97 protein-coding genes, 1 other RNA gene and 3 pseudogenes (1 of these 101 only partly in view) are annotated in these 115,343 nt (G+C 54.5%); 71 read left to right on the top strand and 30 right to left on the bottom strand.

What is annotated here, in order from left to right:
- The 4 genes in view from Q0Y21_RS08590 to Q0Y21_RS08605 are tightly spaced (at most 60 nt apart) and all read left to right on the top strand, a layout consistent with a single transcriptional unit that may run on beyond the window.
- Positions 1 to 209: the 3' portion of a FemAB family XrtA/PEP-CTERM system-associated protein gene (locus Q0Y21_RS08590; RefSeq protein ID WP_297793825.1), read on the top strand. It extends 1,231 nt beyond the left edge of the window; the window shows 209 of its 1,440 coding nt (coding positions 1,232-1,440); its start codon lies off the left edge, out of view; its stop codon occupies positions 207 to 209.
- The gene (locus Q0Y21_RS08595) at positions 209 to 1,186 is read left to right on the top strand and encodes a GNAT family N-acetyltransferase (RefSeq protein WP_297793827.1); all 978 of its coding nucleotides are present in this window, start codon (positions 209 to 211) and stop codon (positions 1,184 to 1,186) included. The genes Q0Y21_RS08590 and Q0Y21_RS08595 overlap by 1 nt, the downstream gene beginning before the upstream one ends.
- Before the next feature lie 6 nt (positions 1,187 to 1,192).
- Positions 1,193 to 2,314, top strand: a complete 1,122-nt coding sequence (locus Q0Y21_RS08600) for a glycosyltransferase family 4 protein (RefSeq protein WP_297793829.1) — start codon at positions 1,193 to 1,195, stop codon at positions 2,312 to 2,314.
- 60 nt (positions 2,315 to 2,374) lie between these two features.
- Positions 2,375 to 3,415: a polysaccharide deacetylase family protein gene (locus Q0Y21_RS08605; protein ID WP_297793832.1), complete on the top strand. Its 1,041-nt coding sequence runs from the start codon at positions 2,375 to 2,377 to the stop codon at positions 3,413 to 3,415.
- 7 nt (positions 3,416 to 3,422) lie between these two features.
- Here Q0Y21_RS08605 and Q0Y21_RS08610 read toward each other — a convergent pair whose 3' ends face one another.
- Complete coding sequence (locus Q0Y21_RS08610) at positions 3,423 to 4,598, bottom strand: ATP-grasp domain-containing protein (protein ID WP_297793835.1); 1,176 nt, start codon at positions 4,596 to 4,598, stop codon at positions 3,423 to 3,425.
- A gap of 352 nt (positions 4,599 to 4,950) precedes the next feature.
- On the opposite strand from Q0Y21_RS08610, the gene Q0Y21_RS18465 reads away from it, so the two are divergent.
- The 3 genes from Q0Y21_RS18465 to Q0Y21_RS08625 are packed head-to-tail and all read left to right on the top strand — an operon-like array spanning position 4,951 to position 7,512.
- The gene (locus Q0Y21_RS18465; protein ID WP_366517678.1) at positions 4,951 to 5,310 is read left to right on the top strand and encodes a hypothetical protein; all 360 of its coding nucleotides are present in this window, start codon (positions 4,951 to 4,953) and stop codon (positions 5,308 to 5,310) included.
- Positions 5,303 to 6,580 carry an O-antigen ligase family protein gene (locus Q0Y21_RS08620; RefSeq protein ID WP_297793841.1) on the top strand — a complete coding sequence of 426 codons (1,278 nt, stop codon included), beginning with the start codon at positions 5,303 to 5,305 and terminating at the stop codon, positions 6,578 to 6,580. Before Q0Y21_RS18465 ends, Q0Y21_RS08620 begins: the two co-directional genes overlap by 8 nt.
- 8 nt (positions 6,581 to 6,588) lie before the next feature.
- Positions 6,589 to 7,512, top strand: coding sequence for a glycosyltransferase (locus Q0Y21_RS08625; protein ID WP_297793844.1), 924 nt, complete (start codon positions 6,589 to 6,591; stop codon positions 7,510 to 7,512).
- A 103-nt stretch (positions 7,513 to 7,615) separates the two neighbouring features.
- On the opposite strand, the gene Q0Y21_RS08630 is transcribed toward Q0Y21_RS08625, so the two are convergent.
- Positions 7,616 to 8,485, bottom strand: a complete 870-nt coding sequence (locus Q0Y21_RS08630) for a hypothetical protein (protein ID WP_297793846.1) — start codon at positions 8,483 to 8,485, stop codon at positions 7,616 to 7,618.
- 216 nt (positions 8,486 to 8,701) lie between these two features.
- Between Q0Y21_RS08630 and Q0Y21_RS08635 the strand changes: the two are divergent.
- Positions 8,702 to 9,101, top strand: a pseudogene (locus Q0Y21_RS08635) (transposase); the annotation flags it as partial.
- Positions 9,102 to 9,204: 103 nt separating this feature from the next.
- Here Q0Y21_RS08635 and Q0Y21_RS08640 read toward each other — a convergent pair.
- A pseudogene (locus tag Q0Y21_RS08640) lies at positions 9,205 to 9,791 on the bottom strand (ATP-binding protein).
- Positions 9,792 to 9,802: 11 nt separating this feature from the next.
- Positions 9,803 to 9,958, bottom strand: coding sequence for a hypothetical protein (locus tag Q0Y21_RS08645; protein ID WP_297795440.1), 156 nt, complete (start codon positions 9,956 to 9,958; stop codon positions 9,803 to 9,805).
- Positions 9,959 to 10,521: 563 nt separating this feature from the next.
- Here Q0Y21_RS08645 and Q0Y21_RS08650 point away from each other — a divergent pair.
- Together Q0Y21_RS08650 and Q0Y21_RS08655 are read left to right on the top strand one after the other, a co-directional pair.
- A complete protein-coding gene (locus Q0Y21_RS08650) occupies positions 10,522 to 11,319 on the top strand; it encodes a class I SAM-dependent methyltransferase (protein WP_297793849.1) in 798 nt (265 codons plus the stop codon).
- Positions 11,320 to 11,416: 97 nt separating this feature from the next.
- On the top strand, positions 11,417 to 12,322 hold the full coding sequence (locus Q0Y21_RS08655) for a sulfotransferase (protein ID WP_297793852.1): 906 nt from the start codon (positions 11,417 to 11,419) through the stop codon (positions 12,320 to 12,322).
- Here Q0Y21_RS08655 and Q0Y21_RS08660 read toward each other — a convergent pair.
- A complete protein-coding gene (locus Q0Y21_RS08660) occupies positions 12,294 to 13,442 on the bottom strand; it encodes a glycosyltransferase family 4 protein (protein ID WP_297793855.1) in 1,149 nt (382 codons plus the stop codon). The genes Q0Y21_RS08655 and Q0Y21_RS08660 overlap by 29 nt on opposite strands.
- Positions 13,443 to 13,769: 327 nt before the next feature.
- On the opposite strand from Q0Y21_RS08660, the pseudogene Q0Y21_RS08665 reads away from it, so the two are divergent.
- The 5 genes and pseudogenes from Q0Y21_RS08665 (at position 13,770) to Q0Y21_RS08685 (ending at position 17,118) form a co-directional block, all read left to right on the top strand.
- Positions 13,770 to 14,885 (top strand): annotated as a pseudogene (locus Q0Y21_RS08665) (transposase).
- Between the two features lie 277 nt (positions 14,886 to 15,162).
- Positions 15,163 to 16,029: a hypothetical protein gene (locus tag Q0Y21_RS08670; protein ID WP_297793857.1), complete on the top strand. Its 867-nt coding sequence runs from the start codon at positions 15,163 to 15,165 to the stop codon at positions 16,027 to 16,029.
- Entirely contained in the window at positions 16,026 to 16,220 is a 195-nt protein-coding gene (locus Q0Y21_RS08675; protein ID WP_297793859.1) for a helix-turn-helix domain-containing protein, read from the top strand. The genes Q0Y21_RS08670 and Q0Y21_RS08675 overlap by 4 nt, the downstream gene beginning before the upstream one ends.
- Positions 16,221 to 16,295: 75 nt before the next feature.
- Positions 16,296 to 16,730: a hypothetical protein gene (locus tag Q0Y21_RS08680; protein WP_297793861.1), complete on the top strand. Its 435-nt coding sequence runs from the start codon at positions 16,296 to 16,298 to the stop codon at positions 16,728 to 16,730.
- Positions 16,666 to 17,118, top strand: coding sequence for a hypothetical protein (locus Q0Y21_RS08685; protein ID WP_297793864.1), 453 nt, complete (start codon positions 16,666 to 16,668; stop codon positions 17,116 to 17,118). The genes Q0Y21_RS08680 and Q0Y21_RS08685 overlap by 65 nt, the downstream gene beginning before the upstream one ends.
- Here the strand turns inward: Q0Y21_RS08685 and Q0Y21_RS08690 are convergent.
- On the bottom strand, positions 17,111 to 17,506 hold the full coding sequence (locus Q0Y21_RS08690; RefSeq protein WP_297793867.1) for a glycosyltransferase: 396 nt from the start codon (positions 17,504 to 17,506) through the stop codon (positions 17,111 to 17,113). The genes Q0Y21_RS08685 and Q0Y21_RS08690 overlap by 8 nt on opposite strands.
- A gap of 4 nt (positions 17,507 to 17,510) precedes the next feature.
- On the bottom strand, positions 17,511 to 17,978 hold the full coding sequence (locus Q0Y21_RS08695; protein ID WP_297793870.1) for a hypothetical protein: 468 nt from the start codon (positions 17,976 to 17,978) through the stop codon (positions 17,511 to 17,513).
- 156 nt (positions 17,979 to 18,134) lie between these two features.
- On the opposite strand from Q0Y21_RS08695, the gene Q0Y21_RS08700 reads away from it, so the two are divergent.
- From Q0Y21_RS08700 to Q0Y21_RS08720, 5 genes are all read left to right on the top strand, one after another.
- The gene (locus Q0Y21_RS08700; RefSeq protein WP_297793872.1) at positions 18,135 to 19,301 is read left to right on the top strand and encodes a glycosyltransferase family 4 protein; all 1,167 of its coding nucleotides are present in this window, start codon (positions 18,135 to 18,137) and stop codon (positions 19,299 to 19,301) included.
- Positions 19,294 to 20,097 carry a polysaccharide pyruvyl transferase family protein gene (locus Q0Y21_RS08705; protein WP_297793875.1) on the top strand — a complete coding sequence of 268 codons (804 nt, stop codon included), beginning with the start codon at positions 19,294 to 19,296 and terminating at the stop codon, positions 20,095 to 20,097. The genes Q0Y21_RS08700 and Q0Y21_RS08705 overlap by 8 nt, the downstream gene beginning before the upstream one ends.
- Before the next feature lie 32 nt (positions 20,098 to 20,129).
- Positions 20,130 to 21,932, top strand: coding sequence for an ABC transporter ATP-binding protein (locus tag Q0Y21_RS08710; RefSeq protein WP_297793877.1), 1,803 nt, complete (start codon positions 20,130 to 20,132; stop codon positions 21,930 to 21,932).
- A 21-nt stretch (positions 21,933 to 21,953) separates the two neighbouring features.
- Positions 21,954 to 22,679 carry a sulfotransferase family 2 domain-containing protein gene (locus tag Q0Y21_RS08715; protein ID WP_297793880.1) on the top strand — a complete coding sequence of 242 codons (726 nt, stop codon included), beginning with the start codon at positions 21,954 to 21,956 and terminating at the stop codon, positions 22,677 to 22,679.
- Positions 22,680 to 22,857: 178 nt separating this feature from the next.
- Positions 22,858 to 23,769, top strand: coding sequence for a hypothetical protein (locus Q0Y21_RS08720; RefSeq protein ID WP_297793884.1), 912 nt, complete (start codon positions 22,858 to 22,860; stop codon positions 23,767 to 23,769).
- Here Q0Y21_RS08720 and Q0Y21_RS08725 read toward each other — a convergent pair.
- Together Q0Y21_RS08725 and Q0Y21_RS08730 are read right to left on the bottom strand one after the other, a co-directional pair.
- Positions 23,751 to 24,869 carry a glycosyltransferase gene (locus Q0Y21_RS08725; protein WP_297793887.1) on the bottom strand — a complete coding sequence of 373 codons (1,119 nt, stop codon included), beginning with the start codon at positions 24,867 to 24,869 and terminating at the stop codon, positions 23,751 to 23,753. The two genes, Q0Y21_RS08720 and Q0Y21_RS08725, sit on opposite strands and share 19 nt — an antisense overlap.
- The gene (locus Q0Y21_RS08730; RefSeq protein ID WP_297793891.1) at positions 24,866 to 25,897 is read right to left on the bottom strand and encodes a polysaccharide deacetylase family protein; all 1,032 of its coding nucleotides are present in this window, start codon (positions 25,895 to 25,897) and stop codon (positions 24,866 to 24,868) included. Before Q0Y21_RS08730 ends, Q0Y21_RS08725 begins: the two co-directional genes overlap by 4 nt.
- A gap of 214 nt (positions 25,898 to 26,111) precedes the next feature.
- Here Q0Y21_RS08730 and Q0Y21_RS08735 point away from each other — a divergent pair, with 214 nt between their 5' ends.
- From Q0Y21_RS08735 to Q0Y21_RS08745, 3 genes are all read left to right on the top strand, one after another.
- On the top strand, positions 26,112 to 27,248 hold the full coding sequence (locus Q0Y21_RS08735) for a glycosyltransferase family 2 protein (protein ID WP_297793893.1): 1,137 nt from the start codon (positions 26,112 to 26,114) through the stop codon (positions 27,246 to 27,248).
- A 54-nt stretch (positions 27,249 to 27,302) separates the two neighbouring features.
- Positions 27,303 to 28,424, top strand: coding sequence for a DegT/DnrJ/EryC1/StrS family aminotransferase (locus tag Q0Y21_RS08740; RefSeq protein ID WP_297793896.1), 1,122 nt, complete (start codon positions 27,303 to 27,305; stop codon positions 28,422 to 28,424).
- A gap of 170 nt (positions 28,425 to 28,594) precedes the next feature.
- On the top strand, positions 28,595 to 29,245 hold the full coding sequence (locus Q0Y21_RS08745) for a hypothetical protein (protein ID WP_297793900.1): 651 nt from the start codon (positions 28,595 to 28,597) through the stop codon (positions 29,243 to 29,245).
- Between the two features lie 57 nt (positions 29,246 to 29,302).
- Here Q0Y21_RS08745 and Q0Y21_RS08750 read toward each other — a convergent pair whose 3' ends face one another.
- The 5 genes from Q0Y21_RS08750 to Q0Y21_RS08770 form a co-directional block, all read right to left on the bottom strand.
- Entirely contained in the window at positions 29,303 to 30,841 is a 1,539-nt protein-coding gene (locus Q0Y21_RS08750) for a hypothetical protein (RefSeq protein ID WP_297793903.1), read from the bottom strand.
- A gap of 242 nt (positions 30,842 to 31,083) precedes the next feature.
- Positions 31,084 to 32,004 (bottom strand): hypothetical protein, encoded by a 921-nt coding sequence (locus tag Q0Y21_RS08755; protein WP_297793906.1) that lies wholly within the window; start codon positions 32,002 to 32,004, stop codon positions 31,084 to 31,086.
- Between the two features lie 9 nt (positions 32,005 to 32,013).
- Positions 32,014 to 32,805 (bottom strand): alpha/beta hydrolase, encoded by a 792-nt coding sequence (locus Q0Y21_RS08760; RefSeq protein WP_297793908.1) that lies wholly within the window; start codon positions 32,803 to 32,805, stop codon positions 32,014 to 32,016.
- A gap of 71 nt (positions 32,806 to 32,876) precedes the next feature.
- On the bottom strand, positions 32,877 to 39,320 hold the full coding sequence (locus Q0Y21_RS08765; protein ID WP_297793911.1) for a non-ribosomal peptide synthetase: 6,444 nt from the start codon (positions 39,318 to 39,320) through the stop codon (positions 32,877 to 32,879).
- 22 nt (positions 39,321 to 39,342) lie between these two features.
- The gene (locus Q0Y21_RS08770) at positions 39,343 to 39,573 is read right to left on the bottom strand and encodes a hypothetical protein (protein ID WP_297793914.1); all 231 of its coding nucleotides are present in this window, start codon (positions 39,571 to 39,573) and stop codon (positions 39,343 to 39,345) included.
- A 621-nt stretch (positions 39,574 to 40,194) separates the two neighbouring features.
- Between Q0Y21_RS08770 and Q0Y21_RS08775 the strand changes: the two genes are divergently transcribed.
- Complete coding sequence (locus Q0Y21_RS08775) at positions 40,195 to 41,607, top strand: hypothetical protein (protein ID WP_297793917.1); 1,413 nt, start codon at positions 40,195 to 40,197, stop codon at positions 41,605 to 41,607.
- A gap of 77 nt (positions 41,608 to 41,684) precedes the next feature.
- On the opposite strand, the gene Q0Y21_RS18470 is transcribed toward Q0Y21_RS08775, so the two are convergent.
- The 8 genes from Q0Y21_RS18470 to Q0Y21_RS08810 all read right to left on the bottom strand — a co-directional run bounded on the left by Q0Y21_RS18470 (position 41,685) and on the right by Q0Y21_RS08810 (position 52,989).
- On the bottom strand, positions 41,685 to 42,347 hold the full coding sequence (locus Q0Y21_RS18470) for a 4'-phosphopantetheinyl transferase superfamily protein (RefSeq protein WP_366517664.1): 663 nt from the start codon (positions 42,345 to 42,347) through the stop codon (positions 41,685 to 41,687).
- A gap of 6 nt (positions 42,348 to 42,353) precedes the next feature.
- Positions 42,354 to 43,853, bottom strand: a complete 1,500-nt coding sequence (gene xrtA / locus Q0Y21_RS08780; RefSeq protein WP_297793920.1) for an exosortase A — start codon at positions 43,851 to 43,853, stop codon at positions 42,354 to 42,356.
- Positions 43,854 to 43,908: 55 nt separating this feature from the next.
- Positions 43,909 to 46,605 (bottom strand): tetratricopeptide repeat protein, encoded by a 2,697-nt coding sequence (locus tag Q0Y21_RS08785; protein WP_297793922.1) that lies wholly within the window; start codon positions 46,603 to 46,605, stop codon positions 43,909 to 43,911.
- 49 nt (positions 46,606 to 46,654) lie between these two features.
- On the bottom strand, positions 46,655 to 48,028 hold the full coding sequence (gene prsR / locus Q0Y21_RS08790; RefSeq protein WP_297793925.1) for a PEP-CTERM-box response regulator transcription factor: 1,374 nt from the start codon (positions 48,026 to 48,028) through the stop codon (positions 46,655 to 46,657).
- Positions 48,029 to 48,158: 130 nt separating this feature from the next.
- A complete protein-coding gene (prsK, locus tag Q0Y21_RS08795; RefSeq protein WP_297793928.1) occupies positions 48,159 to 50,291 on the bottom strand; it encodes an XrtA/PEP-CTERM system histidine kinase PrsK in 2,133 nt (710 codons plus the stop codon).
- 18 nt (positions 50,292 to 50,309) lie between these two features.
- On the bottom strand, positions 50,310 to 51,257 hold the full coding sequence (locus Q0Y21_RS08800; protein ID WP_297793930.1) for an SDR family oxidoreductase: 948 nt from the start codon (positions 51,255 to 51,257) through the stop codon (positions 50,310 to 50,312).
- A complete protein-coding gene (locus Q0Y21_RS08805; protein ID WP_297793933.1) occupies positions 51,257 to 52,072 on the bottom strand; it encodes a lysophospholipid acyltransferase family protein in 816 nt (271 codons plus the stop codon). Before Q0Y21_RS08805 ends, Q0Y21_RS08800 begins: the two co-directional genes overlap by 1 nt.
- 23 nt (positions 52,073 to 52,095) lie before the next feature.
- A complete protein-coding gene (locus Q0Y21_RS08810; protein ID WP_297793935.1) occupies positions 52,096 to 52,989 on the bottom strand; it encodes a D-hexose-6-phosphate mutarotase in 894 nt (297 codons plus the stop codon).
- A gap of 141 nt (positions 52,990 to 53,130) precedes the next feature.
- Here Q0Y21_RS08810 and Q0Y21_RS08815 point away from each other — a divergent pair, with 141 nt between their 5' ends.
- From Q0Y21_RS08815 to Q0Y21_RS08915, 21 genes are all read left to right on the top strand, one after another.
- Positions 53,131 to 53,886, top strand: a complete 756-nt coding sequence (locus tag Q0Y21_RS08815) for a 2OG-Fe(II) oxygenase (RefSeq protein WP_297793938.1) — start codon at positions 53,131 to 53,133, stop codon at positions 53,884 to 53,886.
- 80 nt (positions 53,887 to 53,966) lie between these two features.
- Positions 53,967 to 54,063, top strand: an RNA gene (gene ffs / locus Q0Y21_RS08820) — signal recognition particle sRNA small type.
- A gap of 141 nt (positions 54,064 to 54,204) precedes the next feature.
- Positions 54,205 to 56,094: a DNA polymerase III subunit gamma/tau gene (gene dnaX, locus Q0Y21_RS08825; RefSeq protein ID WP_297793943.1), complete on the top strand. Its 1,890-nt coding sequence runs from the start codon at positions 54,205 to 54,207 to the stop codon at positions 56,092 to 56,094.
- 13 nt (positions 56,095 to 56,107) lie between these two features.
- Complete coding sequence (locus tag Q0Y21_RS08830; protein ID WP_297793945.1) at positions 56,108 to 56,431, top strand: YbaB/EbfC family nucleoid-associated protein; 324 nt, start codon at positions 56,108 to 56,110, stop codon at positions 56,429 to 56,431.
- A gap of 47 nt (positions 56,432 to 56,478) precedes the next feature.
- On the top strand, positions 56,479 to 57,081 hold the full coding sequence (gene recR, locus Q0Y21_RS08835; protein WP_297793948.1) for a recombination mediator RecR: 603 nt from the start codon (positions 56,479 to 56,481) through the stop codon (positions 57,079 to 57,081).
- A 20-nt stretch (positions 57,082 to 57,101) separates the two neighbouring features.
- Positions 57,102 to 58,250, top strand: a complete 1,149-nt coding sequence (locus tag Q0Y21_RS08840; protein WP_297793951.1) for an HRDC domain-containing protein — start codon at positions 57,102 to 57,104, stop codon at positions 58,248 to 58,250.
- Positions 58,247 to 58,540 carry a YcgL domain-containing protein gene (locus tag Q0Y21_RS08845; protein WP_297793954.1) on the top strand — a complete coding sequence of 98 codons (294 nt, stop codon included), beginning with the start codon at positions 58,247 to 58,249 and terminating at the stop codon, positions 58,538 to 58,540. Before Q0Y21_RS08840 ends, Q0Y21_RS08845 begins: the two co-directional genes overlap by 4 nt.
- Positions 58,537 to 58,983, top strand: a complete 447-nt coding sequence (locus tag Q0Y21_RS08850) for a YcgN family cysteine cluster protein (RefSeq protein WP_297793956.1) — start codon at positions 58,537 to 58,539, stop codon at positions 58,981 to 58,983. The genes Q0Y21_RS08845 and Q0Y21_RS08850 overlap by 4 nt, the downstream gene beginning before the upstream one ends.
- Positions 58,983 to 59,327 (top strand): hypothetical protein, encoded by a 345-nt coding sequence (locus tag Q0Y21_RS08855; protein ID WP_297793958.1) that lies wholly within the window; start codon positions 58,983 to 58,985, stop codon positions 59,325 to 59,327. Before Q0Y21_RS08850 ends, Q0Y21_RS08855 begins: the two co-directional genes overlap by 1 nt.
- 28 nt (positions 59,328 to 59,355) lie before the next feature.
- Positions 59,356 to 61,227, top strand: coding sequence for a VWA domain-containing protein (locus tag Q0Y21_RS08860; protein ID WP_297793961.1), 1,872 nt, complete (start codon positions 59,356 to 59,358; stop codon positions 61,225 to 61,227).
- A gap of 92 nt (positions 61,228 to 61,319) precedes the next feature.
- Positions 61,320 to 62,162 (top strand): MoxR family ATPase, encoded by an 843-nt coding sequence (locus Q0Y21_RS08865; RefSeq protein ID WP_297793964.1) that lies wholly within the window; start codon positions 61,320 to 61,322, stop codon positions 62,160 to 62,162.
- Between the two features lie 22 nt (positions 62,163 to 62,184).
- The gene (locus Q0Y21_RS08870; protein ID WP_297793967.1) at positions 62,185 to 63,363 is read left to right on the top strand and encodes a VWA domain-containing protein; all 1,179 of its coding nucleotides are present in this window, start codon (positions 62,185 to 62,187) and stop codon (positions 63,361 to 63,363) included.
- A 305-nt stretch (positions 63,364 to 63,668) separates the two neighbouring features.
- Positions 63,669 to 64,229 carry an AraC family transcriptional regulator gene (locus Q0Y21_RS08875; protein ID WP_297793969.1) on the top strand — a complete coding sequence of 187 codons (561 nt, stop codon included), beginning with the start codon at positions 63,669 to 63,671 and terminating at the stop codon, positions 64,227 to 64,229.
- Positions 64,230 to 64,312: 83 nt separating this feature from the next.
- The gene (locus Q0Y21_RS08880; protein ID WP_297793972.1) at positions 64,313 to 65,902 is read left to right on the top strand and encodes a hypothetical protein; all 1,590 of its coding nucleotides are present in this window, start codon (positions 64,313 to 64,315) and stop codon (positions 65,900 to 65,902) included.
- Entirely contained in the window at positions 65,902 to 68,676 is a 2,775-nt protein-coding gene (locus tag Q0Y21_RS08885; protein ID WP_297793975.1) for a tetratricopeptide repeat protein, read from the top strand. Before Q0Y21_RS08880 ends, Q0Y21_RS08885 begins: the two co-directional genes overlap by 1 nt.
- Positions 68,666 to 69,049 carry a hypothetical protein gene (locus Q0Y21_RS08890; RefSeq protein ID WP_297793977.1) on the top strand — a complete coding sequence of 128 codons (384 nt, stop codon included), beginning with the start codon at positions 68,666 to 68,668 and terminating at the stop codon, positions 69,047 to 69,049. The genes Q0Y21_RS08885 and Q0Y21_RS08890 overlap by 11 nt, the downstream gene beginning before the upstream one ends.
- On the top strand, positions 69,050 to 69,385 hold the full coding sequence (locus Q0Y21_RS08895; protein WP_297793980.1) for a hypothetical protein: 336 nt from the start codon (positions 69,050 to 69,052) through the stop codon (positions 69,383 to 69,385).
- Between the two features lie 16 nt (positions 69,386 to 69,401).
- Positions 69,402 to 70,049 carry a MotA/TolQ/ExbB proton channel family protein gene (locus tag Q0Y21_RS08900; protein ID WP_297793983.1) on the top strand — a complete coding sequence of 216 codons (648 nt, stop codon included), beginning with the start codon at positions 69,402 to 69,404 and terminating at the stop codon, positions 70,047 to 70,049.
- Between the two features lie 15 nt (positions 70,050 to 70,064).
- A complete protein-coding gene (locus Q0Y21_RS08905) occupies positions 70,065 to 70,553 on the top strand; it encodes a biopolymer transporter ExbD (protein WP_297793986.1) in 489 nt (162 codons plus the stop codon).
- Positions 70,550 to 71,044 (top strand): biopolymer transporter ExbD, encoded by a 495-nt coding sequence (locus Q0Y21_RS08910; RefSeq protein WP_297793989.1) that lies wholly within the window; start codon positions 70,550 to 70,552, stop codon positions 71,042 to 71,044. The genes Q0Y21_RS08905 and Q0Y21_RS08910 overlap by 4 nt, the downstream gene beginning before the upstream one ends.
- Complete coding sequence (locus tag Q0Y21_RS08915) at positions 71,037 to 71,984, top strand: AgmX/PglI C-terminal domain-containing protein (protein WP_297793991.1); 948 nt, start codon at positions 71,037 to 71,039, stop codon at positions 71,982 to 71,984. The genes Q0Y21_RS08910 and Q0Y21_RS08915 overlap by 8 nt, the downstream gene beginning before the upstream one ends.
- On the opposite strand, the gene Q0Y21_RS08920 is transcribed toward Q0Y21_RS08915, so the two are convergent.
- Positions 71,985 to 72,470: a MaoC/PaaZ C-terminal domain-containing protein gene (locus tag Q0Y21_RS08920; RefSeq protein ID WP_297793994.1), complete on the bottom strand. Its 486-nt coding sequence runs from the start codon at positions 72,468 to 72,470 to the stop codon at positions 71,985 to 71,987.
- Between the two features lie 186 nt (positions 72,471 to 72,656).
- Between Q0Y21_RS08920 and Q0Y21_RS08925 the strand changes: the two genes are divergently transcribed.
- From Q0Y21_RS08925 to Q0Y21_RS08935, 3 genes are all read left to right on the top strand, one after another.
- Positions 72,657 to 74,330, top strand: coding sequence for a long-chain fatty acid--CoA ligase (locus Q0Y21_RS08925; RefSeq protein ID WP_297793996.1), 1,674 nt, complete (start codon positions 72,657 to 72,659; stop codon positions 74,328 to 74,330).
- Between the two features lie 158 nt (positions 74,331 to 74,488).
- A complete protein-coding gene (gene hrpA, locus Q0Y21_RS08930; RefSeq protein WP_297793998.1) occupies positions 74,489 to 78,433 on the top strand; it encodes an ATP-dependent RNA helicase HrpA in 3,945 nt (1,314 codons plus the stop codon).
- A 101-nt stretch (positions 78,434 to 78,534) separates the two neighbouring features.
- Positions 78,535 to 79,656 (top strand): beta-ketoacyl-ACP synthase III, encoded by a 1,122-nt coding sequence (locus Q0Y21_RS08935; protein ID WP_297794001.1) that lies wholly within the window; start codon positions 78,535 to 78,537, stop codon positions 79,654 to 79,656.
- Between the two features lie 13 nt (positions 79,657 to 79,669).
- Here Q0Y21_RS08935 and Q0Y21_RS08940 read toward each other — a convergent pair whose 3' ends face one another.
- The gene (locus tag Q0Y21_RS08940; protein ID WP_297794003.1) at positions 79,670 to 80,077 is read right to left on the bottom strand and encodes an acyl-CoA thioesterase; all 408 of its coding nucleotides are present in this window, start codon (positions 80,075 to 80,077) and stop codon (positions 79,670 to 79,672) included.
- Positions 80,078 to 80,205: 128 nt separating this feature from the next.
- Between Q0Y21_RS08940 and Q0Y21_RS08945 the strand changes: the two genes are divergently transcribed.
- The 5 genes from Q0Y21_RS08945 (at position 80,206) to dinG (ending at position 87,181) form a co-directional block, all read left to right on the top strand.
- Positions 80,206 to 80,955 (top strand): VacJ family lipoprotein, encoded by a 750-nt coding sequence (locus Q0Y21_RS08945; RefSeq protein WP_297794004.1) that lies wholly within the window; start codon positions 80,206 to 80,208, stop codon positions 80,953 to 80,955.
- Between the two features lie 5 nt (positions 80,956 to 80,960).
- Positions 80,961 to 82,448, top strand: a complete 1,488-nt coding sequence (locus Q0Y21_RS08950; protein ID WP_297794007.1) for a DUF3336 domain-containing protein — start codon at positions 80,961 to 80,963, stop codon at positions 82,446 to 82,448.
- Positions 82,449 to 82,560: 112 nt separating this feature from the next.
- On the top strand, positions 82,561 to 84,270 hold the full coding sequence (locus Q0Y21_RS08955) for an ExeA family protein (protein ID WP_297794010.1): 1,710 nt from the start codon (positions 82,561 to 82,563) through the stop codon (positions 84,268 to 84,270).
- Positions 84,270 to 84,986, top strand: coding sequence for a general secretion pathway protein GspB (locus tag Q0Y21_RS08960; RefSeq protein ID WP_297794012.1), 717 nt, complete (start codon positions 84,270 to 84,272; stop codon positions 84,984 to 84,986). Before Q0Y21_RS08955 ends, Q0Y21_RS08960 begins: the two co-directional genes overlap by 1 nt.
- On the top strand, positions 84,986 to 87,181 hold the full coding sequence (gene dinG, locus Q0Y21_RS08965) for an ATP-dependent DNA helicase DinG (protein WP_297794015.1): 2,196 nt from the start codon (positions 84,986 to 84,988) through the stop codon (positions 87,179 to 87,181). The genes Q0Y21_RS08960 and dinG overlap by 1 nt, the downstream gene beginning before the upstream one ends.
- A gap of 254 nt (positions 87,182 to 87,435) precedes the next feature.
- Here the strand turns inward: dinG and Q0Y21_RS08970 are convergent, their stop codons facing one another.
- Positions 87,436 to 90,174, bottom strand: a complete 2,739-nt coding sequence (locus Q0Y21_RS08970) for a LuxR C-terminal-related transcriptional regulator (protein ID WP_297794017.1) — start codon at positions 90,172 to 90,174, stop codon at positions 87,436 to 87,438.
- Positions 90,175 to 90,434: 260 nt separating this feature from the next.
- Here Q0Y21_RS08970 and cysB point away from each other — a divergent pair, with 260 nt between their 5' ends.
- Complete coding sequence (cysB, locus tag Q0Y21_RS08975; protein ID WP_297794020.1) at positions 90,435 to 91,412, top strand: HTH-type transcriptional regulator CysB; 978 nt, start codon at positions 90,435 to 90,437, stop codon at positions 91,410 to 91,412.
- Here the strand turns inward: cysB and Q0Y21_RS08980 are convergent.
- The gene (locus Q0Y21_RS08980) at positions 91,406 to 92,134 is read right to left on the bottom strand and encodes a phosphoadenylyl-sulfate reductase (protein ID WP_297794022.1); all 729 of its coding nucleotides are present in this window, start codon (positions 92,132 to 92,134) and stop codon (positions 91,406 to 91,408) included. The two genes, cysB and Q0Y21_RS08980, sit on opposite strands and share 7 nt — an antisense overlap.
- 200 nt (positions 92,135 to 92,334) lie before the next feature.
- Between Q0Y21_RS08980 and thrH the strand changes: the two genes are divergently transcribed.
- Positions 92,335 to 92,949 carry a bifunctional phosphoserine phosphatase/homoserine phosphotransferase ThrH gene (gene thrH, locus Q0Y21_RS08985; protein WP_297794025.1) on the top strand — a complete coding sequence of 205 codons (615 nt, stop codon included), beginning with the start codon at positions 92,335 to 92,337 and terminating at the stop codon, positions 92,947 to 92,949.
- A gap of 73 nt (positions 92,950 to 93,022) precedes the next feature.
- On the opposite strand, the gene pabB is transcribed toward thrH, so the two are convergent.
- Positions 93,023 to 94,375 (bottom strand): aminodeoxychorismate synthase component I, encoded by a 1,353-nt coding sequence (gene pabB, locus Q0Y21_RS08990; RefSeq protein ID WP_366517665.1) that lies wholly within the window; start codon positions 94,373 to 94,375, stop codon positions 93,023 to 93,025.
- 183 nt (positions 94,376 to 94,558) lie between these two features.
- On the opposite strand from pabB, the gene Q0Y21_RS08995 reads away from it, so the two are divergent.
- Positions 94,559 to 95,167 (top strand): hypothetical protein, encoded by a 609-nt coding sequence (locus Q0Y21_RS08995; RefSeq protein ID WP_297794028.1) that lies wholly within the window; start codon positions 94,559 to 94,561, stop codon positions 95,165 to 95,167.
- A 170-nt stretch (positions 95,168 to 95,337) separates the two neighbouring features.
- Positions 95,338 to 96,252 carry a DUF6160 family protein gene (locus Q0Y21_RS09000; RefSeq protein ID WP_297794032.1) on the top strand — a complete coding sequence of 305 codons (915 nt, stop codon included), beginning with the start codon at positions 95,338 to 95,340 and terminating at the stop codon, positions 96,250 to 96,252.
- A 122-nt stretch (positions 96,253 to 96,374) separates the two neighbouring features.
- On the opposite strand, the gene Q0Y21_RS09005 is transcribed toward Q0Y21_RS09000, so the two are convergent.
- Entirely contained in the window at positions 96,375 to 97,004 is a 630-nt protein-coding gene (locus Q0Y21_RS09005; protein ID WP_297794034.1) for a hypothetical protein, read from the bottom strand.
- A gap of 234 nt (positions 97,005 to 97,238) precedes the next feature.
- On the opposite strand from Q0Y21_RS09005, the gene Q0Y21_RS09010 reads away from it, so the two are divergent.
- The 10 genes from Q0Y21_RS09010 to Q0Y21_RS09055 all read left to right on the top strand — a co-directional run bounded on the left by Q0Y21_RS09010 (position 97,239) and on the right by Q0Y21_RS09055 (position 108,248).
- On the top strand, positions 97,239 to 98,270 hold the full coding sequence (locus Q0Y21_RS09010) for a DUF58 domain-containing protein (protein WP_297794037.1): 1,032 nt from the start codon (positions 97,239 to 97,241) through the stop codon (positions 98,268 to 98,270).
- Complete coding sequence (locus Q0Y21_RS09015; RefSeq protein ID WP_297794039.1) at positions 98,264 to 100,363, top strand: DUF3488 and DUF4129 domain-containing transglutaminase family protein; 2,100 nt, start codon at positions 98,264 to 98,266, stop codon at positions 100,361 to 100,363. Before Q0Y21_RS09010 ends, Q0Y21_RS09015 begins: the two co-directional genes overlap by 7 nt.
- A gap of 17 nt (positions 100,364 to 100,380) precedes the next feature.
- Positions 100,381 to 101,391: a DNA polymerase III subunit delta' gene (gene holB / locus Q0Y21_RS09020; protein ID WP_297795358.1), complete on the top strand. Its 1,011-nt coding sequence runs from the start codon at positions 100,381 to 100,383 to the stop codon at positions 101,389 to 101,391.
- A 173-nt stretch (positions 101,392 to 101,564) separates the two neighbouring features.
- A complete protein-coding gene (locus Q0Y21_RS09025) occupies positions 101,565 to 101,915 on the top strand; it encodes a PilZ domain-containing protein (RefSeq protein WP_008171779.1) in 351 nt (116 codons plus the stop codon).
- A 22-nt stretch (positions 101,916 to 101,937) separates the two neighbouring features.
- Entirely contained in the window at positions 101,938 to 102,858 is a 921-nt protein-coding gene (locus tag Q0Y21_RS09030) for an alpha/beta hydrolase (RefSeq protein ID WP_297794043.1), read from the top strand.
- Positions 102,848 to 103,777 carry a DUF4892 domain-containing protein gene (locus tag Q0Y21_RS09035; protein WP_297794047.1) on the top strand — a complete coding sequence of 310 codons (930 nt, stop codon included), beginning with the start codon at positions 102,848 to 102,850 and terminating at the stop codon, positions 103,775 to 103,777. Before Q0Y21_RS09030 ends, Q0Y21_RS09035 begins: the two co-directional genes overlap by 11 nt.
- An 88-nt stretch (positions 103,778 to 103,865) precedes the next feature.
- Entirely contained in the window at positions 103,866 to 104,957 is a 1,092-nt protein-coding gene (locus tag Q0Y21_RS09040; RefSeq protein ID WP_297795361.1) for a patatin-like phospholipase family protein, read from the top strand.
- A gap of 85 nt (positions 104,958 to 105,042) precedes the next feature.
- Positions 105,043 to 105,945, top strand: coding sequence for a 50S ribosomal protein L3 N(5)-glutamine methyltransferase (gene prmB / locus Q0Y21_RS09045; RefSeq protein ID WP_297794050.1), 903 nt, complete (start codon positions 105,043 to 105,045; stop codon positions 105,943 to 105,945).
- Positions 105,946 to 105,981: 36 nt separating this feature from the next.
- Positions 105,982 to 107,076 (top strand): chorismate synthase, encoded by a 1,095-nt coding sequence (gene aroC / locus Q0Y21_RS09050; protein ID WP_297794053.1) that lies wholly within the window; start codon positions 105,982 to 105,984, stop codon positions 107,074 to 107,076.
- 23 nt (positions 107,077 to 107,099) lie between these two features.
- A complete protein-coding gene (locus Q0Y21_RS09055; protein WP_297795364.1) occupies positions 107,100 to 108,248 on the top strand; it encodes an MFS transporter in 1,149 nt (382 codons plus the stop codon).
- Positions 108,249 to 108,255: 7 nt separating this feature from the next.
- Here Q0Y21_RS09055 and Q0Y21_RS09060 read toward each other — a convergent pair whose 3' ends face one another.
- Positions 108,256 to 109,401, bottom strand: a complete 1,146-nt coding sequence (locus Q0Y21_RS09060; RefSeq protein WP_297794056.1) for a PilT/PilU family type 4a pilus ATPase — start codon at positions 109,399 to 109,401, stop codon at positions 108,256 to 108,258.
- 68 nt (positions 109,402 to 109,469) lie between these two features.
- Positions 109,470 to 110,342, bottom strand: coding sequence for a LysR family transcriptional regulator (locus Q0Y21_RS09065; protein WP_297794059.1), 873 nt, complete (start codon positions 110,340 to 110,342; stop codon positions 109,470 to 109,472).
- Positions 110,343 to 110,692: 350 nt separating this feature from the next.
- Here Q0Y21_RS09065 and leuC point away from each other — a divergent pair, with 350 nt between their 5' ends.
- The 4 genes from leuC (at position 110,693) to asd (ending at position 115,099) form a co-directional block, all read left to right on the top strand.
- Positions 110,693 to 112,111, top strand: coding sequence for a 3-isopropylmalate dehydratase large subunit (gene leuC, locus Q0Y21_RS09070; protein WP_297794061.1), 1,419 nt, complete (start codon positions 110,693 to 110,695; stop codon positions 112,109 to 112,111).
- A 16-nt stretch (positions 112,112 to 112,127) separates the two neighbouring features.
- A complete protein-coding gene (gene leuD, locus Q0Y21_RS09075; RefSeq protein ID WP_297794064.1) occupies positions 112,128 to 112,772 on the top strand; it encodes a 3-isopropylmalate dehydratase small subunit in 645 nt (214 codons plus the stop codon).
- A gap of 9 nt (positions 112,773 to 112,781) precedes the next feature.
- Positions 112,782 to 113,855 (top strand): 3-isopropylmalate dehydrogenase, encoded by a 1,074-nt coding sequence (leuB, locus tag Q0Y21_RS09080; protein ID WP_297794067.1) that lies wholly within the window; start codon positions 112,782 to 112,784, stop codon positions 113,853 to 113,855.
- A gap of 128 nt (positions 113,856 to 113,983) precedes the next feature.
- Positions 113,984 to 115,099 carry an aspartate-semialdehyde dehydrogenase gene (asd, locus tag Q0Y21_RS09085; RefSeq protein ID WP_297794070.1) on the top strand — a complete coding sequence of 372 codons (1,116 nt, stop codon included), beginning with the start codon at positions 113,984 to 113,986 and terminating at the stop codon, positions 115,097 to 115,099.
- Positions 115,100 to 115,343: the final 244 nt, after the last annotated feature.

Below are 115,343 nucleotides of genomic sequence, written 5' to 3' on the forward strand. Positions count from 1 at the left end.
GTCGGGACGCCGGTACTTACCGTTTCAAACAGCAGTGGGGCGCCCATCCGCTCAAACTCTATTGGGATTATGTGTTGCCGGAAGGTAAGGCACTTCCGGCGCTGAATCCAGATAATCCAAAGTTCAAATTGATGATCGCTGTCTGGCAGCGATTACCGGTTTGGGCTGCCAACCTGATCGGTCCCCATATTGTTAAGGTGTTACCGTAATGAGTCTTTTCCAGACGAAAGCCTGGCAAAGTGCGTGGTGGGAAACCTGGGGACAGCAAAAACGTTTTCGGCTTATCCGGAAGTGGGACGGGGAAGTTTCCGGGTTATATGAGTCCAGGTATCGCCTGAAAGGGCTACTGCCAGTCCGCTCTTTACAGTTCGTCGGAACCAGCCATAGAGAGCTTAGAACGCCGAGAACCGAATATAACACGTTCTGCAATGGCTCCCTCACTGGGGCGTCGCTGGTAACCGCGATGGAACAGGTTCTGGAGAGGCATCCATGGACAGAAATCGTCTTTAATGATTTGCTTGGTGGATCCAGGGAAGTCTCCGCGCTGGTAACGATTGCCGCTACCCATCGATGGGCTTTTCGAATTATTGCATCAGACGATGGTTATGCTGTAGCAACAACGGAGGACTTCAGGGACTATCTGGCGTCGCTTGGCGCGAACAGTCGGCGACGTCTCTATAATCGCAGAAGGCTTCTGGAATCTCTGGGGGAGGTGCATCTGGAGAACCTCTGGCCAGGTAGTTCAGAACTTTTTTTCGAGACACTGAACCGATTTCATCGTGCAAGGTGGGATAAAGATTGTGTCACTGACAAGAGTCTGGAATTTCATTTGAAATTCCTTTCCAGGGTAGAGGAGGAGAAAGGAAAACCGCTGTTATCCGTTCTGCGATGCAACAATGAAATAGTGTCGGTTCTTTACAACGTTTGGTATTGCGGAGTGGTTTATAATATACAAGCGGGGTTTGAAGAAAGCTTCCATAAAAAGCTGTCACTCGGGTCGCTTCACTTGGGATATGCGATTGAGGAAGCATTCAAATGCCCAATTACACAAAAGTTCGATTTTCTCGCGGGAGAAGGCAAGAACGAGAACTACAAATCAAGATTTGCGACTGAAAGGTACCAGTTCATATCCGTGATGCTGGTAAAGAGTGTACTTTTCCGGGCCCTTTACTGGATGAGAGGGTAAGCAGGCATGACAGGGACCGCTGGGAAGACCATTCTCCACCTTATTGATACGACCGGGCCGGGTGGGGCAGAAACCGTTTTCATCAGTTTATTGGGTAAACTGGAGGAGACTGAGTTTCAGAATGTTGTGGTATTGCGCGGAGAGGGCTGGGTGGCAGACCAAGTCCGCGGCCTCGGCATTACTCCCCATATCATCGACTCCAAAGGCAGTTTTAACCTGGCGTACATCAGAGCCTTAAGGCATATACTCAACTGCCAGCAGGTGGACCTGATTCACGCCCATCTCCTCGGCTCCAACGTATATGGGGCATTGCTTGCCATCATTAGTCGAACCCCCATGATTGCCACTTTTCATGGCGCTGTGGATGTGTCAGCAGGCGAACGGTTCCTTCGTGCAAAATTTTCCATTATAGGTTGGGGGGCATCTGCCATTGTCTGTGTGTCCAAACGACTCCAGGATGAACTTGCCGAACGCAGTCCTTTACCGAAACATAAGCTCAAACTGATCTACAATGGAGTTAACCCGGAGATTTTTCGTCGTGTTCCTGTCACGGAGTTGAGAGAAGAGCTGGGGGTGTCTCAGGAAGCGACGCTTGTAGTTTCAATCGGCAATGTCCGTCCGGCCAAAGGGTACGAGTATCTTGTGGATGCGGCTGTGAGCATGGCAGAGTTGGACCCGAACACGCACTTTGTTGTGGTAGGCCACCAGCGGGAAGCGTTGTTCGATAAGCTGAAGACACAGATTGCAGAGGCACCCCGGCAACCCAACATTCACTGGCTCGGGTTTAGGCAGGATGCTGCCGACGTGCTCAGGCAGGCAGACATTTTTCTTTTGCCGTCGGTCTCAGAGGGGTTCTCTATCTCCACCGTAGAGGCCATGATGGCAGGCGTGCCGGTTATTGCAACCAGGAGTGGCGGGCCAGAAGAAATCATTGTGAATGGCGAGACAGGGCTTCTCGTACCCATAAGAGATCCTGACGCAATTGTTGCAGCAATCCTGGATCTTAAAAGAACAGTCTTGCACAAGGAGGTTACGGAAAGAGCTCATGAGAGAGCCTGCGATCAGTTTAGCCTGGCGAGTATGTTGCAGGGCTACTTCGGGCTCTACGAGCGTTTAATGGCCCATTGAGGTGTCAGTGTTGGCGGTAGGAAGGAACTCTTCGGCATCTCCGATCAGGGAGGCGGGAATGTGAAGTCTGTTCTGATTAAGTTGGCAAATTTTGTAGGAGAAACTGGTCTGTATCGGTTTCTCTGCCCGGAGCGTTTGCCTGTTTTTATGCTCCATCGGGTCATGGAGGGTAAGCCCGACCTCCCGGGTGCGCTGCCTGCCGATACATTACGCGCCTACCTGGAGTACCTTGCCGCTCGCCATTACCAGGTCCTTTCAATGGATGATCTATGGCGCGTACTCGATGACGGTGAGGAGATCCCGTCAAAGTCAGTTATGTTCACGATCGATGATGGATTCTATGATCATCATGATGTGGCGGCTACCATCTTTGAACAATTTGGCTTTCCTTTGAATTTCTTCGTCATTACGGATTTGTTGGATCGGAAGCTTTGGCCCTGGGACGACCAGATCAACTATGCATTGAACCATTCCCGGATTCGGCACGCGGATATCCAGCTTCCCTCAGGCGAGATACATTCCGTTAACCTGACGCCAGGCACTGTGAGACAGACGGCCCGGGAGGTGAGAAATGCACTAAAGATTGAACGCCAGGAACAGATATATGAATGGCTCCGGGAAGAGCTCTATAAAAAGCTGGACGTTGAATTCCCTACCGATATACCGCAGGAGTACCGGCCGATGTCCTGGGATGATGCGAGGTCCTTGCGGGCCCGGGGGCACGGTGTTTACCCGCATACCTGTTCACACCGGATTCTCTCTACGCTCTCTGCACAGGAAAAGTATCTTGAAATCAATGAATCTCTAAGCAGGGTCAAGAGCGAGTTGGCTTACCTTCCGGATGTTTTCGCCTATCCAACGGGACGACTTTCTGACTACGACAGTTCAGATATAGAAGTCCTCAAGACAGCTGGTTTCAAAATGGCGTTCAATACGGTGTCCGGTTATGTCAGGCGCGGGCAGAGCCGATACCACCTATCGCGATTCTCCCTGCCCGGAGACAAGGTTGAATTCCTGCAGATCATCAATCGTTTTGAAGCACTGAATGATTGGAGAATCCACCACCCCGTGTTGCCATTCAGTTCGTTACCGACCCGGTGATCGGGTATCAATCTCTGAGTGCTAGTATGTATTGTCTTAACTCAAACCAGAATGGCCGCAGGTCATACCATCGATTGACCTCGTGCCGGGTCCGCAGACCTGGTTTGAGAAAGCGCAGGATCTCTATAAATTTCTCAGCCATTGAGTAGGTGGAGGCCGGCGACTTCAGCACCAGATAAAGTCTGTCCAGATCACCAAGCAGCCAGCGCACTCGCCGATGTTGCCAGTCAACCTGAGGAATGGATTTTCCGGTACTGACCAGATACAGCCACCATGGGAAATCGATACCGGAATCTATAGCCAGCTGTAATGATCCCCAGAACCTAGGATTCACCTCCATCAGGTAGCCTGTACCATCCGTGGACACTCGAAACTCGACCATGGCCACACCATGCCACCTGACATGCTGAAGAAGCTTGTTAGCAGCATCCTTGAGCTGTTGATTCACAGGAGCCGATTCGCACAATACACTCACACCACCACCGGGTGGCTTTTCACGGAGCCTCTTGTGAGCGAAGTAACAGACGGGTTCGCCATGATCAAACAGCGCAAAAATACCCTGACCACCGCCCTCTATGAACGACTGCACGGTGAATGGGAAGTCAAAGTACGGGTATTTTTCCAGAACAGCCTTTGCTTGTTTCCTGGATCCGGCCACTGACACCTGCGTTGACAGAATGGAATCCTGCTGCAAGATTTTAGATTTGTAGGGCTTCAATACCACCGGATAACGGTCAATGCGATCCAGTGCCCTTAATCCGTCATCAACGGACTGGCAATATAGGGTCTTTGGTACAGGAATTCCCAGCTTCTGTGCAAGCTTGAAAAGCTCATTTTTGTTCGCTAGTTGCTCGACAGCCTGGTTATCGGGGAAAGGGAGTACTACCTTTTCAGGCAGTTCATCACGATACTGCAAGAGCACGTAAGTGGTCGCTTCCGTGACAGGAAGGAGAAACGAAATACGAAGCTCAAGAATCTGCCGCAGGAGCTCGTCAAAGAACAGCCTGGGAGAACTGAAGGGATCGGGATAGGCAAGGGTGTAGCTGCAGAACCGCGAAAAACCGGCCAGAGACGTTGTTGAACTCTCGCCAACCGCTACCCATAGACCTTTGGATCCGAGAGATCGTACTGCGGCCAGTGATGCACGCTGGTTTCCGTCCAGCACCAGAATTCTGGGTTCCATGGGGGTAGCATCCTTGAGCCTGACGCAACTTTAATTATGGTTACTCGATTATCGGGCATAACCGGAGTAAATTCTATGGCAGTGATCTAGAATCACTAGAGGGTATTGCCTGAGGACTAAAGGCAGAATGCCAAAAAAATCGGGTGGGCATAGCCAGTAATAGGGAGATTATTCGTTGAACCGGTTGGTATATGAGCGGTTTGGATCAAAAAATGGATTTGTCCGATTTCTAGGCCATTCGTTGTTGGCGCAGATTGGAGCTTACCGGCGGTTTTCCGAAAGGCTGCCAGAGAGTTCCCAGCGCCTGGTTTTCGTCTGTAACGGGAACATTTGCCGCAGTCCTCTGGCGGAGGTGTATGCTAGAAGCCTTGGCAGAGAAGCCGCATCCTGCGGCCTGAACTGCAAAGACGGTTTTCCGGCTGACCCACGGGCAGAAAAATTTGCGCGAATTCACGGGCTGGCACTGGCCGCCCACAGAACGGTGAACGTCCAGGAGTTCAGGTTCCGGGACGATGATTTCGTCATAGTGATGGAGCCAGCCCACCTCGCAGCCTTTCGCACCAAGGTAGATGATTGTCATCAGATCGTTCTCGCCGGTAATTACTGTAAAAAGCGGAATCCGTACATACATGACCCCTACAACTGTTGCGATAAATATTTTGATCATTGCGAACAGAGGGTGATGGAGGCGGTCAGGGGGATTTGTGGGTAGGAGCAGTAAAGGAGATTTGATTACTCTCCAAGATTTATTCGAACTTCGTATAAGTACACTGTGGCGTTATTTTAAGTCTGAAAGCTTCGCATTCTGGATGATTTGTGCGTATCTTTTTCTGGAGTATTTTCGTCCCCAATCCATTTACCCGCAGCTTGCATTCTTACCTTGGGCGCAGCTTGCAGTTCTGGGCGCTTTTGTCGGATGTTTTAGTGATAAAAATGTCACGTGGGTAAAGTCTTCGTTGAATGTATGGATGCTGGCTTTTTTTACCGTTATTATCACCTCTAGTGTCCTTGCTTATTGGCCATCTGTTTCATACCAAAATCTGGAGAATTTTTACACCTGGTTTATTATTTATTTTCTGGCAATAAATATAGTTAACACTGAGAAACGATTATTTATATTTTTGTCCATTTTTCTTTTGGCCAGTTTCAAGCTTTCCTTATCACTGGCAATTACTTGGGCAAAACGTGGGTTCTCTTTCACAGATTGGGGGCTTAAGGGACCGCCAGGATTCTTCGAAAACTCCGGTGAACTCGCGATTCAGATGTTGGTCTTCTGGCCCGTTGCGCTGGCATTTGCTATATGTTTGAAGCCGTATGTCAGTAAAGTAAAATTTTATATTCTACTTCTTATGCCGGCTACGGCTATAATGGTTATTATCGGTTCCAGTTCTCGTGGCGCGCAGTTGGCCCTTCTTGCTCAGCTTGTTGTTATTAACTATAAGTCAATATTGAATCCGAAAGTTTTAATAACATGTGCGGTTATAATAGCCATTCTATGGACTGCTCTTCCGGAAGAGCAAAAAGAACGATTTCAGGTTGTTGGAAATGATCGAACATCTCAGCAAAGATTACTGTATTGGACAAACGGTTTTGACATGCTGAACGATCATCCTATTTTTGGGGTTGGGTATTTTAATTTTGTTCCCTATTATGAAAGATTCTACCGTGACGATATGATTTATGGTAATGCTGAGTTGCCACATAATATTTTAGTGCAGGTTGGAACCGATGCTGGATATGTTGGACTCTCAATTTTTGCGATACTAATTTTGTTGGCTATTAATAAGATGAGAAAATTAAAAGATATTACCTCAGTATTTAAAGGGGAAATGTATTTGAATCCCGCTAGCTTAAATATATCTTTGTTAGGTTTCTTCGTTGCCGGCCAGTTTGTCACCGTTGCTTATTATCCTTTTTTATGGATACACTTGGCTTTCGTTGTGGCAGTCTATAATGTATCTTCTAGAAAGAAGTGTAACTAGAGGTTTTTATGGATTTGTCGGTAATAATTCCAGCCCATAATGAAGCGGAATTTATTGAAAAGTGTTGTTCAGCGGTCCATGATCAGTTGAAAGTTTCGGGTTTGTCCTACGAAGTAATTTTGGTCGACAATGGCTCCACTGATGATACTGTTTCTACAGCCTCAAAATTTCAGCCAATTAGTGTCTTTTCTATAAATAGATCGTCTGTATCTACGGCAAGAAATTTTGGTTATGAAAAGTCCTCTGGGCGTATCTTAGCTTTCATCGACGCGGATGTTGCAATTACCGGAACTTGGGTTGAGGAAATTAAGAAACAACTTCAGGAGATATTTAGTCGCCCCGTGGTAACTGGCTGTCAATACTCTATCAGGAAAGATCCAAGTTGGATCGAAAGTAATTGGTTTTCATGCATTAATAGTAATCACATAAATGGTGGTAATCTTATCGTTTCCAAAAGCGCGTTCGAATATTTAGGTGGTTTTAACGATAAATTAAAGACGGGGGAAGACGTAGAATTTTGTAATCGATCTAAAAGCCACAATGAAATATTGTACAAACAAAATGAAGGTTTTGTTGCTGTTCATCTAGGCTACCCGAGAGACTTGGCACACTTCGTGAGGCGTGAGGCTTGGCACGGTGAAGGTGATTTTTCAAGTTTTAGATACTTTATCAGTTCTAAGGTCGCAATTATTTCTGTTTTTTATTTTGTTTCTCAGATTTCCGTAATTTTCCTTTTTGTATTTGGATTTTATAATTATTTTATTGTTTTTTTTATTTTTATTTTTATATTTAACATATTGATAACGATATATAGATTTGGGCCATCCAGTTGCAATGGGTTACTTCCGAAGTCCTTCCTGAACTATTTGTACTTTACTGCGCGATTCTGGTCGCTTTTTCAAGCTTTTCAAAAACGACGCAAAAGCTACTGATCTTATCTGTTTGCGCAAAATAAAGGGACCGACCAGTAGCGGTGGGTCCTTTTATCTGCGAATGTAGGGCAGCTATCAGAAACTCTGATGGAGTCCAAATTGCTTATTCCAAGTGCAACTCTGGAGGATTGGGGCGATTGTCTGATGTCGATCCCGCGCCATCAAGTGGGGATGTGGTATGCACTGCGAAATCATCGACAAACCATTCGGTGTCCTCATCGTATGGATCATTTGCCCATCCCATAAGGTAGCCACGGGAGATCCCTTGCCTGGAACTGCTATCGTCCCATGTGTCGGCGTTTAGTTTCTCATGGATTTTGGCGTAACTATCCTCTCCTTCCCACCGCCGGTAAAATTGTATGACCCCATCATTGGCATTGGCGCTCGAAGCAGCCTTCACTCTGGCTACCACGTGCATCCAGCGACCTCTGTCACCTGGCACGGAAATAAACGGAGTCGGGTCTGTTTCACCTCCGGTAACCCCGCCGTCTTGGTATACGAGGTTTGCACCACCCGATCCGCTTGGGCGAGTTTGCCACGTAACGGTACCTGCAGTGTCATATTCTGCAGGCCAGAGTGCTAAAAATTTATTATTCAGGCGGCCATGGTAGAAGTTGACAGGTACTCTAATCCAGTACGCTAACCAAAGGTCCGGGTAGTGCGTTCCCAGTACAAATCGTTGCTCCGTCATCTCTTGATTGGCCGCGTAACGAAATCTGAGGCTATGCTCACCCGATTTAGGCTCCCAATCTGGGTTGCCAGGTGGGACGTTGTAGATTTCGCCATTGTTGTAAACTGCGGCTTCGCTTGTGACTACGGAAGTCCGGTTGTTTCTTTGCCAGTCAAAACCATCTTCGTTAGTGGCGGACATATCTCCAGATTCGAAGGAATCAAAAAAGACTTGTTCCGCTTGGACCGGTGAGGCCAGTGCGAAGGTAATTGCGGTTGCGACGGAGAGGCTCAGCTTTTTCATGGCGTTGGCTCCAAAAATAGAAACGCTCTTTTAGTCTAGCTCATTTCACAGAAATTTACGTTCATTGCGCTCTTAATTTTGATTAACCCGGTTGAGTAAGTAGTCGACCCTGAAAAAGTAAAAAAATTTAACAAAGGCAATGAGTTGGCCTAATTTCTGGGTATAATGTCCGCCACAAATCTCCCCGTTTCGCCCAAAAAAACTGGAAGTAAACCTATGATCCCACGGGATAAGCGCCAGGCACCACAGCGAGATCTGCTGGAAACCTACCTTTGAAGACATTCTCAACCCCGGCACGAACTCGTGCAGTTGGGCAAGTGGATCGACTGGGCCGCCTGCGAACAACATTTTGGGTCGGTTGTACGCGGTGGAAGCCGGGCGTCCGGGGCTGCCCATCCGGTTACACGTCGGCTTACAGTTGCTCAAACACACGTACGCGCTGTCGGATCGTGATGTTCTGGATCTCTGGGTGGAAGATCCTTACTGGCAGCACTTCTGCGGCGAAGTCATCTTCCAGCATCAGTTCCCCATGGACGAAACCACCACGATGCGGTTTCGGCATCGCACCGGCGAAGACAGAGCCTGCGAGCTTCTGAAAATGAGCATCGCCCTGGGTGCGTAAACCGCTGAAGGTTGCCGCCCATTCCACGTGAAGTCTGCCACCTGGACCGGGGCAAGGCTGCCACCCATCGGAGCGTAGCGACGTGGGGCTTCTCTTCTTACTCCGAAGTCGCAGTGCCCGTCAACTTTGCCTGTCGTTTTCGCATGGATTCACCCCTTAGATTGATCTTGTAAGCGTTGTGAACGAGCCGGTCCAGGATGGCGTCGGCCAGAGTGGCGTCACCGATTACACCATGCCATTCCTGGATGGGGAGTTGGCTGGTGGCGATGGTCAGTTCCCGTAGTAGTCGGGTCAGGCGCACATATTGTGCGGTGTTGACATCCCGGCAGGCCTTGTGTGCCAGGGCGCAGCCAGCCAGGTTTTGCCAACCCCGGTGGGGCCGGTGATAAGTACGTTCAGGTGCTCCTTCACCCACTGGCAGCCAGCCAGTGACTGGATCAGCCCTTTATCCAGGCCACGTGAGTTCCGTTAGTCAATGTCTTCGAGGATGGCATTGTGCCGCAGCCTGGCCCGGCGCAACCGGCTGGTCATGCGTCGGTTTTCCCTCTCGGTCATTTCCCGATCCACCATTAGCCTGAGGCGTTCCTCGAAGCTCAGTTCCTGGATGTCAGTGGTGGCCGATTGGCCGGCCATGCCGGTCAATTTGAGGGTGTGGAGTTTGTCTAGAGTCGGATGATTCAGCATGTCAGATTCCTTCAGTGGTAGTAGGCGGGGCCACGGGTGTTGTCGTGAGTGTCCGGTAAGGCCAGCTCCTGTTGTTCTTCCAGGGGCTGCTGGTCGAGGCGGTGCTTGAGGATGGACTCGATGCTCTTGTAACGGCAACTACCCAGCATTAGCGCGGAGTCTGTCAACGTAGATGTCGCGTTTAAGTCATCAGCTCTTTAACAATTAACCGCCTTTTCCGGACTCAGTGTCACTGATTCCGGCAAGCTGAAGTTTCGGATATCACTGGACCAGGATCTGATCAGCCTCGCCATCATGGCGTTGCTGGGGTGTGACGTAATTCGTCGACCCTGCAAAAGCGCCAGCTTCAAATAACCAGCAAATCACCGGCTTCCCCGCAGCTAACGGTTCTGGCTTTTCGCGAACCAAGCGTTTCTTGGCTTGATTCTCAGATTCACTTCCTGCTATCGGTTAATTCGATAGACCCGATTGTGATTCCGGTCAAGACAATTCACATTCCGCTCGTTTGCAAGAGTGTTATTCCCTCCATGTAACCTTAAGACTGCTCTTCTTGCGGTCTTGTTTTGGTCGCCTATACTGTCAACGGCGAAGAAAAAGTGCAGATGGTTATCAGTCCTAAATCCAATGGGGGCGTGTTCTCTGTTTTCGAGACCAAACGGGCCGCTAGTCCGAACATCTCTGCCATCAATTGATTTTAAACCGCAGTAGGGTATGTATCAGGGAGGAAAATATGTCATTTCGACAAAAAATTAAGTCTATACCGGGACTTGCAAGTTCTTTAAGATTGGCTAGAGGAAATATAAAAGCGATATACTCAAAGCTTGCCGTAAAAAACAAACAAAAATATATATGCCCAATCTGCAATTATCGAGGTCCATTTTCTGACTACAAGGATGATAGCTACCCAATTTTTGACACAGCATGTCCGCGCTGTGATTTATACGAACGCCACCGTTTGCAATTTCTAGTTATGAAAGAGTTGGCAAAACGATATGATTTTAAGCGTATGTCTGCTTTACACTTTGCCCCTGAACCGCAGTTTAGAAAAGCTTATGAGCGATGGTTTGAATCATACGACACCGCTGATATCGAGAACAGTGAAGTTGACTATCGCGTTGATATTCGAAAAATGCAATTTCCTAGTTCCAGTTATCATATTGTTTATGCGTCCCATGTGTTAGAACATGTTGACGACGATGATGCTGCATTAAAAGAAGTTTACCGGATTTTAAAATCAGGTGGATTCGCTGTTCTACCAGTTCCCGTAGTTTCTCCAATAACTGTTGAATATCCTGTGCCGAATAAATATGAATTCGGACATGTTAGGGCACCAGGAGTCGACTATTTCAATCGCTATAAAAATATATTCGATAGAGTTGAAGTTTGGGATTCAAGTCAATTCTGCTACGAGTTCCAGCTTTATACATATGAAGACCGTTCCAAGTACCCCTCCGAAACCTCGCCTTACAGACAACCAATGGAAGGTACACAGTTTATGGATTACGTGCCAGTTTGTTACAAGGTTTGACTTTACAGTGAACAGTTGGCAGCCATAATCAAATTCTCTTGAATTATCGATTAATATTTGCCAAAGTTTAAAAGATGTTACTCAAGGTATGTTTTAGATGGCCAAGATGAACTATTCCGGGCGTGACTTAGCGTTGAAGTTAAGTAGGCGGATTTGCCGGCTTCGAACAATACATTTTGAGAAAAGATTGACGGCGCCAGTGTTTGTTGTTGGCTTCAATAATTCAGGAAAATCCTCCGCAGTCCGTCTATTGAGCCACCAGACAGACCTTGCTGTTTATCCGGGAGAGGGCAACGGCGAGCTTTGGTTTCGCGGTCATTTTCCCTGGATCAGTTCCAGCGTGCCGGTTGCTCCCATCTGGGTCGCCCCGGACGAGTTCATTCGAAGTGTCAAAGACAGGAACGGCCATAGTTTCGAGCGCGCCAGGGCACAGCTGGGCGCCTACCAGTGGTTGACCGGTGCAAAGACCCTGCTGAACGACAGTGGCATGCTGGCCGCGCTGGCGCCAGACATCGCCTCGACTTTTCCCGATGGCAGGTTCATCCATTTTATCCGGGATGGGCGGTTGGCGAGTTATATCACGGCCAGGCTTGAGTGGAGCAGAATAATTCGGTCTCCGGCGAAATACATCGAATTCAATTGCCCGATCCGGTTTCGGGATGTTCTCAGGAAAATGGCGCAGTACTGGGTCTGGACGATTCAACGAATGGACTTGCTCGCTGAAGCCATGCCCGGCTCGGTGCTGGAGCTGCGCTATGACGACTGGTGGCAGAACCCGGCCCCGATGGTGGATACGGTGGCTGACTTTCTGAGGCTTTCAACGCCGCCTCACCCCGAGCTTACCGAGCCGAGAAAAGATCTCACGCGGCATCTGCTGTCGGAAATGTCTGAGGACGAACGCCTTGTGCTGGAGGAGGTACTCGAGCCAACGTTGTTGAAGAAGGGCTATCAGACCGTGCACGACGATTTCGGGGTTACCGAAATGTCTGATCGCAGGCCTTGAGGAACTGCTCACTGCAGACATCCAGGGTGTAGCTGGCATCAGCTTTCGAGCGGGCATTCGAGCCCATTCGCTCCCGCAATCGGGTATCCGCGAGAAGCTTCAGTACGAATTCCGCCGCTTCCCGGGTGCTGTCCCTCCCATAGACAAAGCCCGTTTCACCGTGATCAATGGCCTGTCTGACTGAGGGAATGTCGGGAACCAACACCGGCAGGGACGCGCTCATGTACTCGACGATCGACAGCGAGAATCCCTCACCGAGGGCGGCGTGAATTGCCGCATCGGCAGCCGGGAGTATTTTTCTGGTGTCCGGCCGGAACCCCAGCAACCTGACGGCGTCCTCAAGATTTTTGTCCCGCACGAGCTGCTGCAGCGTACCCATCGCCGGCCCGTCGCCGATCAGCAAGAACATCACCGGTGAATCTGGATGCGCCCTGGCGATCTCTTCCGCAACTCCGATCACAAAATCGAATCGCTTGTACGGATGAGCGCGACCGGTGGTAATGCACACGAAACTGTCTTGCGGGATTCCCAGCATTTGCCGGGATAGCAGCCGTTGTTCGGGAGGGTTCTGAACCGGCGGAGTGCCGTTCTGGACGACTATGCAGCGTTCCGCGGGAATGCGGGCATTGGAGATGCTGCGATGTCTCATGAGCTCGGAAACGTTGAACTGTGTGTCAGCACATACCCAGGGCAACCGCTGGCGTAACGCTTTGGCGAACCCTTTGATGCCATTGACCGGGGGGCGGTCCCCCGGGGTGTGGTCATGAACGACAATATTTTTTACGCCGCAGGCCCGCAGAAACATGTAGTTCGGGCTGAACCAGGGCCGGTCGGTCAAATAGACGTCGGTGATGCGATTGGCTGTGATGTAGGACCGCAACGCTCGGCGTGCCGCAGCCGAATCGCCAACAACCGCCATTTCGGACACCCTGATGTTGCTGTTTTGGATAACCGCGGGAAGACGATTTATTTGCGGGTAGGCCAGAAAGGTTTCTTTGCCGTTTTGGGCAAAGTGTTCGGACAGCAGAACCCAGAAATGCTCCATCAGCCACCAGGCATAGCCCACATCTGAGGGGTAATTGGACACCAATAACAGATTCCCTTTCGTTTTGGCACTCATGTTCGCCTCCATTGCCGACTCACATCACATTGCGCTACAGACACAATTCTGACTAAGTGGTAGCATTTTCAGGCTGCTCGGCGAGCGTTATCATGCCAGAATGGTAAGCAGACAACCACCAGATCGCGGGCTGGATTCTGATAAGGAGATCAGAGTTGAAGGGAAGGTATCTCTATAATCTGAATATTTTCCCTCCGAAGTGGGGGGGGGCAATCACATCCATGTGACAGTTCTTGACGACCCTATGGTGCCGGGAGCCTGGAACTTCAGAAGTAGCGACCCTGAGGCTATCCCTATGTTGTCGCCTGATGATTTCAGAGGACAACCATGCCCCATTACTCACCGGAACGTAAGGAAGCCATTCTCCAGAAGATGGCACCACCTCAAAGCCAGGCAGTAGCCGAGTTGGTCAATCAGGAAGGCATCAGTACCGCTACCTTGTACATTTGGCGTAAAGCTGCCAGAGAACGAGGTGCCGTTTTGCCAACCAGCTTAGCCACGCCCGACAAGTGGAGTAGCGAGGAGAAGTTCCGCATTGTTTTGGAGACCGCCCCGATGATGGAGGCGGAGCTCAGTGAATATTGCCGCAAGCACGGTCTGTATCCGGAACAGATCGATGCCTGGAAGAGCGCCTGCATGGGCGCCAATACGCAGTTGGATGAGCAGGCTAAGCGCTCTCATCAGGCAGCCAAAGCTGAGAAGAAACGTGTCAAAAAGCTCGCATCCGAGTTGCGGTGCAAGGAAAAAGCCCTGGCAGAAACGGCAGCGTTGCTGACGTTGTCAATAAAGCTGAGGTGATCTGGGGCCCCAAAGACGAGGACGAATGATCAGCCTCCCGGATCGCCAGCAGGCGGTTGCTCTGGTCCAACAGGCTTAGAGCAGCGGAGCCCGGCTAGTCAAGGCTTGTGCCCTACTGAACCTGAGTGTGTGCACCTATCAGCGCTGGACGGCTGAAAAAGCCGTCAAAGCGGATCAGAGACCGGTGGTATCCAGGCAGGCACCGAGCAATAAACTCTCGGAGGAGCGCCAAGCCGTGGCGTCGCTTTGCAACCAGCCAGAATACCGAAGCTGTCCGACTTGGGCATTACGCCCTCGAAAAGCCGACCCCGGGTAAGTAATAACAACGCCTACTCGGAATCTTGTTCAAAACGCTGGAGTTCCGACCCGGGTTCCCGGTAAGCGGCTTTACAACGATCTAGGAGGCACGGGACTGGGTAATGTCGTTCGTTCGCTGGTACAACACCGAGCACCGACACAATGCCCTGAATTATGTAACGCCCCCAGCAACGCCGCAACGGCGAGGCTGACCAAATCCTGGTCAAGTGTAAACCGGTTATCGAAGCTGCGAAGGCCGAGAGCCCGCGTCGCTGGTCCGGTGATATCCGAAACTTCAGCTTACCGGAATCAGTGACTCTGAATCCGGAAAAGGCGGCTAATTGTTAAAGAGTTGATGACTTAAACGCGACAACTACGTTGACAGACTCCGCTATCCAAGCTTTTATGAAAGTCATCGACGTTCTCTACATCCGCATAGAGGCCAGATACCTATCGGATTGGCCTCAGGTTCTGAAATCCATGTCTTTGGCGGACGGCCATACTGGTGGTCGGGAAAATCATGCACCAAAATGAGATCACGTTGTTAATAACCTATAATCTATAAAAATGGCCAGAAATATAAATAATATTGTGAGTAGGTTTCCTTGCACAAGGAGTAAGATCATTGAAGATTTTAATTCATGCTGGTAGACACAAAACAGGTACAACATATTTGCAACAGTTTTTTGGCATGAACGCGGCGCGGCTGTTGAAAGATTTCGGTATCTTATATCCAGAAAGTGGGCGAAATCCATATTTTAATTATCATCATGAATTGTTTGAAAATATACTGAAAAATGGCAGAAAAAAGTCCGGAATTATCAACGAATTAAGGCGAGAAGTTAATGAAAATAAATCAGAAATTGTGTTGCTTTCTTCAGAATATTTGTCCAGAGATACAATGCAGAGCGAAGAACTAAAAATTATAAAAGAGAGTTTTTCACCGTATGATGTTGAGATCATTTTTTACCTGCGGCGACAGGATGATTTTCTTTGTTCTCGCTATTCGGAAAGAGTTAAACAAAATAGGTTGGCTTTTCCTGATACTATTTGGTCATTTAATGCCGAGCTTAATTATTTAAAATTTCTAGATCGTTATGCTAGAATTTTCGGTGTCAGCAATATAATTGTTAGGTCCTATAATAAAGCAATAAAAATTGGTCTTATAGAAGATTTTGCTTCCTTTTTGAAGGAGCCGTGTCTCGCTCAGTTACCCAAACCTGAACATGAGGCTAATAAACGCTTGCCATGGAGATATTTGCATGCACTTTGGTACGCAAATTCGAACCCGCTCTCACGAAAGATTTTGGCAAATCGAGGGGCTAGCTATTTCTTTCGAAGAGCCGCAAAGCACTTCCCATCACTATTCGATGGCAATAGACCAATTACAGACTCAGAAGCAAAACTTCTAATGCAACGTTACGCTGATTCGAATAATGCTGTAGCCGAAAAGTATACAGACGGCGACCCTTTATTTGTTTATGAACATTGAAATGTTCGCTAACCCTTCGCATTCGGGCCGTTCAACGGGTCGTGGATGGCGAAAGTCCGGAAGTGGTCATTCAAGCCCTCGGTATGAGCCGCGCCTGTATTTATGAGTGGCGGGCCGCCTACCGGGGGGGAAGGGGGCTATGTTTAAATGCAATTATTTTCAAAGTGTTGCGAACAGGTTGCAATTCCTAAAAACCGGGATGTTTTTGTCTTATGCGACTTAGGAAGAGACAGCTTAAAGTTAGCTTGGCCCCGAAATTTGGCATTATGCAACCGCGCTATTTTGCGAAGTCTCTCAAGAGACCGGTATTTGTCGTTGGCTTTAACAACTCCGGGAAATCCTCCGCTGTGTTGGCCTTGAGTCGTTTGGCAGGCCTTTCTATTTATCCTGGCGAGGGTAATGGGGAGTTATGGTTTCGAGGGCATTTTCCCTGGATCAGTTCGAACGTCTCTGTAGCGCCAATCTGGGTTGCGCCAAATGAATTTATCAGAAGTGTCAAAGACACAAACGGGCATGCCTTTGAGCGGGCGAGGGCACAATTGGGTGCCTACCAGTGGCTAACCGGCGGAGGAAACCCGCTGAACGACAGCGGCATGCTCGCCGCGCTGGCGCCGGATATCACTTCGACTTTTCCTGATGCCAAGTTTATCCATTTCAATCCGCGATGGTCGGTTAGCGAGCTATATCACCGCGCGGCTTGAGTGGAGCAAGATTATTCGCTCCCCGTCGAAGTACATTGAATTCGACTGTCCTATTCGATTCGGGGATGTGTTAAGGAAAATAGCTCAGTACTGGGTCTGGACGACGCAGCGGCTGGACTCGCTGGCCGAGGCTATGCCTGGTTCGGTTCTGGAACTGCGTTATGAAGACTGGTGGCGGAATCCGGAGCCGATGGCGGACGCGGTTGCTGACTTTCTGGGGTTTTCGCCGCCACTTGATCCCTCTCTGGCTGAATCTAAAAAAGACCTCACCCGGCATCTTCTATCGGAAATGTCTGAGGATGAGTGTCTTCTTCTGGATGAGGTGCTGCAGCCAACGTTACTGCACAAAGGTTATCAGGCTGCACCCGACGATTTCGGAGTTACCTGAATGCTCGCATTGCAGCATTGGCAGCCGGGAGCAGTTTTCTGGTGTCGGATCGGAACCCGAGTAGCCGGACCGTGTCCTCAAGATTCTTATTCCGCACAAGTCGTTGCAGATCATCCATCGCCGGCCCGTCGCCGACCGGCAGGAACACCACAGATGAATCAGGGAGTGCCTTGGCAACGAGTTCAGCGGTTCCAATCACAAAATCAAACCGCTTGTAAGCATGAGCACATCCGGTGGTGATGCACACGAAACTTTCCTCCGAGATACCCAGCATCCGGCGTGAAAGTGTCCGTTGGTCAGAGGCATTTTGTACCGGCGGGGAACCATTCTGTACCGCGATGCAGCGGTCGGCGGGAATACAGCCATTGATAATGCTTCGCTGTCTCATGAGCTCAGACACGTTGAATTGTGTGTCTGCGCATACCCAAGGCAGCCGGTGACGGTTCGCTTTTAGGAACCCCCTTGAAGTCATTAACCGGAGGACGATCACCGGGAGTGTGGTCATGAACGACCATGTTCTGTATGTCGCACTTCCTTAGAAACAGGTAGTCCGGTCTGAACCACGGTCGGTCCGTAAAATAGATGTCCGTTACACGATTCGTCTCAATGAATTTATGAAGTGATTGACGTGCCTCTGGTGAGTCGCCCGGAACGGTCATTGTGACAGCTTCGATGCGGCTGTTCTGGATAACGGTGGGCAGGAGGTTTATCTCTGGATAGGCGAGAAATGTGTGCTTACCCCTGCTTTCAAAGTACTCCGTGAGCAGTACCCAGAAGTGTTCCATCAGCCACCAAGCGTAACCTACATCCGAAGGGTAGTTGGATACCAGCAGAAGGTTTCCGTTTGTTTTCGGATTCATGCTCGCTTCCATGGCTGAATCATGTGCACTTTGCACGACAGATGTATTTCGGTCTCAGTTTTAGCATTTCGTGTCTGCCCGGCCAGCGTTATCATGCCATAATGGTTAATAGGCAACCACTGGATTGCAGGCAGAATTCTGATAAGGAGATCAGACTTGAAAATAGGGTACCTCTATAATCTGAACATCTTCCCTCCGAAGGGTGGCAATCAAGTCCATGCTCTTGAACTTACTCAGGGCTTTTTGAACGCAGGCCACCAAGTGGCAGTTCTTGACGACCCAACGGCGCCGGGAGTCTGGAACTTCAGCAGCGTCGAACCCGGGGCAATCCCGGCTTTTATGGAAGTCATCGACGTTCTCTATATCCGAATAGACGCCAGGTACCTATCAGATTGGCCTCAGGCGTTGGAGTGCATGTCTTTGGCGGATGGCATACCGGTGATTTGGGAAATAAATTCACCTGCCAACGAAACACTGGCGTACTCCTGGTTGGGGGGCCGCAAAGCGGGTAAAAAAGAGTCACCGCTGCGGTATGCCCGCCGATGGTTTCATGCCAACCGTAAAAAGCCTGGTATTTTCCGTGAGGAATCTCTGCGAACCTCCCTGGCAAGCAAGGTGAGCGCTGCCATCTGTGTATCCTCCGCGTTGGGACGTTATGCGAAAGAGGCGTTGGGCATTCAGAAGGTCGTGGTCTTGCCTAATGGCGGGCCCTTAATTGCGAAAGAGGATATCCAGACCCGACGGTCGACACGTAACAGTTCGGCATTTACCGTTTTCTACAGTGGCAGTGCCATTTATCCATGGCAGGGTATGGATCTGATGTCTGGTGCTATTACCCTGGCTCAGAAGGATGCGCCGGATATCCGGTTTGTTCTGGCAGTGAATCAACGTACGGACTCCTTGCCATCCGGTCCAAACGTCGAGATCAGAGAGCAGCTTAACCGCCAGGGAATCATCGAGGCTGTCTGTGCCTCAGACGCCTGTGTTGCTCTCCATCCCGACTATTCCTGGTCGCCTTACGGGTTCCATAATTCTCCAATGAAGTTGTTTGAGTACATGGCGTGTATGGTTCCGGTGGTCACGTCCAACCGTGCGCAGATGGCGGAGCTTATCGAGCACCGTCGTAATGGTCTCCTTTGTTCGGATGCACCTGAAGATATTCTGGCACAGTTGCTCTGGCTGAGAGACCATCCCGACGCAGCATCGGACATCGGAAAGAACGGTTGGCGCGACATTCAGACTCGCTTCAGTTGGCCACACAACGTAGATAAGACTCTGCAAGTGTTTGAGCAGGCGGCTCATGCGAGTGTTGCTTATGCTTAGCCGACTTGAAGAAAAGGTATTGATTCTGGCACGGCGTCGACCGCCAGGCCTGTTTTTTTATCGCCGGAATTTCAGGTTTCGTAATTTCGGTGATGAGTTATCGCCGGTGCTTGTTGCGGCGATCCTTCGCAGCAAATTTCCACGAGCCCATTGGGGGTTGGCCTCGGGACAACGAAAGATGCTGGCGATTGGTTCAATCATGCATTTTGCCCGGGACAATGACGTAATCTGGGGTACCGGGGTGAACGGCAAAGCAGCCCGAGACTTATACAAGTTTTCCACGCTGGACGTACGCAGTGTGAGGGGGCCGCGTACCCGAGAGTTTCTGAGCGAACTGGGCATTGACTGCCCTGAAGTTTATGGGGATCCAGCGCTGCTGGCCCCGCGATTTCTCAAGGCGCCGAAGCCTTTTGGGGAGACCAAAGAGTTCATTGTCATACCGCATTACCACGATCAGGCCGAGTTCGAAGGTGTTGAAAACCTGGTCTCTCCGCTTCAGGGTTACACTGAGGTTTTAAGGAGTATCCTGTCGGCCCGGAAGGTCATTTCGTCGTCTCTACACGGTGTTATTCTGGCTGAAGCTTACGGCGTTCCAGCCATTCTGGTGCTGCCAAGACGGGATGAGAAAAAACGGTTCAAATACCTGGATTATTATGAGGGAACCATGAGAAACGATATGGATATTGCCACCAGCTTGGACGAGGCGATCAGAATGAGGGGGGCGTGCTTGCCCAGGGACTATTCGCCGGAAAAACTGGAGGAGGTTTTTCCTGCGGATTTCTATACTAAAACCTAGGTTTCATGCCTTCTTCAGTGGACAGGTGTCCTATGTTCAAGACGTTTCGGCAACTATTCGGCATATTGGATCGTCGAGAACGAGTTCAGGCCGTGTTGGTTTTCCTGTTTTCGATTGTTGTGGCGGGAGCTGAGGTGGTCGGTGTGGCATCCATCTTGCCTTTCATGTCGGCCGTTTCGAATCCTGCATCAATCACCGAAAACCCGTTTCTGGCCGTTTTGCGGGAGTTATTTTCCTTCCTCGAGGATGATGAGTTTATTGTCGCCCTCGGGGTTGGCGTTATAGCGCTGCTGTTGGCGTCATTAGCTATCCGCGCTATCGGTATCTGGGTTCAGGTCAAGTTTTCTACACTTCGTAGCCACTCCATCAGTTACCGGTTAATGAGGGCGTATCTCCACCAACCTTACCAATGGTATCTGAACCAGCACACCGCACGGATGTCGACCAGCGTCCTCTCTGAGGCGGCTCAGGTGGTCAACGGCGCACTGTTTCCGGCCATGCAGATGATTACCAAGCTGCTGATCGTGCTTGCCCTGTTCGCTCTGTTGGTAGCCACTGATCCCGCGCTGGCACTGATCGCAGTGTGTGTGATTGGTTTTGCTTACGGTTTTATATACATGCTTTCGCGGAAGCGACTGGCGATTCTTGGGCAGCGGCGCCATAAAGCCAACCAGAAACGTTATCGGGTGGTTCAGGAAAGCTTTGGTGGTCTGAAAGACCTTTTCATTATAGGGCGAGAGGCTCAGGCGGCGGAGCGATTTCGTCTTGCGTCACAGAGCATGGCGAAACATATTACCGGGGCGCGGGTGACCTCGGAATTGCCGCCTCTGGCAATGCAGGGACTGATTTTCTCTGGAATGATTGCCATCGTGATCTATTTTCTGGGAGTTTACGGCAGCGTTCAGAATGCGTTGCCGGTCTTGTCACTTTTTGCCCTGGCAGGCTATCGGCTAATGCCTGAACTTCAGGCGGTTTACCGTCACCTAACTGAACTACGGGTGACAGGACCAGTTCTCGACTCCGTTTATAACGACCTGAAGCGCCTGGAAAAAACCTCACGGCCAATGCGCGAGGCAAATGTAGCCAAATGGCCCGGCCACGATGAGCCGGTGATTGAGTTTCGCCAGGTTTTTTATTCCTACCCTGAGGCAGAGAGGAGGGCGCTGTCCGGCATAAACCTGACGATTGCCCCTTATTCGACGGTCGGAATTGTCGGTCCGACAGGCTCTGGAAAGACCACGCTTGTCGATGTGTTGTTGGGGCTTCTTTCACCGCAACAAGGCGAATTGGTCGTTGGCGGGGTGCCCGTTGATTCCTCTAATATTCGCTCCTGGCAGGATAAAATCGGCTATGTTCCGCAACAGATTTTTCTGACTGATAACACGGTTGCCGGCAATATTGCATTTGGGATTGATGAAAGAGACATAGACCAATTGGCTGTAGAGAAAGCTGCCAGGATTGCAAATCTTCACGACTTCATCGTAAGTGAGTTGCCTGAGGGCTATCAAACCAGAATTGGCGAAAAAGGTGTTCGATTATCCGGGGGGCAAAGGCAGCGGATTGGAATCGCTCGTGCCCTGTACCATGACCCCAGCGTGCTGATTCTCGATGAGGCGACCAGCGCGCTGGATAATTTGACGGAACGAGCGGTTATGGAGGCGGTAAATCGCTTGAGCAAGAAGAAAACGATCATTCTGATCGCACATCGACTGTCTACTGTACAGGCCTGCGACAAGATCGTTCTGATGGAGGCGGGCAGGGTGTCGGCAATAGGTCGTTATGATGAGCTGGTGGCGAACAATACTGTATTTCGGGAAATGACGTCCCATATCTGAACGTTAACAAGGACGATTGGCATGGCGATAATTTGCAGGGAGCATGGTCTGTTGTTTCTTATGGCCCCACGTACGGGATGCACGGCCATAGGCAGCGTACTCATGGATGAGCTCGGGGGAGAATGGTTACCTGGCGACGATGTAGTGGACGAGAATGGACTGTTTGTGGTGCAGAAGAAACATTGCACACTTCAACAACTGCTCGAACACAACATCATCTCGGAGGGAGAAAGGACTCAGCTCGTCACCTTTACTGCGGTCAGGAATCCGTTCGACTCCTTGGTATCCCTTTATTTCAAAATGCACAAGGGCTATCAGGACGAACTAAACGATCCAGATTCCTGGGTATACAAAGTCCCGGGCTATGCGGACGATCTCAAACTTATCCGCAACATGACATTCGATCAGTGGATCAATCGCTTTTATCCGGACCTTCCGTTTCATCTGGAAAACAGGCCGCTTAATGGGATGCGGAATGTAGCTAAACGATTGGTGGGAAAACAAGTTCATGTGGAAGACGCATTCGTTCAGGGTGTCGATCACGTCATGAGGTTTGAACACCTCCAGGACGACTTTTCGAGAGTATTGCACGTCGCTGGCGTTCGTAATCCGCCTGTCATACCTATGATCAACACTACCAAGGCCCGGTCCGAGAAGGATTATCGGTCCCTGTATACACCCAAAACCCGTCGGAAAGTGGAAGTTTATAAAGAAGGAGTTTTAAAGGAATTTGGATACACGTTCTGAACGGATGAATCTGGAGCTTGCGAACTCAATGACAATGCCTCTCAGAGTGCTTCTTGCGTGCCCGCCCTCGGGAAACCCTTATGTTTCGGAGTTGGTCAGGTCTCTGAATGAGCGTCCCGGCGTAACTTGCGTTCAGAGCCACAGCGAGTTCCTGAACACTGACAGGCTGGACTATGATGTGGTGCATTTCCAATGGCCAGAAGCCATTTTCGGCTGGAAAGCTGGGTGCACTGAGAGAGGTTTGCAACGGCTGAATGAGCAGCTTTCAAAGTGCCGTCTGCAGGGTATAAAACTTGTAGGTACCGTTCATAATGAAACGCCTCACGTTTGGGCAAATCAACTTGATTCCCGCTTATACGAATCCGTTTACCGAAATCTGGATGCTTTTGTGCACCTAGGGCAAACTTCCGTTGCGCTTCTGAAAGCTTCCCGGCAAGCTCTTGATTCTTCGCGGCACCGTGTTATTCCCCACGGAAACTACGGTATTTTCAGGGCCTTGCAGAGTGACGAGGCAATCGGGATAACAAAACGCCAACGTTTCACCCTCTTGTGTTTTGGGGCAGTCAGGAAGCCTGCTGAAGTGAACCTGATTTGCCGTGTTGCCGACTCACTTTCCGCTATCGGTGGGGACTTGGTTGTCGCCGGCAGGGTATACTCGGGAACTCGCAGGAAACTCAGATACTATCAAATGCAGGTGCCACTTTTCGTGCGGCGTAACGTTCGCCTGATTTCCGGAAAAATTCCCGACGAACGTGTAGCTGCGATTGTCTCAGACTGCGATGCGTTGCTCATTCCACGAGTGGATACGCTTAACTCGGGAAACGTTGCTCTTGGCTTTACCTTTGGGAAAGTTGTGGTGGGGCCTGATATTGGTGTGATTGGAGAGGAGCTGAAGCGGAGGGGAAATCCAGTTTTTGACCCGTCGGCTGATTCGGCCTCCCTTAATGGTGCGGTTATGGAAGCGAGACGGCTGGCGGAGACGTCGCTGGGGGCCGAGAATCGATGTTACGCTGAATCAGAGCTTGCGTGGAGTAATGTTGCGGCCTTACATGAAGATCTTTATCGATCCCTTCATCCAAGCGCTCTATAGATTTCCAGGTATTTCTCGGTTTGTGCGGTTCGGTCGAACAGTCGTTGAACCGTCTCAAGACCAGATTGGGTTTTTTTCGTGACGGTCTGCGGGGAGTCGATCAACTCCTGTAATGCGTTTGCATACCCTGTGGGTGAATGGTCGTCCACTAGCCAACCGCCTGCGCCATGAGAAAGCACCTCGGGTATCCCACCAGTGTTGTGTGCCACGATCGGCACTTCTAGTGCCAGTGCCTCCAGCAAGGTCATTGGTAACCCTTCGTGATCCGACGTCATCAACAAGGCTCGGAATGTCTTCAGTTCGGGGTGTACCGGATCGACAAACCCCCTGAAGGTGACTCGGTCCGCAACCCCCCTCCTTGAAGCCAATGCTCGCAAATCATCTTCCAAGGGGCCGTTGCCCACAACAATGCCGTCGCAGAACATCCCCCGCTCATTGAGTAACGCGATGGTTTCAATGAACAGATCCACTCTTTTTACGGGCACCAGGCGCCCTACAATGCCAAACCTAAGGCCTGTTTCCTGATCGGAACCGCCGATTCCCCACGTTGTCCTGAGGTTTTCAACGTCAAGGAAATTGCAAATTTTAAGCACCTTGCCCGGAAAAATGGAACGCAGCTTCTGTTCAAGCTGGCTGGAAACCGCAATCACGGCTTGCTGGCGACTCCTTCCCAGTAAAATATCCAGCTTACTGATCAGCCATTTGTGGGGCTGGGAAAAGGACAATTGGATTTCGGGATTACCGTGGACCGTTCGAACCGAAGCGTGGATTCGGGCAAGATCTTTGCCAATAATACCAAGTACGTTTTCCTTGAAACCATGGGTATGCACGATCCTCGAGTGGTGATTTCTGCAGTGCCGGGCGATGGCCTTCGCCATTGCCCATGGGCCCAGTTTCTTTTCGTCTGCCAGTGAGACGGGAACGCCGAGGGAGAGGAGCTTCTCGTACAGGATGCCGGTATTGAAAACCACGGCGGTAACGGTGGCTTTCCCAGAGGCCTGGAGTGCGAGGCATAGGTTGTAAACCTGTACTTCGGCGCCGGCCCAGAGGTCTCCAGATATGATATGGGTAACGACGGGTGCCTGGTTCTGTTGCTTCACAGCAAACCGCGTCCGATGGTTGCCAGCAACCGCTGTGGACTGAAACTGTTTCCATCATGCAAACTGAAACGATGAAGGTCGTATGGATCACAGCCCGAGCGGTTCCAGCCGGTCTTTATTGTACATGCTGCTCTATAAGCGGATTGCACCAATCTCTGTCCCTTGTGAGTAATATCCCCGTTCGGATAACAGAAAACAGGAACATGTGCTGAACTCAGCGACTTGATGTCATCCATGCATTCCAGTATTTCCGCATTTATCTGATTTTCATCGGTTAGTCGGTTCAGGCGATAGTGGTGCTGTGTGTGGGCACCGTAGTGGGCAAGTCCGCTAGCCGCCATTTCGTCAAGCTCGCTAGAGCTCAAAATGGCTCTGGAGTCCGAATTGGGAGCCAAACACGGGTGTACGTCATAGATGAGCTCAAGGTTTCTGTAGATCGTTTCATCATCCAGGCGCTTGAGTTCTCCGATAACGAGGTTGGCGTCGGCTAGGTCAAGAGGAAAATGCGCGGGCTCGTTAACGACAACATTAATGTAGGGTCTGAGCCAATGAAAGCACTTATCCTCCGACGGCACATTATCTGTCACCAACAATCGGAGTACTTGTTCTGGCCAGAATGTCTTATCGGTATCGATCAGTTTCGAGACAAGAAATATCGTAAAGGGTATCTGGTGTGTCCTGAGCACAGGGTAGGCGTGTTCGTAGTTGTCTCGCCATCCGTCGTCAAAGGTAAAAGCTACTGCCAGTGAAGGTACGCGTTGGCCTTGTCTGTTTTTTTCTAACCATTCGTCCAAATGGACTGGCTCCGCTCCGAGTCGTTTGATTAATTGGATGTGTTTTTGCAGCGTTTCCGGACTGGTCACCATCCCGGCTTGTTCTGAGTTTCGCTGTGGGTCGCCTGGGGGTAAAATCCGGTGGTACGTTAGAATGAGGAGTGTGGGTTTGGCAATTAGTTTAATTCTGACCCAGCCGAATACAGCGAGAATGACTAGTGCGCCTTCCTTGAAAAAAAACTTGCTTAATGCCACGTTTTCCTCCGTAAGCATCGCCGATAGTGTTGGCTCTGTCATCCATGGTATATAGTTAAACTGCCTTTGAATTTTGCCAGTTGAGGCAGGGAAAGTCATCTTCATCAAACTGTGGGGTCTAACTTTAACCACAGAATCAAAAAAAGAATTAAGTGGATGACATGAAGGGACGTAAGGACCTTTAATGCATGTGTCTGATGTTTAAGGAAAGAACATGATGCTCATTATCGTATTCTGGCTTTCGCTTCTAGGGGCAGCCTTCAGTTATTTTCTCTATCCGTTGATTCTGTCGCTTTTTCCTTCTCGCAGGGGTAGTAAGGACGTTCAGCCCTCAGGACTGTGCTCTCCTCGGGTCACACTCATTGTGACTGCCCATAATGAGGAGGGTCGGATCCGGGAAAAGATAGAGAATTGTCTCGCACTGGATTACCGCAACCTGGAGATTCTGATTGCCTCTGATGCGTCCACCGACAGCACGGATCAGATCGTAAAGGAATACGGTACCCGAGGAGTGAAACTCGCCAGGGCAGAGGAGCGTAAGGGCAAGGAGTACGCACAGTTGCAGGCTATATCCTGTGCAACCGGTGACATACTGGTGTTTTCGGATGTAGCGACGTCTATCCCTGAGGACGCCATTGGCCGAATGGTTCGATATTTTGACGATCCGGCGGTGGGAGCTGTCTCCAGTGAAGACCGTTTTATCAGCCGTGATGGGATTGTCGCGGGCGAAGGCGCATATGTGCGTTACGAGATGTGGCTGCGGGGACTGGAATCAAAGAAAGCCGGGTTGGTGGGCCTGAGTGGCTCATTCTTTGCGGCACGCAGATCCGTTTGCGATGAATGGGATATATATTCTCCCAGTGATTTTAATACCGCGCTGAGTTGTGCCCGCCGTGGGATGGTCGCCGTCACCGCACCCAATGTATTTGGGTATTACACGGACGTGTCGGATGCGGCCAAGGAATATCAGCGCAAGGTAAGAACCATTATCCGGGGGCTGACTGCACTGAGCCGTCATCCGGATGTACTGAATCCGGCAACATTTGGTCTTTTTGCCTTCCAGGTTTTCGGCCACAAAGTAATGCGCTGGGCAGCACCATGGTTTCAGGTTGTTTTGTATGTTATATCGCTGATGCTCTCAGTTAATGGGTTTATTTATTCGGTGGTTTTTGCCATACAGTCAGTTTTCTATGGATTAGCCCTTGCCGGGCACGGTTATCCAGAATTGCGTAACTTTACCGTTGTGAAAATCCCCTATTTTTTTGTCCAGGTTAACCTTGCCGTTGCACACGCTAGCGTCAGCTTTGTTTCGGGACACAGGATGACTGTATGGGCACCATCGCAACGTTGATTATGCTGAAGGCGGCGTAGAATGTCTGGAAAGTTAAGGCCCGTTGGAAGTCGAGTGCCACTGCCGACCTCTTCTGTCATGTCGTTGCCCTGGGAGAGGTTCTACGTAGCTGAATACACTGCCTCAGGTACAGAAGCCCTGGCAATGGCTGTGAGTATAGCTGTAGCGGGTAACAGCAAGGTCGAGCAACCAGAGGTGATCATACCTGGTTACGGTTGTCCCGATTTGATTGCAGCAATTCTCGCGCTTGACGCTACTCCGGTTTTGGTAGACCTCTTGCCAGATACCCCATTTATGGATGATACGCTTGTTCGCAAGTCGATAACTGATTCGACAGTAGCAGTGGTTGGTGTAGGGCTTCTGGGTATTCCTGAACGTCTGTCGTTACTGGCCGAGATCTGTCGGGAGAAGAGTATTTTTTTGATTGAGGATTCGGCTCAGTGTTTCCCCCCGTTTAGCACCGAGAAGCCTTTGGCCGATCTTGTGGTTCTGAGCTTTGGTCGGGGCAAACCCATTAATCTGATGGGAGGCGGGGCATTGCTTTATCGGAAGAACCTTTCGGCTGAGCTCAGGGATGTTCTTCTGCAATTTCCTAAGCTGCCACAGACCATTGGGTGGGGTTGGTACCTTAAGAGATTTATTTTCAATTTGTTATTAACCAGGTACGGGTTCTGGATTCTGGAAAAACTACCTTTCATGGATGTTGGCAGAACAAGATTCAATGAGCTTAAGTCGATTTCTCGGCTCGACCTCTCGCTCAGCCTTCTGAATGCCGGCATTCGGGATTACTGGTCTCGGCCACTGCTGTACCATCGCTACACTCGGGAACTGCAATTCCTTGAGCAGCAGGGATGGCGATTACTGGATACCCGAACCTATGGCGAGTTTGGTCTTGCGGACAGCAATCCCAGAATTCGTTTTGGTGTTCTGGCTCCTGACATGGTGACGCGCAACAAGGTGTGGAAAGCGCTTAATGCCTCGGGAATTGGCGCAAATGCCTTGTATGAGGTGGCTTTGCCCTATATCGGTGGGGTTGACCAGGCGTTAATTGGCACGGACTTGCCTGTGGCTCATGATTTTGCTTCTCGGTTGCTCACTCTCCCATGCCACTGCGATGTGAGTGATTCAGACATAACCCGGGTTGTTAATGTCTTGAAAGACGAGTGTGCTGTCTGAGACTGGAATTTATTCTTCCGGATCCGATGTCCGAATTATTTACAGCCTACCATTATTAATCAACTCTGGATTATCGTACGACAACGGATGCCCCTATTGAGAAAGGAAGTTCCTGTCTTGGGCCCGCAGATTGCTTGAAATCATATACTTTAACGGATAGGGAGATCATCATGCGTTTCATCGTCGCTTTCCTGGCGCTTTTTGTTCCAATCAGTGCGTTTGCCAGTACGATCTGGACTTATGATCTTCGAGGTACAGTCGATGGGCCTGATACTGCGGCAAACTACCTTCGGGATATCTCGGTAGGTGATGACTTTCGTATCAGTATGAACATCTGGCTCCTGGACAGTGGCTCCCATGGGGTGAGTTTCTTCGGCAATATCGGGGGCTGGCTATTTGAAGAGCAAGATACGTCAGCCTTTTATTATGCTGGGGACAATTCGAGGGAGCGATTCCTTACCGGAGGCTCCTCTTCATACTTGAGCCCCCCAATCGGCAGCATGGGGGCTATTGATGCCCGGGATATTTACATTCAGATTTTTGGTTCTGATTTGTCGGGGGATGAGAGTTTTTCAGAGGACGACCGGTTGGTAAAGGAAAATGGGTGGATAAACCCTGGCGAGGTGGACTCCGGACGAATTAGTTTTAATTTCTGGGCAATGATTAATCCTGAAACAGGCGAGAGCATCGAAGCCGATATTTCTGGCAGTTTACATTCTTTTGTGGAAGTTCCTGAGTCAGATGCAATCGCTCTTTTCTGCTTAGGATTACTGGGCATATTCATTATCGATTACAAAAAGAAAAAGGCATCCCGCTTCTAAAATTCAAGCGGGCTTCCAGAAGGGGAAACCCGCATTTGTAGCTGTCTTACGTCCATTTTATTCAACCTGACGTATTTTAACTTCCGAGTATTCACTCTTCAGTCCATCTAAATCAACCGCTCTGATCTTGAAATGCCATTCGCCCGCAGATAGACCTTCAATTAAATAACTGTTGTTGTCGCTGCGTTCAACAACGATGAGTTGCTCTTCAGATGGGACCCGGGTGAGCCTGACAGCGTCTGCTATGACATATCCATCAGCATTGTTGTCGATCCTTATGGTTACCGTGGGATCAGCCACCTCAAAGCTGGCCAGTTTTTGCCAAGATCCGCCATTTGCTCGCTGGTCCACTACGGTGTTTGCAACAACTGTTGACTGGTTATTGTCGATGTAAGTGTATTCATACTGTACATTTGATCCCCGGTTGGGGTGAGAGGTCCAGTTGGCGTGCAAGTCGTACACGTTTCCGGCGACCAGATTATAAGCACTCCATTCAGCAGAGATTTCACCTGAGCCTGCCGGCATGGTGAAGTAGTTGTTACCTATGTACCCGCTGGTGCTGCTCGAATCAAATCCGCCACTGCCATAGGAAACGAACACTTCGGATTCGTTGTCAATCAGGACTTCATGTGGCGAGACGTTTTTCCGGTATGAAATTTCATATTGTGCGATCTCCTCTTCGGCCAACGTGGTTCCATCAGTTCTCGTAGTGGGAGTATCCCACGTTAGCAATACAGAACCGGTTGAGCTCACACTAGTGCTGTCGTTTGGATCGGTACTTGACTGATATTCTTTATAGTTGCTTTGGCCATCACCGTCAGAATCTGCGGAAGCGTCTTCAACGGTCGGATCCAGCCCGTACTGAACCTCCCAGCCATCTGGTATGCCATCGCCGTCAGAATCAGGGTTGGTCGGGTCGGTCAGCAACAGAAATTCATCCTGATTGCTGACGCCATCCCCATCTTTGTCAAGAGACGCATCCGATGGATCATTCGGATCCAATCCATACATGGTTTCCCATTCGTCCGGGAGGCCATCACCATCGGTATCTTGCCCCTCTTCGACTGCTGATACGCCCACCTCCCTGAAGAGGATTGCATCAGCTATGACGTATCCGTCTGTATTGTCGTTGACAGTTACTCGTCCGGTGAGGGCGGACATGCGATAGGTGCCCAGCTTGAACCATTGTCCTCCGTTTGCGCGCTGATCAACGGTGACGGTATCCGTCACGAGATTGTCAGCTGAATCCAGGTGATGAATGACGTATGTAACGCTTGAACCTCTATTGGGATGCGACGTCCATTTCGCAAAAACGTCAAAGGTCTTAATAATATTGAGATTCCAGGTTGCAACGCTGTCGCCACTTCCAGAGGGGGCAGCTAAGTAATTCTGGCCTTCATAGCCCGGCGATGCGGTAGAGCTTTTCCAACTCCCTGTGGTGTAGAAAGCAACATCGCTGTTATCGATGATGTGCTCGAAGGAATCACCAGCAGCAGTTGGAGGCAGGTCTTCGATATCGAGCGGTGCTCGGGACGCACAACCCGCAAGCAGGGAGCCAGCTATAGACAGAAGTACCACCGTGTTCGGTCTAACCATGACAGCACCCTCGGCGACAATTGAATTTGATATGACTGGTTTGAATCCACCTTTCCTAAGCATGGCATATACCGGCAATATTCAAAGGTGGAGGCTAGTTTTTGTGATTATATCTGATTATTTTTTATTCAATTAAAAGGGGCTGAATGGCAAGCGATCTGTACACGGAGGTCTTTCCCGCCAAATGACCGGTCATATTATTATGACGGGGGATTAGCCTCGTTTTACATGGCTGTAGGCGGCTAGTCAGGAGTTTCGTTGCTGGCGCATAGGGATACCCTGTATCCGGTCTCGCTTCCATTGCGGAAGGGACGCTGAGTGCGTTTGATCAGATCCTGAGCCCAGTCTGAAATAGACTCGACAACGGCTTTTCTGTCTTCAGGCTCGGAGAGAATATGCGTAGCGTGAGGATAGTGAATCACTGTCAGGTTGTCGCCGAAGACAACGGGCTTAAAGCAGTCCTCGAACTGTTTCTGGTATTTGTAGTATTCATTCCCGAAGAACACATAGAGCATACTCAAACCACGATCGTTCAGCTCTCGAAGGCCCTGCTTCACTTCTTGCCGGGGTGGATAGCCAGCAAAATTCGGTACTTCAAAGTAACGCTCCTCAATACCTGAGACTTCTGCACCCTTTCTAAGCTTAATTAAACCAAGCTTGCGTAATACAAACTGGTACCAACGAGCTGGTGAGAGAACCCTGGGTGCATAGTGCAGCATGTAGCTCTTCCAGGTTTGGTAGCAGTACCCGTCAAGCTGCACTGTGCCGATGACCCTTTCGTCGCTGAGAGCTGTGCGGTATGACGCGAAGGCTCCCGAACACAATCCATAGAGTATGAAACGGTCAAACTGCTTCCATTGATTCAGGTAGTCCATGACCTCCTGAACTTCTTCTACCGCTGCCTGCGCAGCGGTTAAGGTGCCTCGGCGCGCTTCGCTGTCTCCAATGCCGGAAAAGTCGAATCGAAAAGTGGCGAGCCCTGCACGTTCAGACAAGTTACGACCCAGCGTAACTGACAGCCTGCAGGAGCCCACGCGATGTATGACACCTGAATTCAGCAGGATGACAGCAGTATCTGGTGCTGACATCTTTTCCGGATCGGGCTCGGTGAGGACTCCAACCAAAGGAAGGTCATCACCGACCATGACTACTTGTTCGCGCATGGCCTCTCCTTACGCATTAACCCCCCGTCGATCAAAATACGTCGCAATGGCGTCAATCACCGGTTTTGGCCAAAGGATGCCACCGACATGATCTACGTAATTCCAGTCATGAGGGGCCGGTGCCAGTTCATAGTAAAAGTCAGTTCGTTCGGACAGTTGGTAGCTCAGGGAGGTAAATGCTTCGGTTTCGTGGGACACAATCTGGGCGATTGGTACTGATACAGTCGTAGCCAAGTCATTCAGCCGCAGGTTTGAAAGAGTTTCCTGAAATGGTACCGGCATGGAAAAACCGTTGAAGTGAAGGGTACCATCAGGTTCAAGGATTCGTGACCGGCTACCTTGATTTTGAGCTTCTAGGACAGTGGATCTGATATCGTGCAGGTAAGACGATCCATCCACTATCGGGTCCCACATTAGCAGTCGGGACACCTGATTGTTATTCTTTGCGGCTTTTGCTGCAACTAAAGCGCCCAGGCGCAGGCCTATTAATGCAACTTTGGGCACGGCGGCCATGTCGACAGCCTCCTGGATCGCATATTCAACGTCTTCTACCCAGTCGTCAGCCGTTACCCCTGTCAGGTCTCCGGCTGAGTCACCGGTTCCCCGGTAGTCGAATCTGAGCACGGAATATCCGAGTTGGGATAAATTGACAGCCAATCGGCGCATGGATTTGTGAGCCCTCAAATATTCCTGTCCAAAAGGGTTGCACAGGACGACAGCTTCATTTCGGGTCGTGCTTTGCCGGGGGTGGAAAACCCCAAGCAAATAGCTTTCAGATGGTCCAAAGTAAAATGCTTCCAATAGTTACCCGCTCCTAGACCTACCACGGCTCAGCCGATGTTAAACCAATCCTTGAATGTTAACGCTGTCGGTTACAGGGAACCGAAAAGCCGTTTGAAAATGTTCCTTCGGGGAGCCTTGTTTTTTTTCTCTGGCGCCATGTTGTGATCGCTGTTCGGCGCCGGTCGCTTCTGATCAATAAGTTTAGCTAATTGCTCCAGCGTGTTGACCCACAAATCCTGGGGCATAAGCCGTACTCCAAACGCTTTTTCAACGTCGACAATGACTTTGAGCGCCAGAAGGGAATGCCCTCCGACGTCCAGGAACTGATCGTCCAGGGCTACATCGTCGCGCTTGAGCATCACTTTCCAAATTGACATCAACTGCGCCTCAGTATCCGTTGGAGCACGGTGGGAAACTTGATTGGTCGCCGGAGTGCTGCCTGATTGTGCGAGCAACTTGCGATTCACTTTTCCTGAGGGCAGTAACGGTAATTTGTCCTGTGCGGCAAAGTGCTGGGGAATCATATAGTCCGGTAAGTACCGGCGCAGGAACTTGCGCAGTTCACTACTGGTGGGCCGCGTCTGCCCGGAGTACACAATATTGGCTGTCAGTCTCTGGTCATCTGGGCCGAAACTTTGCACCACCACTGCCGTATCGACGATTGCAGGGTGAGTGCGAAGATTGATTTCGATTTCTTCAAGCTCTATCCGATAGCCCCGAATTTTGACCTGGTTATCGATACGGTCTCCAAACTCCACCTGACCATCCAATGTCCAGCGGGCCCAATCTCCCGTGCGGTAAACACGCTGATTGTTGGAAGGTTGGACAAAACGCTCGGCCGTCTGTTCGGGGTTGCACCGGTAGCCATTGGCTAGGCCGGCGCCACCAATACAGAGTTCTCCGAACACGCCAATCGGTAGTGTGTTGCCCTGTGCGTCCAGAATATGCAGCTGGGTGTTAGCTAGTGGCCGTCCTATCAGAATTCGCGGCAGCGCCCCTTCGGTGCCGGCGATGACATGATAGCAGCTGGTCCAGACAGTCGCTTCTGTCGGGCCATACATGTTCCATAGTTCGACACCCTTGGTTATGAGCTGTTCGGCAAGGTCGGCGGGTAACTTCTCGCCTCCGACCAATCCCTTGAGTGATGGTTCGGTATGAAACCCGCTATTCACCAGAAGCCGCCAGGTTGCAGGGGTGGCTTGCAACGTTGTGATACTGTGGCGTTCAAGTAGGGAATTTAGCTGATATGGGTCGATGCTCTGAGCAGAAGACGCGATAACCAAAGTGGCTCCCACCGTCAACGGCAGAAACAGTTCCAGCAAGGAGATATCAAATGCCAATGTCGTGATGGCAAGCAACCGATCATTTTCGTTGAGCCCCGGCGTTTCGGACACGGCTTTGAGGAAGTTATGCAGTGCTCCATGGCTTATCTCAACGCCCTTTGGGACGCCTGTGGAGCCGGAGGTGAATATAACGTAGGCCAGTTGGTCTGGATGCAACGACAATGTGACGTCGCTGTCGTCGAGGCGGGCTATATCCCCGGCATCCGCATCCATGAACACCGTGGTGCCGCCATGTGCGGGCAGGGCCCCTTGATAGCTTGAATACGATATCAGATATTTGGCCTGAGCGACTTCCAGGATGGCCTTGATACGTTCTTGTGGATAGGAGGGATCAAGAGGGACATAAGCCGCGCCCAACTTCCAGAGTCCAATGATCGTTGCCGGAAGGTCGACGTTGCGTTCAAGCAGGAGCGCTACGATGTCGCCGCTCTGAATCCCTTTGTCAGCGAAGTACCGTGCCAGTTGATTCGCTCGCTGATTCAACTGACTAAAGTTGTAGCTAGCCTCGCCTGAGCGACAGGCTGATTTGTCTGGATGTCTGGCGACCTGGCTTTGGAACTCCGAGAGAAAGCCTTGCCCGAAAGGCCAATCATGTGAGGTGCTGTTCCAAGTGGTTATTTTGTCCAGTTCTTCCTGGCTTGCGGTTACCAGCTCTTTGATATTGACGGCATCCTGCTTTTCAGTAAGCGCTTGGATACTGTCTTTGAAACTTGCAACGAAAGCATCAATGGTTTCCTGTTGAAATAACGCTACAGGGTACTCGAAACCGGCTTCGATCCCCTGGGCTTTTCGTTCGAACCAGACGTCCAGGTCAGTTTCCACTCCGGTACGATCTAGGTTGATCTGGGAGAGTTGAATGCCGTCCATCTGGTCCTGACGGTTACGCACATCCTGGTAGTTGAATAACGTCTGGGCAATGGGGTTCCTAGAGGTGTCGCGAGGAGGGTTGATCTCCCGCACAAGTGTTCCAAAGGGGACATCCTGATGATCCATGGCCCCCAGAACCGTTTCCTTGACGTTTTGAACCAGGTCGCCAAATGACTGGTCTGTTGTCAGCCTGAAGCGGCACACCAGAACGTTGATAAACGGTCCCATCAGGCCGCTCAGTTCTTCTTGGTGTCTTGCGTAAACAGGCACGTTGACAATCAGGTCTGATTGGCGGCTGAAGCGATGAAGCATCAGTACGTACAAAGCCATCAACACCATAAAAAAGGTGGTCTGATGACGTAACGCAAGAGATTCCAGTGCTTTGACAGCGGTTTGGTTGATATGGAACTTAACGCCTTTTGAACGGTGAGGTTGAGCGTAAGGCCGCTCAAAATCAAGCGGCAGGTTCAGAATGGGCAGATCACCGCTCAATATTTCTTTCCAATAGGTTAAATGGCTGTCCATGGCCTGGCTCTGCAGCCATTCCTGTTGCCAGTACGCATAATCCTGAAACTGCACCGGCAGAGGAGCCAGCGGGTTTTCCAGACCTTTGGAATACGCGTTGTAGAGTGTGCACATTTCTTTCAGTAACAGGTCAAATGACCAGCCATCAAACACCAGATGGTGAACCAGCAAGAAGAGAATGTGGTCGTCCTCAACGGCCCGGATCAAGCGGGCTCTGAAGAGCGGCTCGGATTCAATATCAAATCCGGTAGCAACGTCGGCCCGAAGCGCGGCTTCAAGATACTCGATATCACTGATCCCATACTCTGACAGTGGTTTTGGCGTCAGACTGATGGACCGTGAATCATTAACCAGGATTTGTATTTGGCCATCGGTATTGACAAAGTTGGCACGCAAGATCTCGTGGCGTCTCAGGATAGTCCGTACGGCCTTTTCCAGGGCGGGAATATCCAGGTCGCCCTGGAGGCGGAATACGGCCGGTAGGTTGAAAGCGTAAGCTTCCGGCGAAATTTTCTCGTACAGGTACCAGACTTGCTGCTGTGGCGTTGCATATACCACTGCGTCCTTTGGTCTGGGCGAGAGGGTGGGGGAACGTTCCTCGCTTACCGTTGATTGCCTGATCAATTCAGCCATGGCGCGAACCGTGCTTGCCTCGAACAGCTTACCCAGGCCTAGAGTGACGCCATACTGGCTGTTGACCTGGGCCAGCATCTGAGTCCCAAGGAGAGAATGCCCGCCCATATCAAAGAAGTCAGCGGTGACACTGACCTTTGATAGTCCGAGAACATCGGACCAGAGCTGACTCAGTTCCGATTCCAGTTGGGTCTCCGGGGCTGCATAGTCAGGGCCGGTAGTCGCAGTAAGGTCGGGCGCGGGCAGGGCTTTACGGTCAACCTTGCCACTTGAAATCAGGGGCAGCGTAGTCAGTTGAATAAAGTGTTGGGGCATCATGTAGTCGGGCAGGGCCTGACTAATATGCGCTTTCAGGTCGGGTAACGAGTTTGTCAATTCCCTATCGGCGACAATATAGGCGACCAGTCGCTGGTCCTTGTCTCGATCTTCCCTGGCAAGTACTGCAACCTGCGTGATACCCGGATAACGTAATATAGTGGATTCAATTTCCCCGAGTTCAATTCGCAAGCCCCTGACCTTGACCTGGAAGTCGTTCCGGCCGATGTATTCCAGCACGCCATCAGACCGCATTTTTACCAGATCCCCGGTGTGATAGGCCTTGAATGCTTCTTCTGAAAAAGGGTCATCCACGAACCTTTCGGCCGTCAGTTCCGGGCGATTGATGTACCCTCTCGCAACTTGCACGCCGCCGATTAACAATTCACCGACCAGTCCCGGTGGAACCAGGTTCATCCGGTTGTCGACGACATAAAGCCGGGTATTCGGCAGAGCCCTGCCTATCGGCACCGTATGTTCAGAGTTCTCCTGGCCACACAGCCAACTGCTGGCGTGCACGGCGGCCTCCGTCGGGCCGTACAGGTTCCAACACTCTGCTTCTGGAAAAGCTTCTTTAAATCGGTTCTCCAGCTCGGTACTGACAGCCTCTCCCGTCAGCAGAAAGCGGCGAAGGCTGGGACATTGAGTCTGGTGGCAGGCGTTGAGGAACAGGTAAGCCAGGGACGGGACAAAATGAATGTGAGTGATTTGGTGCTGGTTAATTAGAGCAATCAGATAATCGGGGTCTTTATGTCCACCGGGCCGGGCAATCACGAGTTCACTGCCGGTCATTAATGGTAAAAACAGCTCGCAGAGTGAGACGTCGAAGGTATAGGGCGTTTTGAGCATGACGGCGTCGGAGCCATCAAGGGGAAAGGTATCCAGCATCCATAACATGTGATTGCAGATGGACCGGTGTTCCAGCATGACGCCCTTGGGTTGGCCAGTGGAACCAGATGTATACATCACATAGGCGAGCTGATCCGGCGAGATGGCAATGTCTGGTCGTGTGTCGTGGTACTTGCTGAGGTCTATTCCATTTCCGTCAATAGGGATGGCTTTGCCGATTTCCGGTACCCGATCCTGCAGAACGGACTGGGTCAGAACGAAGCCGGCCTGTACCTCGTCTATGATAAAGGCCAGGCGATCGTATGGATGCTCCGGATCCAGAGGCAGATAGGCGCCCCCGGCCTTCAGAACACCGTTGATGGCAATCAGCATTTCCATGGACCGATCCATCAGAATCGGAACAATTGTTTCAGCGCCCACGCCCTGTTCAATCAACCAGTGTGCAAGTTGGTTGGCCTTTGCGTCCAGCTCCCGGTAGCGAAGCTGATTACCTTCAAATACCAGGGCGGTGTTATCGGGGAATTGGTCCACGGCTGATTCAATCAGCCCATGCAGACTTTTGGTCTTGAGATCGTAGGGCCGATTGACGGCGTTCCATTCAGAGCGATAGAGCGCCAGATCACTGTCACGTATCAGTTTGAGTTGGCTTAATTCGCTATCCGGATCCGCCAGGATGCCTCGTATAAGCAACAACAGCTCATCCATGCGGCGATCCATTGTGTCCGTATTCCAGAGCTGGAGGTTGTGTGTGCACTCCATCACCGCAGACTGATCCTGCAGGGTGATATTCAGATTCAGGTCAAAATTCTCGAAGGCGCGGGGATTGGATTCAAAGTGTGCATCCAGACCGGAGAAATGGAAATCAGATCCACTGGACTGATTCACATTGAACAGAACCGATACTGGAGATGGTTCTGACCGGTCAGGGGATTTCCCCAGAGTCCGCATTATTGTGCTTAAGGTGACATACTGATGTTCGAAAGCCTCCAGCATGCACTGTTGCGTGCGCTGAAGCAGTGACTTGAAAGAGTCCTGTTCCTCGACGGAAATGTAGAGCGGAATAATGTTGACACATTGCCCTACCAGATTACGTTCTTCTTTTACCCTTTGGCCAGCAAAGGGAATGCCCAGAACGACGTCCGTGCAGCCGGAAATCCGATAGAGATAGGCAGCAAATGCTGCAATCAGGCTTGTGGTGACTGGGATGTTGTTTTCGGCGGACAGTCGCTTGAGTTCATTCACAAGGCTGAAAGGCAGATTCTTGTCCAAGTGGCAGGCATCGAAACGTCGATGTAATGGCCGCGGTCTGTCGTAGGGTAAGTCGAGGCTTGGAATGCCACTGGAAAAACGCTCGGCCCAATAGTTAAGGCTCTGCTCCCGCAGTGGCAGAACCTCCTCGCTGCGCGCCCACTCGGCATAAACGCTAAATGACGGAGGCGTTTCCAGTGGCGCTGACGTCGACGGCCCACATTCGGATGAGTAAAGTTCACCCAGCTCACTGGCCAATGCATAAAGTGACCAGCCATCACACACTGATTGATGCAATGTGAGAAGTATTCGAGTGTCAGTTTCGTCGAACCGGATGACATCAAATCTGGCGAGGGGACCATTCAGAAGGTCGAATGCTTGGACGACAACTTCGTGAGCCAAAGCTTCAAGTTGTTCCTGCTTTGTGCCTGGTGTCATCGACAAGTAGTCGTGAACCTGAATGGGGGCAGGGCGGTCTTTGTATACGGCCATTTCCCGGCCATCGTCGTTGAAGCGACCACGTATTGCGTCGTGGCGATGCCAAAGCGTTGCCAGTGACGACATCAGCGCCGCTTGATTCAGGTCGCCCTGAAGCTTAACGAACACTGACTCATTGAACGCTGCACTGGCCTCCCTACCGAGTTGTGCTGCTAGCCAGATTTCCCGCTGGGACTCGGTGGTCTCGAAGGTACACTCCAGTTCACTGAACTGGCGGGGAGCATGGTCAATGTGGGGCAGTGGGGTGGTTTTCATAAGTAGCTACCCTGTCGATTTCTCAAACTTGTTTTTGTTGGTCTTCGAGGGGACATACCAAGCATGGCTTACCATGCTCAATTCCCTGTTCGGCCAGAAGGAGGTGCAGCATCAGCGGGTTAGGGTTGATTTCCTGAAAGCTAATGTTTGTTTCAGTTGGCCATCGAGCGCCATTTTCCGGACCGTTGAAAACGTTATTCCGAAACGCGTTGAGAAAGCTTGGTTGACCGGGAGAAGACTTGCTGACATTCATCTCATTGGCTTCCTTGTTAGAGATTCATGCGAGGAATCGGCAGGGACTATCGCCGGGCCCTATCAGCTTATGGCTAGCAGAGTGCTAATAAGATGTTACATTATGTAAGCTAGCATAGGGGTGGGCGTTGTGCTAGGAGTCTACGCGTCAGAAGCAGGGAGTGAGATAGCCAACTCTTTGATGAACAGAGTCTGGGTGCCTTCTACAGTCGGTACGAGGGCCGCGGTCGCCGCAACTCGTAGTTTTTCCAAAACGTTGCTTGCACCTTTCCTGAGCATGGAATACTTTTAATAAACAACAATTGTTTTAAGCGCTTGGAAAACCAAGGTCATCCGCAAGGAATTCGCGTCGGGCAACTGCAAATTATTCAGGGAGGAGCCAGGATGAGCTTGTTTAATCTAACCGGAAAGGGAACTCGGAAGACGATTCCGTTCCTTACCGTTACCACCCGTTCAGCATTTGCGCCTTTCGTTGGTCATCAATGCCCCTTCCTGCGGTCCCTCTCACTGGATGGCATCAAAGAAGCACACAGCTATTCGCGCGAGCTTACAAAAAGGGCTCTTTTAGGGGCGCTCCGTATTCCAAAGGCGCACAACTCAAGCTTGGATTGGGGGTGAGAAAATGAAAAAGCTGAAAACCCATATCTCCACGGACGGCCCAGTCGAACGTGTTCAGCGCCAAGCCCTCGGGGAAAGCCCTGAAACTGAACCGGTGAGTGGCCAGAGCCGCGGCTCATACTGCAATTCCGGTGCAGGAATGAGTCGACTGGGAGGCATGCGGGCGATCCGGCGTAAGTACTCGCAGTCAGTGCCTGTCGTTCTCACAGAAATGGATGTTCCGGGGCTTACTCTGGCTCGTCATCTCGGGCGCCGTGGTATTCCGGTGGTTGGCCTCGACAGTTGGCGTACCCGCTGGACTCATTCCACGCGCTACGCCACGATAGCGGCTTCTCCTGACCTCGCCTCCGAACCTCGTTTGTTGGAGGAGCTTGAAAGATTGGCGGATAGTCTGAATGAACGCCCGGTTCTGGTTCCGCTCCACGATGATCATGTGCTGTTCCTATCGAAGCACCGCCAAGCACTTGCCCGCCGGTTCCGTTTTGTCCTTCCGCCTGAACATGTGGTGAATACAGTCGTGGACAAAGCCCAATTTGCGTCATGGTGTCTCGAGCACGATGTCGCTACCCCCGCAACATGGTATCCAGACGGCATCGATTCGCTCCGTGAGGTCGCCGACTCGATACGCTTTCCGGCGATCCTGAAGCCGGTTGAGTCCCGTAGTTGGCAGGACCCGAAGATCGGCCCGGCGGTTGGTTGGCAAAAGGCCATTCTAGTTCGGGACGCCGCCCACCTTTGCAAGGAGTTCGAACGGCTCAGCGTGATCGACGAGCATATGATTCTCCAGGAGGTTGTGCCTGGTCCCGACGCCAACTTGCACTATGTTGTGGCTTACGTCGCTCAGGACGGCACTTGGTGCGGCGGCTTTGTCGGGCGAAAGCTCCGCACGGCCCCGCTCCACTTTGGCCGGGGGTGCTATGTTGAAAGCGTCGATGATCCCAATCTGCTCTCGCATGCTCGGGACATCATCGAAAAGCTCGGATATCGCGGCAACCTAGGTTTGGAATTCAAGCGCGACGACCGGGATGGCAGTTGGAAGCTTTTAGAGATCAATGCTCGGTATGGGTTGTGGGATGGCTTCGCAGCCGACTGTGGTCTTGATTTGGTTGGCGCCGCATACGAAGATGCCCTCGGACACACACCTCAAACCCGATCCGGATATGTGGTCGGTCGACGCTGGGTTAACCTTCCCGACGATTTCTACGCGGCCGTTGACTATGTGCGGCAGGGGGAGCTGAAGCCGGCCGCCTGGATCGCTTCCGTGTTACGGCCTCACGCGTCGCCAAACTTTGCGCTGGACGATCCTCGCCCGGGGATCATCCGGCTTGCAGGTTTCGTACGGGAAGTCACGCGCAGTAGCGCGCGTGTTTTCCTGAGGAACCTGCTCCGCTTGGCACGAAGAGTAGTGCGAGCTTGACGTCGTCGGCAAGAAGGTTGGTCTCGAGGCAGTCAGCCTGAATGTCAAGGGGAGAAACGATTAGTGAAGCTTGAGGCTTAGCGTTTTCGGGGATAAAAGCTGCTGGTTACTAGCCCAATTTGCGTTTTGAGAACCATACAGGGGAGAGCGCAAGGGACGCCGTTGACGCGGGCGTTGAGCCCTTGGCTCGTGCAGTCCAGTCGTATTTCAAGAAGATCCATATAACGCCCAACAAGAACCGAAGTGGCTTTTACTACCGATTCTTTGACACTGAAAGCAACACTGACAGGCGATAGGTCCGGGTAAAGTGAGCGCAAAAGTGTCTGTTCATGGGGGTGCATAATCTGGTCGATGAGCTCTTCGGTCACCTGGCTGGGGTCTTCTATCAAGTCGAGACCGAGCCCTTGCAGTTCTCTATAGAATCCGACAACCGCAGCGCCATACGTGTGGTCATGAGTAATCGAGCCGACGACAGTGTCTGGCCAGATTGGGTTTCCAAGGGGGCCCCGGGGTAGGCAGGTCGATGAAATTCCTGCACGATGCAAGGCTATTCGGGCAAAATGCCGGCCTGAGTAAAACTCCCTTTGCCGCTTTGGGAGGGCGTATAGCATTAACTGCTGTTCTTGCTCGTAGCACGAGACGGAATCAGCCAGCCTGCCTGCTGCAAGGTGGACAGTCGCCTGGGTAAACTTACACAGGTGCTGTTCAATGGCCTCAAATTGCAGATGGTTCTGGCACATGGAGCTTCACTCAGTACTGGCAAGAAAGCGATTAAAGACAGCTCTTTGTTGTTCACAGTCCGAGTCATTGTCTCCGTCACAGCGCCCTGCGAGTACCCATAATGCGCCTCGGCTGTCACCAAAAATTTTGTTTAATGCCCCTGCAACCTTTGCTTCGATCTTCGAATCTGTCAGGACGCCCCCAACATCGTACCAGGACCACAGAATAACCTGGGAACCGTTACTCAGATCTTGAATGATCGTTTCATTGACTCTCGTTGGAGCCGCTGAATAGCGGTTCGCCAAGTCTCGTTTTGTAGTCGATACTAACTGCCACTTTTTTTGGTTGAATAGTTTATTGCCGAAATAAATCAATTCCTTGTTCTGGGTTTGGCGACGGTAGCCTGTGATGTGCAACTGTACCTGCCTCAAATCACTGGAAACGTATACGCCACTTAGCTCGATATCATAATTCTGGTATTCCGGCTGCCAGATGTTTGCATGTGGTAAAGGTCCTCTCCAATCCGAATTGGTTTCAACCAGTTCAGGGTTCCAGGATTCGGATACGCGCCGGGTTTTGGCATCGACTACCAGAGGTATAATGGCGGGCCATAGAATTAACAGTGATGAGATCACAGGCCAGGCGGCGGAGGTGTATCGGGGCCTTGGCCGTTCAATGGCCGCCTTCGCGCTATCATCATCGTTTTGAAAATGAGCCTCAAGCTTCGAAGAAATGTAAAAAAGCGGAATTAGTGTAAAGACAATGAAAACGCCCCAACCGAAAGCCTCATGGTTTTCGATGAGTGAGGTTTCCATATCGGTGTAATGACCTGCTGCAATAACACCAAACACCCGCAGCCAGTTTGCAAACATGGAAAGCAGACCGGCAAAAATAACCAGCAGCAGGGTCAAAAGGTGTGAGCGGTAATACAGCTGCCCGTAAAAGGTGGCAAGAAAAAGCCCGACCATGAGGTAGCGGACCCCGCTGCACCCGCCGGCGACGTAGAAGGTCCCCACGTCCAGAACAATATAGAATTCTTTTATCGTGGCTTGTATATCCACGAATTTAAGAAGGATGTCGTTAAAAAAAACCGTAATATGTTGTAGAAGAGGGGACAAATCATCCCAAATGGGTGCGGCATAAAGCATCAGCAGGATTGGGCCACCGGCAACTTTCGGAAAACCTCGTCCCCATATCGACCAGCCCCACAAAACAATGAGTACGGGGACAAGTATGAGTCGAACAAACCTCACGTCCGCCGCTTGAGCAAACAGTAATACTGCGCTGGCTGCAGCCAGAAGCAAGAGCGCCAGAGGGGAGCCATTAATGGTAAGCGTAGCCAGCTTGTGTCTTCTCAAATAAAGCAAAAACAGGATGCCCGCCAGCACCAGGTAACCATGGCTGTAGATGATCGAGTCGTACCAGAGAAGTACAAAATCTTGCCATTCGGCCCAAAAACCGAAGATCAGCAAGGGAATAGAGAGCAACCAATAATACTGGCCGATTAACCTGGAAGTGGAGCCCATAACATCCTTTTATTTAAATTCCTGTAGCGGCTAAAGCAGTTTGCCTTCCCTGAAACTAGCCTTGCTCACCGAATTTTTCCAGAACTCTTCTCGCTTCGGGGTTTTTGCCAACGGCACGGTAGGCCTCTGCAAGATGTAACGCTATTTCCTCCGAGTCAGGCTCAAGTTCATGGGCTTTCTCCAGTATGGCAATACTTTCCTGATGTTTACCCGATTTAAGCATTATCCAACCATAAGTATCTGCTATCGATGCGTTATCGGGATTCAGTTCATAGGCCTTGCGAGCCAGTGTTAGGGCTCGTTCATCTCCTGTTTCCTGATAGAGCCAAGCCAGGTTGTTCAGCGCGACGGGGTTGTCGGGAATTGCTTCAAGCAACTTCTCATAATTCAATCTTGCGCTTTCCTGTTCGCCTTTGGACTGCTGCAGGATCGCCAAATCGAGACGCAACCTGCTGTTGTCCGGATAGGTGTCGGTCACGGACTCAAGAAAGGAGAGAGCTTCGTCCTTCCGGCCAGACCGTTGTAAATTTTTCGAGTAGCGATTGGCAATGTCGGCATTCGGCTGTTTGTCGAAGGCAAGCCGGTATAGTTCGGCTGCCTGGCTAAAATCACCCTGTTCCTCGAAATATAGCCCCTCGACAGCGTACGGCCTGCCGGAGTCAGGGTGATTTTTCTTCGCCTCCTGCAGCAACTCCCGCGCCTTTTGGGGCTCGCCGTCTGAAAAAGCTGCGCCAGCAGACTGGAGTGCAATCCCCTCATGTTCGGGGAACAAGGCGCGCCCTCGTTCAAGGATAGCGTCTGACTGAGCTTTGTTATCATTCTGACTTAGCCTATTTGCTGCCGCATGATAAATGTCTGCAACAAGAGGTTCAGCTCGGGTGGGAGTATTCTCTTCGGTTCGCTCCAATAACGTCGCAGTGAACTCATCGGCTTCCTGGTTATGGCCTTCAATCAGCGCTGCCTCAAGCAGTAATAGCTTGGGCCCCGTAGCTTCAGGCTGCTTCTCCAGAATCTTGCGCATATAGGCACGGATGTCTGCAGGCTCGGAGATCTCGACAAGGCTTTGCAGGGCTTGGCGGTTGTCCGGGGCATGGCTAACGGCATTACGGAAGTGTCTTCTGGCCTGTTCGACATTCTGTTGGCTTAAGGCGAGGTTACCCAGGGCCAGCTCCGGAGCCGGCTGCTCGGGTGCTTTGCTCCGGGCCTTTTCGAAGTAGTTTCTGGCTTCATCAGGTTTTCCGGTTCTGGCGGCAAGGTTACCGCGTGCGATCAAGGCCGCCGGACTATCTGGTTGCAAGTTGATCCAGGCATCGGCCGTTGCCAGGGCTCTGTCGGTGTCTCCTGAGGCCATGTATGCTTCGATGGTTACGAATTGTGCCTGGCCATGAAAGCCTGAATTCTCGGGAATCCGGCTGGCTTCACTAATGGCTTTTTCAAACTGACCGCGTTGGGTAAGAAAACCAGCGTAGCGCAGGCGGAGCTCATGGTTGTCGGGCGCAAGTGACAGGGCGGTTTCAATCAGCGGCTCTCCTGCTTCCAGATCTCCTGCCGCCAGTGAAGCAATCCCCATAAGGGCCAGCGTCTCCGGATCAGTATCCTTGTCGGAGAGTTGATCCAGAATGTCGCGTGCTTCCTCGGGGTCTTGTAACTGAATGCGTGCGGCAGCAAGAAGTTTACTGGCCGCTTCCGAGTCGCCCATTTCGGCGATCGGCCGGAGCAGGCGCTCGGCCTCTTCAACTTTGCCCTGGCGAAAACGGATCATGCCCAGCATCAAAGTACTTTGTTCGTGGTTAGGGGCTTGCGTCAGCACTTCCTCAAGATAGCCTGCGGCAGACTCAAGGTTGCCGTCCTCAAAGGCATAACGGGCGGCGGCAATGTTGCTCTTGATCGTGCCGGGGCCTGATTTTGCGAGGATTTCTTCGTATACGAATGCTTCTGCGGACTTACCCTGTGCCCGAAGTACCTGGATTAGAGCTGATATGGTCTCGTACTTACGGAAGGTCATGATGTCATATTGACCAATATCTTCCAGAGCCCTTACGTAAGCATCCTCCGCGAGCTGCCATTGCTCGTTTTCATGGGCAAGCTGCGCCTTCCAGAGCCAGAGTTCAGCATTTCCGCTGTCTACCTGTTCGGCGTCCTCTATGTAGCCTTGCACGGCCTCATTGTTACCTGCCGCATGGGCGACACGAGACAGGCCAACAAGGGGCAGGGCGTCGCTGCTGCTGATCGAGTGGGCATGTTCGTAGGCCTGTCGTGCTTCTTCCAGGCGGTTTGAGGCGAGTAATACACGGCCCTTCAAAAGACTGGTCTCCATCTCCAGCGACCGGTCCTGCGAGGATATCTCAGCCAGGTTATTCAGCGCCTTATCGAAATTGCCCTGCATCAGGTTAGCTTCAGCGCGGATCAGTCGGGCCCGGTTTTTTGTTTCGCTGTCCAGCGCCTGCTCGGAAAGGCCCTCCATGAGCTGGTTGAGTTGGCGCTCTGCGTTTACAGCATCGCCAGCTTTCAGCAGATTGTTGATGATAACGAAATAGGGATCGGGGTTGGTCGGCTGAAGCTCAATGGCACTCCGGGCCTCGAGTGTGCTGGCCTTCAACTCGCCCTGGCGCTGAAAAAAGCGGGATTGATCCAGGTGACTCAAATACTGGATCTCTTCCTGGCTCATTTCGTTGTCGTTGCCGCAACCGGCGAGCCCAATGATTACGGCTACCGAGAGAAGGGTGGCGCGTGCTGCGATAACTGCTTTCATGCCCTGTTCCTTTTCCTTAGGTTCTTGTCCTGGTGTCCCTGCCTGTGCGTCAGGCTCCCGAGGCCGGTTGAGGCGCCTCAATATGATATTTGTCCGTCAGGTTATAGAGTGTTGGGCGGGTGATCCCCAGTAACCTGGATGCCTGGGCCATATTAAAGTCACAACTCTGCAGTGCCTGGAGAATTGCCTGGCGTTCGGCCGTCTCCCGGACTTGTCTCAGATTGAGCTGGTTGCCCTCCACCTCTGAGCCCAGTTTCAGTTCAAGATCCAGTGCGGTCACCCTTTTGCCATCCGCCATGATGGTGGCGCGCTTCACCTTGTTGATCATTTCCCGAACGTTGCCAGGCCAGGGGTAAGAATTGATGGCGCTTATGGCGTCTTCTGTATAGGAGAGATTGGGGCGATCCATCTGCCTGCCCAGGCTCTTCAAAAGGGACTGAGCGATGACCAGGGCATCGCCGTCCCGTTCTCTCAGTGGGGGCACATCCAGTGTTATTTCGCTGATCCGGTAATAGAGATCTTCGCGAAATTCCCCCTGTTCGATAATCTGCTGAACATTCCGATGGGTGGCGCAGACAACTCTGACATCAACGGGGATGGGCTTCAGCGAACCCACGCGGTCGACGACGCGCTCTTGTAGAAATCTGAGGAGCTTGGCCTGGAGTGACATCGGCATATCGCCAATCTCATCCAGAAACAGGGTGCCCCCATTAGCGTTCTCGATCTTGCCTTTCTTGCTCTGGGTGGCCCCGGTAAAAGATCCCTTTTCGAAACCGAACAGTTCGCTTTCCAGAAGGTTCTCGGGGATGGCGGCACAGTTGATGGCTGCAAACGGCTTGGCGCTCCTGTGGCCGAGATCATGGAGCGCACGGGCCAGCAACTCCTTGCCGGTACCTGTTTCGCCTGTAATCAGCGTAGTGACGTCAGTTGGAGCGACCTTTTCGAGTGTCCTGCAGATGGCCAGCATTTGGGGGCTGGCGGCTACAATTCCTTTAATGCTGGTGCCGTTTCTATGCTGGGTCAGTTCCCGGTTTTCTTTCTCCAACTCCGCAATCCGGAAAGCTCGATTGACAACAAAGGTCAGAATGTCGGCATCCAGAGGCTTCTGATAGAAATCGCAGGCTCCCATGCCGATGGCCTTGACGGCGTTTTCCTTGTCTTCTCGCCCCGTCACGACAATGACCTTGCTTTGTGGTGACAGCCGGAGAATATCTTCCAGCAGGCTGAAACCCTCGGAAGCGCCGCCGGGATCCGGTGGTAATCCAAGATCAAGGGTAATGACGTCTGGTTCCATGCGCCTGAGGGCCGTCATAGCGGAATCCCGGTCCGCTGCCTGAGCCACCTCAAGGTCGTCGCTGAAACACCAGCGCATTTGGCTCTGAAGGCCAGGGTCGTCTTCTACAATTAACAGTCGTCTACTCACAACAGCTCTAAATCCCTTTCTGTATGGTGACTGTATTGATGCAATTTTGAGCAATCCATCCTTATACTGAGTTTTAACCGATTATTGACACTTTGCAACGTCTGAGTGTATTAAATTCAATAATGGTCAATTATTTGGCGCTCTGGCCGGGATTGGTGAGTTCAATCACCGGACGATCCTGTTCCGTTTCTGGCTCAGGCTGTTCGTTTGCCGCCAGGGGAAAGCGAATGGAAAAGCAGGATCCGACATCGGGCTCGCTGGTGACATCAATATGGCCTCCTACCTTATGGACATACTCCCTTGCCTGGTAGGCACCGATCCCCATACCGGTAAGTCCTTTCGTGCTTTCAAACGGTTTGAAAAGTTGGGTGCGGATAAACTCCTCCGTCATACCTGCCCCCGTGTCCTGGATAAACAGCACAACGTTGTCTTTGGCGGTTTTCAGAGTCAGGGTGATTTCACCTTCCGGTGGTGTCGCATCCTGAGCGTTCTGGATCAGGTGGCCAAGTACACTGCGCAGTTGCTCGCGATCAGCTTTGACTGGTGCCGGTGAGGAGGGGGCGGCAAAGTAAGGGGCAGGGGCGCGGCGGCTGTAATGTTCGGCGAGTTGACGGACCAGCTCACGAAGATCCAGAACTTCATTCGACTCCAAATCCTCGGTCGGTTTGCGGATATGGTCTACCAGATTGGCCATTTTTCGCACGGCGTGATCCGTAGTGTTGATCATATCGTCGATGAAGGCAGGGTTATCTCTATGTCGTGGCGCATTCTTGACCAGCAGGGCCTGTTGGGCGATCAGGGTCTTCAGGTCATGCACCATGAACGCCGAAGCCTTGCTGACTGCTTCGAATTGCATGGCCCTGGAAAGCCGGTTCTGGGCATCGGCCTGGGCGAGCAGGTTGCAAGACTGGCGGGCAACGACTTTTATCAGGTCAAAGTTTTCCCAGTTCAGCTCGACGGGAGCATAGGGGTTGCCAACCAGCGCTATGCCGTAAAGATCGTTTCCCAGGTAAAGCGGAATAATGAGCCAGCCGTCGGGAATACGGGTGATCGCGTCCGGAATCTCCAGCAGGTTGTAGCGTGTAGGATCCTCGCAGTATTCATGTAGATCAACAATCCATTCCCGATCCTTGAAGAACCGGGAAAGTTCTCCGTCACGATCAATAGTGGTAAAGCGTGGTGTCGTCAGGTTGACGGCTGTCTTGAGCACGTAAGCGTCTTGTTCATCTCGAAGCCAGATGGCTCCGGCATTGCTTTCCACCAGGCCTGACAGGATTCGAATGACTCGCTCAGGCAAGGGCGGCTCATCACTCAGGTTGGCCAGTTCCCGGGTCATTCTGAGCCATTCTTCGCGATAGTCGTATTTGTAGTCGAAAAAATTCTGGCTGATAAACACCATGAGCCTCGACCGGACCCGTCGGGATGTCAGGAGCGTGGCCAGGAAGGCAAGGGCAATGGTAAAAAACAGCACCTGAAGTGCCTCGCCCCAGGCCCCTCCCAGTGCCCTGACGTAGTAACCACCAATTGCGAGGAACAGAAGATAGGCGCCGGCGAACATAAAGGTACCGGCGTGGAACACCGCAGACCGCGACAACTGGAACTCCACCGGTTGTTTTCTGGTGTTAAGGGTGTTGATGGCGAATAGTGGGACCAGAGCGGCGTTCACCAAGCCTCGAGCATTCCAGAACGAATCGGAAATCTGTCCGAACAACAGGGCGTCGGCATACATGAAAAAGTCGAACCCGAACATCGTGGCCACTGCGATGCAAATGTACTTCATGCTTGAGCGACCAAACGATACCGAGTTACGCCAGATCTGCTCCACCAGTGACAACCCCATCAGGGACAGGGCAATCTGACCGACCACTTTGGTTTTTCCGTTAAGGAGATCCAGGCCGAAGGTGTATTCCAGTACTCCGAACACAAGGAGGAAGGCAAGCAGGCCTACGGTGGCGATGGCAAGCATCCGACGAAGTCGTCCCACAATGGCTGTTGCCCGAAACGAGCTTCGGAGCAGGGCAAACAGAAGGGTTATCCATGCGGCGTCCCGCAAAAGCTCCAGAATGTAGCGGACAAAGAAGGAGGGTTGGCCCCATAGAACTTGCGCGACGAGGGCACCTGCCCAGATGACAGACACAAGGGAGGCGAGCAGCAACACCCGGTCAATGTCCCTGCGCAGGTAATGGGAAGCGATCAGCACCCCGAGTAGCCCAAACGAAATGGCTGCTGCGGAGTGGCTGATAAGGCTCAGATCATTCAACATGCCGCGCGTCCTGCGTTGTTAAACCGGCTTTTTGTTCTCCCTATAGAATCGGAAGATCTCCTTCAGCGGTCGTTGGGGCCTGAATCCAAATTCCCTGGCAAAAGCTCTGCCGTCAATGACGACAGGATACTTGAAAAAGTGCATCAAGTACGACGGAAAACTTCTCAGGTTCAGCGTTTTCAGTATCAGTTTTGGCAACATCGGCGGCACCGACGGAATCGGCAGGCGACTGCATCCGCAGAGCTTCAACGCATGCTGATAGGCCACCCAGTCCTCTGGCGCAACGTTGAAAACACCCCGTTTGGGTTTGTTATAGGTGAGAACGATCGCATCCGCCATGTCGTCAATGTGGATGAACTGCATCATTGGGGAAAAACCGGCTAACACCGGCGCCCGTTCGCTGGCGAGGAGGGTGCTTATGGAGTTCCTGACGCCGGGGCCGACGATGTTGCAGGGTCTCAGAATAGTGATGTTCAGTTCGGGGTAGCGCCATAGATAAATATTGGCGAGGTTCTCCAGTTCCACGGAATCCACCAGATCCGCGCTCAGGCCCACGCCTTTCAGCGGAGCCTCCTCGTCAATCAGCGCAGGGTTATACGCTACAGCGCCGTATACATGGAAGGTGGAAAGCACCACCACTCGCTTGATGCCATACTTGTGACTGAGGTCCAGCAGTTTCTGGGTTCCCAGAACGTTGGCATTGTAGCGACGCATCCGGGTGAGCTGGCTGGACATGATGCGCCCAAGGTGAATAACGCCGTCAAACCTGTAGCGTCGGAACAGGTCCTCGAAAACCCGTTTGTTGAAGTCGATACAGTAGCTGGGGATGTCGTCACCCAGGTAGACCTGTTCGCGGAAATCCACGGCCACCAGGTCGCAGTGGTCCCGGAGCCTGTCAATCACCTGTTGGGCCAGTGCCCCTGCGACACCGGTAACGAGTATGCGGGGTCTGTGTTGCTCGCTCATCAGAACAGCCTTTTCCTTTCGCTCAGTCCCTTGTCAATCAGCTTGCTGATCTCGGCTTTGACCTGTTCAACACGGTCAGTCACCTTTTCTTCGGGGATTTCCAGGTCGTCAAAATACATGGGGTCGCCAATATTCAGGTGAACCTTTGCCGGTAACACCGCTGGCAGGGCAACAGGTGCGTAGGGAATGCCCAGGGCCCTGGCCAGCGGTTTGATATTGGCGATGGCCGGTATTGTCTCTTCGCAGCCAACTACGCCTACGGGGACAACAGGTGCTTTGTATTTCATGGCCAGGTGCATGAAGCCGTTGCCAAACCGTTTGAGCTGATAGCGATCCTGATACAGCTTGCCCGAGCCCCGTACGCCTTCCGGAAACACGATAATCGCTTCACCGTTGGCCAGCATTTTGGCGCAATTGACCGGGTCACCCAGTACCGCACCCACTTCATTTAATAGATTGCCCAGGTAGGGCACGGTCGGAAAGAAGCGCTCGATCATCGCCCGGGGGATTCTGGGGTTGTCCTTCCTGGACGCCAGGGCGTAGCCGATGAGTATGCCGTCAATGGGTAACTGACCGCTGTGGTTGGCAATGATCAGCACAGGTCCTTCTGCCGGGATCTTGTCTATGCCGCTTGTCTGAACCCGGAAGTATTTCTCGTAGATCAGTCTGGTGAGCGAAAAACCATACTTGATGGCTTCATTGTTATAGCCCCAGGGGTCATACCCGAGACTGCCTATTGGCTTGCGGACACGGTCGATCTGTTCACTTAGCTCCGCAGGAACCAGTTTGGATTTCAGAAATGATGCCAGGCTCATTGTGGATGGTGACTCCCTTTAAATTATACCCGTCCAATCATTACCCCGAGGGTATGGCTTTGTCCCTCATTCAATACCCGATAGTCACTGAGAGCATTGGCGGTTTCGACACACAGCATGGATTTCCAGCCAGTGTCGGGAAAATCGGAAAGTGCCTGCGCTTTTTCGGGGCCGGGATTCCACACCACTGTCGAATCGCTGCCAATGGCTGCCAGTGAGCGGCGTCCACCCGGTGTGGCGACCACCAGTGGGGCACCGGATTCATAGATCCTGTCGGTTTCCCCGTGAAACGTCATATCCCCTTTTTGCTGCCGGTAGCTCCATTCCTCCAGAGTGTCGACATAATCGCAGCCCTCCAAGCCCTCGATGCGGGTACGCTCAATGTCGGATGTTGGCAGATACGTATGCAGTGCCTGTGTAAAGGCCAGTGGCGAATCACTGAGGTTGGTTGTGGTCAGCGCAATCTGACAGCCTTTCACCGAAAAATTGAAGGTCGCCAGCAACAATGCGTGGCCTGTCCAGACATCTGCAAAATCCTCATTGGCCGCCAGCGACAGGCTGACCTCGACTTCGTGGGCAGACTCCCGAACATCCTCCAGTTTCCAGAGTGCGGTCCTGGCAAAACCATGGGAATCGCTCGTCTTGATGCGTTTGCGTACTTCCGGCGGGTTTTTCTCTGGAACGCCGAACCAGGGCCAGCAGATCGGAATGCCGCCCCGTATCGCTCGGCCCGTTTCAAAGCGCGCTGTCTCACTGAGCCAGAGCCAGTCCGGTTTGTCGTGTGTGGCAAAGTGGGCGAGGTGAGCGCCCTGGAGGAACAGTTGTGCGCGAAACAAAGGGTGATGAACTTCAATGGCTTCCAGTTGCCCTACGGTAATCCAGCGGGTAAACGACCAGTGCCCGGGTAGTGTTGTCACTCGATGCCTCATGTTGCGGTATGGCGATCCCCGGCCAGTCAGCCGGGGATTAGGTGTATTTGCTTACCAACAGAGTAAATTAAAAATGTCCCTGCCGCGAGAATCCGGCATAAAATACCGGGCTTGCAGAGGAGCCACGCCATGGACCATCCGGTCGTTACCCCGATCAGGGAAACCCTGAACTCCGACATCGGTCGTCAGTTTGATGCCGTAGCCGGCGAGACCGACATTCCATCAGGCGTCGCTTCCACCGAATTCCGCCTTGAAGGCATCACCGACGAATGGCTGGATCAACTGGCTGAGGGACTGACCGAGTCCGGATGGGTAAGCCTCAATGTCAGCGACCATCTGGGAGATGATCTGCTGGTCGCCCTGCGTGACGAGGTGCGGATACTGGATGTGACCGATGCGATGAAGAAAGCGGGTATCGGTCGCGGGGCGGATCTGACGCAGGACCGCTCGGTGAGGCGAGACAGGATTGCCTGGCTGCAAGGTATTACGCCGCCCCAGCGGGAACTGTTTCGATGTCTGGAGCGGATCCGGGAGGGACTGAACCGCCGCTTGTTTCTGGGGCTCAAGCGCTATGAGGCCCACTACGCGACCTATCAGTCCGGAGATTTCTATCGGAAACATCTGGACAGCTTTGCCGGGCGCGCTTCCCGGGTGGTCAGCCTGGTGCTGTATTTCAACGAGGATTGGCAGCCCGCGGATGGTGGAGAGCTTCAGGTATTCAACCGCGACAATCAGGATGAGGTTTGTGGTCTGATCCTGCCCGAGATGGGCAGGATAGTGCTGTTCCTGAGTGAAGAAATTCCCCATGAAGTGCTGCCCGCAAACCGCGCCCGTTACAGTCTGGCGTGCTGGTTTCGTCAGGACGAGGTGCCGCTGCCTCTTTAAGTCGTTGTAGTCAGCCAACCCTTTTGCTAATATGCGCGCCGCTTTCAGGGAAATGTCCTGAAACGCCGTTATGGTGGCTCCATTGGTGCCTCCGCAACATGAAACCGTGAACCCGGTCAGGCCCGGAAGGGAGCAGCCGCAGCGGTGGAATTGTGTGCCGGAGTGTCGCTGGTGGAGTCACCCCCAGATTTTTCCTTTCGTGCTGTCTTATCCCGCTGAAATCGACGTTTTTTCCAGTCCGAACTGAGGGCCTCGCGGCTTCTTATCAGTTGATGTCCATGCTAAGGTTAAGGCCATTTTCACAGCAGTTGGCAAAACATGAGCTACCAGGTACTTGCCCGTAAATGGCGCCCCCGTACATTTGAGGACATGGTTGGTCAGGAGCACGTGCTTCAGGCATTGATTCACGCTCTGGAAAATCAGCGTCTTCACCATGCTTACCTCTTCACCGGTACCCGTGGCGTGGGTAAAACCACCATCGGCCGCCTGCTGGCCCGGTGCCTGAATTGTGAGACCGGTGTCACGCCAACGCCTTGTGGTGAATGCTCCAGTTGCCAGGAAATTCAGGAAGGCCGGTTTGTCGACCTGATCGAGATTGATGCGGCTTCCCGTACCGGGGTGGACGACATGCGGGAACTGACGGACAACGTTCAGTACGCGCCCACCCGTGGCCGCTTCAAGGTGTACCTCATCGATGAGGTGCACATGCTGACCAATCAGTCCTTCAACGCCTTCCTGAAGACGCTTGAGGAGCCGCCGGAGCATGTGAAATTCCTGCTGGCTACCACCGACCCCCAGAAGCTCCCGGTTACGGTGTTGTCCCGCTGTCTGCAGTTCAACCTGAAACGCATGACGCCGGAACACATAGCCGGCCACCTGAAGTACGTGCTGTCAGAAGAACAGGTCCCGTTTGAAGAGCCGGCACTGTGGTTACTGGCCCGGGCTGCGGATGGCAGCATGCGGGATGCCCTGAGCCTGACAGATCAGGCTATTGCCTTCGGTAATCAGAAGCTGGCAGCCAGTGATGTCAGCAACATGCTGGGTACCATCGACCAGCGGGATATCGAGAAACTGGTGAATGCCCTGGTGGAGAACAACGGGCCGTCGCTGCTTTCAGAGATCCAGCGAATCTCGGACTTTGCACCAGATTACAGCGTGATCCTGGCGGACCTGTTGTCGCTGTTTCATCGCGTCACCATGGAGCAGGTGGTGCCCGGCAGCGTGGATAACGCCCTCGGTGATGCCGCCCAGGTTCAGACACTGGCACGACAGCTGAGTGCTGAAGATGCCCAGCTGTTCTACCAGGCGGCTTTGATGGGGCGGAAGGATCTGGCGGTCACCCCGGATGCCCGCATGGGATTCGAAATGACCCTGCTGCGAATGCTGGCCTTCCGACCTGGCACCGATCGTCGTGAACCGCCGACCGTCAGTTCCGCTGGTCAGTCCGGCTCTGCGGAATCCCGTGACGAGCCCGACCCTGCGCCGGCGCCAGCGGGCCAGCCAGCGGATCCGGTGCATTCAGCGCCGCCACCGGTAGCTGAGCTATCGCAGCCGGAGCCTGAAGCGAAACCCGAAGCCATACCTGAGTCGGCACCTGTTCCCGCCGCAGCGCCAATGCCGGAACCCGAGCCTGAGCCTGAGTTCGAACCGGGCCCGGTGCCTGAGTATCTGGCTGAGGCCGACCCCGTCCACGAATCGGAGCCCAGGCCACAACCACCAGAATCAGGGCCGGAACCAACTGATCCACCGGGAACCACCGAAATGGCCGGGCCTGAACCAGAGGTTGCTGAACCGGTGAGGGAACCCGAGCCCGAACTTTCTGGCGAGTTTGTCTGGGAGCGGGATTTTCGCAGTCTCGGTATTGTCGGCATGCCTGGAAACCTGGCCAGCCACACCGCTTTCACCCGTGACGGAGATGATATCCTGTTAACGATGGAAGAGGGGCATGCCCGTCTGTTGAACGCCCGGCATGAGGAAAAAATTCTCGCCGCCTTGAGAAACCACTTCGGCGACACCATCAACCTGCGTATAGAGCAGGGGGAGACCGGCGGCAAGACTCCGGCAGCGTGGGAAGAGCGACAGCGTCTGGCGCGTCAGCAGGCTGCGGAATCCGCCATCCGGAATGACCCGCTGGTGAAGTCCATTGTTGAACGATTCGAGGGCAGGGTAGTCGAAGACAGTATCCGGCCCGTACAGGGTTCCCGTTGAAGGAGATGAACAAATGATGAATGGCATGGGCGACATGATGAAAAAAGCCCAGAAAATGCAGGAAGAAATGCAGAAGGCCCAGGAAGAGATTGCCAAGGCAGAGGTCACCGGTGAATCTGGTGCCGGACTGGTCAAGGTAGTCATGAACGGGCGCCACGATGTTCGCAAGGTGGAGATTGATCCGTCGCTGATGAGCGAGGAGAAGGACATTCTCGAAGATTTGCTTGCCGCGGCTGTGAACGATGCTGTGCGTCGGGTGGAAGCAAACCAGAAAGATAAAATGTCCGGATTGATGTCCGGAATGGGCATGCCTCCTGGTTTCAAGATGCCATTTTAACCCAAGAGTTTAGAGCTCATTATTAATTGTATGGTTGAGGATTGTTCATGGCGTTTAGCCCGCTGGTAGATGAGCTGGTGGAGTCGCTCCGGTGTCTTCCGGGTGTGGGGCAGAAGACGGCACAGCGTATGGCGTTTCACCTGCTGGAACGGGGACGTTCCGGCGGTGTCCGGCTGTCAGAGGCCTTGAATACCGCCATGTCCGGTGTTCGCCGCTGTGAAAGCTGTCAGAATTTTGCTGATACCCCGCTTTGTGGCATCTGCGAAAACCCCTCCCGCCAGACCGGAACGTTGTGCGTTGTTGAAAGCCCATCCGATCTGCTGGCCATTGAGCAGGCTGGCGATTATCGTGGCAGCTACTTCGTGTTGATGGGCCATCTTTCCCCTATTGATGGTGTGGGGCCAGAAGAGATCGGCATAGAGCGCCTGTTACAGCGCATTGAGGTTGAAGGCGTCAAGGAACTGATCCTTGCAACCAATCCCACCGTTGAGGGTGAAGCTACTGCCCATTACATTGCCGACCGCCTGGACGGTAAAAACGTGCTCATTACCCGACTGGCCCACGGTATTCCTGTGGGCGGAGAACTCGGGTATGTCGACGGATTCACCCTGACTCACGCATTCCGCGGGCGCAAGCCCCTGGCTGACTAAAGACTGATCGAGCATTTTCTATGGCTTTAACCCTTCCTGCCGTGCCGGCTCCGGCGGCTCCAGCCACCGTTCACTGGATACGTGAGCCTGAGGCTCTGGACCAGTGGCTGACGAAAGGCGATGGACAGCCGCTGGCCCTGGATACCGAATTTGAGCGAGTCAGTACCTTTTTCCCGATTCCCGGGCTGGTTCAGCTCGGGCTTGGCAGTGATTACTGCCTCGTCGATCCCGGCGTGGCTGAGCAGTCTGGCGAGTTCCGGCGGATCCTGGCGGATGCGGAGGTACCGAAGCTGTTGTACGCCATGAGTGAGGATCTCGAATTGTTCCGACACTGGCTGCAACTTACTCCTGTCGGCGTGGTGGACTTACAGATCGGCGCCGCGTTGGCCGGTGCCGGGTTTTCAGTTGGTTATGCTCGTCTGGTGGAAACCCTGTTCGGTGAAACCCTGGATAAATCGGCGACGCGCTCGGATTGGGTATCACGCCCCCTGAGCGAAGCGCAGGAACGCTACGCCCTGGACGATATACGTTTTCTTGGGCCGATGTATCAGTGGGTGATGGACAACCTTCGGGAGCGGAATCTGGAACATGCCCTGTTCGAGGAGTCTGACCGCTTTGCCGCCGAGCTCTCCGCTCAGGATGATCCGGAGCACCATTATCTGAAATTGCGTGGTGGCTGGACGTTAAGTCCGCAACAGCAGGCGGTCCTGCAGAAACTGGTCAGTTGGCGTGAGGAGGAGTCTCGTCGACGTGATCGGCCCCGTGGCCGGGTGGTTGCAGATCCGTTACTGATTGCCATCGCGGAACGACTACCGGGTTCTCTCAGGGAGCTATCGAACATCCAGGGGCTGCCTCAGCCAGTGACCCGGCGCTATGGTGATAAGATACTGCAACTGGTGAGTGAAGGCCGCGAGGCTGATGCATCCGATATGCCGTTAATTGCAGCGCCGTTAACGCGGCAGCAACAGGCCTTTTACAAGCAGGTTAAGCGCGTGATTGTGACAGCGGCGGAAAATGCGGATGTGCCCGTGGAACTACTTGCACCCCGAAAAAGACTTGAGGCCGTGGTTCATCAGCTTGACCTGTCGGCTGGCCTTTTTGCCAATGGCTGGCGCAGTCAGATACTTGAACCGGTTCGTGAACAGCTTGAGGAATTATTGACGTCATGACGAATAAACAGTTTGTTTCGGTGTTTCGCAGTAGCAAGAAGGCGGACACCTACATATACGTGCGAAGGGGGCAGGTATGGGACGACCTCCCGGAGAGTCTGCGCGGCATTTTTGGTGCTCCGGTCCACGCCATGGACCTGGTGCTGACGCCCGATCGCAAACTGGCCCGTACCGATGGCAGACAAGTGCTCGATGCCATTGAGGACAAGGACTTTTATCTGCAGATGCCTGAGGAAAAAGAAGGCTACGTCGTCGATTTCCGCAAGAAGCCGGAGCAGCGGCAGTCATGATTGCAGAGATTCCCTTCTGGCAGCGTAAGCACCTGGATGAGATGACGCCTGCTGAATGGGAATCCCTGTGTGACGGCTGTGGCAAATGCTGTCTGGCCAAGCTGGAAGATGAAGACACCGGAGAGGTGTACTACACCGATCTGGTTTGTCGCTACATGGATACGGACAGCTGCCGATGCACTGTCTACCCTCAGCGGCTGGAAAAAGTTCCGGCCTGCACGGTGCTGACCCCCGACACGCTGGCAGATTATCACTGGCTGCCATACACCTGCGCTTACCGTACCCTGGCGGAAAATCGCCCGCTGGCGGACTGGCACCCGCTAAGATCGGGCGACCCGCAGACGGTACATGAAGCCGGGGTCTCCGTTCGCCAGCGGGTCGTATCCGAAGCCGGCGTAGCGGAAGAAGACTGGGAAGAACACATAATTCACTGGATCCTGTAATGATCGATAACGACGCGCAACTCGCATACGGCATTTTCTGGGCTCTCTACGCCGTTTCCTTCGTGGTTTTCTTTTACATGATATCCCGCCTGTTCCGGATGCTGCCGGTTTACGGGCTGCGGACGTTGCTTCAGGCGGCCCTTGTCGTGCTGTTGCTCACGCCGGTTGAGTCCGCTGAGGTCAGCGGTTGGTGGGTGCCTGCCTGGCTGTATGGGGGGTATGAACTGATCCTTGGCGATGCCGAGGCCTCGGGCCGGGCCATCATGAATCTGGGTATTGCATCGCTGATTATGATACTGGTGTGGCTGCTGGATCTGGTCCGGTATCGGTTGGTAAAGCGCTGAATCAAAGTTACATCCACAGAGCGGAGTCATGATGCGCCGGATTTCGAGCGTCCTTTTCGTTGCTATTCTCTGCCTGCCACTGTGGGCAGGCGCGCAAAGCACAGGGGAGCTGGAGCTGCCTGAGGGGGCAGATGTCCGGGTCATTGTGGATGTATCCGGTTCCATGAAAGACAACGACCCGGACAACCTCCGGCAGCCGGCTGTGCGGCTGCTTGCCAGGATGCTCCCTGAAGGTGCCCACGCGGGTCTGTGGACCTTCGGCCAATACGTCAACATGCTGGTTCCCCGTGATCGGGTTGATGATGCCTGGCGTGAGCAGATGATTGACCGATCCGCAGAAATCAGTTCCATTGCGCTGCGTACCAATCTTGGTAAGGCGATTGAGGTCGCCAGCGATGACTATTATACCGATGGGGATCTGAGCCGGACCGATTTCGTTCTGCTGACGGATGGTAAAGTCGATATTTCCGACGATGAGCAAGTCAACCGGGCCGAACGTGAGCGTATCCTGGGGCCGTTACTGGACGAACTGGCTGCCAAGGGGGCCACGTTTCATACCGTGGCACTATCCGCAGAGGCAGATGTCAGCTTTCTCCAGACTCTTGCGCAGGAAACCGGCGGCAGTTATAGCGTTGCGCCTACCGCCGATGCACTCAGCAGGGCATTTGTGAAAGCCCTGAACGCCGCAGTGCCCCAGGAGCAGGTGCCGATCGAGGGTAACCGCTTCAGTGTGGATGCTGCGGTGCAGGAATTTACCGCTTTGATTTTCTGGGGAGAGGAAGAAACCAGTGACACCCGCAAACTCAGCCTGACTGACCCGGACGGGGATACGGGGCGGGTAGATCGTCCCGCCACTGCCATGCGCTGGGCCCGGGAACCCGGCTATGACCTGATTACCGTTACCGACCCGAAAGCCGGGGAGTGGCGGCTGAATGGCGAACTCGGGGAAGGCAGCCGGGTGACCGTGGTCAGTGATATGCGCATGGTGGTGAGTCCGCTGCCCCCGGTCTTCTCTGAAGAAAAGCCGCTACGGCTGCAGATTGCGTTTTTCGAGGACGGGAGCAAACTGACGGATCAGAATTTCCTCGATGTCATGGAGGTGCGAGTCACCATTACCTCAGAAGACGGTCGCAGTGGAACCAAGGTGCTTTCTCAGGGCGAGGGGGCGGACAGCGGTATTTACCAGGACATCATCGGCCGACTGCCCTCGGCCGGGGAATACAAGATCGATGTAATTGCCGATGGGCAGACGTTCTCCCGCAAGTTTTCAGGAATCAGCCGTTTCGATGTTCCGGAAGGCGAGTCGCCAGCGTCAACGACGGAACCATCGCCTTCGGAATCCGAAGAGCCAGCACCAGCGAAAGGCTCAGAACCTGAATCGGTGCCCGAGCCCGAGCAACAGCCTGAGCCAACGCCTGCAGAAGATGATGCCGCGCCCGGTCCCATTGATGTCAGCGCCGTGGAAGAGCCACAAGCTGAGGCTGCTGAAACAGAGGAAGCAGAATCCGGGCTTCCGATCTGGGCCATGATCGCGGGCGGCCTCTTGCTGCTTTCAGCTGTGGCCGGTGCCCTGTTTGCAGTTGCCCGTCGTAAAAGAAAAGCGGCCCCGGAATCCCGGGAAGCCACCGACAAAGAAGACACCTCGGCGACAGAGCCTGAAGATACTGCTGAGGAACAGGCTGCTCCTGAGACTGAGCCCGAACCCGAGGTCGAAAGCGCGCCGGAAGAGGCCATCCCGGTCGCCGATGATGAGGAAGAGGACGGCGCGGAAGAGTTTGGCCTGGAGGATTTCGATTTGTCCGAGTTTGATGATCTTCCGGACTCGGATGGCGATGAACAACAGAAAGCCCGGCCCGCTGACGGCGACAAGCCGGGCCACCGGGACAAACGGGAGCCCTGAGGGTGGGGCAGCAGCCGTAGCCCTTATCACTGGCTGGATGAGGCTTTATACTCCGCGGCGGACAAATTGATAATCGAACAGGAACCAACAGAATGAAGTTTACCGGTACCGAGAAATACGTAGCTACTGATGACCTGCAGATGGCGGTGAATGCGGCTATCTCGCTGCAACGCCCGTTGCTGATTAAAGGCGAGCCCGGGACCGGCAAAACCCTGCTGGCGGAGGAAATGGCTTCTGCTCTGGGCATGAGGCTGATTCCCTGGCATATCAAGTCCACCACCAAGGCGCAACAGGGCCTGTACGAATACGACGCGGTGTCCCGCCTGCGTGACTCCCAGCTGGGGGACGAAAAGGTCAAGGACATCAGTAACTACATCGTCAAGGGCAAGCTCTGGGAAGCCTTCGAGGCCGACGAGCAGGTGGTGCTGCTGATTGACGAGATAGACAAGGCCGATATCGAATTCCCGAACGATCTGCTGCTTGAGCTCGATCGCATGGAGTTCTTCGTGTACGAGACACAGCAGTTTGTGAAGGCAAAGAAACGACCTATCGTTGTGATTACCAGCAACAACGAGAAGGAACTACCGGATGCCTTCCTGCGCCGGTGCTTCTTCCACTACATCAGCTTCCCGGATCACGACACCATGAAGGACATCGTGGATGTGCACTTCCCCGGGTTGCAGCAGGCCATCGTGCGGGATGCTCTGGAAGTGTTCTTTGATGTACGTAAGGTGCCGGGTCTGAAGAAAAAGCCCTCCACTTCCGAGTTGATCGACTGGCTGAAGCTGCTGATGGCGGATGAACTATCTGCCAAAATGTTGCAGGAGAAGGACACCAGCTCTGCGTTGCCGCCGCTGTATGGCGCTCTGGTGAAGAACGAGCAGGACGTTCACCTGTTGCAGAAGCTGGCCTTCATGGCTCGTCGTCGCAGCTGACATTCAGCAAGAGCTACACGTTATGTTGATTGATTTTTTTCTCGAAGTGCGGCGGGCGAAAGTGCCCGCCAGCCTGCGCGAATTCCTGGACCTGCTGGAGGCCCTGCAAAACCGGCTGGCCTTTGCGAATATGGAAGAGTTCTATTACCTGTCACGGTTGTGTCTGGTAAAGGATGAGCGCCACTTCGACAAGTTCGACCGTGCTTTTAAAGCCTACTTCGAGGGGATCGAAAACCTCGAGGACCTGATGGAGATGCTGATTCCCGATGAATGGCTTCGGGCCGAATTCGAGAAGCATCTCAGCGAGGAGGATAAGGCCAAGATTGATTCCCTTGGTGGTCTGGAGGAACTGATCGAGACCTTCAAGAAACGCATGGAAGAGCAACAGGAACGCCATGCCGGTGGTAACAAATGGATTGGTACCGGCGGTACTTCACCGTTCGGTGCCGATGGCTATAACCCGGAAGGCTTCCGTATTGGCCAGAAGAACGGTCGTCAGGGCCGGGCGGTAAAGGTCTGGGAAAAGCGCCAGTTCAAGGATCTGGACGACAGCGTCACCCTCGGTATCCGGAACATCAAAGTCGCCATGCGACGGCTTCGCAAGTTTGCCCGCCAGGGCGCGGCGGACCAGCTGGACATGGACGATACCATTCGCTCCACCGCACGTAATGCCGGCTATCTCGACCTGAAAATGGTTCCGGAGCGGCATAATGCGGTCAAGGTTCTGATTTTCTTTGATGTTGGTGGCTCCATGGATCCCCATGTTCGCGTCTGCGAAGAGTTATTCTCCGCCGCGCGTATGGAGTTCAAGCATATGGAGTACTTCTACTTCCATAACTTCGTTTACGAGAGCGTGTGGAAGAACAATATCCGCCGCATGAACGAAACCACCAGTACATGGGATATCCTCAACAAGTACACACCGGACTACAAAGTGATCTTCGTGGGGGATGCCACCATGGCCCCCTATGAAATCTCTCATCCCGGTGGGTCGATTGAGCACTGGAACGAAGAAGCCGGCGCCACCTGGTTTCAGCGCATCACCGATCACTTCCGCAAAGTGGTGTGGCTCAACCCGCTGCCCGAGAACTATTGGGGAACCGGTGGTTCGTTGGGTATGACCAGGCAACTGGTTAACGATCATATGTATCCGTTAACCATTGATGGCCTGGAGTCGGCCATGAAGCAGTTGAGCAAATAAAAAAAGCCGATGCCGTTGAGGGCATCGGCAAAGCTCGGCATTCCAAACGGGGTTGCTGTTACAGCTCCCCCGTGATTCCCTAGGAGCAATTCCGGGGCCAACTGAATTATTTCCCTTAATTTCAGGGAAGTAGCCTGCCTTTAGTCTTTTTCGCCGTTCGTTTTCGCCAATCTGCCCTGGACGTCTGTCAAATAAGTCGACACTCCGAGTTTTTCAATTGGTGATCTGGATACCGTTCTTGAAAGTAACCGGGTGTTACGCTTCTTGTCATTGTGTAACGGCGCATGACAAGAGGCAGGAAGCGTATGTTCACCGCAGGGCAGGTAACAGACTCCGCTCCGGGTAGAGGGCGGCTCGAGCTCATCGGCATCTTTCTGGTCGTTGTCGGCTATATCCTGATTTTTTCCGACGATGCGATGTCGGACGAACTCGATGCAGAGATCAGCCGCCTACAGGCAGACGTAGCCAGTCTGGCAGGTGAGGTTTTCGCGCTGGAAGAAGGTATTCTCCATCCGGCCGACAGCCAGGTGACGGTATTCCTGACACTTGCCCGTAGAGACGCCCTGACGCTGGACTCTGTCGAATTGTATGTTGATGACACTCCGGTCGCCTCCCACCTGTACACCGACAGGGAATTCGGAGCGCTGCAGCAGGGCGGTGTCCAGCAGTTGTATACCGGAAATCTTCCCCTCGGTGACCATGTCCTTAAAACGGTGTTGACGGCCCGTGCCGCCGACGATCGCTACGTCAGGCGCGAATCCACGCATCGTTTCCGCAAGCCGCCAGGGCAATTCCGTATCCAGATGTCCCTGGATGCAAGGTCGCCGGATTACCAGCCAGAGGTTTCTTTCAGGGAATGGAAGTAAGGGCCATGGTTGTCAGCTTTGTAGACCGTTGTTGGCGGGCGCCTGGTCAATGGCGCAGCTTATCGATTCTGCTTGCGATAACGATGTTATCGTCGGCAGCAGCCAGTGCCCGTACGGCAGAGGATCTGGCAGCTGGTTTGGCCAGATTCGCGTTGGCCTCGGGGTCACCGGAACAGTCCCTGACCTATTCCCGTAATCTGGATGGCTATCCCGGGGCCTGGCTCAAGGCGCAGGCGTTGATGGCGCTGGGGCAGACAGATAGGGCGAGCATACTCCTGCAGCGCCAGATTGAGAGCGAGCACCAACGTGGGGCCGCCGCGCTGCTCCTGGCGCGGATCGCATTGGACGAAGATGAAGAAGCGGTGGCTCAACAGCGTTTCCAGATCGCCGCTGGCGCCGGCTACGGAGAGGTCAGGCAGCAAGCACTCTACGAGTTGGCGGAGCTCGAGCGCCGGGCAGGCCACCGGGACAGGGCTGGGCGAATTCTGTCGGGGATGGAAGCCGGTTACTGGACGGCTCTTGGCTATATGAATCTGGCGGCGGACTACAGCCAACAGGATCTCAATCCGGCCCGGGCGTTGGTTGCGCTTCGTGTAGCTCTGGCGATGTCTGAGCATGACACGGTCAGCGATCGTAATCGCAATCTGCGAAGCCAATTACTGATGCGTGCCGGTTATTTGTCCTATCGAAATGAAGAGTATGAGAAGGCCATCGGCTTTCTCGAGCAGGTACCCCTCGACAGTTACCACACCCCGCGCGCACTGTATTTTCATGGTTTGGCGTTGACGGCCCGGGATAATCACCGTGGGGCAATGCAGTCCTGGCACCGTGCGAAGAAATACCCTCTGGCTTATCCCGGCGTTCAGGATGCCTGGTTGGGCATGGGGCGGGGGTACGATCTGTCCGGTTATCTCGGTCAGGCAGGGGAAGCGTATCTGGCCGCTAGCGCGTCCTATGAAAGTGAGCGCGTGACGTTGCGCAATCTGGCCTCGCAGATTCGACAGCAGGGTGCGTGGCAAACGCTGGTAAAGGATACACGGGATTCGGAGGTGCAGTGGTTTTTGGCGGATAGCCGCACCCTCACACAACCGCGGCTGGCTTATCTGTTGGGATTTCTGGAAGACCCCGCCGCCCAGGATTTGATGGGCAAGGTATCGGATCTGGCGAGTGTCGAGGCCTCGTTGGAAGAAAAGGCGAACAATCTCGAGGTCTTCAGGGCCGCACTCAAAGACAGACTTGAAACGCCGGCCAATCCGGTTAATGGTCGCGCGGAGGCGTTTCTTGCAAGGCTGGAGAGTCTGCGTGACCGGTTAGAGGGCCTGAAAGACAAATCAGGCCGTCCAGCTCAGCTGGAGACCCTCAACCGTTCTGCCAAGACGTTACAGGACGTGGAGGCGTCCCTGGCATTGTTGGGGGGGAGCCTGGCAAACCGGGATGCCAGACTTGAGCTGCTCCTGCGGAAAACAGAAGCTGTCCTGACCAGGATTCGGGGACTTCGGTCGCGAGCGGCCTCAATCCGGCGGCGCGCGGAAGGCAGGCTTGATGGAATGGCGCTGGCGTTCGTGAGCAGGCACGATGATCAGTTGGTGCATGCGTTGGACAAAACCGAACAGCAGATTGCCCATCTGTATGAATACCTCGCCCTGGAAACTCTGGAAAGGGGAGGTCAGTGATGAGGCCGTTGGTGTTTGGTCTGCTGCTAACCATTTGCGCTGGGCCTCTGGCATACGGCCAGGAATCGTTCCGCGTTGAGCTGGGTAGTGACGGTGAAACCATCGCCGATATGCGCCCGGTATTCATGAAGTTTGAGTCCCGTCCAATGCCTGCCATATCACCGGCGGAGGTGGTCCGGCGTTATCAGCGGTTGTTTGACACGTCGGATGAGCCTCAGGTACGGGTTGATGCGCTGAACCGCCTTGCCAACATCCGGCAGGTGTCCGGGCGGGTCACCCAGACTGACGAATCGCGGGAGCGGCAGCGATACCGGGAAGCCCTGGACAGTTACGAATCGATTATCCAGAGCGGCTCGTTTCATGGAAAGCTGGATGAGCTCCTGTACCAGATGGCCAAGGCCCACGCCTATGTGGGGCAGGGGGATGACTCGATTCAACGGTTAAGGCAACTGACCGGGTTATATCCGGCATCCCCGCTGGTTCCCGAAGCCCGCTTTCGAATCGCAGAAGCCGCATTCTCGGCCGGGAATTACACCGACGCAGAGCTGGAGTATGGTCGACTGATCTCCGGGAGTGGCGGAGACCGCCTCAAGCTCAAGGCTCGCTATATGCAGGGCTGGAGCCAGTACAAGCAGGGCAAGAACGCCTGGGATCGCGCCGCAGCCAGCTTTGTTAGTGTGCTTGATCAGCAGTTACCGAATGCCGCGAGTATCAAGCGGGTTTCCGCCAGTGATGTTGAACTGGTTGATGACACCTTGCGGGTGTTGGCATTGATGGCTGCTGACTCCGCAGGCACAGGCTCCCTGACTGACTGGTTGGGCGGTAACGGGGAGAGGCAGTACGACTATCTGTTGTTTGATCGACTGGCGGATCATTACGCCAGCACGGGAAGGTTTGATAGCAGCGTTTCGGTAAGCCGAGCCTATGCTCAGGCCCGTCCGGACCATCCGACCGCACCAGCATTTCTTGCCCAGGTTATCGACGTATGGACGTTGGCCGGGAAAGGCGACCGGGTTCGCGAAGCACGCGCCGACTATGTCTTGGCGTACAGAAGTGATCATCGGTACGAAACCCTTTCTGATACCCACCAGGATCTGTGGCGCACCCTGAGCCGTCAGTTGGGCGACTACTTTTACGAACAGGGGGAGAGAAGGTCCGGAGGGTGGTTTGGCCAGGCAGCAGCTTATTATGAGGGGCTCAGCAAGCGAACCGACGAGCCGGGCGAGATCCTGAGACTGGCGGGTGACGCCAGGTTGCAGGCCGGACAGGACCAGCCCGCTTTGGAGAACTATCGGCAAGCCGCCTATCGAGCCGATGGGTATCGCGATGCGGCCAGTGCGGCATGGGCCGCGATAACCATTCACCGGAACAGCCTGGACGACCGCATAACGTTTGAAACCAGCTTGCAGGCGTTATCATCGGAGGCAGACCGGTTCGCCGACCGTTTCCCGGACGATCTCCGACTTTCCGGACTTAACGCTGATATTGCCAATCGCTGGCTGGAGCAGCAGGCGTATTCGGAGGCCCGTCGATTTGCCCAACGCGCCACTACCCAAACATCCGCAAGCCCCGATGAGCGCTACAGTGCCTGGCTGGTGCTTGGTGAGGTCCATACAGCAACCGGCGACCACGGGTTGGCTGAGCATGCGTGGCACAACGCGGCTACCTTGATCCGCGAACACGCCCTGGACGATGTTGATGCAGCCGAAGCGAATGAGGTGCTGTTACAACTGGCCAGGTCAGTTTACCGCCAGGGGGAAGCCGCACAGCAGGCAGGCGCTACCGATGCGGCCGTAACGCATTTCCAGCGGGTGGGCTCGGTACTTCCTGGCTCGGAAATTGCCATCAAGGGTCTCTATGATGCCGCCAACAGTCTGATGCTGGCGGAACGTTGGCAGGCGGCTATCCATGAATTGAAACGATTCCGCGCTGAATTTCCTGATCACAGCCTGACGGTCGACATCAGCGACAAACTGGTCCTCGCCTACACCCGTTCCGATCAACCTGTTCGTGCCGCGTCGGAACTGATCGATAACTCCTCAATGAGTGAGCCTCATTGGCCCCGACAACTGCGCGCTGCGGAACTGTTTCATCAGGGCGGCGCCATTGATCGTCGTAATGGCATTTACCAGCAATTCCTTGCCGAATCGTCTGAGCCCGTAAGCGCTGCTGAGCACATCCAGGCCCAAACCATGCGTCAACGGCTTGTGGATTCGGGTGTGTCCCCTGATAACTATCGGGAGCAGCTGGTGAGCACCGAGCTCGCCAGTCAATGGCATTCGCCTGACACCCTGAAATGGGCCGCCAGTGCAGCTATGGCTTTGGGGCGCATGAGTGTCAGGAAATTTGAGGCGATAGCACTGCAATATCCCCTGGCAGAGTCGCTGGCACGAAAACAGGCAGCGCTTGAGAAGGCAACGCAGCGGTTTGCAGAGGCGATTCGGCTGGATGCGCAAACCGTTCAGTCCGAAGCGTTATTCCGGCGGGCTGAGCTCTATCGGATGCTGGCAGCGGACCTGATGGCGTCCGAGGTGCCGGACGAACTGAACGATCTTGAGCGTGCACAGTACCTAATGCTCCTTGAGGAAGAGGCTTATCCCTTCGAAGAGAAAGCTATCCGACTGCACGCGCGCAATCATGAGCTGCTGGCAGAAGGGGAGTACACCGAGTGGGTCGGTAAGAGCCTGGAAGTTCTTGCTGAGCTGTTTCCGGGACGCTACGACCGGAATGTGCGTTGGATGACGAGGAATGAGGAGTCCAGTGATGATGCCTGAGTACCGAGTGTTGGTAATGCTGGTTGTGCTCGGTGTCCTGGGCGGTTGTGCTGGCCGACCGGCCCCCGACCAGAGCCGTGGGGAAGTCAGGGTGGAGCCTGTCACCAGGGAGGATGTGGTGCAGATCAACAACCAGGCCCTGTCACTTAAGGAGCAGAGCAGATTTCGCGAAGCCGCAACGTTACTGCGTTCCGGTATTCAATCATCCCCGGACACACCCGAGTTGCATTACAACCTCGCCGTCATTTCTGAACTCTACCTGTTAGACCTCGAAGCCGCGCTGGTTCACTACCGCCAATATCGCGAGCTGTCTGGCAGCGAGGATAAACGGGTGGCCGGATGGATTGCGGACCTGGAACGGAGGCTTCAGTAAATGCTCAAACGAATCTGTCTTGTTGCGTTGGCAGGACTGACAATCATGGTCGGCGGACCAGCCGTAGCAGGCGCCGCCGCCGCGAACCGCTCTGGCGACTCTCCGCCTGTCGAACTGAGAGTGGAAGGCATTACCGCCCATTCGGCTGATGATGATCCCGGTGTGCTGTACATCCTTCCGTGGCAGCCGCCGACCTTGCCGCGTCGGCCCCGGGCAAGGCTGGATGACAGTGCCCCCGATTTGCTTGAACCCCAGGATCCGATGGCCCTTGAGCGCCACCGGATATTTCGTGAAACCCTGAATCCGTCACCGGATTCTTACCTGTCTGTGCAGTAACTGCAGGAGTCTGATTATGCTGGAAACCGTCATTCGCTTTTTTCAGGAAGGTGGTCCGTTTATGTATCCCATCGCCGTGGTTCTGGCGATAGGTCTGGCCATTACCGTGGAACGTTTTCTGTATCTGGGCGCCATGCGTCGTCGCAACCGGCTGGCATTTGAGAGAGGGATACTGCCATTACTGCAGAAACGGGACTATCAGCGTGCGATGAAAGCCGCCAACCGTTCCGACAGTGCCATTGCGTCGATTATGGGGGCGGGAATAGGCCGGCTGCTCAACAATAATCGGCGGGAAGAAATTGAATACGCCATGGAAGAGGGCCTGATGGAGGTGTTGCCGAGACTGGAAAAGCGTACACAGTACCTGGCGACCCTGGCCAACATCGCCACCCTGATGGGCCTGCTGGGTACCATTATTGGTCTGATCTCGGCGTTTACCGCCGTTGCCGCCGCAGATCCGGCCCAGAAAGCGACACTGCTGTCTGAAAGTATCTCGGTGGCGATGAACACCACTGCTTTCGGCCTGATGTCGGCCATCCCCCTGCTCATGTTTCATGCGCTATTGCAGACCCGCACCAATGAGATCGTCGACAGTTTCGAAATGGCGGGTGTGAAGTTGCTTAACATCATTTCAGATCAGGGCGCCGCGGAGTCCGCCGCCTGAGTCAGGGGTCGTAGTATGAGACGCAGACATCGCCGGGTCGCCAGTAGCCCGGAGCTGGACATCACCGCCTTCCTTAACCTGATGATTGTGCTGGTGCCGGTCCTGTTGCTGGGCATGGTGTTCAGTCAGGTTCGTACCATCGAGCTCCACTTCCCGGGCATGGAGCCCGGGAAGGCGCCGTCCGCCGAACAGTTGCGGCTGGTTGTGACCATTATCCCGGAGGGCATCGAGGTATCAGACAGTGAGCGCGGCGTCATTCGCGCCTTACCGTTAAAGGAAAGTGAACAGGACTTTGCCGGGTTGCTTGAAACCCTTAAAGGCATCAAGGCCAGAGTGCCGGACAAGACCGATGTGGTACTCGAAGTCGGGCCGGATATTGACTACCAGACCCTGGTGACCGCGATGGATACCGTGCGTTCCTATCCGGCGGTTGTGGTTGCCAGCCCGGTCGAAGCGGAACTGTTTCCGGATGTGGCCCTGGCGAACGCTCCGGAGGACACATGAAAACCTCCCGTCGTTCCCGCCGCATACAGCGGCATTACCGGCGTATGCATCGCGCTGGCGGGCTGAATCTGGTGTCGTTGATGGACATTTTTACCATTCTGGTGTTCTTCCTGATGGTCAATTCCTCTGATGTAAAGGTGATGCAGAACACCGCAGATGTGCCACTACCGATGTCTTCTGTTCGGCAGGAGGCAGAGGAGACCCTCACCGTGCAGATCAGTGGGCAGTCGGTACTGGTGCAGGGGCGTGAGGTGGCCCGCCTTGACAGTATTGAATCGCAAAGTAGCACAGTGGCGGGCCTGGCCGATGAGTTGGCCTGGCGTCGTGAGCGCCTGAGTGCTGTGCCTGAGCAGGGCCTGGAAGTCACCATCCTGGCCGGTCGCGACATCAGTTACCGGCTATTGCGTAGGATAATGCAGACCTGTGTTGACCAACAGTACCGTCGGGTGAGGCTTGCGGTTGAATCCATCGGGGAGGTTCGAAATGGCTGAACCTTCCGGTTACCGCACGGGTTTACCGTGGTCGTCAGCAAAGGGTGAAAACGGTCGCTTTGGTCTCATATTACTGGCCACATTTGCCCTGTTTATCCCCCTGGCGGCATGGATCCCCGGTCTGGAACTGCCTGAACCAGAGCGCAGTGACAGTGAAGAGGTATCGCCGAGGTTGGCAAAACTGATTGAACAGCGGGAGCCCCCGGCGCCCATCCAGCCCCCTGATCCGATACCGGAACCGCAACCCGAACAGGAGGCAGCAGCGGACGCCCCCGCGACCAAATCGCAGGAAAGCGCACCCCAGCAGCCGAAGCCTGATTCTCCGCCCAAACCGGACCGGCAAACCGTCGAGCAGGCCAGGGAGAGGGCGTCCCGGTCCGGGCTGCTGGCCATGAAAGAGCAATTGGCAGCTCTCCGATCTCCCGGGCCGGAATCGGATCAGCCGTTGGTTGCCAATGTCTCTGACAGAGCCACCGGGGGACAACCGCCGGCGATTGATGATTCTGCCGAGATCCTGCAGGGCAGTGGCGGAGTGACCAGCGAGCGCGGTCCGAAAAAGCAGGTGGATGTTGCAAGCCACGAGGTGCGCGAGGTCAAAGTGGCCCGTGAGCCTGAACCTGCGGCAGCCGCCAAACCAGCACCGGGCCCGGCGGAAAGGGGGATGAGCAATATCCGGAAGGTGTTTAATGCCCAGAAAACCGCCCTTTATTCCCTGTACCGTCGGGAACTGAGGCAGGATCCCACTCTGGAGGGCAAAGTCTTGCTGGAACTGGTGATTGAGCCGGACGGCTCGGTTTCCCGTTGCGACGTAGTCAGTTCCGAGCTGGATAACCCGGAACTTGAGCGCCGCATAGCCATGCGGGTGCAGCTGTTTAACTTCGGGGCCGACAATGTTGCGGCCCGTAAGGTGAAATTTCCGATCGATTTTCTGCCGGGGTAATCAGTACTCGATGATGATGTTTGGCATGCGGGGCGTCTTCAGTGAAACCTTCTTGGTCGGGGCAATCACCTTTGCCTCGCCGCTGACCACTTTCTCATCCCTCTGGTTTCGAACGTCACAATCGAATACAACGCGGTTTTTCGGCTCTTTTTTCTGTACCGTCAGGGTGACTGTCAGGGTATCGTCCAGTTTTACCGGTCGTTTGAAGGACAGGTTTTGTTCCAGGTAAATCGTGCCCGGCCCGGGCATGACTGTGGCCAGTGCAGCGGAAATCAGAGAGCCACTCCACATACCGTGGGCGATGCGCTCTTTGAACATGGATTCGGCAGCGAACTCGGAGTCCAGATGTACCGGGTTTACGTCACCGGATACCGCTGCGAACAGCACTAGCTCGTCCTCGGTCAGCGTTCGGCTGAAGGTGGCGGAGTCACCTTCCTTGAGTTCGTCGTAGGTGAAATTTTCAAGGGTATCCGGTGTTTCACTCATGGTTTGCTCCACAGATTTGTCGATTCAACGGGGCCAGAACAGGTGTGCTCTGAAAACTACCTCATCGTTCACAAAACTGCTATTCTCTGACCCTCATTTTTCGGCTGATACTTTTGTCGAGTTGATTTTTTAATCTATCGACACTGGTAAATCATTATAAACACAAGCGCCAAACAGGAGATGGTGATGGATTTCGAGCAGTTCTATCAGGACAAATACCCCGCTGGTGTCCCCCGCGAGGTTGACCTGAACAAATACAAAAGCATGGTTGATGTATTTGAGCAGGCCGTTAAGAAATACGCGGATCGGCCCGCATTCAGTGCTGTTGGCGCCACTCTGACATACCGAGACCTCGACACCCAGAGCCGCAATTTCGCAGCCTGGCTGCAGAACAAGACCGATCTCAAGCCTGGCGACCGTATCGCCGTGCAGATGCCCAACGTCAGTCAGTACCCGGTTGTGGTGTTCGGCGCCATGCGTGCCGGTCTGATCGTCGTGAACACCAACCCGCTGTACACCACACGGGAAATGGAACACCAGTTCAATGACTCCGGTGCCAAAGCGCTGGTGGTTCTGGCCAACATGGCGGAAAACGCCGAAAAGGTGCTGCCACAGACTGGCATTGAACACGTAATTGTTACCGAAATTGCTGACATGCATTCGCCGATCAAGCGGACTCTGATGAATGCAGTGGTCAAGCACGTCAAGAAGATGGTGCCGCCTTTCAATCTGCCTCAGGCCCACAAACTGCCCGCAGTCCTGAGTGCCGGTGCCCGGGAAAAGTTTACCCCGGTTGATTGCAAGCAGGATGACATTGCCGTGTTGCAGTACACCGGCGGTACCACGGGTGTAGCCAAGGGGGCCATGCTGACCCACGGCAATCTGGTGGCCAACCTGTTGCAAACCCGCCCGATGATGGAAGACATTGTGGTGGAAGGTCAGGAAGTGGTTATCGCACCACTGCCTTTGTACCACATCTATTCCTTTACCCTGAACTGCGGGATTATGCTGGAAGCCGGCGCACACAACGTGCTGATTCCGAACCCCCGCGATATTCCGGGCTTCGTGAAGGAATTGAAAAACCACAAGTTTACAGCCTTCCTGGGTCTGAATACCCTGTTTGTGGCGCTTTGCAATAACGATGACTTCAAGGCTCTGGACTTCAGCGGACTGAAACTGACCTCATCCGGTGGTATGGCGCTGACCAGTGATACTGCCAAGATGTGGCAGCGTGTCACCGGGTGTGAAATCAGTGAAGGCTATGGCATGACCGAGACATCCCCGGTGGTGACGTTCAACCCTCACAGCGCCATTCAGCTGGGCACGATTGGTCTTCCGATTCCCTCGACCATGATCAAGACCATCGACGACGAAGGTAACGAGACTTCGCTGGGCGAGCCTGGTGAGCTTTGCGTCAAGGGACCACAGGTTATGCGTGGTTACTGGCAGCGTCCGGAAGATACCCAGAAGTCCTTCACCGAGGACGGCTACCTCAAGACCGGTGATGTTGCCCTGATCCAGGAAGACGGGTATATCCGCATCGTGGATCGCAAGAAGGACATGATCATCGTGTCTGGCTTCAACGTCTTCCCGAACGAAATCGAAGACGTAGTAAGCAGTCACCCGAAAGTGGTTGAGTGCGCCGCCGTTGGTGTTCCGGATGCCAAGAGTGGCGAGGCCGTGAAGGTATACCTGGTGGCGACTCCCGAAGGTGTTTCCGAGAACGAACTGAAGGAATTCTGTCGCGAGCGTCTGACCGCCTACAAGGTGCCGAAGAACTTCGAGTTCCGGGATGAACTGCCCAAGACCAATGTGGGCAAGATCCTGCGTCGCGAGCTGCGTGACGAAGCGAACGCCTAGTAAAGGTCGAGAGTAGAACCGTACCAGGCCAGAGTTTACTGGCTTTACGGATCAGAAAACCCCGCTTTGGCGGGGTTTTTCCGTTTAACAGGCAGGCAGTTCCCGTTAGACTGACGCCAATTTCCTTTGATCTATATCGAAACTGGTGAATCCTGTTCATGCCCCGGACCCCGTCGCAATCATCATCTGCCACACTGGATACCGCTTCCACACCGGACAATAAGGCCGCCGTCAAAGCCATCATGGAGCAGCTGAACTCGTGCAATCAGCAGGAAGCTGCCCGTATCCACAAATTATTGGCGAGGAAGAAGGGGAAGCCAGGGCAAAAAGACCTTGAGAAAATGGCTGTTTGGCTTGATCGCGGTCTGGCGAGAGTGCAACAACGCCAGGCCCTGCACAAGCCGGCAACCTTTCCGCCGGACCTTCCGGTGTCGGAGCGGGTGGACGACATCCGTGACGCGATCGATAAACATCAGGTGGTGATCATTGCCGGTGAAACCGGCTCCGGTAAAACCACTCAGATTCCGAAAATCTGTCTGAACAGCGGCCGGGGTATCCGAGGACTGATCGGCCATACCCAACCGCGGCGCATTGCTGCACGTAGTGTGGCCGGACGAATTGCCGAGGAACTGGGGGAGCAGACCGGGCAACAAGTGGGCTATCAGGTTCGCTTTACCGATAACACCTCCGAGCAATCCCGCGTCAAGGTGATGACCGATGGGATTCTGCTGGCGGAGGTTCAGCACGACCGATTCCTTGATCGCTACGACACCCTGATAATCGACGAGGCCCATGAACGAAGTCTCAACATCGACTTCCTGTTGGGTTACCTGCGCCAGTTGCTGCCCAAGCGTCCCGACCTGAAGGTCATCATAACCTCGGCAACCATTGAGGTTGAGCGCTTCAGTCATTTCTTTGGTGATGCGCCTGTCATCGAAGTTAGCGGCCGCACTTACCCGGTGGATGTTCGATATCGCCCTTTGGTCGGTGATGAGGATGATCGCGACCAGAGCTGGACGGATGGAGTGATCAGCGCGATCGAGGAAATCGAGCAGCACGAACGTCAGGAGAAAAAGCCACCGGGCGATGTTCTGGTGTTCCTGCCGGGTGAGCGGGAAATCCGCAACCTGAGCAAAGTGCTCCGCCATGTGGATCTCAGGCATACCGAGGTCCTGCCGCTATATTCCCGTTTGAGTAACCAGGAGCAGAACCGGGTGTTCCAGGGGCACCGGGGCCGGCGCATTGTGTTGTCTACCAATGTGGCGGAAACGTCCCTGACGGTGCCGGGCATCCGTTACGTGATCGATACCGGGGTGGCGCGAATCAGTCGCTACAGTGTTCGTTCCAAGATCCAGCGGCTGCCGATTGAGCCCGTTTCCCAGGCCAGCGCCAACCAGCGGGCAGGGCGCTGTGGCCGCGTGGCGCCGGGCATCTGTTTTCGGCTGTATGACGAGACGGATTTTATCAATCGTCCGGAATACACCGATCCCGAGATCCTTCGCACCAACCTGGCCTCCGTCATTCTCCAAATGGCAACGTCCGGACTCGGGGAAATCCGTCATTTCCCGTTTCTGGAGGCCCCGGACCGTCGGTTGATCAATGACGGCTACAAACTGCTCGAAGAGTTAGGTGCCGTTGATGAAAAACGGCGAGTGACCTCTCTGGGCCGCACCATGTCACGGTTGCCGCTGGATCCGCGACTGGCGCGGATGCTGGTTACCGCCGCCGAGCAGGGCAGTCTCGCGGAAACCCTGGTGATTATCGCGGGCCTGAGTATTCAGGATCCGCGGGAGCGCCCACAGGAGAAGCAACAGGCGGCAGACCAGGCCCATGCGCCGTTCAACGATAAGGAATCGGACTTTGCCAGTCTGCTGAATCTGTGGAATTTCTATGAAGAGCAGCGGCAGGAGCTGTCCCAGAACCAGCTCAAGAAGGTGTGCCAGAAAACCTTCCTGTCCTGGATGCGCATGCGGGAATGGCGGGACATCCACCGGCAGCTCACGCTGATTTGCCGTGAGCAGAAGCTGGCTTTTAATACTAAGCCGGCGTCTTATGATTCTCTTCACAAAGCCATATTGGCAGGCCTGTTGGGGCAGGTGGCGTTAAAGGTGGAGAAGCGGGAGTACCTCGCCACCCGTAACCGCAAGGTCACGCTGTTCCCCGGCTCCAAAGTGTCAAAAAGTGCACCCAAATGGATCGTGGCTGCAGAAATCGTCGAAACCAGCCGTGTCTTTGCGCGAATGGTGGCGGCAATCCAGCCGGAATGGATTGAGCCTCTGGCCGGTCATGTGGTGAAACACCATTATTTTGAGCCGCACTGGGAGCAGAAGCGCGCTCAGGTCATGGGCTACGAAAAAGTCACTCTGTATGGCCTCGACGTGGTGCCTCGCCGGCGGATCCCTTACAGCAAGGTAGATCCAAAAGAATGTCGGGAACTGTTTATCCGCCGCGCTCTGGTGGAAGGTGACTACCGATCCCGCGCTCCATTCATTGAGCGCAATCGCGAGTTGCTGGACACCGTCGAGAATCTGGAAAAGAAAACCCGGCGTCGCGATCTGTTGGTGGATGATGAAGCCCTGGTGGCATTCTACGACCAGCGTTTGCCGGAAGACATTGTCAGTGGTCGCCATTTCGAAAGCTGGTGGAAGAGCCTCAGCGCCGAAGGCCTGAAAAACATGGAGCTGACCGAACAGGACATTCTGCAGCGGCCAGTGGATGAGCAGGCGGACTCGTTGTACCCGGATTTTCTTGAGTGGGAAGGCGTGCAATATCCTCTGAGTTACGAATTCGAGCCCACGAGTGAACGGGATGGTGTCACCCTTCAGGTGCCCCTGATGGCCCTCAAGCAGATTCCGGCACGCAGACTGGAGTGGCTGGTGCCAGGGCTGCTACGGGAAAAATGCATCGCCCTGGTCAAAGGGCTTCCCAAGGCCCTGCGCCGGAATTTTGTGCCGGTACCGGATTTTGTAGACGCCGCCCTGGAGAATATGCAGCCGTCCAATCAACCCCTCGCTATTCAGCTCGGTGAGCAGTTGCGGCGAATGACCGGGGTACGGATTGATCCCGACGCCTGGCCGGAAGACGAGTTGCCCCGACATCTGCGAATGAACGTCCGGGTGATGGGGGATGGCGGCAAAGTGATGGCCGAAGGGCGGGAAACCTCAGCGCTGCAGGACCAGCTTGAAGGCAAAGCTGAAGCGGCCCTGGCCTCCGCTGCCCAGGCACCGGATGACTCCCCGTTGGAGCAGGAGTCTGTCGACTGGGATTTCGGATCGCTCCCGGAGTCGGTACAAACCGAAAAAGGCGGTATGCAGGTGACGGTCTATCCAGCGCTGGAAGACCTCGGTAAAGCGGTAAAGCCAGCCCGGCACCTGGATCCGCTGACCGCTGAGGATGCGACCCGCAAGGCGGTCGCCAGGCTCATGCTCAACCGTTTCGGCAATACCCTGGATGATCTGGAGCGTAAACTTCCGTTCTTCAAAGGTTCGGCGTTGATGTTTGCACCGGTGGGGCAGGCCAGGGTGTTACTGGATGACTTGCTGGTGGCGACCGCCATGGAGCACTTTCTGTCGGACGGTCTGCCCCGTGACCGACAGCAGTTCGAAGCTAGGTTTGACAGTAAGCGGGGCGACTTCATTCCAGCGCTGGAGGAGGCGGACGAGCGGCTTCATCAGGCGATGAAGGGCTACCATGCTGTCGCCAAACAGCTAAAAGGCAAAATCAGCCTGGCGCAGGCGAACAGCATGGCCGATCTCAAGTTCCAGCTTCAAAACCTCGTCTATCCCGGTTTTCTGGTTTCCACGCCCACCCCTTGGCTGGAACAGTTTGGCCGCTACTTCGAGGCCGCCGCCATCCGGTTCGAGAAAATGCCCCGGGAAATGGGGCGTGAGCGGGAATTTCTCCACACGATTGAGCCGCTCTGGTCGCGCTATGCCAGCAAACAGGCGGAACAGCAGCGCCAGGGAGTGCGGGATCCGGAACTGGTGCTGTATCGGTGGATGCTGGAGGAGTTCCGGGTGTCTTTCTTTGCCCAGCAACTGGGTACGGTCATTCCAGTGTCCGTAAAACGGCTGGACCGCCAGTGGGAAAAGACCCGTGTCTGAGGCCTCCTTGGGCGCGAGCAAATTGTCAGGACTGTGTTACTATTTGGTGCATAAGCGGAATGTTCTTTCATTTGTTTTCATTACCATGACGTGGGGTTAGCGTGATTAAAGCCGTCATCAGCGGAACCGGTCTGTATACACCGCCTGCAACCATCGACAACGACGAATTGGTGGAGGCGTTCAACGCCTTCGTAGAGATTCATAATAGCCAGCATGCCGACGAGATCGCCCGTGGCGATATGGAAGCGCTACAGCCTTCCTCCTCGAGCTTCATTGAAAAGGCATCCGGCATTAAACGTCGTCACGTGATCGACAAGAGTGGCATTCTTGATCCGGAGCGAATGGCGCCACGTATTCCCGACCGGGGAAACGACGAGCCGTCGGTACAATGTGATATGTCGGTTGCGGCCTGTAAGCAGGCCCTGGAGCAGGCCGGGAAGACTGCCGCGGACGTGGATGCGGTGATCGTTGCCTGTTCCAATATGCAGCGTCCTTATCCGGCCGTTTCCATTGAAGTCCAGGACGCATTGGGGATTGATGGCTTCGCCTACGATATGAATGTGGCATGCAGTTCAGCCACGTTTGGCCTGCAGGCGGCGGTCAATTCCGTGGAAAACGGCAGCGCCCGCGCGGTGCTGGTGGTCAGTCCTGAGATTTGCTCCGGCCACCTGAATTTCAGGGACCGCGACAGTCACTTCATTTTCGGCGATGCCTGTACCGCCATACTGGTGGAGCGTGAGGAAGATACGGCTTCGGGGCAGGGCTTTGAAATTCTTGGTACCAGTCTCAAGACCAAGTTTTCCAACAACATTCGCAATAACTTCGGCTTCCTGAACCGGGGCGACGAGTCAGGAATCGGCAAGCCGGACAAGTTGTTCGTGCAGCAGGGTCGGAAGGTTTTCAAGGAAGTGTCCCCGCTGGTTGCGGAAACGATTCTGAATCAGCTTAAAGGGCTGTCGCTGGCACCTGAGGATCTGCGTCGCATGTGGTTGCATCAGGCAAATCTGAACATGAATCAGTTGATCGCCCGCAAGGTGCTGGGCCGTGACGCGGATACCGATGAGGCCCCGGTAATTCTCGATGAGTACGCCAACACCAGTTCCGCAGGTTCCATCATTGCCTTCCATAAACACAAGGATGACCTGAAGTCCGGTGACCTGGGTGTGATCTGTTCTTTCGGCGCGGGTTACTCTATCGGCAGCGTGGTGGTACGCCGCCGATAACAGAACCTGCCATCTACTCCGCTGCCAGAGCCCTGAGTGTGTCTGGCAGTCGGGTTGATGAGCGGTTCACCCGGTCGAACCAGACAATCTTGGCGTAACCCTCGGCATACAGCTCCCCCGTTTCGGCGTCCGTCAGGGTATGGTACGTATCCAGACTGGAATTACCGGCCTTGTCGGCGTATGTTTTCACCACAACGGTGGCGGGGTGGTTCAGTTCTTTCAGAAAGGTGGCGCTGGTCTTTATAATGATCGGGCCATCGGCTGCCTCGGGACCGCCTAATTCAAGGGATCCTAGCCATACGATCCGGGCTTCCTCGAAGAATCGGAAGAAGACCGTATTGTTGGCGTGGCCGTAAGCATCCATATCTCCCCAGCGAAGGGGGACGGACAAGGTGTTGACTAGATTTCCCGGTACTGACATCGGGTTCCTCCGAACCTGAGAGCGAATAAAAAGAAAAACAGAGCCGGTATTTTCGACGAACTGAAACGGATTTAACAACCTCAGGCTCAAAAATGACAGATTATTTTTCCCGGTGCCGGACGTTTGGAATGGTTTTGGCCGCTCTCATTGGATTTGTGGGAGGTGCTGCGCAGGTGGCCGCCCAGAACGTGCAGGAACCCGCTCCGGAAATGTCCGGTCCGGTGGATGAAAGTGATCCTTATGAAAGCTGGAATCGCAAGGTCTATTCCTTTAATGAGACTATAGATAACTGGTTCCTGAGGCCGGTGGCCCAGACGTACCGGACGGTGATGCCAGGGTTCGCTGACCGTGCCGTGACCAATTTTTTCAATAACCTCACAGAAATTCGGAATTTCGCAAACAGTCTGTTCCAGCTCAAAGCGGAGTCCGCTGTGGTCGCAGCTGGCCGGTTCACCTACAACACTGTGTTCGGACTGGGAGGGTTGATAGACGTCGCTACCGCTTTTGATCTCCCGGAGCGTCCGGAGGATTTCGGTCAGACCCTGGGATACTGGGGCGCCGATTCGGGTCCATACCTGATGCTGCCATTCCTGGGGCCGTCCAATCCCAGGGATTTTGTCGGGCTTGGCACTGACATTCTGGTTCTTCCGTCCGCCTGGGATGCCGTAGAGGAGCCGGACGTTTACTTCGCCAGAGCTGTGCAGATCGTGGATAAACGGGCCGATCTGATCCCGGCGGAAGGCTTTATGTCGGGGGATGGCTATACTTTCGTCAGGAACGCGTATCTGCAACGCAGGGAATACCTGATCAACGATGGTAAGACGATGTCGGACCCGTTTGCAGATGAAGATGATGATCTGATGCTGGAAGATTTCTGACCGCGATGACCGATGACCGCATTCGCAAGTTTCGGAAAATGCTGGCTGAGGCGCCCAATTACGAGGTATGGAAAGCCGCGGCACTCGAACTCGACTTCCTTGAGGGGAACGTGGAGTGGAAAGAGGAATTTGTTTCCGATCTCTATCACTATGAGCTGATCTATGACCGGCTCAGCAACCTTCGCCAGTATCGACAGCAGAATGATTTCGAACGGTTGAAGCGAGCGCTGCGGGAAGGACTTCATCACGATCTCGGCAACATGGGTAACGCAGCCCTCTATAGCCGTTCCCGCGTAGGTACCAAGCACCTGGTGGAGGAGTACATTACCCAGGTGTGTGAAGCGCTGGATTTCCTCTGTGATCATCCTGTGCCCGGCTTCCCGGTGTCCGAGAAACTGCAGTTCTTCCGCGATACCCTGACCAGTTACGGTCGCCCAACGCTGTTGCTCAGCGGCGGGGCGACGCTGGGCATGTTCCATTTTGGGGTGATCAAGGCATTGTGGGAAAAGGGGCTCTTGCCCCAGGTGATAGCGGGCTCCAGTATCGGTGCGATCATCGCCGGAATACTGGGTGTCCATACCGATGCGGAAGTTCCCGAAATGCTGGTCCCGGAGAACCACCACCTGAAAGCCTGGAAGTGGCGCGGTCTGATCAGTGCGATGCAGGGGGACGGGCTTATGGACCAGGACCAGTTGAAAGCCTGTCTGAGAGCGAATATCGGTGAGTACACGTTCGAGGAGGCATTCCAGCGCACCGGTCGCTCCATCAATGTCAGCGTATCGCCGGTGCAGGCGCATCAGAAGGCACGGCTATTGTGCGGATATACTTCGCCCTATCTTCTGGTGTGGAGTGCAGCCCTGGCCAGTGCAGCGGTACCGGGCATTTACCCACCGGTGACCCTGATGAAGAAGGACATGCACGGAAACGAGCTGCCTTACACCTCCCGATTGAAATTCGTGGATGGATCGGTCGTCAGTGACCTGCCCATTGAACGTCTGATGCACCTTTATGACGTGAACTTCACCATTGTCAGCCAGACCAATCCCCACGTTGTGCCGTTCCTCAATCGACGTGGTCGGGACGAAAAGCTAAGTCTCGTAAATCTGCCAATGCACTTGTTGAAATCCGAAATCCAGTTCCACGGGCAGGGACTGTTTGATTATCTCCGGAAACGGGTTCGCCCGGAGATCATGCGCCAGATGTCGGGGCAGCTGTATACCATCATGGCCCAGCGTTATTCCGGTGATGTCACCATCGCACCGTCATACCGGCTGCGGGATTTTCGGCGTATGCTGGCGAACCCGGAGCCTGAGTATGTCCGGGAAATGATCCTGGCCGGTGAACGTGCGACCTGGCCAAAGATTTCGATGATCCGCTCCCATGCCCGTATCTCCAAGACCCTTGAGCGTTGTGTCCGGCGACTCAAACAGCAGCAAAAGCGGGTAAACGCCGAGCTCAGACTGGTAAGCAATGCAGATTCCGGGTCCTCCTGAGATGACATCTCCCGGAGCCGGGCGGTATGATACCGCGATGGCCGGGAAGCCTTCTGGGGAATCGCCCCCACTGACTTCCGCAAGCTCCGTTTGAGCACCTGACTGGACTCTCATGTACTACGAATTTTTCGGTTTTCGGGAACCCCCGTTTTCGATTGCTCCGGACCCCCGTTATCTGTTTCTGAGCGAGCGTCATAAAGAGGCGCTCGCTCACCTGATGTACGGCGTCCAGGGGCAGGGGGGCTTTATTGTGATTACCGGTGAGGTGGGCACCGGTAAGACCACCGTGAGCCGGTGTTTTATCGAGAACGTCCCGGATCATGTCGATATTGCGTTGATCCTCAACCCCCGGCTATCAGCCAGGGAGCTGTTGTCCTCCATTTGTGATGAACTCGAGATTCCCCATCCGGTCGGGGCCAGCATCAAGCAGTTGGTAGACCTGATCAACGCCGACTTGCTCAAGGCCCACGGCGCAGGGCGTCACAAGGTTCTGATGATCGACGAGGCCCAGAACCTGTCTGCCGACGTGCTTGAACAGCTTCGGCTGTTAACCAATCTGGAAACGGCAGAGAAAAAACTGCTTCAGATCGTCCTGCTGGGCCAGCCAGAACTTCAGGAACTGCTGGCGAGGCCGGAACTACGTCAGCTAAATCAGCGTGTTACCGCACGTTACCACCTGGATTCCCTGGGCAGGGATGAGCTTCCGGGGTATCTGAGGTATCGCCTCGGTGTCGCGGGTCTCAGAGCGGATATATTCACCGGCGGTGCTGTTAAAACACTGTTCAAGGTCAGTAACGGCATCCCCCGGTTGATCAACCTGATCAGCGACCGCGCGTTACTCGGAGCTTACGCCGAAGGTGAACATGTCATTACCGCGAAACATATTCGCACCGCGGCGAAAGAGGTCAACGGTGGCCATTTTGCGGCTGCGCAGAAGGTAGCAGGGGGCGGTAATAACCGGTCCCGATATCTTGCCCTGGTTGCGTCGGTGCTGGTCGCCGTTGCCGGCACTGCCTGGTTGTTGGAGCGTTGGCAGGTAGGCGCGGAGGCTTCAACTCCATTAGCCGGGGAGCAGAGCTTAGCCGTTACCGGTACCATTGAGCGTGTAGATACTGAACCCGCCCCGGCACCCAAGACGTCGGAGCCGGAACCAGAACCAGAACCAGAGCCCGTAACGGAACCTATCCTGTCGTTTGAATTCGACACCCACGGTCAGTCACAGGTCAGTGCTTTCCGCGGCTTGTTTGAACTTTGGGGGATTGACTATGTACCTTCCGATAACCCCGATCCCTGCATTTTTGCCCGGATTGAGGGGCTATCCTGTCTTCAGCGACAAGGCACGCGCCGAAGCCTTGAGCGGCTGAATCGACCGGCCATTCTTGAGCTTCGCAACCCGCAAGGGCAGCGTCGATATGTCACCGTCCGACATCTCAAAGAGAAACAGGCTGTTGTGGTGACACCCGGAGGCTCGGAGGTCTTCCCGTTTGATTCCCTTGAAGCCTTCTGGTTCGGCGAATTCACGGTATTGTGGCAGTTACCCCCCTATATGGATGATAGCGATGAGAATACCGACACCAGCACAGAGCAGCTGTGGCTGAGCTCCCGGATGATGGAGCTGGCAGACCTGCTGGCCAGTGGGCGCGAGCAAAGCGACCAGGTCAAGCGTATGGAGACCGAAGAGCAGGTGCGCTGGTATCAGGACCAAAAAGGACTCGTGGTGGATGGTATTGCCGGCGCTATGACTCTCATTCAGATTACCAACGATCTGAATGAAGACGTCCCACGGCTGGTGACGGTTGATGCCTTGTGGGAGGATAACTGATGTCCTACATCCTGGATGCGCTGCGGAAGTCGGAGACAGAACGTCGTCAGGGCAAGGTGCCTGATCTCGGTCAACAGGTGCAACTTATTCATAAGCCCCGAAAGAGGTCGGTATCCGCGGCTGTTTGGGTGGCGATTGCGTTGATCATTAATGCGGCAGTCCTGGCGGTGATTTTCTGGCCGGGGAACATCACCTCGGTCGGTAGCGAGCCAGATGTGTCCGCCGGTGAGCCTGGTGTGCAAGCCGCCGAGCCAGAAACAACGACGGAGCCCCGCCAAACCGCTAGTCAGGATCAGCCCCCTGAGCCAGACACCGCCGAGCCCGTACCAGCTCCGCCCGCTGAAGAGCCGGTGGATGCCATAGCAGAGAGTGGGGGAGGCGAACCCCGTGTTCGTCCGACAGTGATCGTACCCAACCGGACGGTGGTCGATCCCGTTCAAACTCAGCCCGAGCAGGAGCCAGTAGGCCGCGTGCCCCACCTGGTTGAATTACCCTTGCCGTTCCAGAAGAGTATTCCCGATTTGATTTTTAACAGCCATATTTACTCGTCAGAACCCAGTGCCCGACGGGTAATGATCAACAATCAATACATGCGGACCGGCGACAGTTTCTCCGGTATCCGTGTTGAGCGCATCACTGAAGAGGGTGTGGTGCTCAGCAAAAATGGCCGCCAGTTCCGCGTCGGTGTGGTTCGTGACTGGATGAGCCCCCGCTGATGGCCCTGACAGACGACACCAAGCAGCAGATTCAACAGGCTTACCGCGATGTCCTGGCCGGAAAAGACATTCGTGCCCGTTACGGCCAGCGGCTGATGATTGCGGAAATCGCCCGTTACATGGGCGACATCACCGATAATGACGGACAGCGAACGTCGCCGCCGTCCGCCTGTGTTGTGGAGGCTGGAACTGGTACCGGTAAAACCCTGGCGTACCTGATCGCCGCCATCCCTGTGGCCAAAGCCCTGGGCAAGACCCTGGTGATCTCGACCGCGACGGTGGCACTGCAGGACCAGATTGTTCACAAGGACCTGCCGGATCTCAAGAAACACAGCAAGATGGACTTCACCTGGACCCTGGCCAAGGGAAGAGGGCGCTATCTCTGCATGTCCCGCCTGGAAGCCCGTCTCCATGACGAGGGCAACGGCGACAGCGATACCATGCCATTGTTTCTGCTGGACGGCCCTGGTAACGAGGAACCCGGGACCCGTGCCTTCTTCGAAGACATGCTGGCCAGCTACGGTTCCCGGACCTGGGACGGTGACAGGGACCACTGGCCGGATCAGATTCCCGATGATATCTGGCGTCAGGTCACCACCGACCACCGTCAGTGCACCAACCGCCACTGCAGCTACTTTGATAGCTGCGCGTTCTTTGACGCCCGAAAAGACCTGGACGACGCCGATATTGTGGTCGCGAACCACGACCTGGTCCTGGCTGATCTTGCCCTCGGCGGGGGTGCCATCCTGCCCGAGCCGGAGAACGCCCTGTTTATCTTTGACGAGGCCCATCACCTCCCGGACAAGGCGTTGAACCACTTTGCCGCATCGGTTCCGCTGAATGCGACCCGCCAATGGCTCAAACAGCTGTCCCAGGCATTGGGGAAAATGCAGCCTTTCCTGGCGCCGGCCACTCAGGCAGCCAAGACCATTGATCGCGTCAGCGAAGCGTCCCGGGGCGTTGATGTGGCCCTGACCGAGGTTTACAGCGAAGCGGAGCAGAATACTGGCTGGGAGTTCAGCGAAGAGCGCCGCTCGGCACAGTGGCGATATCCGGAAGGCGAGTTGCCGGAAGTCCTGGCCGGCCTGGCCGCCAACGCACGGCTCGCGACGGCAAGCCTGGTGCGACAGCTTGGTGTGTTGGTGGATGAACTGCAGAAGGCATTTGATGAGCGCAAAGAACACGATGTCGACCGGGAGACCGCGGAGTCCTGGTACCCGGTCATCGGCTCGTTTCATGCCCGTGCGGAAGACCAACTCCGTCTCTGGGCGGCTTGGTGCGAAGCCACGGGCCCTCAACCCGTTGAAAGTGAAGACGATGCTCAGGGTGAGGAAATCACCGTAAAACCCAAGCTGAAGAGTCCGCCGCCGGCTCGCTGGGCGGTTCGCCAGAGGTGGGATCACGCCGAGGACATTACCCTGTACAGCAGCCCGGTATTGGCGGACAACCTGCTGTATGCACGGCTGTGGTCCCGGGCTTATGGCGCGGTTCTGACCAGTGCCACGTTGACCGCTCTTGGTCGCTTTGATCGGTTGCAGGCACGAGCTGGTCTTCCTGAGGCCAGTCGTTTCCTCGTGGTTCCCAGTTCCTTTCGCTACGCCGAGATGGCCACTGTGGAGGTGCCCGCCATGACGGCGATGCCGAGTGATGATGCTTTCACCGATGCGCTGGTGTCACGGCTGCCTGATCTTTGGGTCGGCGAGAAGGCAACCCTGGTGCTGTTCACGGCCCGTCGTCAGATGCAACTGGTGCGGGATGCCTTGGCGCCGGAGTATCCTGACCTGATCATTACCCAGGACGATATGGCCAAGGGGGAGGTGCTGCGTCAACACTGCAGCCGTGTGGACGAGGGGCGCCCCAGTGTCCTTTTCGGGGTCGCCAGTTTTGCTGAAGGCATCGACCTGCCGGGTAAATACCTTGGGCACGTGGTTATCACCCGGCTGCCATTCTCCGTGCCGGATGACCCGATAGAAGCCAGTCTGGCCGAATGGGTCTCCCAAAGGGGCGGCAACCCGTTTATGGAAATCACCGTACCGGATGCGTCCATCAAACTGGTTCAGGCGGTCGGTCGTTTGCTGAGGACTGAGCAGGACACCGGTCGGGTAACCATCCTTGACCGGCGTATCGTTACCCGACGCTACGGTCAGTTGCTGTTGGATGCATTGCCACCATTTCGACGTATCATTGAGCAGTAGGCCATAAAAAAAAGAGCCATACCGGTCGGGTATGGCTCTTGTCAAAAGGGTTCTGCTGAACCCGGGCGTCGAAACGCGGAACAAGGATTCTGAAGGCCTGAAGTTTCAGAATTCCTGATGAGGCCTTGCCTCACCCTGAAAAGAATCATAGAAGAAGGTAGGGCGTACCCGGATCGTCCAAAGGGCGTAGTGGGGCGGAATAGTTCGATGAAAATGTGATTCCTGTCACATAACGCTGGCTGTTCGGACCTGGTTTACTCCAGTAGCGCCAGCTCCCGTGCTTTTGCCAGCGCTTCGGTGCGGCGGCTGACGCCCATCTTCCCGTAAAGATTACGGATGTGTGCCTTGACGGTGGCAGGCGCGACGTTCATTCGGCTGGCAATGTCTTTGTTCGCCAGTCCCTCGTTGATCAGGGACAGAACTTCTTTTTCTCTCTGGCTCAGGGGTTCCGCCAGGGCTGCGCTGGCACTGGCGGTCCTTTCTTCATTGCTGTTTCTGGCTACGGCTGGCTCCGGACTCTTCGAACCATCGCCAATAGTGCGGAGCATAGCCAGCAGACTGCTGTTCCATCTTGACGGCGCGCGCAGGGCAGGTAGCTCCATCAATCGCTGACGTACGTTCGGGCTCTCCTCTGCGAATAGCCTCATGAACCCCGCGTCTGATGCCTTCTGTGCCGCCTGGGACAGCATCTGATTGGCCTCAGGGATCTTCCCTTCGACGTAAAGGGCTTCGGAGTAGACTGTGAGAATTTCCACCAGATGACGGAAATGCTGGTCCTTTTCTGCGCTGAGCCTGAGTGGTATGAGTGTCGCTATGGCGTCCGCCGGGCGGCCAGCCGCCACCATCACCCTGGCAATACTGATCTGATTCTGTTCCCGGTTCAGGGGATTGGAAAAGTGCTCATCAGCGACTGATTGAGCCCACCGCTCGGCCTGTTGAAGGCGGCCGGCTGCCAGGTAGCATCGGGCAAGTAACGCCGAGCAGGCCGGGGGTTCGAAGACAATATGATCGCGCCTTCGGCGAGCTACTGTGGCGGCATCCTCCAGTGCTTCGATGGCCTCTTCGAAGCGGCCCTCACTAAAGGCGAGATGGCCACTCACATACTGAATTATCACGTGCTGACCGGGCTCGGTACCGTTGGCCACATGTTCCAGCAGTGGCGCAAGGTGTGAAGTTGCCAGTTCGGGCTCGTTACGTTCCCGGTAAATCTCCGTCAGCGCGCTGTTTTGCCAGCAGGAAATCAGCCTGGGTTGTGCCGGATCGGCATAATGCTGGTCCACCCAGTGCCGGACCGATGTGCAGGTTTCCAGTGCATCGTCGATATCACCACGATTGTATTGGATCCACGCCAGCAAACCGCCACTGGATAGTACCGTATTGGGTTTTCGCTCCAGTTCTCCATAGCGGACAGCGGAACGCAGGGCCTCCCTGGCAGATGGCAGATCCCCCTTGCCGTAATAGTCCAGGCCGATGCCATAGTAGGTGACGGACTTGAGCGGGATGCGGGTGTGATCGATGTCCATGAGCACCTGGCGCGTCAGGTCGCTGGCACTCTTGTCATCACTTCGGGTGCGGGCCAGGTAGGAGCGGATCAGGGAAATTTCACTTTGTAGGCCCAGGGCGCCTTCGGCGTCAGGATGGGAGTCCGCGACGCGCTGATCGAGAATATCTTCGAGATTCGAAAGCAACGGCTCCAGCATGTCAACGCGATTGGCAAAGAACAGCGACCAGATCCGTAGCATCTGAAGTTGGGGGCTATCCTCCACCATGTTAGCAGGGAGGGAATCCAACCAGTTGAGGACGGGGAGATGGTATCCCCCGTGAATCAGGTTGTTGCCGTGTTCTGTGAGTACCTGCGCCAGCCAGATCCAGTCCTGCTGGCGAACAATCTGGGCAATACCTTCCTGGACGTGGTCGTGATTCAACAGCCATGACACCGCCCGCTGCCAGTGTTGTTCCGTGACTTCGGGACGCGAGGTCCAGGCTCGTTGCAGCAGTGCATCCCGGAACAGGTCATGGTACCGGAACCAGTGGTTGCGGGTGTCCAGGGGGATCAGGAACAGGTTCTGCTTCAGTAACTGCTCAAGCATGGACTGACTGTTTGATGCGCCCCGCACGGCATTGCACAGAGGAGCGCAAAGCTTTGGGCAGCAGGCGGTACTGAGCAGGAAGTCACGGATTGCTTCGGGTTGCTGTTCCAGAACTTCACTGAGCACGTAATCATTGATTCGGCGCTCGTCAACGTCGATCGTCATTGGCGGGGACGAGGATTCGCTGGCAGGCGGGCCGACACCGGAGGCTGGTGATAAGAGGGCCGACAACTGCATTGCTGCCACCCAGCCTTCGGTTTTCCGGAAGATTTTGCGGATCTCCTGTTCGGAGACCGCCAACTCCATGGTGTCCCGGAAAAAGCGACGGCATTCTTCTTCGGAGAACGCCAGCAGGTTCGGGTGAATGTCTTCAATCCACTGGCGAACCCGCCAACGCGCCAGAGGCAGGGGAGGCTCTGTCCGTGACGCCAGAGTCAAGGTAATACCTGGCGGCAGATAATCCACAAAGTAGGAAAATTGACGCAGGATGTCCGTATTCCGGATCAGGTGGAAGTCGTCGAGGACCAAAGCCCATTGGGTGCCATCGTCGGCCAGCGCATTAAGAAGGCTGGTAATGGGGCCTTCCAGCTCATGAGTTGAGCAATGGCTGAGTTGCTGGCGGCAAGAGTCCAGACCCGTCATCCCGCTGTATTCCAATGCCCCTGCCAGGTACTGCCAGAAACGCCGGGGCTCATCGTCGTGGTCATCAAGGGAGAGCCATGCGGTTGATGTTCCCTGTTGTGTGCACCACTGACTGACCAGTGTTGTCTTGCCGAAACCCGCTGGCGCAACAACCAGGTTGAGACGTTTAGGGGAGCCGGGTTGCAGCAGACGGCACAAGCGCTCCCGCCACACCGCGCGGGGATCAGAGGTTGGTCTGAGGAACTTCGTGGTCAGCAGCATCGTATCCCTGAATGCACTCGGAGTATCGAACTCGGATTGTGTGCTTTGCGACACTGAAGTCAAGGGTACTTACTGCAAAAAGGGCATTAGCAATGCGGCGTTATTCGATTTTTGGTCTAAACTGAGGGGGAGTCATTATGTATATTAAAAAAGAATGAAAAATAGAATTTTTATGCGTATTCTGTGTTTTATCAGTGTGGGCTGAAGCATAGAGATAACGCAGCCCGAGTTTTCCGGGAATTCAGGGAGCAACAGGGTCGATGAAACTACAACAGTTGCGCTATATCTGGGAAGTTGCGCACCATGATCTGAACGTATCAGCCACTGCCCAGAGTCTTTTTACATCGCAGCCAGGTATTTCCAAACAAATCCGTCTGCTTGAGGATGAATTGGGCCTTGAGGTGTTTGCGCGCAGCGGTAAACACCTCACGCGGATCACCCCGGGTGGTGAAATCATTATCCGCGAGGCGGGGGAAATTCTTCGACGGGTCGAGGGCATCAAAAAGATTGCCCAGGAATTCAGCAATCAGCGCAAGGGCGATCTGAGCATTGCCACCACCCATACCCAGGCCCGTTACGCGCTTCCGCCAGTGATCAGTGGCTTCATTGAGGCCTATCCCGATGTTTCCCTGCATATGCACCAGGGAACGCCAATGCAGATCTCGGAAATGGCTGCCAACGGCGCCGTGGACTTTGCGATTGCCACCGAGGCCATGGAACTGTTTAACGACTTGATCATGATGCCTTGTTACAAGTGGAATCGCAGCGTGATCGTTCCGAAAGATCACCCGTTGGCGAAGCTTCCCGAGCTTACCCTGCCGGAGTTGGCTGAATATCCGCTGGTTACCTACGTTTTTGGTTTTACTGGTCGTTCAAAGCTGGATGAGGCATTCCAGTCCCAGGGGTTGACGCCGAAGGTGGTGTTTACCGCGGCGGATGCGGATGTGATCAAGACATACGTCCGTCTCGGGCTGGGCGTAGGCATCATTGCCAGTATGGCGTTTGATGAGAAGGTCGATACTGATCTGGTGGCCCTGGATGCGCGCAAGCTGTTCCGGCCCAGTGTCACTCGCATCGGATTCCGTAAGGGCACCTTCCTGCGTGGCTATATGTACGAGTTTATCCAGCGGTTTGCGCCCCATCTTACCCGCGAAAGGGTGGATGAGGCGGTTGCGCATCAGGGCAGTCGGTCGGAAATTGAGGAATTGTTCAGGGATGTCGAGCTGCCGACTTACTGATCGTCTTTGGCAATCATATTCCCGACATGCAGGCCACACTCCTTCTGTGTGGCTTCTTCCCACCACCAGCGACCTTCACGTTCGTGCTGGCCTGGCAGCACCGGGCGGGTGCAGGGTTCACAGCCAATACTGACAAAACCTCTGTCGTGCAGCTTGTTGTATGGGGCTTCGGTCATGCGGATGTAGTCCCACACTTCCTTTGACGTCCAGTTCGCCAGGGGATTGAATTTCACCAGCTGGCGTTCTTCGGTGGAGAAGGCTTCGTCGATCTGCACCACAGGGGCATCGTTGCGGGTGCCCGGACTCTGATCCTTGCGTTGCCCGGTAATCCAGGCATCCACGGTGGCCAGTTTGCGGCGCAGCGGATTAACCTTGCGAATGCCACAGCATTCCGAATGGCCATCTTCGTAGAAGCTGAACATACCCTTGCGGGTGACCAGATCCTCTACTTCCTGTGCATCCGGGAACATCACCTCGATGTTAATGCCGTAATGCTTACGCACCCGTTCCACGAACTCATAAGTTTCGGGATGAAGGCGACCGGTATCGAGGGTGAACACCTGAAGGTTATCAGTGAGCTTGTGGGCCATTTCAATCAGGGCAACGTCTTCGGCTCCACTAAAGGAGATGGCAATATTATCGAACTTTGCCAGGGCCGCCTTCAGAATGGCCCGGGGGCTCTGGCCTTCAAGTTCCTGCTGTAATGCGCCAATGTCTGTCATGAAAAGCTTGGTCCTTCATAAATGTGTGATAAATCTACCATTAAGGGGCGCCGGGCTGAAGGAATGTGGTCGTATATCCTTATATCGGGCAAGAAGCACGATGCATTCGGCGACGGATTTTCTTATCATACGGGCCCATTGAAGCCGGAGCGCGCCCGTGCGCAGCCGGAAACACTGAATACGACTATCAGGAGATCACTGTGGAACTCGCGTGCCTTGACCTCGAAGGAGTACTGATCCCGGAAATCTGGATCGCGTTTGCGGAAAAAACCGGAATTGAGGAACTGAGGGCCACCACCCGTGATATTCCTGATTACGACGTGCTCATGAAGCAACGCCTGCGCCTGCTGGATGAGCACGGTTATGGCTTGCCGCAGATTCAGGAAGTCATCGGTGAACTCGACCCGCTGCCGGGTGCCAGTGAGTTTCTGGACTGGCTGCGGGAGCGCTTCCAGGTGGTGATCCTGTCCGATACTTTCTATGAGTTTGCGATGCCATTGATGGCCAAACTGGGGTTCCCGACGCTGTTGTGTCACAAGCTTGAAGTGGCGGACAATGGCCAGATCACCAACTACCTGCTGCGCCAGCGAGATCCCAAGCGTCAGTCCGTACGCGCCTTCCAACTGCTGAACTACCGTGTCATTGCAGCCGGTGATTCCTACAATGACACCACCATGCTGAGTCAGGCGGAAGCCGGTATTCTGTTCCACGCACCGCAGAACGTCATTGACGAGTTCCCGCAGTTCCCGGCGGTTCATACCTTTGACGATCTGAAACAGCAGTTCCTCAAGGCCAGTGCCGTACACAGCGCCTGAGGTCCCGAATTGTGGGTTGATGTAACTCGTGTCGGATTAAGCCTGCGGCTAATCCGACACTCACAAGTCCGACCTACAGTTCCAGTTCTTCCAGAAATTCCATCAGCGGCCGCACCTTGGTCAGCGTCTCCTCATACTCGGCCTGTGGATCGGAATCGGCCACTATCCCTCCGCCACCCCAGCATCGGATGGTGCCCTCGTCATCACAGAGCAGGGTCCGGATCGCGATGTTGCTGTCCAGCACGCCGTTCAGCCCCCAGTAAAATACCGACCCGCAATAGGGCCCGCGCCAGTGGGGTTCCAGCTCGCGGATGATCTCCATGGCCCGTATCTTGGGTGCACCGGTGATGGAACCTCCAGGGAAGGCATCCACAAGTGCTTTTATCGGTGACACATTATCCTTCAGGGTGGCATGGATGTGGCTCACCAGATGATGGACGTTACGATAGGACTCAAGCGCGAATAACTGGTCCACTGCGACGGTTCCGGTCACCGCGCTGACACCCAGGTCGTTCCGGAGCAGGTCCACGATCATCAGGTTTTCGGCGCGGTCCTTCTCCGAAGCCCGTAACTCGTCAGCCAGGGCCGCGTCCTGTTGAGGGGTCGTGCCGCGCGGGCGGGTGCCCTTGATCGGACTGGTGTGAACGGTCTTTCCCCGGATCTCCAGAAAGCGTTCGGGAGAAATCGAAAGAATCGAATGCCTGCCGGCACGAATGAACGCACTGTACGGGGTGGGATTGGCCTCAGAAAGCGCCCGGAAGGCCTGCCATGGGTTGCCCGAATAGCGGCCGGTGAACTCCTGGGACAGATTGGCCTGGTAACAATCGCCAGCCTCTATGTACTGGCGAACTGCGGCTACACTTGCCGTGAATTCGGCCCGGGACTGGGTCGGTGTAAACGGAGCGGTCATACGCCACGTCTCATCCGCTAAGACTGGATTGCCGGTCAGCCAGCCCTGGAGTTTTTTGCGGGTTTTTTTCGGGCAGTCAGGGTGGACCCACAGATAATAGCTGTCGCTTACCCGGTTATGGCTGGCGGACCACAGGTACAGGCCAGCGTGCATAAGCGGCACTTCGAGAGCCGGGCATTGGTCAATCAGGCGTTTCTCTTTTATGTAGCCCAATTCGTACCCCAGAAACCCGATCCAGCCGCCGGTCAGATGTTCCCCGGATTCAGCCTGGGGAATGCTGTAGTGCAGAGATGCTTCCTCCATTTGCCCGGCAAGCTTGCGGAGATTCGCCGCCGCGGACGAGCCGGGGCTGATTTCCAGGGATTGGCAGGCACACGCGGAAAACCCACCTATAACGCCCCGGGACTCGCCGGATCCAACGCTGCCGATATAGGCGAAGTCGGGCTCCGCGCAAGCGTGGTCCAATAAGTGGCTGAACTCTTCGCTGGTAATGGGTCTGGAAACAGGCAGGTTCAAACTAACCCCGTAACAAATGTAGAAGAATGATAATCAGCCCACAAAACGGGCATTGTCGGTTCCGAACGCCCGCTGATCTAATAGATCGGACATTTCGCAGCTCCGGACAGGCTGGTGATCTATTTTAACCGACTTCCGGGGGTGTCGTGTGGAAACCGATTGAAAATAATAAGGAAGATTACGATGACAAGACTCAACAAGTCACTGGTCAACATGGCGTTGACCGCAACTTTACTCACGTCTCCACTTGCGTTATCCGAGGAAAAACAGTTGGCCGTAGAGATACCTGAAAACAGTGTGCTTTCGGATGGAGTGCTTACCAAGGAAGAACTGGCGAGATACGCGATCGTTGGTCAACAACAACTGGTCAGGCTCACAGAGAAAGCTACCGAGGAGTACGCCTACGAGTTAACTGATCAGAATGCCAATATGCCTGCTGCCTGGATGCTGTTGGATGATGGGGAAACTATCAAGAGGATCAACATTGACGAGCAGGCAGATCAGGCACCTGCCCAGATGAGGATCCTGATGTACCGGGCAGCGCTCAAGTCGATCGCACGGCGTGGGAAGATCAATGCGGCCGTCATACTCTATACCGGCAAGGTGAAAGAAGGTGAGGATGCCGAGGCTCTGGTGATAGAGCATGAGCACAGGCTGGGCATCTCGGGGAACAAGGTCGTGCCGTTCCACCTGGAGGGAGGGGACGTTACATTCTCAAAGGCCGTCACGAGGGAAAAGCCCTTCCAGTTATTCTATGACGATAAGACTCAGGCACCGGCTCATCAGGGGTAAAACTGAGAAGTAGTGCGCGTTTGTTTCAGGTTGTAAGCGACTCGTAAAGATCTGTGAATGCAGTCACGGACTAGGACTGTAAAACAATCTTAAATGACGTCGTGGGGTAAGGGACTCCACAACAAAATACAAACTCAGATAACAACAACATGAGTTTATAAGGAGATAATATGAAAGGCCTGAAGAAAATCGCACTCGCAACAGCGGTCGCCGCTGCCCCGTTCGCAGCTCACGCTGACCTAAAGGCAATGGATGACAGCGCAATGGGTAATGTCACCGGTCAGGCCGGTGTAACCATTGAGCTGGAAACCAAAGTAAGCATCGGCCAGTTCAAGTATACGGATGAAGGCTCCTTCGCCGTGAACGACATCGTTCTTGGTGGTGCCGGTGTGACAACTGAAGGTGCGGCAGCCGGCTACAATACGCTGTTGGACCAGCTGAAGATCGATATCGACGTGGCCGATGACGGCGATGCCATCATCCATGTGGGCTCACTTGAGACCGACCCAACCACGGGGGCACCGGTTCCTATCGACTGGGGTATGACCGTTGGTTCCATGGAGCTGCTGGCTGGTAGTACTGGGTCAGACAGCACCACGCTGATCTCCAACATGAGCGGTTACGGTAACCTGGCAGCTCTCGACATGAGCGTTGATACAGCTACCGATCAGCTGAACATTGTTGCTGCGTTCGACATTCAGGATATGGACTTTGATGTCGAGTTCCTGGGCATTGGTGTTCGAGACATGGTGATCACCGGTGCGGGTGACAACTTTGACTACGATGGCGATGGACTCCTCGTGTCTGAAGGTACCGAGACTGAAGAAGGTGGCAATGATCTGACGACCGCTGCTGGCCAGCTGGCATACGGCAAGCTGAGCAAATACGCCAACGTAGACCTGGACGTCTACAAAGGGGCTGGTCTGGGTGCCTCCACAGCTACAGACGTACTGCGTATTGACGTGAACAACGTCTACATGGATATGTCTATCGGTGCGGTTGAAATCGGTGGTACTTCCATTGGTTCGTTCGCCATCGACAACCTGGCGGTCACCGACACCAAGCTGGCTGTTTATGGTAAATAATCTGACCTGATACAGTAGGTGTATAGTAAACGCTCCGCTTCGGCGGGGCGTTTTTTTGTTCCGGACATAAAAAAGACGCCAATAAAGGCGTCGTTTAAATCAGGCAATCCGGTTATTGGGTCTTACTGATCCGGCACCGCTATCGATAAATCAAAGCCACCGCCCGGGCGAGGCGTCAGACTGATTGGCCCCTCGTTGATCGCCTGCGGCACTTCAATACGGTCAATGCCGGGTGGGTTACCGATGGAAAAGTTCACATTCTGGCCGTCGAAGCCGATGCCGAGCTGGTCGTTCAGGAATGTCTGTGTGAAGGGTTCATCCGGAATCTGCGCCTGTTGACCAAAGATGATGGGCGGGATTGTGGGGGTGAAGTCCACTTGGGGCTGGGCACGAGCCAACTCTTCCTGGGGAAGTAGCAGGGCGCGGCGAAGGAATTCTTCCTCGGCCTGTTCCAGGGCGTCGGATTTGCCTTCTTCCTGATACCGCTGCAGGGCCTCGCGATAGGCCTCTTCTTCCGCTTCCGTCACCACCGGTTCACCCGGCGAAATGGTCAGGGAGCGTATGATTCGCTGGCGGTCCGCTGCACTTTTCTGTTGATCTCTGGGAACGACGATGACAGCGGAGTCTTTCACATAGGTATCCACCATTTCATCGGATGTCATGGTTTGCACACCCGCTGACAGCATCGTGCTGAAAACAGCAAACCCGGTAGCGCTGGCGATGGCAATGGAGAGAGGAGATGGGCGTGTCATGGTATAGCCCCTTGGCCTGTGATCCACGAAGATGAGGTGCGTCTGAAGTTACTGCGATCAGCCCGCGCCCTACTAATCAGTATTCGGATTGCCAGACAGAAATTCAAGGGATTTATGGCGGGATTGTGACCGCTATCGGTGTATTTTCAGTATTGTTATAAATATTCTGGTAAAGATGGTTATATAGGCGGCTGATTTTTTTCAGAAGCCCCTCGGGTTGGTAACAGGATCTCTATGTTTCAGGCACTTCGTTCACGCTGGCGGCGCTGGGTCAATCTCAGGATTCCCCGTGCGGATAAGCAGGTACTCAGTCAGCGTAATATTTTCATTCTACCGACCGGGGCGGGCGTCGTGTTCGGGATCCTGCTGTTGGTGATGCTGATTACCGGTATCAACTATCAGAACAGCCTCATCTACCTTCTGACCTTCCTGCTGGGCGCCATTCTGGTGGCCGCGATGCACCAGACTCACCGCAACCTCGCGGGTCTGGAACTGACCCTTGTGCAGGCCGGTGAAGGGTTTGCCGGTGACCGGATTCCGTTCCGTTTTCGTGCGGTGTCCGGCAAACACGACGCTGTAGCGATTTCCCTGAGTTGTGATGATTGCACACTGAGTCAACAGCATGTACCGGCAGGGCAGACTGGCGACCTGGTGTTATCGGTGGCAAGTGTGGAGCGCGGTTATTTTCGTCCTGATCGGGTACGGGTGGAAACCCGCTTTCCATTTGGGCTACTCAAGGCCTGGTCGTGGGTACGACCGGTATCCTTCGGCATTGCCTACCCGCGACCTGTTGCAGCGCCAGACGCAACGAGCACGGTGTCCGATGGTGAAGATCAGGAAACTTCCCGCTCGGTGGAAGGCAACGACCACGCTGACATGAGGCCCTGGCGTGAAGGGGACCTGGCCCAGCGAGTGTTGTGGAAACGTTACGCCCGTACGGGGCAGATGGTCATCGCAGACTGGGAAGGCGAGCAGGGCAGCCCTCACTGGATTGACTACCAGGCATTCCCGGGTGTGGATCAGGAGTTGCGAATCAGCTATCTGACCGCTCTTGTTCTTGATCGCAGCCGGTCGGGAACGCCTTTCGGCCTCAATTTGCCCGGTCAGGTGATTGACCCGGATGCCGGCCCTGCCCACGTCAGTCGCTGCCTTAAAAGTCTGGCGGTGTTTGGTCTGGAGAAACCGCGGGATGATTCTCAGAGCGCTTTCGGTACAAGGAGTCGGGCGACAGGATCGACCGTGGTCGGGGAGGGTGTTCGATGGTAACGCTTTCCAGTCGGAATCACGTGACAGGCTCTCCCGCGGCGGAAACTCCCGTACTCCCAACCAGGGCCCTGGTCTGGGTGATAGCCAGTTTTGCACTGCTACTGGTACCACAATGGGATCGCCTGCCGGTGTGGTTGATCGCCAGCTGTGTTGCCCTTGCGGGCTGGCGTTGGCTGGCTCAGTCCGGTCGCGTCCGTTTGCCCGGTAAATGGCTGAGAAGCGCCATCATGCTGGGGGTGATCGCCGTTTATGTCGCCACGGTTCGGGGGCGGTTTACGGTGGATACGGCCGCCTCTTTCTTTGTCCTCGCGGTAGGGCTCAAGTGGCTGGAAACCCGATCCACCCGGGATTTCTATGTGCTGTTCTTTATTCTGGTCTACCTGGCAACCGTCAACTTCCTGTTTCATCAGGAGATATATTGGACGGTCCTGAACCTGTTGGCGGTCGGTTCATTGCTGGTGGGGCTTCAGGTTCTGAACGCTCCGGATTTACCGGAATCCATGCGATCCGGATGGAGCCGTTTGGGCATGATGCTGCTCAAGACGCTGCCCATTGTTGCCTTGCTGTTCGTCTTCTTTCCGCGTGTGGCTCCATTATGGAGTGTGCCCCTGGTGTCCGGAGAAGCGCGCTCAGGTATCAGTGACACCATGCGCCCCGGGGATATCTCCAGTCTCGCACAGAGCAGTGAGAGAGCTTTCCGCGCCACCTTTGGCGGCGAACTTCCAGCGTATCGGGATCGTTACTGGCGGGGGCTGATCCTGGACTATCTGGATGGCGAAACCTGGCGCCAGGGCCAGGGGGAGCCGTTCAGGCGCCCGGGACGCGTGTCTGTCGATGGCGGTGTGGGCGACCTGACGTCCGGTCAATACGACGTATTGATGGAACCCACAGACAAGCGCTGGGCATTCGTGCTGGAGGATTCCGTAGCGGTCTCCAACAACGTAGTACCCACCGACGAGGGCTTGTTCCGGTTTCGTCGTCCGGCGGACACGACCGTTCGCTATCGTATGGAGTTGAAGGGAGGCGGTCAGGGTAATGCGGTTGGAGAGGATCCGCGAGTACTGCGTCGCTACCTGCAGTTGCCGCGTAGCGGTAACCCGCGAGCACAGGCCCTGGCGGAAGATCTGAGGACAAACAATCCCGACCCCGGAGCCATGATTGAAGCGCTGATGTCCCGGTTCCGGCAGCAGGGATACTATTACACCCTGCGGCCGCCCGCGATGCCGGAAGACGGTATTGATGCCCTGCTGTTCGATGAAAAACGGGGTTTCTGTGCCCACTACGCGGGTGCGACAACATTCCTGTTGCGAGCGGCCGGTATACCTGCCCGTGTGGTTGTGGGTTATCAGGGGGGCGATCCGGGGGCCGGTGACCAGTACCTTGTGGTCCGCCAGTATGACGCCCACGCGTGGGTGGAGGCATGGCTGGATGGTGAAGGCTGGGTGCGGGTCGATCCCACCGCGGCCATTGCGCCTGACCGGATTGAGTCCGGATTGCGGGACGCAGTGGCCGAGGAAGGCTCCTTTCTGGAGAATGACTGGGCGTCGCCCCAACGATACGGCAACATGGCGGTGCTTCAATGGGCTTCTCTGCAACTCGATCGGATCAACTATCAGTGGCAACGCTGGGTGGTGGGCTATCAGGGCCAGTCCCAGATGGATTTGATGTCCCGTTTACCCGGCGGCCTCGGATTGAAAGAGCTGGGCTATGCGACAGCGGGTATTGTCGGGTTTGCTTTGTTGGTAGCGGGTGGCTTTTCCACGTGGCAAATGCGCCGCTCGACTCGTCGTGACCCTGTTGCGCGGCTGATCGGGCGCTGGCACCGGCTTTGCGAGCGTGCCGGTGTTCCGGTGCGCTATGGAGAGACACCCACGCAGCTGGCCGACCGGGTGGGGTCAGCCCGGCCCGGGGCGGCGGGAACCGCCAGGGCCTTTGCCCGAATGGTCAACAAACATTACTATGACAGCGAACCGGAAGAGGATCAGCGTCAGTCCCGCGAAAAAATGAGGCGGCTGCTGATCACTATGCGTAAACAGATGTCTCGGGATACCACACCGTCTCGCGAAACTGCCACCAGAAGGGTAACAGGTTGAATCCATCCGAAGTGTCCATGCCCTGGCTTCACGATGCCTGGGAAAGCCTGCAGAAACGTCTGGGTGAGAACCGGTTGCCCCACGCCTTGCTGGTCACCGGGGAGCGTGGCGTTGGTAAGCGGATGTTTGCCGACGGGGTGGCCGGACTGTTGATCTGTGACCGGCCTGTACACGATGGGGATCATGGTCCCCAGCCTTGTGGTAGTTGCAAACAGTGTGAACTGGTGGCGGCCGGTACCCATCCGGATATTCGCGTTTATAGCCCGGAAAAGTCGCGGATGATCAAAGTCGACCAGATTCGTGCATTGTCCTCGTTCGCGGTATCGTCTCCTCAGGTCGGGCATCGTAAGATTGCGATCGTCGACCGTGCGGATCAATTGAATATCAACTCGGCGAATGCCTTGCTGAAAACGCTGGAAGAGCCTTCCGATGATGTGGTGCTCATACTGCTGCAGGAGAGCGGGCGCCCGGTTCTGCCGACCATTCGCTCGCGGTGCCAGACCCTGTCGATTGCCATTCCTGATGGCGATGCCGCTGCCCGTTGGCTGGCGGCTGAAGTTATGAAGCTGGACGAGTCTGACCGCCCTTCTGCAGAGCTGTGTGGCAAGGCGCTGACGTTGTCTGGCAACACGCCGAGACTCGCCTACGAGTACCTGACCGGGGATTACCTGACATTGCGGGATCAGGCCCTGACCCAGTTTCGCCGGTTCATGAAAGGTCAGTTAACCGTGGGAGAAGCCGCTAAGCCGTTCAAGGCTCTCGGGCTGGAGGGAGCTATGAGTCTGTTCGAAGGTTGGGCGGCGGATCTTGCCAGAATTTCCGCTGGCGGTGCACCAAGGGATACGGACGCGGCGGAGATGCTGACCTATCTTGCCAAATCCAATCCGCCCTGGCGTGCGCATCACATCCTGGATCTGATTCATGAGGCACGTTCCGCAGCGGTATACAACGTCAATCCAGAGCTTGAAGCCGGCAGGCTACTGATCGCCTGGCAGAATTTGATGCCGCGTAAACGGGTGCCGGCCTGAACCGGATATCGCCGTAATGCAGGGAGAGCGATTTTGATCGACTGCTGCTATGATTGCGGAATAACAGATAATTTTCAGTCTCATGCCGCCGGTCGGATTCGCCTCAGGCGTTTTCCGGCGGCGTATTCCTAAGAAGTAACAAGGTTTCACAGCCAGATAGAAAGGTGTTAACTATGGGCCCGGGCTTTGGCGCAAGAAGTGGCATTCTGACCCTTACCATCAAAGACAAAGCCGTACTGTACGCGGCGTATATGCCATACATCCGGCAGGGTGGACTGTTCATTCCGACCCAGAAGCAGTACCAACTGGGAGACGAGGTGTTTCTGCTGCTGAACCTGATGGATGAACCAGAAAAAATACCGGTTGCCGGTAAAGTGATCTGGATTACTCCTAAGGGTGCGCAGGGTAACCGCGCCGCAGGGATTGGAGTCCAGTTCAATGGCGACGATGAAACTGCACGGACCAAGATAGAGTCCTATCTGGCGGGCTCGTTGAGTTCCGATCGCCCGACCCACACCATGTAATCGTAGGTGAACTGATCCTTTAATGAATGACATTGTGTTATCCCCGAAAGCGGCCATAGAGGTGGTGCCTGAAGAGGTAACCTGGCCCCTGAAAAATATCGAACTGGCGGGCCTGCGCTGGCCCGCCCAAGAGGCCGATGGCGACCCGTGTCCGATTCTGATGCTCCATGGCTGGCTGGATAACAGTCTGACATTTGCCCATCTGGCGCCAGAATTGCCGCGTGGGCGGGAAGTGTATGCTATGGATATGGCGGGCCACGGCCACTCCGGGCATCGTCCGGCCGGCCAGAGTTACCTGTTGATGGATTATGTAGCTGATCTGGCGGAATTGATCGAACATCATTTTGACCATGCGCCGGGACATAAGGTCGATCTGATCGGGCACTCCCTTGGCGGGATTGTGTGTGTCCTGTATGCGGCAGCGTTTCCGGAACATGTCCGGAATCTTGTGATGATTGACAGTATCGGCCCTATCAGCCGGCCACCCGAGGACACCGTTCCGCAATTGCGCAAGGCCATCAGGAAACGCATCACCGGTTCGGGCAAGTCTGTGGTCTACCCCGATCCTCAAACCGCTGCCAAAGCGCGGGAAGGGGGGCTGAGCCCACTATCTCCGGAAGCAGCGATGACACTCATCCCGCGCAACATGAGAGCGGTGGATGGCGGCTTTGTCTGGCGTACCGATCCGAGACTCCGTCATCCCTCAATGATGATGCTCGAGGAATCGCAGGTGTTGGCGAGCCTTCGGGAAGTCAGGACCCGTACACTGTTTATCCGTGCCGAGCACGGACTATTGTCCCATCGAAAGGGCTGGGAACCCCGGCTCGAAGCCATTTCCGGGATGGAAACCGTGACGGTGCCTGGCGGCCATCACTGTCATTTTGACGGAGACATTGAACCCGTCAGCCAGGCAATCAGGGAATTTATCAGTCATGATGTTTAGAGGTTTAGTCAGCTATTTTGTCGTTGGATTGCTGGTTTTGGCAGGTGTTCCCGTCGCCGTGGCGCAGTCCGGTGACGATGTTCTGGAGGCGTTCCCGCAAGCATTCCCCCAGTCTTCGCTGGAAACGGAAGTGCCAGTTGTGTCTTCCGGTCATCTGATCCTGTTTAGCCCGGTCAGAGAGGTGAACAATCAGATTCGCTCGGAGAAAAAAGCAAGAATTCCGGTCAGAGGAGATGGGCGACTCTATCAGATCAATAGGGATGCCAGCCGTGGTGAAGCACGCGCACATTATCAGAGTCTGTTACAGGCTCGAGGCGCCCGAGTGCTGTTCGAATGCAGTGGCCGCGCTTGTGGACGCAGTAATGTGTGGGCAAACCAGATTTTTGATCAGGCCACACTCTATGGGCGTGATTCTGATCAGGACTATCTGGTAGCCGCGGCGACTGGAGAGTCCGGCAAGACCTGGCTCACCCTGGTTTATACTGTGACGCGCGGTAGCCAGCGGGAGTATGCCTGGGTAGAGCACCTCGAGGTTGGTGAGGGCGTCGCAATTCCCGGTCTCGGTTCCGCCAGTGCCCGGGTTCGTGGTCCGATCATAGTGCCCTGGCAGGGAGGCGTCACCTATCGCTTTGACTGGACCGCAACGGATCGTCGAATGCTGAATGACTGGGTAGAGGAAGAAGGCGCCCAGGTCGTGTTGACCGGCTTTGCGTCACTTGGGGAAGAGGAGTCCCTCGAGAAAGCCATGGAGCGGGCTCGTGATGCCATGGGTTCGCTGTCCGAGGTGCTTGATAAAATAGGGGTGTCCAGTAGTCGTCAGACTCTGATTACCGTTGGTCCGGCTGTTATTATCCCGTCTCCTGAACGCCAGGGGGATCGAGTCGAAATCGTCGTAATACGAGGTGGACCGGGTGAGTAAGCTAACAGACAACGATTCCGGAAAGACTGATACCCCGGCTGGCGATGTGTCCACAGACGTTCAGGGTTCTGATGTGTCTGCTGCTGAAGTGCCCGCATCCTCTGTTCAGAAACCCAGGAAACCGGGGCAGGGCAAAACCGTGGCGCTTACCCTGGGCAGTGGTGGTGCCCGGGGCTATGCCCATATTGGTGCCATTGAGGTCCTGGAAGAGCGGGGATATGACATTGTTGCTATCTCCGGGTGTTCCATGGGCGCCCTGGTAGGCGGGATGTATGCAGCAGGGAAGATGAAGGACTACAAGGATTGGGTGACCGGGCTCGGTCAGTTTGATGTGCTCAGGCTGTTGGATGTGACCTTCAATTCTGTTGGAGCCATTCGTGGTGACAAAATATTCTCGGTCGTGCGGGACATGTTGGGTGATACCCGCATCGAGGATTTGCCTATTGCCTATACTGCTGTCGCCACGGACTTGCTGGCGCACAAGGAAATTTGGTTTCAGGAAGGTCCGCTGGACCAGGCAATTCGCGCTTCCGTTGCCATTCCTAGCGTGGTGACGCCGCTGGTGCTTAATGGCAGGGTTCTGGTGGATGGTGCGTTACTGAATCCACTGCCCATCATTCCCACGATTTCCTCCCATGCTGACATGATTGTGGCGGTAAACCTTAGTGGTGAGGATGAGCGCCGTCGACGGATTCCCGATGCCGCCTTCAGCGAGTCTGGTGAGGGAGAAGAGGGTGACACGGAAGAATGGGTGGATGTCATCCGTGAAAAAGCGTCCCGCTGGTTTGACTGGGATGCGATCAAGACCTTCAGCGGTCGGAAAGCAGGGGCTTCCCCGGACAGTCCTCAAGACAAGATCAGCAAGGCTGTCGAGAAAAAGCAGGCCGAAAAGATAACGGACGATCCAGAGCCGGTTCACGAAACCATCGATTGGGACAAGCTGGGCATCGGCAAATTCGATGTCATGAACCTGACCATCGAAACCATGCAAAGCGCCCTGGTCCAGTACAAGATTGCCGGTTACCCACCGGATTTGCTGGTCAACGTTCCGAAGAATGCCTCGCGCAGTTACGATTACCACAAGGCTCCGGAGTTGATTCAGCTGGGAAGAGAGCGAATGGCAGCGGCACTGGATCGCTACGAAGAGAGTCGTACCAGTTCCGGACCACTGGCGTTGTGATTGATGGCTGCAGGGCTGCAGTGTACTGGTCAAACAGCGTATAATGCCGGCCAGACACGCACCCTTACACAGGAATCAGAATTTCGTGACCAGCCCTATCGATGACCTGCATACTATCAGGGATTTCCTGCGGTATGTCTCTTCCCGGTTCTCCGCTTCAGAGTTGTATTTTGGCCACGGCACGGACAATGTGTGGGACGAAGCCGTACAGCTGGTGATGCGAAGCCTGCATCTGCCGCTGGAAAACAACACCCTGTTTCTTGATGCTCGTCTTACCCGGGAAGAGCGGGAGCTTATCGTTAGCCGTATGCGCAGGCGCATTGAAGAGCGGGTCCCGATGGCTTATTTGTTGGGTGAAGCCTGGTTTATGGGCATGCCGTTCAACGTGGATGAGCGCGTTCTGGTTCCGCGCTCGCCCATTGGCGAGCTGATTGAACGGGGCCTTCAGCCCTGGCTTGGCGACCGCCCCGTTGGACGTATTCTGGACCTTTGCACGGGCAGCGGTTGCATCGGCATCGGAGCCGCCACAGTTTTTGAAGATGCAGAAGTGGATCTGTCGGATATCTCAACGGATGCCCTGGACGTTGCCCGGTCCAACATCGAGCTTCACGAGTTGACCGAACGGGTACGCACGGTGCAATCCGATGTGTTCGACGGCATTGACGGGCGTTATGACGTTATCCTCAGTAATCCGCCTTACGTCGATGCCGAAGATATAGCCGGCATGCCTGATGAGTACCGCCATGAACCGGAACTCGGGCTGGCTGCCGGAAATGACGGCCTGGATATTGCCCACAGGATCATCGCTGGGGCGGCAGATCATTTGAATCCGGGCGGACTGCTGATTGTTGAAGTGGGCAACAGCTGGGTTGCCCTTGAGCAGGCGTATCCGGATTTGCCACTGACCTGGCTGGATTTTGAAAATGGTGGTGATGGCGTCTTCCTTCTGACCGCCGAGGACCTTCGCCGGTGGCAGGAAAAAACCTGAGAATCTTTTTATAAACCCTGGATAAGATACTGAATCATGTCGGGAAACACCTTCGGAAAGTTGTTCACAGTCACCAGTTTCGGTGAAAGTCACGGGGCCGCGTTGGGGTGCATTATCGATGGCTGCCCTCCGGGGCTGCCACTGTCCGAGGAGGACATGCAGCGAGACCTGGATCGTCGCAAACCGGGTACCTCCCGACACACGACCCAGCGCCGTGAGGCGGATGAGGTGAAAATCCTGTCCGGGGTGTTCGAGGGCAAAACCACGGGTACACCGATTGGGCTGGTGATTGAGAACACCGATCAGCGCTCCAAGGATTACTCCAAAATCTCCGAACAGTTCCGTCCGGCCCATGCCGATTACACCTATGTCCACAAGTACGGTATTCGCGATTACCGGGGCGGTGGTCGTTCGTCGGCCCGTGAGACCGCGATGCGGGTAGCGGCTGGCGCAGTTGCCAGGAAATTCCTTGAGCAGCGCCTGGGCATCCGGATTCGAGGCTATCTGTCGCAACTGGGTCCGATCAAGGCAGAGAAGCTCGATTGGGATCAGGTACACCAGAACCCCTTCTTCTGTCCTGATGCTGACAAGGTGGCGGACATGGAAGCCTACATGGATGCCTTGCGGAAGGAGGGCGATTCCATCGGTGCCAGGATCAATGTGGTCGCTGACGGTGTTCCACCCGGGCTGGGCGAGCCGATTTTTGATCGTCTGGATGCCGATCTTGCCCATGCATTGATGAGCATTAACGCCGTGAAGGGGGTGGAAATCGGTGCCGGCTTTGGGTGTATTGAGCAAAAAGGTACCGAACACCGGGATGAGATGACGCCTGAAGGGTTTGTGTCCAACAACGCCGGTGGCGTGTTGGGGGGCATCTCGTCCGGCCAGCCGATTGTGGCCAGCATTGCTCTGAAGCCGACCTCCAGTCTGCGACTGCCCGGGCGGAGTATTGATGTTCATGGGAACCCCGTGGAGGTGATCACCACCGGGCGTCATGATCCCTGCGTAGGAATCCGGGCGACACCGATTGCCGAGGCGATGATGGCCATTGTCCTGATGGACCACTATTTGCGCCATCGTGGCCAGAATGGCGATGTGGAGGTGTCTACGCCGGTTCTTGGTCAGCTCTGAAGGCAACCCGAAGGGTTATTGTTATCTACTGGCGGCTTTCAAATCTCTATTTCTGGTTCTTTGCCCTCCTTGGAGGGCTTCTTCCCTATTGGTCCCTCTATCTTGAAGGGCAGGGCTTTTCCTACCTCCAAATCGCCACATTGATGGCGACCATTCAGCTCACCAAGATCATTGCACCCAGTGTGTGGGGCTGGTTGGGGGACCGGTCTGGCCAACGGGTACGACTGGTGCGGTTTGGGGCGATTACCGGTTCGCTGTTTTTTGCCGGAGTCTTCCTGGAGCCCGGATTCTACGGGCTGCTGATCGTCATGTTGGCGTTTACCTTTTTCTGGAATGCCATCCTTCCGCTCTACGAGGTAATCACGCTCAGGACGCTGGGTGCCCAAAAGGACAAGTATGGCAGGGTCAGGCTGTGGGGCTCTGTCGGGTTTATCGGCGCTGTGGCACTGGTGGGTGGAATTCTGGAGTTTGTCCCCATTCAGAAACTGCCATGGCTCCTTCTGCCGGTGTTTGCGGGGATAGCGGTGTCTGCCTTTCTGGTTCCGTCTGAACCCGGAGAACGCAAGCCTCCCGCGCCCAGGGGAAGCCTCAAGGCAATTGTCACCCACCCGGCGGTGGTGTCGTTTTTCCTGATGAATTTTCTGCTGCAGGTGTCGCACGGAGCCTATTACACTTTCTTCAGTATTCACCTCGAACAACACGGCTACGGCAAGCTCTCCATTGGCCTGCTGTGGTCCCTTGGGGTGGTGGCGGAGATCGGGTTGTTTCTGGTGATGCATCGGCTATCCAGGAACTTTTCGGTCCGCCAGATTGCTATTGGCGCACTGACGCTCACCATGATCCGCTGGGTGTTAATCGCCGAGTTAACGGACGTGGTGGCTGTGCTGATTTTCGCACAGCTGTTGCACGCGGCCTCATACGGCGCGTTGCATGCCATTTCCGTGCAATATATTCAGGGCTTTTTTGGCCAGCACCATCACGGTCAGGGACAGGCGCTATACAGCGGGCTGACATTTGGTGCCGGCGGCGCCGCAGGTGCGTGGCTGTCGGGTTTCCTGGTGGATGGTATCAGCACCTCAGCGGCATTCTGGGGTGGGGCCGTGGCAATGATGGTGGCTATTGTTATCACCTGGCGGGGGCTCAGGCCCCCACCGAAGGGTGATCACGCCTGACGTCAGGTTATTCCGGTTCGTCTTCTTCGTCTTCTTCGATCTGCAGCGACAAACCGCTTCCGGTGGGTCCGGAAGGCTTGTCAGTGGTCCCGTCCTGACCGTGGAGCTTGATCTTCAGACGAAGGTTGTTGGCTGAGTCAGCGTTCTTCAGGGCTTCATCTTCGGAAATCTTTCCTTCTTTCCAGAGATTGAACAGGGCCAGATCGAAGGTCTGCATGCCAATGTTGGCCGACTTTTCCATGATTTCCTTGATGCTGTCCAGCTCGCCACGGAGGATGAGCTCGGAAATGGTCGGTGTACCCAGCAGAATTTCGATGGCGGCACAGCGCTTTTTGTCCACTGTGGGCACCAGCCGCTGGGAGACAAAGGCCTTCAGGTTCATGGCCAGATCCATCAGTAGCTGCGGGCGCCGTTCCTCCGGGAAGAAGTTGATGATACGGTCCAGGGCCTGGTTGGCGTTGTTGGCGTGGAGTGTGGAAATACACAAGTGACCGGTTTCTGCAAAGGCGAGGGCGTGCTCCATCGTTTCCCGGTCGCGGATCTCACCAATCAGAATGACATCAGGGGCCTGGCGCAGGGTGTTTTTCAGGGCCTTGTGGAAGCTCCGGGTGTCCACACCCACTTCCCGCTGATTCACAATGCATTTCTTGTGACGGTGGATATACTCCACGGGGTCTTCAATAGTGATGATGTGGCCCGAGGAATTGGAATTCCGGTAATCAATCAGGGCCGCCAGTGATGTGGATTTGCCGGAACCAGTAGCGCCGACAAACAACACCAGGCCCCGTTTTGCCATCATCACGTCTTTCAGCACGGGCGGCAGCCCCAGGTCATCCGCATTGGGGATTTCGGTGACAATGTTGCGGGCAACGATGGAGATCTCATTGCGTTGGCGGAAGATATTGACCCGGAACCGCCCGACATTGCGAATGCTATAGGCCAGGTTCATCTCGAGTTCCTGCTCAAATTCCGCAATCTGCTCATCATCCATGACCTGATACGCAATCTCCTTGATCACGCCGGGGCCGAGAGGCGTGCGGTCAATCGGCTTCAGCGCGCCATGAAACTTTGCGCAGGGCGGTGCGCCAGTGCTCAGGTAGAGGTCCGAACCATCATTCTTGGCCAAAACCTTCAGGTAATCATCAAATTCCATTAAAAACTCCCGCAATCCAGGATGGTTGCAATCGCAAACCGGAATGTTGTTATCGACGAAAAAACTGTTCAGGCGCCTTCCTCGGCCCTGACCACCTCAATCAGGGCTCTGGCGGCACTGCTGAGCTGACGGCCGGAAAGACCGACGGCACCGAGTACCCGCGTAACCGGGAACCCGATATCCAGACGATGGATGCTGTTATCCATCATGCTTACTGGCAGAACGCTCCAGCCAAGCCCGACGCTGGTCATCATCTTGATGGTTTCAAGATAATTGGTCGGCATCTGCGGATGCAGGGGCAAGTTGGCCTCCAGAAACAGACGGCTGACCACCCGATAGGTCGCCGTCGTGGTATCCGGCAGCAACGCCGGATGCTTCGCAAGATCCTCCAGCCTGGGCGATGCGATGCCTGCCAGCGGGTGCTCCGGCCCAACCACAAACGCCATGGGGTCGGGCCATTGTTCGTATACCATGAAATTCCCTTCCATACTGTCACTAAGTGTGACAAAGGCCAGCTCCGCGTTACGTTTGCGCATCTGCTCATAGGCTGCATCCGATTCCATGAACTGCAGGTTCAGAGACACATTCGGAAACTCCCGGCTGAACCGGCGCAGCCAGTTGGGGAGGTGGTGAAGCCCGATGTGATGACTGGCAATAATCTGCAGTTCACCCTCCACCTGCCCGGAATCCGGCGACAGTGCCACCCGGGCATTATGAATTTCATCGAGGATCTTGCGGGCATGGGGGAGTAGACGCGCTCCGGCGTCTGTGAGTCGGATTTTCCTATGGCTGCGATCGATCAGCGACGTGCCCAGCTGGTTTTCGAGTGCCGCCAGACGCTTGGAAATAGCAGGCTGCGTCAGGTGGAGGATTTCGGCGGCTTCGGAGAACGATTCCTGATCGACAATTGTTAAAAAAGCCTTTAGTGCATTTGAGTCCACGTTTTTACCCTGTTTGCCTGCTTGTTTAAGGGGAGGTCGCGTGGCGGGCAGGACCTTCCAAAACACGCCATAAATACATCCCTGTAGGCTCGGTCGCGCCATCCCTGGCGCTCCACGGTTTTGGAAGGTCCTGCCCGCCTCGCTCCCCGAACATTTTCAGTGCCTACTGCCTACTGCCGGGTGCCGGGGAGCGGATTGCTATACCAATCTGTGACCTTCACCAAAGCATAGATAATAACCGATTGGAATGCCATAGATGAAAAACATGAATTGAGGTTATCCAGGGCGGAGCGGTAAGATAGCCATATAGAGATTTATAACCAGAAACCCCCAGAGAGTGAGAGAGAACCATGGCGGGCAAGACCTTATACGACAAATTGTGGGACGATCATCTCGTCAAACAGCGGGATGACGGTTCCGCATTGATTTACATTGACCGACAGTTGCTTCACGAAGTCACTTCGCCCCAGGCATTCGAGGGACTGCGCCTCGCCGGACGTAAGCCGTGGCGGATTGATGCCAATATTGCCACGCCGGATCACAACGTACCCACCACCGACCGCGAACGCGGCGTGGAAGGCATCGTCGATCCGGTCTCCCGCATCCAGGTCGAGACCCTCGACAAGAACTGCGATGAATTCGGCATCCTCGAATTCAAGATCAAGGACCAGCGCCAGGGCATCGTCCACGTGATCGGTCCGGAGCAGGGCGCGACTCTGCCGGGCATGTCGATTGTCTGTGGTGACTCTCACACCTCCACCCATGGCGCATTCGGCTGTCTCGCGCATGGTATCGGCACCTCGGAAGTAGAGCATGTATTGGCGACCCAGTGCCTGGTGCAGCAGAAGATGAAAAACATGCTGGTTAAGGTCAACGGCAAGCTTGGGCCAGGCGTCACCGGTAAAGACGTCGTACTGGCGATTATTGGAAAGATTGGTACCGCAGGCGGTACTGGTTACGCCATCGAATTCGGTGGTGAAGCCATTCAGGATCTGAGCATGGAAGCCCGCATGACCATCTGCAACATGGCCATTGAGGCGGGTGCCCGTGTCGGTATGGTGGGCGTGGATGACACCACCATCAACTATGTCAAGGACCGCCCGTTCTCGCCCAGAGGCGATCAGTGGGACGCCGCTGTTGACTACTGGCGTACCTTGCACAGTGACGATGATGCTGTGTTCGACAAGGTTGTGGAACTTGATGGTTCGGCGATTAAACCTCAGGTCAGTTGGGGGACTTCTCCGGAAATGGTGGCCGGGGTCGACGGCAATGTCCCCGACCCGGAGAAAGAGGCAGACCCCATCAAACGCGAGGGCATCGTCCGGGCGCTTAAATACATGGGGCTCCAGCCGAACATGCCCATTACCGACATCAAGCTGGATCGCGTGTTTATTGGCTCCTGCACCAACAGTCGCATTGAGGATCTCCGTGAAGCAGCAGCGGTGGTAAAGGGGCGCAAGGTGTCGCCGACGCTCAAGCAGGCCATGGTGGTTCCCGGATCCGGGCTGGTGAAAGCGCAGGCCGAACAGGAAGGTCTGGACAAGATCTTCATTGAGGCTGGTCTGGAGTGGCGCGATCCGGGTTGCTCCATGTGTCTGGCTATGAATGCAGACAAGCTGGGGCAGGGCGAGCACTGTGCGTCTACCTCGAACCGGAACTTTGAGGGCCGTCAGGGCTTCGGTGGCCGTACCCACCTGGTCAGCCCGGCCATGGCCGCGGCAGCCGCTGTCACCGGCCATTTCATTGATGTCCGCGAATTGATGCACTGATCCACAGGAGAGAACCATGCGCGCATTTACGCAACACCAGGGCATTGTCGCCCCCATGGACCGTTCCAATGTGGATACGGACATGATCATTCCCAAGCAGTTCCTGAAATCGATCAAGCGCACTGGGTTTGGTCCCAACCTGTTCGATGAACTGCGCTATCTGGACGAAGGCAAGCCAGACCAGGATTGTTCTCAGCGGCCAATCAATCCCGACTTCGTGTTGAACCAGGACCGGTATAAAAACGCCAGCGTTCTTCTGGCCCGGGCGAACTTCGGTTGTGGGTCCAGTCGTGAGCATGCCCCCTGGGCGCTGGATGATTACGGCTTCCGGGTGATTATCGCGCCCAGTTTTGCCGATATTTTCTACAACAACTGCTTTAAGAATGGTTTGTTGCCCATTGTTTTAGAAGAGAAAGTAGTTGACCAGCTTTTCCGGGAGGCGGAAGCGCAGGAAGGTTATCAGTTGGCGGTGGATCTTGAGGCAAAAACCGTGACCACACCGTCCGGAGAATCCTTCAGCTTCGATGTGGACGATTTCCGGCGGCACTGCCTGCTTAACGGGCTGGACGACATTGGTGTCACGCTGGAAGATGCAGAGCTGATCAGGTCATACGAAGAAAGCCGCCGCAAAACGGCCCCGTGGTTATTCAAAGCAATTTAAGGAACAACTATGTCCAGAACTGTATTAATGCTGCCGGGTGACGGCATCGGCCCGGAAATCGTCGCTGAAGCTGAGAAGGTGCTCCACAAGATCAACGAAAAATTTGACCTCGGCCTGACCTTTGAGTCCGGGCTGGTTGGTGGCGCTGCCATTGATGAAACGGACAGTCCACTGCCTGACGACACCCTGGAGAAAGCCCGCAAGGCGGATGCCATTGTTCTGGGCGCCGTCGGTGGTCCCAAATGGGACAGTCTGCCGATGGCCAAACGTCCGGAAAAGGGGTTGCTGGGTCTGCGTTCCAGCCTTGAACTGTTTGCCAACCTCCGCCCGGCGATTCTCTACCCGCAGCTTGCATCCGCGTCTTCCCTGAAGCCGGAAGTGGTTTCCGGTCTGGACATCATGATCGTGCGGGAGCTGACCGGAGGCATCTATTTTGGCCAACCCCGCGGTGTGCGTGAGCTGGAAAGCGGTGAACGGCAGGGTTACAACACATACGCCTACACCGAATCGGAAATCCGTCGTATCGGTCGGGTGGCATTTGAGGCGGCGCAGCAGCGTGGCAAAAAACTGTGTTCCGTCGACAAGGCCAACGTTCTGGAGGTGACGGTTCTGTGGCGGGAAATCATGGAAGACTTGCGCCGGGAGTATCCCGACGTTGAGTTGTCCCACATGTATGTTGATAACGCAGCCATGCAGCTGGTTCGTGCCCCCAAACAATTCGACGTGATTGTGACTGGCAACATGTTTGGTGATATTCTTTCGGACGAAGCGGCTATGCTGACTGGCTCGATTGGCATGTTGCCATCGGCATCGCTGAACTCGGAAAAGCAGGGCATGTACGAGCCTTGCCACGGTTCGGCGCCGGACATTGCCGGTCAGGGCGTGGCCAATCCGCTGGCTACAATCCTCAGTGCTGCGATGATGCTGAGATACAGTCTGGGCGAGGAAAAAGCCGCTGAAAGCATCGAGGCGGCAGTCAGCAAAGTACTGGACCAGGGGCTTCGTACTGCGGACATCATGTCTGAAGGTGCGAAGAAAGTGTCCACCCGCGAAATGGGTGAGGCGGTTCTGGCGGCATTGTAAGTCGCACCCCAGGTCACAGCATTTGAGACCCGACGGCAACGGGACGCAGTTGCCGCGGGATCATCCATCCTGTCCCTGCCAGCGATAAAGGTAGAGGGCGGGCATAAAACGAGGTTCAAAGGTCGCACATGAAGCGAGTTGGACTTATTGGTTGGCGTGGCATGGTGGGCTCTGTCCTCATGCAGCGCATGCGTGAAGAAAACGATTTCGCGGATATCGAACCGGTATTCTTTACCACGTCCCAGGCCGGTAAACCGGCGCCGGATGTCGGTAAGGAAGGTGTTCCGCCCCTGCAGGACGCGTTTGATATCGATATCCTGAAAACCGTGGACGTGATCGTTACCTGTCAGGGTGGCGATTACACCGGCGAGGTCTACCAGAAACTGCGCGACGCAGGCTGGGAAGGCTACTGGATTGATGCGGCATCCACGCTGCGGATGGTGGATCATTCCGTGATTGTGCTTGACCCGGTCAACCGCAATGTCATCGACGAGGCGTTGGACAAGGGCGTCAAGGACTACATCGGCGGTAACTGCACGGTCAGTCTGATGATGCTGGCCCTCGGTGGGCTGCTGGAGCAGGACCTGATCGAGTGGGTGTCTCCTATGACCTACCAGGCGGCCTCCGGTTCCGGTGCTCAGAACATGCGCGAGTTGCTCAACCAGATGGGTGAGTTGAACAATAACGTCAAGAGTGAGCTGGACGACCCATCGTCGGCAATCCTGGAAATTGACCGTAAGGTTACCGAAACCATGCGCTCTGAAGGGTTTCCGACCGAGCACTTCCAGGTGCCCCTGGCTGGCAGTCTGATTCCGTTTATCGACAAGCAACTTGATAACGGCATGAGCAAGGAGGAATGGAAAGCGGGCGTCGAGACCAACAAGATTCTTGGTCGTTCCGATAACCCGATTCCCATCGATGGTATCTGTGTCAGGATTGGTGCCATGCGCTCCCACAGTCAGGCGCTGACCATCAAGCTCAAAAAGGACCTGCCGGTTTCCGAGATCGAGTCCATTCTGGCGAAGGCCAATGATTGGGTGAAAGTCATTCCCAATGATCGTGATGCGACCATTGAGGAGCTGACTCCGGCGAAGGTGACAGGAACTCTGAGTGTGCCTATCGGCCGTATCCGCAAACTGACCATGGGGCCGGAGTATATTTCCGCGTTCACCGTTGGGGATCAGTTACTGTGGGGCGCCGCCGAGCCGCTGCGCAGGATGCTCCGGATTCTCCAGGAGCGTTAACTGCCGTGTAACAGTTGGTATTAAATGCCAACTGTGTCCGGTTTCAGAGAACCGGGTAAGGGGCGGAGGCTGAAATCGGTCTCCGCCCCTGTTATTTTTTAACAGCGAAGTTGTCGGTGTCAGTACCTGGGTTAGGCTACTATTTCCTGTATTGATGAGGCAGATCATCGTTCGGTAACAGTAAGTTCCATACCTTTTATAAAAAAATGGTACAACGACTGAAGCTGATTGATTGATAAAAAGG

The sequence above is a fragment of the uncultured Marinobacter sp. genome (assembly GCF_947259545.1).
In the GTDB taxonomy this organism is placed as follows: domain Bacteria; phylum Pseudomonadota; class Gammaproteobacteria; order Pseudomonadales; family Oleiphilaceae; genus Marinobacter.

Excerpts from the sequence above, each read along its gene's own strand:
- Q0Y21_RS08595 (WP_297793827.1), top strand. The coding sequence starts at position 209 with ATGAGTCTTTTCCAGACGAAAGCCTGGCAAAGTGCGTGGTGGGAAACC.
- Q0Y21_RS08600 (WP_297793829.1), top strand. The coding sequence starts at position 1,193 with ATGACAGGGACCGCTGGGAAGACCATTCTCCACCTTATTGATACGACC.
- Q0Y21_RS08610 (WP_297793835.1), bottom strand. The coding sequence starts at position 4,598 with ATGGAACCCAGAATTCTGGTGCTGGACGGAAACCAGCGTGCATCACTG.
- Q0Y21_RS08625 (WP_297793844.1), top strand. The coding sequence starts at position 6,589 with ATGGATTTGTCGGTAATAATTCCAGCCCATAATGAAGCGGAATTTATT.
- Q0Y21_RS08630 (WP_297793846.1), bottom strand. The coding sequence starts at position 8,485 with ATGAAAAAGCTGAGCCTCTCCGTCGCAACCGCAATTACCTTCGCACTG.
- Q0Y21_RS08650 (WP_297793849.1), top strand. The coding sequence starts at position 10,522 with ATGTCATTTCGACAAAAAATTAAGTCTATACCGGGACTTGCAAGTTCT.
- Q0Y21_RS08655 (WP_297793852.1), top strand. The coding sequence starts at position 11,417 with ATGGCCAAGATGAACTATTCCGGGCGTGACTTAGCGTTGAAGTTAAGT.
- Q0Y21_RS08660 (WP_297793855.1), bottom strand. The coding sequence starts at position 13,442 with ATGAGTGCCAAAACGAAAGGGAATCTGTTATTGGTGTCCAATTACCCC.
- Q0Y21_RS08680 (WP_297793861.1), top strand. The coding sequence starts at position 16,296 with ATGCAACCGCGCTATTTTGCGAAGTCTCTCAAGAGACCGGTATTTGTC.
- Q0Y21_RS08685 (WP_297793864.1), top strand. The coding sequence starts at position 16,666 with ATGCCAAGTTTATCCATTTCAATCCGCGATGGTCGGTTAGCGAGCTAT.
- Q0Y21_RS08690 (WP_297793867.1), bottom strand. The coding sequence starts at position 17,506 with ATGAGACAGCGAAGCATTATCAATGGCTGTATTCCCGCCGACCGCTGC.
- Q0Y21_RS08695 (WP_297793870.1), bottom strand. The coding sequence starts at position 17,978 with ATGAATCCGAAAACAAACGGAAACCTTCTGCTGGTATCCAACTACCCT.
- Q0Y21_RS08705 (WP_297793875.1), top strand. The coding sequence starts at position 19,294 with ATGCTTAGCCGACTTGAAGAAAAGGTATTGATTCTGGCACGGCGTCGA.
- Q0Y21_RS08710 (WP_297793877.1), top strand. The coding sequence starts at position 20,130 with ATGTTCAAGACGTTTCGGCAACTATTCGGCATATTGGATCGTCGAGAA.
- Q0Y21_RS08715 (WP_297793880.1), top strand. The coding sequence starts at position 21,954 with ATGGCGATAATTTGCAGGGAGCATGGTCTGTTGTTTCTTATGGCCCCA.
- Q0Y21_RS08735 (WP_297793893.1), top strand. The coding sequence starts at position 26,112 with ATGATGCTCATTATCGTATTCTGGCTTTCGCTTCTAGGGGCAGCCTTC.
- Q0Y21_RS08745 (WP_297793900.1), top strand. The coding sequence starts at position 28,595 with ATGCGTTTCATCGTCGCTTTCCTGGCGCTTTTTGTTCCAATCAGTGCG.
- Q0Y21_RS08750 (WP_297793903.1), bottom strand. The coding sequence starts at position 30,841 with ATGGTTAGACCGAACACGGTGGTACTTCTGTCTATAGCTGGCTCCCTG.
- Q0Y21_RS08755 (WP_297793906.1), bottom strand. The coding sequence starts at position 32,004 with ATGCGCGAACAAGTAGTCATGGTCGGTGATGACCTTCCTTTGGTTGGA.
- Q0Y21_RS08765 (WP_297793911.1), bottom strand. The coding sequence starts at position 39,320 with ATGAAAACCACCCCACTGCCCCACATTGACCATGCTCCCCGCCAGTTC.
- Q0Y21_RS08770 (WP_297793914.1), bottom strand. The coding sequence starts at position 39,573 with ATGAATGTCAGCAAGTCTTCTCCCGGTCAACCAAGCTTTCTCAACGCG.
- Q0Y21_RS08775 (WP_297793917.1), top strand. The coding sequence starts at position 40,195 with ATGAAAAAGCTGAAAACCCATATCTCCACGGACGGCCCAGTCGAACGT.
- Q0Y21_RS18470 (WP_366517664.1), bottom strand. The coding sequence starts at position 42,347 with ATGTGCCAGAACCATCTGCAATTTGAGGCCATTGAACAGCACCTGTGT.
- xrtA (WP_297793920.1), bottom strand. The coding sequence starts at position 43,853 with ATGGGCTCCACTTCCAGGTTAATCGGCCAGTATTATTGGTTGCTCTCT.
- Q0Y21_RS08785 (WP_297793922.1), bottom strand. The coding sequence starts at position 46,605 with ATGAAAGCAGTTATCGCAGCACGCGCCACCCTTCTCTCGGTAGCCGTA.
- prsK (WP_297793928.1), bottom strand. The coding sequence starts at position 50,291 with ATGTTGAATGATCTGAGCCTTATCAGCCACTCCGCAGCAGCCATTTCG.
- Q0Y21_RS08800 (WP_297793930.1), bottom strand. The coding sequence starts at position 51,257 with ATGAGCGAGCAACACAGACCCCGCATACTCGTTACCGGTGTCGCAGGG.
- Q0Y21_RS08805 (WP_297793933.1), bottom strand. The coding sequence starts at position 52,072 with ATGAGCCTGGCATCATTTCTGAAATCCAAACTGGTTCCTGCGGAGCTA.
- Q0Y21_RS08815 (WP_297793938.1), top strand. The coding sequence starts at position 53,131 with ATGGACCATCCGGTCGTTACCCCGATCAGGGAAACCCTGAACTCCGAC.
- dnaX (WP_297793943.1), top strand. The coding sequence starts at position 54,205 with ATGAGCTACCAGGTACTTGCCCGTAAATGGCGCCCCCGTACATTTGAG.
- Q0Y21_RS08830 (WP_297793945.1), top strand. The coding sequence starts at position 56,108 with ATGATGAATGGCATGGGCGACATGATGAAAAAAGCCCAGAAAATGCAG.
- recR (WP_297793948.1), top strand. The coding sequence starts at position 56,479 with ATGGCGTTTAGCCCGCTGGTAGATGAGCTGGTGGAGTCGCTCCGGTGT.
- Q0Y21_RS08840 (WP_297793951.1), top strand. The coding sequence starts at position 57,102 with ATGGCTTTAACCCTTCCTGCCGTGCCGGCTCCGGCGGCTCCAGCCACC.
- Q0Y21_RS08845 (WP_297793954.1), top strand. The coding sequence starts at position 58,247 with ATGACGAATAAACAGTTTGTTTCGGTGTTTCGCAGTAGCAAGAAGGCG.
- Q0Y21_RS08850 (WP_297793956.1), top strand. The coding sequence starts at position 58,537 with ATGATTGCAGAGATTCCCTTCTGGCAGCGTAAGCACCTGGATGAGATG.
- Q0Y21_RS08855 (WP_297793958.1), top strand. The coding sequence starts at position 58,983 with ATGATCGATAACGACGCGCAACTCGCATACGGCATTTTCTGGGCTCTC.
- Q0Y21_RS08860 (WP_297793961.1), top strand. The coding sequence starts at position 59,356 with ATGATGCGCCGGATTTCGAGCGTCCTTTTCGTTGCTATTCTCTGCCTG.
- Q0Y21_RS08865 (WP_297793964.1), top strand. The coding sequence starts at position 61,320 with ATGAAGTTTACCGGTACCGAGAAATACGTAGCTACTGATGACCTGCAG.
- Q0Y21_RS08870 (WP_297793967.1), top strand. The coding sequence starts at position 62,185 with ATGTTGATTGATTTTTTTCTCGAAGTGCGGCGGGCGAAAGTGCCCGCC.
- Q0Y21_RS08875 (WP_297793969.1), top strand. The coding sequence starts at position 63,669 with ATGTTCACCGCAGGGCAGGTAACAGACTCCGCTCCGGGTAGAGGGCGG.
- Q0Y21_RS08880 (WP_297793972.1), top strand. The coding sequence starts at position 64,313 with ATGTTATCGTCGGCAGCAGCCAGTGCCCGTACGGCAGAGGATCTGGCA.
- Q0Y21_RS08885 (WP_297793975.1), top strand. The coding sequence starts at position 65,902 with ATGAGGCCGTTGGTGTTTGGTCTGCTGCTAACCATTTGCGCTGGGCCT.
- Q0Y21_RS08890 (WP_297793977.1), top strand. The coding sequence starts at position 68,666 with ATGATGCCTGAGTACCGAGTGTTGGTAATGCTGGTTGTGCTCGGTGTC.
- Q0Y21_RS08895 (WP_297793980.1), top strand. The coding sequence starts at position 69,050 with ATGCTCAAACGAATCTGTCTTGTTGCGTTGGCAGGACTGACAATCATG.
- Q0Y21_RS08900 (WP_297793983.1), top strand. The coding sequence starts at position 69,402 with ATGCTGGAAACCGTCATTCGCTTTTTTCAGGAAGGTGGTCCGTTTATG.
- Q0Y21_RS08905 (WP_297793986.1), top strand. The coding sequence starts at position 70,065 with ATGAGACGCAGACATCGCCGGGTCGCCAGTAGCCCGGAGCTGGACATC.
- Q0Y21_RS08910 (WP_297793989.1), top strand. The coding sequence starts at position 70,550 with ATGAAAACCTCCCGTCGTTCCCGCCGCATACAGCGGCATTACCGGCGT.
- Q0Y21_RS08915 (WP_297793991.1), top strand. The coding sequence starts at position 71,037 with ATGGCTGAACCTTCCGGTTACCGCACGGGTTTACCGTGGTCGTCAGCA.
- Q0Y21_RS08920 (WP_297793994.1), bottom strand. The coding sequence starts at position 72,470 with ATGAGTGAAACACCGGATACCCTTGAAAATTTCACCTACGACGAACTC.
- Q0Y21_RS08925 (WP_297793996.1), top strand. The coding sequence starts at position 72,657 with ATGGATTTCGAGCAGTTCTATCAGGACAAATACCCCGCTGGTGTCCCC.
- hrpA (WP_297793998.1), top strand. The coding sequence starts at position 74,489 with ATGCCCCGGACCCCGTCGCAATCATCATCTGCCACACTGGATACCGCT.
- Q0Y21_RS08940 (WP_297794003.1), bottom strand. The coding sequence starts at position 80,077 with ATGTCAGTACCGGGAAATCTAGTCAACACCTTGTCCGTCCCCCTTCGC.
- Q0Y21_RS08945 (WP_297794004.1), top strand. The coding sequence starts at position 80,206 with ATGGTTTTGGCCGCTCTCATTGGATTTGTGGGAGGTGCTGCGCAGGTG.
- Q0Y21_RS08950 (WP_297794007.1), top strand. The coding sequence starts at position 80,961 with ATGACCGATGACCGCATTCGCAAGTTTCGGAAAATGCTGGCTGAGGCG.
- Q0Y21_RS08955 (WP_297794010.1), top strand. The coding sequence starts at position 82,561 with ATGTACTACGAATTTTTCGGTTTTCGGGAACCCCCGTTTTCGATTGCT.
- Q0Y21_RS08960 (WP_297794012.1), top strand. The coding sequence starts at position 84,270 with ATGTCCTACATCCTGGATGCGCTGCGGAAGTCGGAGACAGAACGTCGT.
- dinG (WP_297794015.1), top strand. The coding sequence starts at position 84,986 with ATGGCCCTGACAGACGACACCAAGCAGCAGATTCAACAGGCTTACCGC.
- Q0Y21_RS08970 (WP_297794017.1), bottom strand. The coding sequence starts at position 90,174 with ATGCTGCTGACCACGAAGTTCCTCAGACCAACCTCTGATCCCCGCGCG.
- cysB (WP_297794020.1), top strand. The coding sequence starts at position 90,435 with ATGAAACTACAACAGTTGCGCTATATCTGGGAAGTTGCGCACCATGAT.
- Q0Y21_RS08980 (WP_297794022.1), bottom strand. The coding sequence starts at position 92,134 with ATGACAGACATTGGCGCATTACAGCAGGAACTTGAAGGCCAGAGCCCC.
- Q0Y21_RS08995 (WP_297794028.1), top strand. The coding sequence starts at position 94,559 with ATGACAAGACTCAACAAGTCACTGGTCAACATGGCGTTGACCGCAACT.
- Q0Y21_RS09000 (WP_297794032.1), top strand. The coding sequence starts at position 95,338 with ATGAAAGGCCTGAAGAAAATCGCACTCGCAACAGCGGTCGCCGCTGCC.
- Q0Y21_RS09005 (WP_297794034.1), bottom strand. The coding sequence starts at position 97,004 with ATGACACGCCCATCTCCTCTCTCCATTGCCATCGCCAGCGCTACCGGG.
- Q0Y21_RS09010 (WP_297794037.1), top strand. The coding sequence starts at position 97,239 with ATGTTTCAGGCACTTCGTTCACGCTGGCGGCGCTGGGTCAATCTCAGG.
- Q0Y21_RS09015 (WP_297794039.1), top strand. The coding sequence starts at position 98,264 with ATGGTAACGCTTTCCAGTCGGAATCACGTGACAGGCTCTCCCGCGGCG.
- holB (WP_297795358.1), top strand. The coding sequence starts at position 100,381 with ATGCCCTGGCTTCACGATGCCTGGGAAAGCCTGCAGAAACGTCTGGGT.
- Q0Y21_RS09025 (WP_008171779.1), top strand. The coding sequence starts at position 101,565 with ATGGGCCCGGGCTTTGGCGCAAGAAGTGGCATTCTGACCCTTACCATC.
- Q0Y21_RS09030 (WP_297794043.1), top strand. The coding sequence starts at position 101,938 with ATGAATGACATTGTGTTATCCCCGAAAGCGGCCATAGAGGTGGTGCCT.
- Q0Y21_RS09035 (WP_297794047.1), top strand. The coding sequence starts at position 102,848 with ATGATGTTTAGAGGTTTAGTCAGCTATTTTGTCGTTGGATTGCTGGTT.
- aroC (WP_297794053.1), top strand. The coding sequence starts at position 105,982 with ATGTCGGGAAACACCTTCGGAAAGTTGTTCACAGTCACCAGTTTCGGT.
- Q0Y21_RS09060 (WP_297794056.1), bottom strand. The coding sequence starts at position 109,401 with ATGGAATTTGATGATTACCTGAAGGTTTTGGCCAAGAATGATGGTTCG.
- leuC (WP_297794061.1), top strand. The coding sequence starts at position 110,693 with ATGGCGGGCAAGACCTTATACGACAAATTGTGGGACGATCATCTCGTC.
- leuD (WP_297794064.1), top strand. The coding sequence starts at position 112,128 with ATGCGCGCATTTACGCAACACCAGGGCATTGTCGCCCCCATGGACCGT.
- leuB (WP_297794067.1), top strand. The coding sequence starts at position 112,782 with ATGTCCAGAACTGTATTAATGCTGCCGGGTGACGGCATCGGCCCGGAA.
- asd (WP_297794070.1), top strand. The coding sequence starts at position 113,984 with ATGAAGCGAGTTGGACTTATTGGTTGGCGTGGCATGGTGGGCTCTGTC.